The organism is Taklimakanibacter lacteus (assembly GCA_003576695.1).
In the GTDB taxonomy this organism is placed as follows: domain Bacteria; phylum Pseudomonadota; class Alphaproteobacteria; order Rhizobiales; family Aestuariivirgaceae; genus Taklimakanibacter; species Taklimakanibacter lacteus.
This window is the reverse complement of record QOZQ01000013.1, coordinates 54,508-164,199: the sequence shown is the minus strand read 5'-3', so window position 1 is coordinate 164,199 and position 109,692 is coordinate 54,508. Positions and strand designations below refer to the sequence as shown.

The following is a 109,692-nucleotide window of genomic DNA, read 5'->3' as shown; positions in this document are numbered from 1 at the left end:
CCAACCTGTTCCAGGCGGCAGGACTGGACAAGGAAGCGCCGCGGCCGCTGGCCGACCGCCTGCGGCCGCAGAAGCTTTCCGATGTCGTGGGGCAGGACCACATCACCGGACCCGAAGGTGTGCTCACCCGCATGATCGCGGCGGGGCGGGTGCCTTCCGTCATCTTCTGGGGGCCGCCCGGCACCGGCAAGACGACCATTGCGCGGCTCCTGGCCGGCGCCACCGGCCTCGTCTTCGAGCAGATGTCGGCGATCTTCTCCGGCGTCGCCGATCTCAAGAAGGCGTTCGAGATGGCGCGCTCCAGGCGCGAGCAGGGGCGTGGCACGCTGCTCTTCGTCGACGAGATCCACCGCTTCAACCGCTCGCAGCAGGACAGCTTCCTGCCGGTGATGGAAGATGGCACCATCACGCTGGTCGGCGCCACCACCGAGAACCCGTCCTTCGAGCTGAACGGAGCTCTGTTGTCGCGTGCGCAAGTGCTGGTGCTCAACCGGCTCGATGCGCCGGCGCTCGAGGCGCTCATCGCGCGCGCCGAAATGCATGAGAAGCGGGCGCTGCCCGTGACCGATGCGGCGCGCCAGGTGCTGACGGGGCTTGCCGATGGCGATGGACGCTATCTGCTCAATTTGGTCGAGGACATTTTCGCCACCGTGCCGGAAGGCGGTGCGGCGCTCGATGAGGCGAAGCTGGCGGAAGTGGTGCAGAAACGCGTGCCGCTTTACGACAAGTCGCAGGACGGCCATTACAATCTGATCTCGGCGCTGCACAAGACGGTGCGCGGCTCCGATCCCGATGCGGCGCTCTATTATCTCGCCCGCATGCTCACCGCCGGCGAGGACCCGCTCTATATCACGCGCCGGATGGTGCGCATGGCGATCGAGGATGTGGGCCTCGCCGATCCGCAGGCGCTGCAGCAGGCATTGCTGGCGAAGGAGGCCTTTGATTTCCTCGGTAGTCCGGAGGGTGAGCTCGCACTGGCGCAGGCCGTCATCTATCTGGCGACCGCGCCCAAATCCAATGCCGGCTATGTCGCCTTCAAGGGCGCCATGAAGCACGCCAGGGAAACGGGCTCGCTGTCGCCGCCCAAGATCATCCTCAATGCGCCGACGCGCCTGATGAAGGAACAGGAGTATGGCGCCGGCTATCAATATGATCACGACGAGCCCGACGCCTTTTCCGGGCAGAATTACTTTCCCGACCAGATGCAGCGCGAACGCTTTTACGATCCGCCGGAGCGCGGCTTCGAGCGCGAGATCCGCAAGCGGCTGGACTATTGGGAGAAGCTCAGGCGCGAGCGCGGCGAGGGCTGAGGCCGTTCTTCCTACTTCTGCGAAATGATTGCCTGCGTCATCGCGGCAGCGGCGGCGTCCTGTTTCAGTCTGCCTTCCTGCGTCAGGCTTCGCCAGGTGAAGAAGCTGAGCGCCAGGCCGAGCATGGCACGTTGTGGGGCATCCAGGCCGTCACCGAGGACCTGTCGGTAGGAGGCCATGGGCCCGGAGAAGCGCAGCTCGGCAATCTCTCTCGTCAACTGGTGATGCTCGCCATCACGCAATACACAGGCGAGCAGGCCGGCATTGCGCTTGTACCAGTCATAGAGCGCGCGCAGCCCGGTGTGCAGGCGCCTGCGGGGATCCTTTGTTGCCTGCCAAGCCGCGGCTTCCGGCAGCGGGTCGCGCTCATGGACCAGACCGGAGCAGGCGAGTAGCAGATCCCGTTCCCCCGGAAAATGCGCATAGAATGTATGCCGTTGGACGCCGGCCCGCTCGGCGATCATGCTCACGGTGGTGGAAGCGGGGCCGACGCTGCCATGCAAATCGACGGCGGCTTCGACGATGCGCTGCCGGGTCATGGCCTGCTGCTCGGCGCGCCGCTTCAGTGTGTAGGTTCGGGTCATCTCATTTCACTGCACTCTTGTGTGTATTCAATGTTGACGTGACGTTCAAATTTGGATACACACGTGTGTATCACGAAAATTGGCATCTGTCGATGCCAGGCAACAGGAGGCTTGTATGGAGACCAGGATCACTGAAATCGGCGATGGGCTTTACCGGCTGTCGACCTTCGTGCCCGATATCGCGCCGCCCGATGGCTTCACCTTCAACCAGTTCCTCATTCTCGGCGATGAGCCCTTGCTGTTCCATGCCGGCCTGAGGCTGATGTTCCCCTCCATTCGCACCGCCGTCGCCAGGCTCATCCCGCCGGAAAAGCTGCGCTGGATCGCCTTCGGCCACTACGAAGCGGATGAATGCGGCGCGATGAATGACTGGCTGGCGATCGCGCCCCAGGCCATGGTCGCGCATGGCCGGACGGGCTGCTATGTCTCGCTCAACGACATGGCTGACCGCAGTCCGCGTATTCTCGAGGACGGCGAGACGATCGATCTCGGCAAGGGCAGGCGGGTGCGCTATCTCGACACGCCGCATATTCCACATGGCTGGGACGCGGGCGTCCTCTATGAGGAGGCGAGCGGAACCTTGCTGTGTGGTGATCTCTTCACGCAGATTGGCGACCGCGCCGCTTTGACGGACCGCGATATCGTCGGACCCGCCATCGACGCCGAGGACATGTTCCGCTTTTCGAGCCTCAATCCCGGAATGGGGAAGACGATCCGTCGCCTGGCGGAACTTGCGCCCAGAAGTCTGGCGCTCATGCACGGTCCGACCTTCACCGGCGATGGAGCGGCCGCGTTGCATGGCCTGGCCGACGACTATGACCGGCGTATCCGCGCGGCAATGAGCCAGTAGGGAACGCCCGGCGTCTCGGGCTACCAGGGGATCGCCTGACCATCCCTGAAGAAGCCGCCGGTCGGCCCGTCGGGGGGAAGCGTTGCCGCCCAGACGATGCCGGCAGCGCCTTCGGCCACGTCGCGGGTGGCGCCGGGCCCTCCCATGTTCGTCTTGACCCAGCCGGGGCAGACCGAGTTCACCAGAATGCCGCGCGGGCGCATTTCATAGGCAAGCGTGCGGGTGAAGACATTGATGCCGGCCTTCGAGGCACGGTAGCCGTAATAACCCGGTCCCATCTCGCCGAGCGAGGCCATGCTGGACGAGACATTGACGATGCGGGCACCGCGGGCGAGATAGGGCGCAAGCGCGCGGGTGACGCTCCAGGTGCCGATCATGTTGATGGCGATCGTGTCGGTGACGTTCCTTTCCGGGCTGCGCAGGACGCTGGCAGTCGAGCCGATCTCGGCCTTGAGATCGCTGTCGCTGCCCGCCTCGTACATGACGCCGGCGCAGTTGATCAGCACATCAATCGAGGCGTCCTTCATCTTGACGGCATCGACCAGCAGCTCGATGGAGGCCGCATCCTGCATGTCGAAGGCGTGCGCGGTCACCAGATAGCCCTCGGCGCGAAGAGTCCGGGCGGCATTTTCGAGGGTGGATTTCGTGCGGCTGGCGATGAACAGCCGGTAGCCCAGGCGCCCCAGCTGACGCGCCGTCTCGAAGCCCAGACCGCGCGAGCCGCCGGTGATCAGGGCGAGTGGCAAGTTGGACATAAAGAACAAAATCCCCCGGAACGGACAACTCAGCCGCGGGCTGCTCCGGTCATGCAGCTAAACCCAGGATTTCTTTTACGCAGAAACCGCTGAAAAGTTGCAAACAGTTTCTGACAATTTCATGCAATTTCCAATATATATCGTGGAATATTGTCTCTTCCAAGGAATATAATGCTGTCGGTGAGCCTGAAGCATCGGCCTCCGCCGGCGCCTCGGATCAATCCGCGAAGGAACTTCCGCCAGTGTCCTGCAGACGGACATAGCCGCCCACCTCGCCGACCGACGTGTCAACCTTGCCTTTGACGACAACACGGCCGCGCGTCGTCGCATCGAGCGAGTCGCGATTTTTCCCGCGGTCCGAATAGACCAGCCCGCTGCGGATCTCGCCCGATACCGAGATTTCGGCCACCGGCTCCGCGTCGGCCCTCGGCAGCACCGAGATGGTGAAGCCTGAATCCTCACGCACCTTGTCGGCATTGCGCTCCGGCGCGACGCCTTCAAAAGTGCCCTGGCCTTTGCGGATGGCCATCAGGTCATAGCCCTCGGGCAGCGCTCCCTGCTGCGCCTCGAGCTGCGACACGTTCTGCTGCAAAGCCTCGATCTGGGCCTTGAGGGCGCCAACATCCTCCGCTTTGGCGGAAGCTGCCGTGACAGCCATCGCAGCGCTCGCCAGAAGAGCCCATTTGGTGAGTTTCATGACTTCCCCTCGCAGGTTCCGGTTAGCCCCGACCGCCGCGCGACCTGGTTCACGACGGTCATTCTCATTGCGGGCGACACCAAGGTCAAGCAGCGCCGTGGCGGAATTTTGGCAAGCATTAACCGTCCGGCGTTTAAAAGCTGAAACCTGGGCGATGCCTCAGTTACTCAGACTGGGCAATCCGCATATGGATTTCCCGAAGTAGGCGAGCCATTGCCAATTTTTCCCCTCGCCCGTTGCGAAGCAATGGGGGTGCCCGACCTTGCTCCGCCGAAGCGGAAGTTATCTGCTCTGTCGGGGCGAAACCTCGGCTTCGCGAAGGCGAGAGGCCGGGTGAGGGCTCTTTGTCCAAATTACTCCGGTGTTTTCCAAGTCTCGCATGTTTCGAGGAAGAGCCCTCATCCGCCCTGTCGGGCACCTTCTCCCATCCTCCGGACGGGAGAAGGGGAAATGAAGGAGGGCCTCTCTACTCCGCCGCTTCCGTCTTGGTCCGCCCGCGGCGCAGCACGTCCTTCAGGAACTGGCCGGTATAGCTTCGCGGCTCCCTGACGCAGTCCTCGGGCGTTCCGGCGAAGACGACCTCGCCGCCGCCATCGCCGCCTTCGGGTCCCATGTCGATGATCCAGTCGGCGGTCTTGATCACTTCGAGATTGTGCTCGATGACGACAACCGTGTTGCCCTGGTCGACCAGTTCATGCAGCACCTCGAGAAGCTTGCGCACATCATGGAAATGCAGGCCGGTGGTCGGCTCGTCGAGCAGGTAGATGGTGCGGCCGGTGGCGCGCTTCGACAATTCCTTGGCGAGCTTGACGCGCTGCGCCTCGCCGCCCGAGAGCGTCGTCGCCTGCTGGCCGATATGGATATAGCCGAGGCCCACGCGCTCGAGAGTCTCCATCTTGTCGCGCACCGATGGTACGGCGCGGAAGAACTCGGCGCCTTCCGCCACCGTCATGTCGAGCACATCGGCGATCGACTTGTCCTTGAACCTGATCTCCAGCGTCTCGCGATTGTAGCGCTTGCCGTGGCAGGCATCGCAGGTGACATAGACATCGGGCAGGAAATGCATCTCGATCTTGATGACACCGTCGCCTTGGCAGGTCTCGCAGCGCCCGCCCTTCACATTGAAGGAGAAGCGGCCCGGCTCATAGCCGCGCGCCTTGGCTTCGGGGAGGCCGGCGAACCAGTCGCGGATGGGGGTGAAGGCGCCGGTATAGGTCGCCGGGTTCGAGCGCGGCGTGCGCCCGATCGGCGACTGGTCGATGTCGATGATCTTGTCGAGATATTCGAGGCCCTCGATCTTGTCATGCTCGAGCGGGGCTTCGCGCGTGCCCATCAGCTTGCGGGCGATGGCGCGATAGATCGTGTCGATCAGCAAGGTCGACTTGCCGCCGCCCGACACACCGGTGACGCAGGTGAAGAGGCCGAGCGGAATCTCGGCCGACACGCTCTTGAGGTTGTTGGCGCGCGCGCCCGTCACCTTGATGCGGCGGCCCTTTTCCGGCGTGCGCCGGCGCTGGGGCAGGGGAATCTGCTGCAGGCCGATGAGATACTGCCCGGTGAGCGAGCGCGGATTGGCCATGACCTGGTCGGGCGAGCCCTGCGCGATGACCTCGCCGCCATGGATGCCGGCGCCGGGGCCGATATCGACGACATAATCGGCGAGCCTTATCGCATCCTCGTCATGCTCGACCACGATCACCGTATTGCCGATGTCGCGCAGATGGATGAGGGTCTCGAGCAGGCGGGCATTGTCGCGCTGATGCAGGCCGATCGAGGGCTCGTCCAGCACATAAAGCACGCCGGTGAGGCCCGAGCCGATCTGCGAGGCAAGGCGGATGCGCTGGCTCTCGCCGCCTGACAGCGAGCCCGAGACGCGCGACAAATTGAGATAATCGAGGCCCACATCGACCAGGAACTTGAGGCGGGCGCGGATCTCCTTCAGGATGCGCGCGGCGATCTCGCGGTCCTTGGGCTTGAGCTTGCCCTCGAGCCTGGTGAACCAGTCATTGGCGGCCTTGATCGACATGTCGGAGACCTGGCCGATATGCAGCTTGTCGATCTTGACGGCGAGCGCCTGGGGCTTGAGCCTGAAGCCGCCGCAGGCATCGCAGGGATGATCCGACTGGAAGCGCGACAGCTCCTCGCGCATCCATTGCGAATCCGTCTCGCGCCAGCGCCGCTCGATATTGCCGATGACGCCCTCGAAGGCCTTCTTGGTCTTGTAGGTGCGAAGCCCGTCGTCATAGACGAAGGTGATCTCGTCCTCGCCGGTGCCGAACAGGATGGCGTCGCGCGCCTTCTTGGGCAGGTCCTTCCAGGCCGTCGACATGCCGAACTTGTAGGCCTTGGCGAGGGCTTCCAGCGTCTGGGTGTAATAGGGCGAGGTGTTGCCGGTCTTGGCCCAGGGCAGTATGGCCCCGTCGCGCAGCGACAGCGTGGCATCGGGCACCACGAGATCGGGCTCGAAACGCAGCTCGGTGCCCAGTCCATCGCATTTGGGGCAGGCGCCGAAGGGGTTGTTGAAGGAGAAGAGGCGCGGCTCGATCTCCTCGATGGTGAAGCCCGAGACGGGGCAGGCGAATTTCTCCGAGAACAGGATGCGCTCATGCGTCTCGTTCTTCGACTTGTTGGCGCTCTCCTCGCTGGTGCGCGACGGCGGCAAGGGCTTGTCGGTATATTCGGCGATGGCAAGCCCCTCGGCGAGCTTCAGCGCCGTCTCGAAACTGTCGGCCAGGCGGTTGCCGAGATCGCCCCGGACCACGATGCGGTCGACCACCACGTCGATATCGTGCTTGAATTTCTTGTCGAGGGCCGGAACCGCGTCGATCTCGTAGAACTTGCCGTCGACCTTGACGCGCTGGAAGCCCTTCTTCTGCAGCTCCGCCATTTCCTTGCGGTATTCGCCCTTCCGTCCACGGACGATCGGCGCCAGGAGGTAGAGGCGGGTGCCCTCGGGAAGCTCCATCACCCGGTCGACCATCTGGGTGACGGTCTGGCTCTCGATGGGAAGGCCGGTGGCCGGCGAATAGGCGACGCCGATGCGCGCAAAGAGGAGGCGCATATAGTCATAGATCTCGGTGACGGTGCCCACCGTCGAGCGCGGATTGCGGCTCGTTGTCTTCTGCTCGATCGAGATGGCGGGCGAGAGGCCGTCGATCTGGTCGACATCGGGCTTCTGCATCATCTCGAGGAACTGGCGGGCATAGGCCGACAGGCTCTCGACATAACGGCGCTGGCCCTCGGCATAGATCGTGTCGAAAGCGAGCGAGGACTTGCCCGAGCCCGAAAGCCCGGTGAAGACGATGAGCTTGTCGCGCGGCAGCTCAAGCGAGATGTTCTTGAGATTGTGCTCGCGCGCACCCTGTATCGCGATGATTTTCTTGGTGTCGGCCATGGCGGTTGACTAGACCAAATAGTGAACGTGGGCAAGCTGGACAAGCATTTGGCCGGGGAAAAGTCGCTTTTTCCCGGCCATCACGCGGCTGAACCTGTTTTGCGAGGCTGCTCCCTTCAAGCGCCAGAACATGTCAGCAGCTTGACCGCTGTCCACAGACTGGTGAAGAAGGCCCGGCGGCAGCCCCTTGTCGGGCCAGTCATAGGTGAGGTTGAAGACAGCATATGGCATTGAACCGGATCATCCTCTACGCGCTGGACGTGGAACAGACCGTGGCGTTCTATGAAAAATTCTTCGGTTTCAAGGCATCGCGCGAAGCGGGCGACCGCATTGTCGAGCTTGTTCCCGCCAATGGCGGCGCCCGTCTGATGATTCATCAGGCGGGAAGGGCCCAGAAGGCCGGCCAGTCCCAGGTGAAGCTGGTTTTCGATGTCGAGGATGTCGAAGGCTTCTGCGCGCTCGCCGCGAAGAACGGGCTGGTGTTCAGCGCCCTGCATCAAGGGGAAGGCTATGTCTTCGCCAATGCGCGCGATCCCGCCAGGAACTCCATCTCGGTTTCCAGCCGCGCCTTTCGCGAGTCGAGACGATGAGAGGTCCATTTTGACTTGACATCGAGAGGGAGAGGACCAAGATAAAACCATCATCGGTCGCGTGAGATCGATGACCGGACACAACAGAAAGGGAGGGAGGCATGAATCCACCGGGCTACCTTCTCGACTGCGGCAAGGTTCCGCAGTCACGGTCCTGACAGCGCTGCAGCACTCATCGACACTGATCAGGCCGCTCATCCTACAATCCGAATATCTCATGCGAGGGCGAGATGCCGAAGCTGGACGTCTCAGAGCCTCGAAAATGATCCGGTATAAATACCGGAATGGACTTCGAATAAATCTCGAATGATCGAGTGCCCCGCCGGCGCCAGATGAGCGCGGCGGGGTTTCGAGTCCTCAGGTGCTTCATTTCTTCACAGCATGGTGGAAGCCCAGCGCGCAGATGAGCATGGCGCCGCTGCAGGCTGCGGTCAGAGCGAGAACCGGAGCGAAGCCGGCGCCCCGGTCATGCAGCATGCCCATCATCGGGATGGCCGCCGCGCTGACGGCGAAGCTGAGGGAATAGGTGATGCCATAGGCTTTGGCCCGCAGATGCTCGGGCACGAAGCGCGCCACGATGGCATCGTCGACCACCACCAGGCCATAGATCGCCGCCATGGTGAAAGCGAGGCCGATGAGCAGGAGAGGACCGGTCGAGAGCCAGGCCAGCACCAGGCCGGTGAGCTCGAGCGCCGCGAGGCCGACAAAGAGCGAAGCCAGCGCGAAGCGGTCGATGAGCCGGCCGGTGGCAAGCTGCATCAGGGCGCCGCAGATGAAGACGACGGTGGCGAGCGCACCGGTGCCGATCAGCGGCAAGTCACCGTCGAAGCGCTCATCGACGATCTTGGGCAAGGCAACCGTGATGATGTTGTAGGTCATGCCGCCGGCGAAGCCCGCCAGGAGGATCATGCCGACAGCCAGAAGCGGTTTCTGCACGGCGATGCCGGGTGAGGCTGTAGTGCTTGTCGGCGCCCTGTCCGAATTTCCCGAGTGGCGTGTCGTCGCGATGAAGAGAATCCCCAGCATCAGCGCCACGGCGCCCGGACCGATGAAGGCGGCGCGCCAGCCGAAGACGGAAGCAAGGAACGCCGTGCCGGCAGCAGCCACGGCCGCACCGACATTGCCGCAGACTCCGTTGACGGCGAAATCACGCCCGAGCTGCTGAGACCTGGAGGCGAGAAGGCTGAGGCCGACCGGGTGATAGATGGCGCCGGCGGCGCCGAGCAGCAGTAGCGCCAGCCCGAGCATCGTCCATGTCGTCGCCGCGGCGACGAATAGGCAGGCAAGTCCGGTCAGGATGAAGAAGGAAGCCAGAAGGCGGTCGGGCCCCGTCACATTCACCAGCCAGCCCGCCGGCAGCGACAGCAGCCCGAAAGCGACGAAGCACCCGGTGGCGAGTGGGATCAACTCGCCATAGCCCAGCATCCATTCAGTCCCGATCACGATGACGGCGGTCGGGAAGATGAGGACCACATAATGGACGAGGGCATGGGCGGCGTTGACGAAGAAGATGGTGCGGCGGGCGTCGGTCATGGGCTTTTCGATCGCGGTTGTTGCGCGCACCGTACTTGGCCCGATATATCCGGTGGGGCCAATTTCGGGTAAAATCGGGCCAAGATGATGGATGATGATTTCGAGCTGGGGACGCGTCTCGTCACGATCCACGCCCGGCCTTACATGGCCGGCGAGAGCACCGGCTGGCATCGCCACGCCCGCGGGCAGATTCTGAGCGCGTCGCAAGGCTTGATGATCGCGACGACCGAGCTCGGCGCCTGGTATGTGCCGACCGGCCATGCGTTGTGGATCCCGCCCGGGCTCGATCACGATGTCGCCATGCGGGGGGCGGTCACGATGCGCAGCGCCTATGTGGAAGAGACGGCCGCGGCGCGCCTGCCGTCGCGCTGCAAGGTCATCGTGACGTCGGACCTCCTGGCCGCATCCATCGAGGCGCTTGCCCGTGAGCCTCTCGACTATGACGAGGCCGGTCGGGGCGGCCATCTCGCTGCGCTGATCGTCGATGAGGTCGCACGCGCCGATGATGCGAGCCTGGCCTTGCCGATGCCACGCGATGCCCGTCTCGTCCGCCTGTGCAACGCCATGGTGACAAGGAGCGAGCGTCGCGGGCTCGATGACTGGGCCCATCTCATCGGCATGAGCCGGCGCAGCCTGACGCGCCATTTCCGCGCCGAGACGGGCCTGTCGCTGCTCGCCTGGCGCAAGCGCGCGGCCGAGCTTGCGGGCCTCGACTAATTCTTGAGGAACTTCCTGCGCAGCTCCGACACCGCATTGGCATGCGCATCGAAGCCTTCATATCTGGCGATGATGCGGGCCTGGCGCGCCAGCGCGTCATAGCCCATGCGCGTCACATGGCCGATCGAGGTGCGCTTCATGAAATCGAAGACCGAGAGTGCCGAGGCCGTCTTCGCCCAGCCGCCGGTCGGCAGCACGTGATTGGGACCGAGCACGAAATTGCCGAGGGTCGAGGGCGTGTATTCGCCGAGCAGGATCTCGCCCGCATGCTTGAACGAGCCGAGCCAGGCCATGGGCTCGCGGCTCATGATCTGCAGATGCTCGGGCGCATAGTCGTTGATGAAGGCGATGGCGCTCTTTGCATCGGGGCACAGCATGATGCCGCCTTGCGGGCCTTTCAGCACCGCTTCGGCATAGGCGACCCGTTCAGGGCTCATCTCCTTGAAGAACTGGGGCAGGGCCTTCGCCGCCGCATCGGCCACCTCGGGGTCCGCGGTCACCAGCCAGGCGGAGGAATCGGCGCCATGCTCGGCCTCGATCAGGAGATCGAGAGCGCAGAGCCGGCCATCGACGGTGCCGTCGGCGAAGATGATGGCCTCGCTCGGACCCGCCGGCGTCCCGGTATCGATGAGATCGGCGACGAGCCGCTTGGCCGCCACCACCCACGGGCTGCCGGGACCGACGATCTTGGCGCATCTGGGGATGGTCGCCGTGCCATGGGCCACGGCGGCCACGGCCTGGGCGCCGCCGCATTTATAGACGTGCGTGACGCCCGCCGCCTCGGCTGCGACCAGCGTGGCATCGTCGATATTGCCATCGGGGCTCGGCGGGGTGACGACCGCGATCTTCTCGACGCCCGCCACCTTGGCCGGGATGCAGGTCATCATCACCGAGCTCGGGAAAGAGCCCTTGCCGCGCGGCACATAGCAGGCGACGGACGGAATGGCGCTGATGCGGTCGCCGGCAAAGGCGCCGGGGCTGATCTCGTGCAGCCACATCTCCTCGGGCTTCTGGTCCTGGTGGAATTTCGTGATATTCGCGGCGGCAAAAGCGATGGCCTCGGCGACCTCGGGCGCCAGGGCCTTCCGTGCACGGATGAAATCTTCCGGCGTGGCGGCGAGCCGGTCGGCCGTGACCGGCGCCTTGTCGAACTGGCGGGTGAAGCGGGCAACGGCCTCATCGCCTTCCTCGGCGACCGCGGCGATGATCGGAACCACCTTTTCGAGATAAGGCCCGAGATCGCTCTCGGTTCGGGTGAGGCAGCGCCGCCGCTCGTCAGGCGACAGGCGCTCAAGCCTCACGACATTGAGGGCGGCGCTCATCTTTCGATGTGATAGGTGGTCGAGACGTAAGTCTCGTCTTCCTGGGCATTGCGCTCGAAGGCGAGGAAGTCCCAATAGCCGCAATTGTCCTTGCCGGGAAAATCGCGGCAGGCCCAGGGCCTTGCCTGATAGATGGTGCAGCGGCGCTCCTCGGTGTCGAAGAACTGGCAGATGCGGCCGTAATATTTGTCCTTCTTGCGGCGCATCACCCGGCTGTAGCCGTGCGAGGACTTGAAGAACTTCTTCTCCGCCTTGGCGAGCGGCATGTCGAAATGCTTGGCGATCCTCGCCGCATCGCGGTCCTTCACCTCGATGACCGGATAGGAGCAGCAATAGCCGGGGCATTTGAGGCAGTCATATTTCTTTCTGGGCATTATCCTTAAGCCTGTTTCTTCGTGGAGGCGCTCTTGATGCCGGCGAACTTCCGCTGCGTCTCGGCCATCTCGGCCTGCAGCCATTCGCGGAAGGCGCGTGCGGGAGCCGACTCCTTCGAACCCTTGGCGCGCACGATGAAGTAGCCGCCATGATCGCGCATGTCGAGTGGGAAGGGGCGCATGAGGCGGCCATTGAGCAGCGAGTCGGTGCACAGGATCATGTCGCCGAGGGCGAAGCCCTGGCCGGCTTCGGCGGCTTCGATGGCAAGGTGCCCCTGGAACACGGTGCCGCGCCAGTCCTCCACGCCCTTGATGCCGGCCGACTGCAGCCAGTCGGTCCAGTACTGCTTGCGGCTCTCATGCAGCAGATTGTAATCGGCGAGATCGGCGGGGGTGAGCGGCCCCGCATCCTTGATCAGGCCGGGGCTGCAGACCGGAAAGATATCGACATCCGAGATGAGCTTCTGGATCTCGACATCGCTCCAGCGGCCCTGGCCATAGCGGATGCCGAGATCGGCCTTGTCGGAGCGGAAATCGACAAGGCGGTTGTCGGGATCGATACTGAGCTCGATATCGGGATGCAGCTCGTTGAAGCGGCCGAGGCGGGGCACGAGCCAGCGTGAGGCAAAGGCGGGCTCGACCGAGACATTGAGGTTGCGCACGGCGCCCTGGGCCGCCGCCTCCAGCGTCGCTTCCGCCATATTGTCGAAGAGGGGCGTCAGGCGGTTGCCGAAGCGGCGGCCGGCATCGGTCAGGTCGACGCCGCGGCCGGTGCGGGTGAAGAGCTCGGTGCCCAGCCATTCCTCCAATTCGCGGATATGGCGGCTCACCGCGGCATGGGTGACGAACAGCTCCGCGGCCGCGTCGGTGAAGCTCTCATGCCGGGCGGCGGCCTCGAAGGCTCGGAGCGCATTCAGGGAAGGCAGGCGCCGGGCCATGGGGTGTCCTGTAAGTTTTCCTTACAGGCAGCGTAGGATAATGCCGTTTGTGGTGCAAGCGCGAATTGACTATCTTCCAATCACCCCAAGAGATGCCCGAGAAGAAAGAAGGAGATTGATCATGAACTGGATTTTTGAAGCATATTCAAATGTTTACAATGCGGCTATGATGCAGGACCAGTCCCGCCAGAGTCATGTTGCAACTGCGAAGAACGGCGCCGAGCCGAAGAGCTTCTCCCTGTTCAAGCCCTTCGTTCGCGGCTGACCCTTCAGACTTCTGACAAGCGCGATCAGGAAAAGTGGATACCGGTTTTCCGTCCGATCGCGCGCAATAAAAAGTGTTGCGGCTCCGTGGCTTAACGCCCCGGGGCCGCTGCTATTACGGTGACCTCCACCACCAGCCGGGGGTCGGCGAGGCCGGCCACAACCAGAAGTGTCGCCGCTGCCCGGTGGCCCTTCAGGACCTCGTCGCGCACCTGCCGATAGAGGCCGATCTGCGAGCGGTCGGTGATGAAGACGCGCGCATCCACGATATTGCGGTGATCCATACCGGCGGCCTTGAGGATGGCCAGCACATTGCCCCAGGCGAGGCGGTGCTGCGCTTCGGGGCTTTCCGGGATATTGCCCGAGGTGTCGGCGCCCACTTGCCCGGCGACGAACATATAGCGGGCGCCGGGCGCGATCTCGACGGCTTGCGCATAGTTGGAGAAGGGCTTCGGGGCCAAATCGGTTTCGATCTGCTTCAGCATGGGAACCTCGTTTTGGGGAGAGCGCCCTCATATATCCTCTTGCGCCCGGAACAGAAAGAGAACATAATTGCCGTGGATAAAGTCGATCCGCAGTGGATCGGAAGACAGGTTTGGTGGATTCACCACATCTGAGTTTAGTGCCCGGAAAGCAAGGAGAGCGGATATGGCCGGATCGGTGAACAAAGTCATTCTGGTGGGGAATCTCGGCAAGGATCCGGAAGTGCGCCATACGCAGGATGGGCGCGCGATCGTCAATCTGAGCATCGCCACATCGGAGAACTGGAAAGACAAGCAGACCGGCGAGCGCAGGGAGCGCACCGAGTGGCACCGCGTCGTCATCTTCAACGAGAACCTGGCGAAGATCGCCGAGCAGTATCTGAAGAAGGGTGCGAAGGTCTATCTCGAGGGCCAGCTGCAGACGCGCAAATACACCGACAAGGACGGGGTCGAGAAATATTCGACCGAAGTGGTGCTGCAGCAATATCGCGGCGAGCTCACCATGCTCGATGCGCGCGGCGGCGGCGGTGACAGCGGCTTCGCCAATGGCGGCGGCGACAGCTTCGGCCAGTCGAGCCCGATGGACCGCCCGCGCAGCGGCGGCGGTGGCCGGCCGCAGCAGAACTTCGCGCGCGATCTCGACGATGAGGTGCCGTTCTGAGGCATTTTGGGGGATACCCCGAGATTGACGATCATGGCCGGGCGCTCGATGGCCGATCATTTGCCCGTGACGGCCAAGACATATCCAAACAATGGTCGAATCTTGATGGATAGGCCATGATTAGTCGGCTCAAACACTGTTGCGGCCAATGACTCTGCAGCGAGCCATCGGGGTGGTTATGAAGCTCGCCGAGAGGCAGGCAATTGGCAACTATGCCATCACCGGAGCCGTGGCGGCGCTGAACTATATTCAACCCACCCTGACTGAAGACCTGGATATTCTCATCTCGATAGATGGCTTCGAGAAACGCGTGTCGGGCTTATTGTTGCTGACTCCAATAGACGGCGCGCTTGCCCAGATGGGATACACCGAACGAACAGGCCTCGGGTATATGATCGAGGAGTGGCCCGTTCAGTTCCTGCCGGTGGCTTCGCCCCTGGACGAGGAGGCGCTGGAGCAAGCCGAAGAAGTCAACATTGCCAAATCGGGCGCCACCCCGATTATGGCTCGGTGCCTAAGTGCCGAACACCTCGTCGCAAATGCCATAAAAGTTGGTAGATTCAAGGATTTGGCAAGGGTTCAGGCGTTTTTGGAACAAGATGCGATCGACTTTGAGCGCTTGAAAGGGGTTCTTAAGAGACATAATTTGTTATCGGCTTGGAGCGAATTCTGCCTCAAGGCGTCAATTAAAGATCCTTTGGCGACTGAACGATGAAAGACCGGAAGAGACAATATCCAGATAATTCGCTGATCTTCGCCCAAAAGGCCCTGTGGCGTCAGCGACGGGCAACTGCGACATTTGCCGAGAAGCTCGCTGCTTTGGACGATCTGAGAGAGCGTATTCAGCCAATTGTCAGCGCTCGCGAGGAACGCAAGAATGCGAGACTGCGCAAATCCGTAGCGCACCCAACCAACAACCATTGATGTTCGTTGGTTCAGCTCACTCGTCGATCTCGCCGTTCTGTTCTGGCCCGGGCCGGTTGCTCATCCGGAAGTCCGCCGAATGATTCAATTCGACAGATTTCGACTCGCCTCGGTTAAGTTCTTTCGCTTAAGCGGAGTCCTGCCATTCGAGGGGGATCTCTGCCGTGACTAGGCTCCTTGCCGCGCTGTCGATAGCGCTCACCGTCCTTTATGTGCCGGCCGCCTCCGCCGCGCAGCTCGTTTATGTCGAGTGGAAGGATTGCGGCTACTGCAAGGTCTTCAACCGGCAAATGATCTGGGCCTATGGATCGAGCGCGGTCGGCAGGAAGGTTCCGTTGCGGCGGGTGAACATCCTCGGCCGCTGGCCTGCTGATCTCAAGCGGGTGAGCCGGCCGTCCTATACGCCCGTCTTCATCCTGGTCGAAAACGGACGGGAAATCGGCCGCTTCGCCGGCTATACCAGCCCGCAGGGCTTCACGAGCAGCCTGCAAGGGTTGCTGAAAAGACGTCACTGACGCGCTTACCTTGGATTGCTGACACGCTCCGTCCCGACGGCGGCGTAAGCTTTCCGGCAAAGTGATCCGCTTCGCCGGATGCCGCGCCGGAGAGCCGAATGGACTTGGAGGCGGTGCATCACTATATGCTTGGCACTTGCCAGGAAGCACTCGCATTTATGTCCAAAGCCCCCATCCAGCGCCGCCTTGCCGCCATTCTGGCCGCTGATGTGGTCGGCTATAGCCGACTGATGGAGCAGGATGAAACCGCGACGCTGACTGACGTGCAGGCGCGCTGGGCCGATGTCGTCGAGCCGCTCGTCGCCAGCCATCAGGGCCGCATCTTCAAGCGAATCGGCGATGGCATGCTGGTCGAGTTCGGCAGCGCCGTCGCCGCCGTCGAATGCGCGGTGGAGATGCAGAAAGCCCTGGCCGCTGCCAATGAGGAGGCCTCGGCGGAACGGCGCATCGTGCTGCGCATCGGCATCAATATGGGCGATGTCATGGTCGATGGCGGCGATCTCTATGGCGCCGGCGTCAATGTGGCGTCCCGCATAGAGGGGCTTGCCGTTCCGGGGGGTGTCGCGATCTCGAACGCCGTGCATGAGCATGTGCAGGGCCGGCTCAGCATCGATTTCCGCGACGCTGGCCGACACGAGGTCAAGAACATCGAGCGCCCACTTCACATCTGGACATGGGCGCCGGATGGCGCCGCGCCTTCAGCTCTGGATGCGACGGGCGGCGCGCCGCAGCCGCCGACGGGCCGGCCGTCGATCGCGGTGCTGCCCTTCGACAACATGTCGGGAGATTCCGAGCAGGGCTATTTTGCCGACGGGATCACCGAGGACATCATCACCGACCTGTCCAAGGTCTCGGGCCTCTTCGTCATCGCCCGCAATTCCTCCTTCGCCTATAAGGGCCAGGCGCCCGACATCCGCAAGGTGAGCCGTGAGCTCGGTGTCCGCTATGTGCTCGAGGGCAGCGTGCGCCGGGTCGCCAGCCGGGTCCGCATCACGGCCCAGATGATCGACGGCGCGACCGGCGGCCATCTCTGGGCCGAGCGCTATGACCGCGACATGGCGGATGTCTTCTCGGTCCAGGATGAAGTAACCCGCACGATCGTCGATGCCCTCAAGGTGAAGCTCACCGCCGGCGAGGAAGCGCGGCGCGAGCACCGCGGCAAGGTCGACCCGCAGGCCTATGATCTCATCGTCCGCGCCCGGCAGACGCTTTTGCAGCTGCGGCCCGAGGCGGCCATGGAAGCCCGCCGGATGCTGGAGCGGGCGCTTGAGATCGATCCGGGATTGGCGGCCGCCTATGCGCGGCTCTCGATCATCACCTTCGCCGAATATGCCAATCAGTGGAACAACGCGACGGATGAAAACCTGACACGGGCCTTGCAGCTGGCGCGCAAGGCGATCGAAACGGACGACACCGAGCCGCAAGGCCATATTTCGCTCGCCATCGTCCTCAGCTGGATGCGCCGGCTGGATGAGGCGGAGCAGGCGGCGGAGCGGGCGCTGGCGCTGGCACCCAATCTGGCCGATGCCCATACCTGCCTCGGCAATATCAGGGATTACCAGGGCCGGCACGAAGATGCGGCTGCGCTCTTCACGCGGGCCTGCCGCCTCGATCCGCAATTCGACATGTCGCTGCATTTCCTCGGCCGCGCTCTGCTCGCGCTTGGCCGCTACGATGAGGCCGAGATCGCCTTCAAGCGGCGCCTGGCGCTGATGCCGCGCTCCGACATGTCGCGTTTCTACCTGGCCTGCCTCTATGGCCTCACCGGGCGCCCGGAAGAAGCCCGCCACGCCTGGCAGCAGACGCTCGAGGTCAATCCCAGTTTCTCGATCGACCACTTGCGGCGGACCTTGCCTTACAAGGACACCGCTCTCGTCGACCGCCTGGTGGACGGGTTGCGCAGTGCCGGCGTCGCTGTTACGGCGCCGCAAGTTGAGTGAGGAAGGCTAAGCCCGGATGGAAGACGTACTCTGGAAAATGATCCCCCACATGGCGGTCATTTGTCTTGCTGTTTGCTCGGGGCGATCGTCGCCTATAAGCCATCGTTCTTGGAGGAAGTGGTCGATCGCCTAAAGGACCCGAATAAGCCGACTTGGCGCCGATCTGCGTAATGTCGGTGTCGCCATCGGCTGCTAACTGGACAGTCGTTTCTCGTCGTCGATCAACGTGACTCGCGATGGTGCCGCGGTCCCCCATGCCCAGAGCACGAGATTGAGGTCGTGGCTGGTCGAGCCCGGCGCGAAGCTTTTCACCAGGAGGCCATGAAAGCCTCGAGCGATCAATCGCCGGGCGAAAGTTTGCGTGCGGGCCTCTCCGGTTGCTTTCACCTGGTCGCGCCATGAGGTGTCTGCAAGTGCAGCGGCATCCATGCCTTCGGCGGCAAGCGCCGCGTCGTCCCGACTGTCAAACACATGCTCGATATCGGCATCATAAGAGACGAGGGTGGTCGGCTGCAGGTTTCCCACCTGGTTGGCTTCGCGCAACGCGGTCATGACCGATAATGAAGTATAGAGAGCTGCGACGCCTTTGGGATTGAACCGGCCACCATAGAGTTCAGCACCACGACCCGACAGCGGTTCGCGCGCGTAGATTGGATTGAACGCGCGATAGAGCTTGCCCTGATAGTGGAGTGGCACAGACTAGGCGTGGACGCCGGCGTCGACGGCGTCGATATAGTCGAGCACTTCATCGGCTCGACCATTGCGGACGAGCTGCATGGCCGTCTGGCCAGAAAATCCCGGCAGAGGCTCGGACCGGTACCAGGCATAGGCAACCAACGCCGATCCGAAACGGGACTCCACCTTATTGACGATTTCTACCATCTCGCGCAGCCGGCGCTGGGTCTTGTCTGAGCGCACACGGTCCTGCCGCTGGACCGCATCCTTGCCGAGTCCGGCGGTGCGGGCCACTTCCTCGCTGGTGGTCCGGAAGACTTGCGCTATCTTGCGGGGCGCAAAAATCCCATTATCTGCATATTGAGCGAGACTCATATGTTTTGCCTCTCACTTTGACGCTATATAGCGTCAGAATGAGCGGCAATCAAGAGGGTGGGCGGAAGGTCGGCTCGTCAGTCGTAAATCAAATACGGGCCAGGAAGTCGAGCACTCTTCGCGTGAGGAGGAGGGTGGCCTCCGCGTCATAGGAAGGCAGCGAGCTGTCGGCGAAATAGTGCTGGTCGCCTGGATAGAGAAACAGCTCGGCGTCATCGGCCTTCGCCACGATCTCGCGAGCGTTGTCGATGTCGCCTTCGCCGGCAAAAACGGGATCATTGTCCATGCCGTGGATCTGTACCGGCACGCCGTCCGGCCAGGGACCGAAGGCCCATTCGCCGCTGATCGGAAGGCAGGAATAGAAGAGCAGGGCGCCGCGAGCGCCGGCGCGTGTCTGGGCAAGCTTCTGCGCCGGCAGCACGCCGAAGGAGAAGCCGGCATAGACGAGCTCTGCCGGCAGTTCGTCGGCGACGCGGGCACCGCGTTCGCGCATGGCGTCGAAGCCGGTCTCGTTGATGTGTGCCATGCCCTCATCGATGCTCGCGAAGATGCGCCCGTCGAAGAGGTCCGGCGTGTGGACTATATGTCCGGCAACCCGCAGGTCATTGGCAAAGGCATGAATGCCCGGGGTCAGCCCCTGTGCGTGGTGGAACAGCAGGACCTCAGCCATGGAAAGCCTCCGGAGAAATATTGCTCGCTGGCATCATTGCGGAGCTTTGTCCGGCACTGCAATCGATATCGCATGGTGAAAAGGCGACTGCTGACGAATTCTGTCCTTAAGGGTTCCTAGATTGCCGCAAAGGGAGAGGCGGCATGGCCATCGGACAGAAGCTCAACGAGACCTTGTGCGGTTTCATCGCGCGCCAGCCCTTGTTCTTCGTGGCGACCGCGGCGCCCGAGGGACGCGTCAATCTCTCGCCCAAGGGACTTTCATCCCTCAAGATCATGGATGAGCGGCGCATTGTCTGGTTGAGCTTGTCGGGCAGCGGCAATGAGACGGCGGCGCATCTCGCCGAAAGCGACCGGATGCCCCTGATGTTCTGCGCCTTTGCCGGCGAGGCGATGATTCTCCGCGTCTATGGCCATGCCAGGGTCTTCCATCCGCGCGACCGGGAATGGCCGGATCTCGCCCGGCTTTTTTTGCCCATGGCAGGGGCGCGGCAGATTTTCGACCTTGCGATCGACCTCGTGCAGACCTCCTGCGGCTCGGGCGTGCCTTTCATGGATTTCCGGGCGGAGCGCGGAACGGCCGAGCTTCTGCCGTTCTATGAGGCCATGAGCGAGGAGGGCCAGCGCGACTACTGGCGGCGCAAGAACACGCTCAGCATCGACGGCAAGCCGACAGGCATATTCCCGGACGCCGAAGGGCCGTAGTGAGATCAATCAAGCGCGGCCATGCCGAAAGGTGATTGCTTTTATCATACAAATGCAATGCTCGGACAGCCGGCGCGATGATAGGGTCCGGCAATCTGGTTGCGAGGACATTTGCCGTGAGCGAGATCTGGGGTGTGCTGGCGGCGGTGTTCTCCAGCGCTTTGGGCGGCACATCGATCGGCGCCACCCGTTATCTGGTGGGGACGCTCGATCCGCTGGCCATCGGCTCCTTCCGCTTCGGCATCGGCTTCATCCTGCTGCTGCCCTTGGTGATGCTGCGCCGGGAGAGCTGGCCTTCGCGTCGGGACTGGCTTGCCGTGGCGGCATTGGGCGTGCTGTTTTTCACGCTGTTCCCGATCCTGTTCAACGCGTCGCTGATCTTCACGACCGCGGCGCGGGGTGCGCTCGCCCTCTCGACCCTTCCGCTCCTGACGATGCTGGTCGGCGCCGCCCTGGGTAGTGAAGCGCTCAGCCTGCGCAAGACGGCCGGTGTGCTGATCGCGATGTCGGGCGTCGCTTTGGCGCTGCTGACGGGGCTGGCATCGGCACCTCCCGGCGCCTGGCGCGGTGACCTCCTCATGGCCGCCGCCGCCTTGTGCATGGCGCTCTACAGCATCTGGTCGAAGCCCTTCATCCGCCGCACCGGGCCGATCCCTTTCACCACCATGGCGATGGGTGTGGGCGCCTTGTGCCTGATCGCCATCTCCTGCCTACGGGGAAGCTTCGCGCCGGTCAGCGACTTCGCCGCGGCGCAGTGGCTTGCCGTCCTTTATCTCGGCGCCTTCGGCAGCGCGCTCACCTTCTATCTCTGGTCCTTTGCGCTGGAGCGGGCGTCGCCGACACGGGTGGCGATTTCGGTCACCGTCAACCCGATCAGCGCGTCACTGGTGGGGGCAGGGTTGCTCCATGAGCCACTGAGCTTCAACCTCATGGCCGGCATCGTGACGGTGTTTATCGGCATCTGGATCGCGACCGCCAAGGGGGCTGCCGCGACGCCCCGCGGAGGCCTCGCAAGGCCTTGATTTCAGGGCATGATTCGGACCGTCAGAAAGAGCATTTTTCCTACTCTTTTCAGGTGTTTGGCATTGCTCAGCCGAATCCCGGCAGCTAGTATGCTCTGCCGCTCGAATCGTTTCCAGGAACGTGGCCTCCCAGGCCTTCTCGACGGTCAGGGCGCTCCCCGCCAAAGTTGTCCGACTTGGGCGAGAAGGGAGCGCTTCAAAGAAGTGAAGCGACAGTCCATTCAGGTTTTCCGTGGCCGATAACGACGACAAGAACGATCCGAATTCCTCCGGCAATCCGGGCGAGATCCTCCCCATCTCCATCGAAGAGGAGATGAAGAAAAGCTACCTCGATTACGCCATGAGCGTGATCGTGTCGCGCGCCCTTCCCGATGTGCGCGACGGGCTCAAGCCGGTGCATCGGCGCATCCTCTACACGATGCATGAGAACGGCTTCACGCCCGACAAGCCCTACAAGAAATCGGCGCGCATCGTCGGCGACGTGATGGGTAAATACCATCCGCATGGCAATCTCGCGATCTATGACGCGCTGGTGCGCATGGCGCAGGATTTCTCATTGCGCCTGCCGCTGATCGACGGGCAGGGAAATTTCGGATCCGTCGACGGCGATCCGCCGGCTGCCGATCGCTACACGGAATCGCGCCTCGCCAAGTCGGCCATGCCCTTGCTCGACGATCTCGACAAGGACACGGTCAATTTCACGCCGAACTATTCGAACGAGTTCCAGGAACCGTCGGTCCTGCCGGCGAAATACCCCAACCTGCTGGTCAATGGGTCGGGCGGCATCGCCGTCGGCATGGCGACCAACATGGCGCCGCATAATCTGGGCGAAGTGATCGACGGCTGCATCGCCACCATCGACAATCCCGGCATTTCGATCGACGACCTGATCGCCATCGTCCCGGGGCCGGATTTCCCGACCGGCGCCATCATTCTGGGGCGCGCCGGTGTCAAGTCGGCGATGCATACCGGGCGCGGCTCGATCGTCATGCGCGGCAAGGTGCATACGGAAGAACTACGCAAGGAACGTGAAGCGCTCATCGTCACCGAGATTCCCTATCAGGTGAACAAATCGACGATGATCGAGAAGATCGCCGAGCTGGTGCGCGAGAAGAAGATCGAGGGCATCGCCGACATCCGTGACGAAAGCGACCGGCATGGCATGCGCGTCGTGGTCGAGCTCAAGCGCGACGCGATGGCGGACGTGGTGCTGAACCAGCTCTATCGCTTCTCGCCGCTGCAGACCACCTTCGGCGTCAACAATGTCGCCCTGACCGGCGGGCGGCCGGAGCTTCTCAATCTCAAGGATCTCATCCAGGCCTTTGTCGCCTTCCGCGAGGAAGTCGTCACGAGGCGCACCAAGTATCTCCTGAACAAGGCGCGCGACCGCGCCCATATATTGGTCGGCCTCGCCATCGCGGTCGCCAATATCGACGAGGTCATCGCCCTCATCCGGCGCTCGAAGGACGCGGCCGAGGCGCGCGAAGCCCTGATGGCCAAGGCCTGGCCCGCCAAGGACATGGCGCCGCTGATCGCCCTCATCGCCGATCCGCGCCACAAGCTCAATGCCGACGACACCTACAAGCTGTCGGAAGAGCAGGCACGCGCCATCCTGGAACTGCGCCTGCAGCGCCTGACCGCGCTCGGGCGCGAGGAAATCGCCGAGGAGCTGGAGAGGCTCGCCAAGGAAATTTCCGAGTATCTCGAGATTTTGCGCTCACGCGCGCGGGTGCTCGGCATCATCAAGGACGAGCTCGCCGCCATCAAGGCCGAGTTCGCCACGCCCCGGCGCACCGAGATCGTCGACAACGAGGGCGAGGTCGAGGACGAAGACCTCATCCAGCGCGAGGACATGGTGGTGACGGTGAGCCATACCGGCTATGTCAAGCGCGTGCCGCTGTCGGCCTATCGCGCGCAACGGCGCGGCGGCAAGGGCCGGGCCGGTATGCAGACGCGCGAAGAGGATTTCGTCACCAAGCTCTTCATCGCCAATACCCATACGCCGATCCTGTTCTTCTCGTCCGCCGGCATGGTCTATCGCATGAAGGTATGGCGCCTGCCGGTCGGCAACCCGCAAGCGCGCGGCAAGGCGCTGATCAATCTGCTGCCGCTGGCGCAGGACGAGCGCATCACCACGGTGATGCCGATGCCCGAGGATGAGCAGACCTGGGGCACGCTGCAGCTCATGTTCGCGACGCGCAGCGGCAATGTGCGGCGCAATGAGCTGTCCGACTTCGAGAGCATCAACCGCAACGGCAAGATCGCCATGAAGCTCGATGCGGGCGACCAGATCGCCAATGTCGACATCTGCACCGTCGCCGACGACGTGCTGCTGACCACGGCGCGTGGCCAGTGCATCCGCTTCGCGGTCGATGATGTGCGCATCTTCAAGGGCCGGGATTCCTCCGGCGTGCGCGGCATCAGGCTGGAGGACGGCGATCGCGTGATCTCGATGGCGCTGCTGCGTCATGTCGAGGCCTCGGCCGATGAGCGCATCGCCTATCTCAAGATGGCCCGCGCGGTATCGGGCGATGAGATCGAGGAGAACGGCAACGGCAATGGTAATGGCGAAGAGGAGGCGACGCAGGAGACATTGCTGTCGCAGGCGCGCTATGCCGAGATGGGAGCCGCCGAGCAGACCATCCTGACCGTGTCCTCCAACGGCTATGGCAAGCGCACGTCGAGCTTCGAATACCGCATCACCAATCGCGGCGGCAAAGGCATCGTCGCCATGGCGGTGAATGACCGCAATGGCCCGCTGGTGGCGTCCTTCCCGGTCGAGAACGAGGACCAGATCATGCTGGTGACCGATGGCGGGCAACTGATCCGCTGCCCGGTCAACGACATCCGCAAGGCCGGCCGCTCCACCCAGGGCGTGATCGTCCTCGACACGGCCGATGACGAGCATGTCGTCTCGGTCGAGCGCATCAGCGAGGAAGAAGAGGGCGGCGTCGAGGCGTAATCGCTTCGCCACCTATCGAGCCTTTCACCCTCGCCCCGCTTCCGCGGGGAGAGGGTAGGGGCCCGCCGCGCAGCGGCGGGAAGGGTGAGGAGCCTGCCGGTCGTGCTTCTTCACTTGCCCACCAGGGTGTCGGCGTTGTCGAATATGCTTGCGGCAAGCCCCTCACCCTCCCATTGCTCCGCAATGGGCCCCTCCCTCTCCCCGCTGAAGCGGGGCGAGGGGATGGCGGCAAGTCTTGCCTCCGCCTCGCTAAACATGTGAAGTGCCATCACCACATCGAGGCGATCCTCCATGACGACGATGCCCATCCGGCTGACCACGGCGCCACTGCGTGCGGAGGACATCTGTGCCATTGCCCGCCGTCGTTCGCGTATCGAGATCTCGCCCGAGATCCAGGTCCGCATCCGCGACAGCCGCGCGGTGGTGGAACGCCATGCCGCCGAGAACCGCCCTGTCTACGGGCTGACCACGGCGCTGGGGGCGGCCGTCGACACACCCTTGAGCGAGGAAGACCTGATCGCCTATCAGCGGCGGATTTCCTTTGGCCACGCCGTCGGCTTCGGCCCCAGCCTGCCGCGCGAAGCGGTGCGGGCGATGATGGCGGTCAGGGTGGCCGGCATGGCGGCCGGCGGCACCGGTATTTCGCCCGGCGTGTTCGAAGGACTGGTCGCGGCGCTGAATGCGGGCTTCCACCCGGTGGTGCCGTCGCTCGGGTCGCTGGGGGCCGCCGATCTGGCGCCGCTCGCCCATATGACGCTCGGCCTCATCGGCCAGGGGCAGGCGGAACATGGCGGCGAGACGATGCCGGCGATGGAAGCACTCAAGCGCGCCGGGCTGCCGCCCATCGACATCCGCGTCAAGGACGGCCATGCCCTCATCGTCGCCAACAGCCTCTCGGTCGCGCAAGCCTGCCTGGCGCTCGAGGATCTCGAGCGGGCTTTCCTGTGGTCGCTCAAGGGTGCCGCGCTCAATCTGGAGGCCTTCCGCGGCAATGCCGGCGCACTCGATGCTTCAGCCATGGCGGCGCGTCCGGCTTTCGGCCAGCGTGAAGTGGCGGCGCAATTGCGCGAGCTGCTGGCGGGCAGCGCGTTGTTCAGGCCAGGTGCTGCCCGGCGCATCCAGGATCCGCTCTCTTACCGCTGCGTGCCGCAGGTCTGGGGCGCGCTTCGCCATGCGATCGATGAGGCGCGCGCCGCGACCGGGATCGAGCTGGCGAGTTCGGGCGACAATCCGGTTGTGCTGGCAGCTGAGGACCGGATCGTCTCGCATGGCAATTTCGACATGACCGCTTTCGTCCTGTCCTGGGAGAGGCTGGCCCAGGCGCTGGCCCATGCGGCGGCCGGCATCGCCAACCGGACCATCAAGCTCATGTCTCCGCAGGTTTCGGGCCTGCCGCGCTTCCTCGCCGCCCAGGGCCAGAACCGCATCGGCTTCGCCATCGTGCAGAAGCCGGTCGCGGCGATGGAGGCCGAGATCCGTTTTCTCGCCTCTCCCGTCTCGCTGACCCCGATCGCGGTCTCCGACTGGATCGAAGACCAGTCGTCGATGGCGCCTACCGCCGTTGCCAAGGTGAACCAGATCGTCGAGCGCTTCCGCTATCTCATCGCCATGGAGCTGATCTCTTCGGTCCATGCCGTCGAGATCCGCGGCGTGACGGCGGAACTGGGGCAGGGGGCGGCAGAGGCCTATAGAACCCTACGCAGCCAGGTCGCGCCCTTCGACGAGGACCGCGAGCTCGGCAGCGATGTCGAGCGTGTTGCGGCGCTGATCGCCTTGGGTTGAGACGCGGTCTTGCGCTCGTGCCGTGAAATATGGGAAGTGAACCCGACTTTCCGGGGCACCTGATCTCCATGCCGCTCGATCTTTTCCTCGCTTTCCTTGCCGCCAGCACGCTTCTGTTCGTCAAGCCGGGACCGGCCATGTCGGTCATCGTCGCCAACAGCATCGGGCAGGGCATGCGGGGCGGCCTGGTCACGGTGGCCGGCAATGTCTTCGGCTTCGTCCTCCTGATCTCACTGGTAGCACTGGGCCTCGCCTGGATCGCCGATACCATGAAGACCTGGTTCGACTGGATCAGGCTCGGCGGCGCGGCCTTTCTGCTCTATCTCGGCGCCACGCGCCTGTGGTTCGCCGGCAAAGCCGGGCTCTCCGGCCCGCAGCCGACCGGGTGCCTGTTCCGCGACGGCTTCCTGGTCGCCGTCGCCAATCCTGAGGTGATCCTCTTCCTCGCGGCCTTCCTGCCGCCCTTTGTCGATCCCAACCGGCCGGCAGCACCGCAGCTCTCGATCCTCGGCGTGACCTTCATCGCGGTCAGCGCCATCATCGGCGCCATCCTGGCGGTGACGGCCGCCCAGGCGCGCAGCTTCCTGTCGGACGAGCGGCTCGTCTGGCTCGATCGCATCAGCGGCGGGCTTCTGGTCATCGCCGCCCTCTGGCTCGCCTGGCCGCGTTAGGTTTCGATTGCCAGGGCTTTGAGGCGATCCTCGCCGTCACCATCCCACTCCTCACTGGCGATGAGATTGCTGAGTGGCAGGCGCTGCCGCCAGCCCTTCGTCTCGAGCTCGGGCTTCCGCTCGAAATCGGCCACATAGCCGAGGCACAGATAGGCGACCGGCATGACATGGACGGGAATGCGGAGCAGGCTACGCAGTTCCTTCTTGTCGAGGATGCTGACCCAGCCCATGCCGATACCCTCGGCGCGCGCCGCGAGCCACAGATTCTGCACGGCGCAGACGGTGCTGTAGAGGTCCATCTCGGGATTGTGCCAGCGGCCGAGCGGCGCGTCGTCGGCGCGGGTGCGGTCGCAGGTGATGCACAGATTGACCGGCGCCTCGCTGATGCCCTCGAGCTTCAGCGCGCGATAGAGCGGCTGGCGGGTTTCTTCGACCTGCCGGACTTCCTCGGCCCGCGCCTTCAGCACGAGGTCGCGGATCCGGGCCTTCCGTTCCGCGTCGCGGATGACGATGAAGTTCCAGGGCTGCATGAAACCGACCGATGGCGCGTGATGGGCGGCGAGCAGGAGCCGGGCCAGCACGTCGTCTTGTATGGGCCGGCTGAGAAAGGAGCTGCGGATGTCGCGGCGGGTGAAGATGGCGCGGTAGACGGCGGCACGGTCATCGACATTGAAATCCTGCATCGCGTGTCCCCTTGCGCTGCATCGCTGTCCACCGCTTGACCATGCGTTGGACCTTCCTGCCGGGCCGGTCTTCTGGCTCGGGTTCGTCTCCTTTCAGCGCCTTCCCGGTATGACCAGTGGCTGGTTGCCGAAAGAATCCCCCTTACAGCGTTGGGCACGCCACGGTGTTGCACCGTGTTTCCGATTCTCTCCCGCAGGCTTGCGGGAGCACCAGGCAGTGGGTGGAGATTTAGGGGAGGGGGAGCCCCCTGTCCAGATTCCCCTTGCAATTGCGTTCACGCCCATGGCTTGCTTCCTCTCCGAACGTAGGAGACCCGCCATGACCCTCGAAGCCTATATCGCCTTTTGCCTCGCCGCCGTCGCCATCGTCATCGTGCCGGGCCCGACCGTCACGGTCGTCATCGCCAACAGCCTCAAATACGGCCAGCGCGCCGGGCTTCTCAATGTGGCCGGCACGCAGGCGGGCCTTGTGGTGTGGATGGTGATCGCCATACTGGGCCTTGCATCCGCCATCACCTTGATGGGCGTGTGGTTCGATGTCGTGCGCATCGCGGGCGCGGCCTATCTGATCTGGCTCGGCATCAAGCTGGTGCGCTCCAAGGGCGAGCTGCTTGCCGCCGCCGCCACGCCGCCCAAAGGCGGGTTCTTCCTGCAGGGCTTCATGGTCATCCTGTCCAATCCCAAGGTGCTGCTGGTCTTCGGCGCCCTCATCCCGCAATTCATCTCACCCAATGGCGACTATCTGAACCAGCTCATCCTGCTGGGCTTGACCTTCATGATCATCGCCACGGTGTTCGACAGCCTCTATGCCTTCGCGGCCGGCAATGCCGGGTCGTGGCTGTCGCACAGCCGGGTGCGTTTCGTCGAGGTGTCGAGCGGCCTCTGCCTCATCGGCGGCGGCGTCTGGCTGGCGCTGCGCGGGCGCTGATTTGCGCAAGCTAGCCATGTAAACTGGACGGTTGACAGGGGGCCGGCCAGCCGTCACGTAAACCCGGCATCCCAAGGAAAGCGTTGCATCATGCCGAGCTATCGTTCCCGCACCACCACCCATGGCCGCAACATGGCCGGCGCCCGCGGCCTGTGGCGCGCCACCGGCATGAAGGACAGCGATTTCGGCAAGCCGATCATCGCGGTGGTCAATTCCTTCACCCAGTTCGTGCCGGGCCATGTGCATCTCAAGGACCTCGGCCAGCTGGTGGCGCGCGAGATCGAGGCGGCGGGCGGCGTCGCCAAGGAGTTCAACACCATCGCCGTCGATGACGGCATCGCCATGGGCCATGACGGCATGCTCTATTCGCTGCCGTCGCGCGAGCTCATCGCGGACTCGGTCGAATACATGGTCAATGCGCATTGCGCCGATGCCATGGTGTGCATCTCCAATTGCGACAAGATCACCCCCGGCATGCTGATGGCGGCGCTGCGCCTCAACATCCCCGTCGTCTTCGTCTCGGGTGGGCCGATGGAAGCCGGCAAGGTGGTGCTCAAGGGCAAGGAAGTGGCGCTCGACCTCGTCGATGCGATGGTGGCGGCGGCCGATGAAAAAGTCTCCGAGCAGGACATGAAGGTCATCGAACGCTCGGCCTGTCCCACTTGCGGGTCATGCTCGGGCATGTTCACCGCCAATTCGATGAACTGCCTCACCGAGGCATTGGGCTTGTCGCTCCCCGGCAATGGTTCGACGCTCGCCACCCATGCCGACCGGCGCCGCCTCTTCATCGAGGCCGGCCATCTCGTCGTCGACCTGGCGCGGCGCTATTACGAGCAGGACGATGCCAGCGTCCTGCCGCGCTCGATCGCAAGCTTCGGCGCCTTCGAAAACGCCATGACGCTCGATATCGCCATGGGCGGGTCGACCAATACGGTGCTGCATCTCCTGGCCGCCGCGCATGAGGCGGAAATGGACTTCACCATGGCCGATATCGACCGGCTGTCGCGGCGCGTGCCGGTGTTGTGCAAGGTGGCGCCGTCGAAATCGGATGTGCATATGGAAGATGTGCATCGCGCCGGCGGCATCATGGCGATCCTGGGCGAGCTCGACCGCGCCGGCCTTCTCGACATATCGGTCGGGTCGGTTCATGCGCAGACATTGGGCGCGGCACTCGAGCAATGGGACGTGGTGCGCACCAAGAGCGCCAAGGTCAGCGATTTCTACCGGGCGGCGCCCGGTGGTGTGCCGACCCAGGTCGCCTTCAGCCAGGAGCGGCGCTATGACTCACTCGATCTCGACCGTGAGAAGGGCGTGATCCGCTCGGCCGAGCATGCCTTCTCCAAGGATGGCGGCCTCGCGGTGCTCTATGGCAATCTCGCCGAGCAGGGCGCCATCGTGAAGACGGCGGGCGTCGATGCCGGCATTCTCGTCTTTTCAGGCCCGGCGGTGGTGTTCGAAAGCCAGGATGCGGCGGTGAGCGGCATCCTCACCGGCAAGGTCAAGGCCGGCGATGTCGTCGTCATCCGCTATGAGGGGCCGCGCGGCGGACCCGGCATGCAGGAGATGCTCTATCCCACAAGCTATCTCAAATCGAAGGGCCTCGGCAAAGCCTGCGCGCTCATCACCGATGGACGTTTCTCCGGCGGCACGTCCGGCCTCTCGATCGGCCATGCCTCGCCCGAGGCGGCGGAAGGCGGGCTCATCGGGCTGGTCGAGACCGGTGACCCGATCGAGATCGATATCCCCAAGCGCACGCTCAATCTGTCGGTGCCGGAAGCCGAGATCGCGCGCCGCCGCGCCGCGATGGAAGCGCGCGGTGCAACGGCCTGGAAGCCGGTCGAAAAGCGCAATCGCAAAGTGACTACAGCACTCCGCGCGTATGCGGCCATGGCGACCAGCGCCGCCAAGGGCGCCGTCCGCCAGGTTCCGGAATAGCGGTCAGCCCATACCCAGCTTCTTCGCGAGGTCCTCGTCCCAGAAGGCGGCCTCGATCTTGTGGCCGTCGAGGTCGCGGATGAAGCAGCCGTAATAGGGCTCACCATAATCGGCGCGGCCCCCCGGCTTGCCGTCATCGCTGCCGCCCGCGGCAATCGCCGCCTTGTGGAAGGTATCGACCTCGGCCTTCGAGCCCGCCATGAAGCCGAAATGGATGCCATTGCCGGTGGCGGCCTTCTTGCCGTCATGCGGCTCCTGGACCCAGAATTCGGGAAACTGCTTGCCGAAAGCGGTGGCGCCCGGATGCTCCATGATGATCCGGCAGCCGAGCGTGGCCAGCACTTTCTCGTAGAAAGCACGGGCCTCCGTGTAGCGGTTGGTTCCGACCGAAACATGCGAAATGATTGAGGGATTGTCGCTGGCCATGATGATTCCTCCTCTTGTGGGGCAGAGCTTACCCGGCGCCGCTGACAGGTTGCGGCAGGAGCGCGATCGGGCTATGGCTTCCGCCATGGCGCGAACAGGCTTCTATCCCGGCAGTTTCGACCCCGTCACCTATGGCCATCTCGACATCATTGCGAGGGCGGCCAGGCTTGTGGACAAGCTCGTATTGGGGGTAGGCACCCATCATGGCAAGAAAGCCCTGATCGATGCCGAGACGCGCATCAAGCTGCTCGAGACGGTGGTTGCCCCGATCGCGCAGCACACCGGGGTCAAGATCGCGGTCGCGACCTTCGATGATCTGGCCGTCGATGCGGCACGGCGCGCCGGCGCCGGGCTCCTTATCCGCGGCCTGCGCGATGCATCCGACTTCGATTACGAGGTCCAGATGGGCCAGATGAACGGGGCCATGGCGCCCGACATCGAAACGGTCTTCCTGGCCGCGAGCCCGGCGACGCGGATGATCGCCTCATCTCTGGTCAAGCAGATCGCCGCCATGGGCGGCGACGTCACTTTATTTATCCCGAAGGAAGCTCTGGCGGCTGTGAAGACTGCCCTGAAAAAGCCGGCCTGATCGGGAAAACCGTTCCTCAACGCAAGGAGACACGAATGAAATTCAGACTGGGCCTGATCGGCCTCATCGGCGCCGTGGCGGCAAGCACCTTGCCGCTCGCCGCGCAGACCCTCGATCCGGAAAACACGCTGGTGATCACCACCTCCGAAAAGTGCAAGATCACCATCGGCCTCAGGCCCGATCTGGCGCCCAAGCATGTGGCGCGGATCAAGAAGCTGGCGCGCGAGAAGTTCTATGACGGCGTCATCTTCCACCGCGTCATCGACGGCTTCATGGCGCAGACCGGCGATCCAACCGGTACCGGCATGGGCGGATCGAACGAGCCCGATCTGCCGGCCGAGTTCAGCAAGGCGCATTTCGACCGTGGCACGCTCGGCATGGCGCGCGCCCAGAGCCCGGATTCGGCCAATTCGCAGTTCTTCATCATGTTCGCCGATGGCGGCTTCCTCGACGGCCAGTATACGGTGTTCGGCGGCGTCGCTTCCGGCATGGACTGCGTCGACAAGATCGCCAAGGGCGAGCCGCCGGCCAATCCCAGCAAAATGGTTTCCGTCAGAATCTTGAAGGATGTTCAATAATGGCTACCGATCTCGAAAACACTCTCTATATGGACCTCGCCAAGGGCAGGGTGGTCATCCAGCTGAGGCCCGATCTTGCGCCCAATCATGTGGCGCGCATCAAGGAGCTGGCGCGCGAAGGCTTCTATGACAATGTCGTCTTCCATCGTGTGATCGAAGGCTTCATGGCGCAGGGCGGCGATCCGACCGGCAGCGGCATGGGCGGCTCGAAGAAGCCCAATCTGAAGGCCGAGTTCTCCAAGGAACCGCATGTGCGCGGCGTGTGCTCGATGGCGCGCTCGTCCAACCCGGATTCGGCCAACAGCCAGTTCTTCATCTGCTTCGACGACGCGACCTTCCTCGACAAGCAGTATACTGTGTGGGGCAAGGTGACATCCGGCATGGAGTTCGTCGACCAGCTGAAGCGCGGCGAGCCGGTGCGCGACCCCGACAAGATCGTCAAGATGCAGGTCGCCGCCGACGCAAAGGGCTGAACCAGAATGGTGCCGATCGGAAAGTTCGGATTGCTGCTTTTCGCCACGATGCTCTGTGCCGGCAAGGCGCTGGCGACGGAAAACATCATCTGCAGCTCCGCGGATGAGAAAGCGGCCATGGGCTTTGTGGTCGGCACGACGCCGGGGCTCAGTCCCTTGAGCCTTACCATGGACGCCAATGGCAAGAGCTGGGCGACGAAGCCAGAGGGTAGCCAGATCGGCATCCTCGTCGCCCAGGCCTTCTCGGACGATGACGTCCTGCAGATCGACATCGCCGACGACAATGCCGAGCAGATCATCGCGAAGCTCCGGGTGACCCGGGCCCATGAATATGGCCAGGAGCCCATAGCCGCCGGCACACTCCACATCGTCGGGGTCGGCGCCTGGCCGGTGATCTGTGGCGGCGAATAGCCGAGCGCCATGCGCGTCGCCGACTTCGATTTCGACCTGCCGGATGAGCGCATCGCGCTCAGGCCCGCCAGCCCGCGCGACGCCGCCAAGCTCCTGGTCGTGCGTCCCCATGATCTTGCCGACCGCATAGTCCGGGATCTTCCCTCACTGCTGCGGGCCGGCGATGTCCTGGTCTTCAACAAGACGAAGGTCATTCCCGCGTCCCTGCATGGAAATCGCATCGGGCGCGGCGACGCCACGCCGCACATCGAGGCTCTCCTGCATCAGCGCATCGACGGCTCGCGCTGGAAGGCCTTCGCCAAGCCGGGCAAGCGCCTCCAGGCGGGTGACCGTATCCGCTTCGGCGCCGAAGGCCGCGTATGCCTGCTCGGCACGCTCGATGCGACTGTCGAGGAGAAGGGCGAGGGCGGCGAGATCACGCTGGCTTTCGATTTCTTCGGACCGACGCTCGATGAAGCCATCGCCACCTTGGGTGACATGCCGCTGCCGCCCTACATCGCCGGCAAACGCGACACCGACGACCGGGACCGGCAGGACTACCAGACGATCTATGCCGAGGAGGAGGGCGCGGTGGCGGCGCCAACGGCCGGCCTCCACTTCACCGACGATCTGATGAAGTCACTGCAAGATGCTGGGATACAAAGGGAATTCGTAACCTTGCATGTCGGGGCGGGCACCTTCCTGCCGGTGAAAGCGGAAGACACGCAAGACCACAAGATGCATTCGGAATGGGGCGAGGTGCCTGAGGATGTGGTCGAGCGGCTGAAAGCGGCCAAAGCCAGGGGACAGCGGATCGTCCCGGTCGGCACGACCTCGCTCCGGCTCCTCGAAAGCGCCGCCCGATCGGGCGAGCTCCGGCCTTTCTCCGGGTCGACCGATATCTTCATCACGCCGGGCTACCGTTTTCGGGTCGCCGATCTTCTTATCACCAATTTCCACTTGCCGCGCTCGACGCTGTTCATGCTGGTCTCCGGCTTCGCCGGCCTCGAGCGGATGAAGGCGGCCTATGCCCATGCGATCGCCCATGACTATCGGTTCTATTCCTATGGCGATGCCAGCCTGCTATTCCCTGCGGCGCCATGAGCGAGGGCTTTTCATTCACACTGCACAAGACGGATGGCGCGGCGCGGCGCGGTACGATCTCGACCGGGCGCGGCGAGATCCGCACGCCGGCCTTCATGCCGGTCGGCACCGCCGGCACCGTCAAAGGCCTCTATCCCGAGCAGGTCAAGGCGACCGGCGCCGACATCATCCTCGGCAATGTCTATCACCTGATGCTCAGGCCCGGGCCTGAGGAAGTGGCGAAGCTCGGGGGCCTGCACCAATTCGCCAACTGGCCCCATCCCATCCTCACCGATTCAGGCGGTTTCCAGATCATGTCGCTCGCCAAGCTGCGCAAGATCTCGGAGAAAGGGGCGGTCTTCCAGTCGCATATCGACGGGCGGAAATATGAGCTGACCCCTGAGCGCTCGATGGAGATCCAGCGTCTGCTCGGCTCCGATATCCAGATGCAGCTCGATGAATGCCTCATGTATCCGCATACCGACAAGGACGCCGAGCGCGCGATGCAGCTGTCCCTGCGCTGGGCCGAGCGGTCGCGCCAGGCCTTCGGGACGCAGCCGGGGCACGGCAATTTCGGCATCGTCCAGGGCGGGGTGAATGAAAGGCTGCGGCGCATCTCGGCCGAGGGCCTGCGGCAAATCGGCTTCGAGGGCTATGCCATTGGCGGACTGGCGGTCGGTGAAGGCCAGGCGCTGATGCTGCAGACGATCGAAAGCACGGTGCCCCATCTGCCGGTCGACCGGCCGCGCTATTTGATGGGGGTGGGCACGCCCGAGGACATTCTCGAAGCGGTGGCGCGCGGCATCGACATGTTCGACTGCGTGATGCCGACCCGTTCCGGACGCCACGGCCAGGCCTTTACCCGCTTCGGCAAGATCAATCTGCGCAATGCCAAGCATGCCGATGATCCCCGCCCGCTCGATCCGGAAAGCCCGTGCCCGGCCCTTTCGGTCTATTCCCGCGCCTATCTCCATCACCTGATCCGCGCCGGCGAGCTCCTGGGCATGATGCTGCTCACCTGGGCCAATGTCGCCTATTACCAGTCTCTCATGCAGGGCATGCGGGAGGCCATTACGGCCGGCCGGTTCGAGGACTTCCGGCTTGCGACCAAGGAACAGTGGAAGCGGGGCGATAATCTCGCCTAAAATTGCGCCATCGGATCACCCAGGAGGCATCCAATGAAAATGAGTGGCGAAGAGATGATCGCGGCGGCGCGCGAGACCGTGTGGAAGGCCCTGAACGACCCGCAAATCCTCAAGCAATGCATCCCCGGCTGCGAGTCGATCGTCAAGCATTCCGATACGCAGATGGAAGCGCGGGTCGTCGCCAAGGTCGGGCCCGTCAAGGCCGGCTTCACCGGCGTCGTGAATCTGAGCAATCTCAATCCGCCCAGCAGCTACCGCATTTCGGGCGAGGGCAAGGGCGGGCTCGCCGGCTTCGCCAGCGGCGGGGCCGATGTCAGCCTCGCGGATGCCGAGGGCGGCACCAGGCTCTCCTATGATGTCGATGCGCAGGTCGGCGGCAAGCTCGCCATGCTGGGCTCGCGCCTGATCGATTCGACGGCGCGCTCCATGGCGACCCAGTTCTTCGAGAAATTCGCGGCGATCGTCGGTGCGATGAAGCCGGAAGCGGCACCGGCGGCGCCGAAGCCCGCCGCGGTGAAGAAGAAAGCTGCCAAAAAGGCCGTCAAGAAAGCGGTGAAGAAGGCAGCGAAGAAAGCCGCCAAGCCGGCAAAGAAAGCCGTGAAAAAGAAGGCCGTGAAGAAGAAGCGCTGATCAGAGGCGATAGCCGAACAAGTGCAGGGCGATGAAGATCGCCGCGAACACCGCCATATAGGCCAGGGCTGCGTAGAAGACGGCATGATGCAGGATGCGCAGCCAGGGCGGCGCTCCCCTGAGCCGTCTGTTCAGGCCGAGCGATAGCGATACCAGCAGGATGGCGACAGCGAGGATCATCAGCCTGATGGTCATCGCGGCCTATTTGCCGCCGCCGGCGACATGCTCGCCGTCGCGGGTCAGGTAATAGGCGAAGAGGATCGGTATGAAGGTCACCGCGATCACGAAGATCGCCACCACATTGGTGACCGGGCGCTGGCGTGGGCGGATAAGCTCGGTCAGCATCCAGATCGGCAGCGTCGCCTGCTGGCCGGCGGTGAAAGTGGTGACGATGACCTCATCGAAGGAAAGCGCGAAGGACAGCATGCCGCCCGCCAGCAAAGCGGAGGCGATATTGGGCAGGACGACATAGCGGAAAGTCTGGAAGCCGTCGGCGCCAAGATCCATGGAGGCTTCGATCAGGCTGCCGGACGTGCGGCGGAAACGGGCGAGGGCATTGTTGTAGACGACGACGATGCAGAAGGTGGCGTGGCCGAGCACGATCGTCCAGAAGGAGAAATCGAAATTCATGATGTTGAAGGCCGAGCGTAGCGCGATGCCGGTGATGATGCCGGGAAGGGCGATCGGCAGGATGAAGAGCAGCGAGATGTAGTCGCGGCCAAAGAACCGGGCACGTGAAACGGCGGCAGCCGCGCAAGTGCCGAGCACCAGGGCCACCGCGGTGGCGATGGTCGCGACTTTCACCGAGAGCCAGAGCGCGTTCCAGATATCCTGGCGCTCCCACACCGCGCCAAACCATTTGAGCGTGAGGCCGGGAGGCGGGAACTGGTAGCTCTTCTCCTCGGTGGTGAAAGCATAGAGGAAGATCAGCAGCAGCGGCACATGCAGGAAGAGAAGACCCGCAATGGCGGCGAGGCTCAAGGCGCGTGGTGCCGTCTGGCCGCGGTCAGAGCGCATCGAAAGCTCCCATGCGCTTGGCGATCGCCAGATAGATGCCCATGATCAAGATCGGCACGACGGTAAAGGCCGCGGCGAGCGGTATGTTGCCGGCCGTGCCCTGCAGCGTATAGACGGCTTGCCCAAGGAAGTAGGTGGACGTGCCGACGATCTGCGGGATGATATAATCGCCCAAGGTCAGCGAGAAGGTGAATATCGATCCGGCGATCAGGCCGGGCAGCGCCAGGGGAAAGATCACGGTCGTGAAGGTCTGGCGCGGATGGGCGCCGAGATCGGCCGAGGCCTCGATCAGATTGACCGGCACGCGTTCGAGCGCCGCCTGGGTCGGCAGGATCATGTAAGGCAGCCACACATAGAGGAAGACGAGGAAGGTGCCGATATAGCTGATGCTCAAGGATGGTCCGCCAATGACCGGCGTCGCCAGGATCGCGTCGAGCAGCCAGGTCGTATGGGTCTTCCCGGCGAACCAGGTGATGATCCCTTCCTTGGCGAGGATGAGCTTCCAGGCATAGACGCGAACGAGATAGCTCGACCACAGAGGCAGCATCACCGCCAGGTAGAAGAAGGCCTTCCAGCGGCCTCTGGCATAGCGTGCCGCATAATAGGCAATGGGAAAGGCGATCAGCGCCGCCGCCAGGGTGACGGCAATGGCCATTGTGAGGCTGCGCAGGATGACATCGACATTGGCGAGGTTGAGCAGTTCGGCATAGGTCGAGAGCGTGAGCTCATGCTTCACCAGGCCGGAGAATTCATCGATCGAGAAGAAGCTCTGGGCCAGCAGCGCCAGGAGCGAGCCCAGATAGACGATGCCGAGCCACAGGAGCGGCGGCGCCAGCAGGAGGGTGAGGAGGAGGAAAGGCCGCCGGAACAGGGCATCGGAGAACCGGCGCAGGAGTCCGTTGCGGTGCTCGGTGGCGGCGCCGATGGTGGTTTCCGTCACGCCTCGTCCTCCATGGCGTGCAGCGCGTCTGCAGGCCAGGACAGCGTCACTTCATCGCCTATGGCGATTAAGCCGAAGGAAGAAGGGGCGGCGACGGCGATCGCCTGGCCGCCTGCATCGGTATTCACCCGCGTTACCGCGCCCTGATAGTGGACCGAGGTCACTTTGGCGGCCACGGAATGCGCCTTGGCGGGAGTGCCGCCGACAGCGATCGTGATCTTCTCGGGGCGCAGGCTCATCCACCTGGCGGGAGCGCCTGTCTTGCCGGCGAAATCCGGCGGCAGGACATTCGATGAGCCGACGAAATCTGCGACGAAGCGGGTGCGCGGGCGCTCATAGATTTCCTGCGGCGCCCCCACCTGGACGATCTTGCCATTGTTGAAGATGGCGACGCGATCGGCCATCGAAAGCGCCTCGCCCTGGTCATGGGTCACGAAGACGAAGGTGATGCCGAGATTGCGCTGCAAGGTCTTGAGCTCGACCTGCATCTGCTCGCGCAATTTGAGATCAAGCGCGCCCAGCGGCTCATCCAGCAGCAGCACCTTGGGCTCGTTCACGAGCGCGCGGGCAAGCGCCACACGCTGGCGCTGTCCACCGGAGAGTTGCGAGGGCCTGCGACCCTCGAAACCCTTGAGCTCGACGAGATCCAGCGCGTCAAGTGCTTTGGCTTCGCGCGCCGCGCGGGCGACACCCTTGACCATCAGGCCATAGGCGACATTGTCCAGGATGCTCATATGCGGGAACAGCGCATAGTCCTGGAACACGGTATTCACATTGCGCCGATAGGGCGGAAGACCTTCGGCGGTGGTGCCGAAGATCTCGATATGGCCACTTGAAGGCTGCTCGAAACCGGCGATGAGGCGCAGGCAGGTGGTCTTGCCCGATCCCGATGGGCCGAGCATGGCGAAGAACTCACCGGGCGCGATGTCGAGCGTGACATCATCGACCGCGCGCACGGCACCGAAATGCCGTGACACATTCTGGAAGGAGACGGCTGTTGTCATGATGGATACTCCCGCCGGCGATGACCGGCGGGAGCGATTTGCGATCGATCAGCGTCCGCCGAGGACGGCGATGTAATCGGACACCCAGCGGTAGTAGGGCACGCAACCGGCGGCCTGGCTGGCGCATTTGGACACGGGCGTGCGCCAGAACTTGATCTTCTCGAAATTGCCGAGGCCGTTGGTGTCGCAGCCCGTGTCGGTCAATAGGGAATTGCCCTTGCAGGCAGCCATCACCGCCGGAACCGATCCGAACCAGGCAGCCAGGTCACCCTGAAGCTTCGGATTGATCGAATGCTCGAGCCACATATAGGCGCAATTGGGATTGGCTGCTTCGGAATGCATCATCGTGGTGTCGGCCCATCCGGTGGCGCCCTCCTCGGGAACCGTCGAGGCGATGGGCTGCTTGTCGGCGACGAGCAGGTTCACCTGGAAGGGCCAGGACGATGACGCAGCAACGCCTTCGTTCTTGAAGTCGTCGATCTGGATGAAGGCGTCATGCCAGTAGCGGCCAACCAGCTTGCGTTGCGCGCGCAGCAGGTCGAGTGCCGCCTTGTACTGGTCCTCGGTAAGCTCATAGGGATCCTTGATGCCGAGCTCCGGCTTGTGCTTCATCAGATAGAGAGCCGCATCAGCGATATAGATCGGGCCGTCGAAGGCCTGGATCCGGCCCTTGTTCGACTTCCCGTCGGGCAGGTTCTGCTCCTCGAAGACGACGCTCCAGCTCTTGGGCGCTTCCTTGAAGACATTCGTATTATAGGCCAGCACATTGGCGCCCCACTGATAGGGAACGCCATAATGCATGCCGTCGACCGTGTGCCAGGGCGCGTTCTGAAGGCGCTCATCGACCGTTTTCCACGAGGGAATCAGGTCGACATTGACCGGCTGCACGCGCTTGCCGGAGATCAGGCGCAGCGACGCATCGCCCGAGGCGGTGACCAGGTCGAAGCCGCCTTCATTCATCAAGGCGACCATTTCGTCGGACGTGCCGGCTGTCTTGATATTGACCTTGCAGCTCGTCTTCTTCTCGAAATCAGTCACCCAATCGTAGTTTTTGTCGGTTTCGCCCCGTTCGATATAGCCCGGCCAGGCGACGATATTGACCTGGCCTTCGCCGGGGCCAATTTCCTTTTTCATGTCGGCCAGAGCCGTGCCGGTGAGCGCGGCAACTGCCAAAACGGAAATAAAAGCCCGCTTTATGGATTTCATGATAACCCTCCCTGCAGGCCGGACATGATTAACGCGCACAGCCGGCTGCTCCGTTCACTGTCGTGCGCGGTGGCTGTCGCAACGCTAGCTTGTCTGTCGATGCAAGGGAAGTGGGGTCCGGAGGATCGGCGTCTACGACTTATGGTCGGTGGGCGGGGGGTGAAAAAATGCTCGGGCCGGACGGAAAAATCCACCAGCAATGTTGGATTGACCAAATTTTTGTTTGCATGATAGTCTTTTGAACAAAAGAACATAACAAGGGAGCGCGCTGCCACGTGGCCAAGGGGAGTTCGGGTGGACAGCCTGCGGTCGTCGTCGAAAATCTGCATAAGAGTTTCGGCGACCTGGAGGTTCTTAAGGGGGTTTCGCTGACGGCGCATGAGGGCGATGTCGTCTCGATGATCGGCGCCTCAGGCTCGGGCAAGAGCACCTTCCTCAGATGCATCAACTTCCTTGAAATGCCAACCCAGGGCCGTATCCAGGTCACGGGCGAGGATATTGCGCTCAAGACCGGCCATGACGGCAATCTGCATCCGACCGACCGCCATCAGCTCGAGCGCATCCGCACCCGCCTCGGCATGGTGTTCCAGTCCTTCAATCTCTGGCCCCATCTCAACGTGCTCGAAAATGTCATCGAAGCGCCGGTGCATGTGCTGAAGGTGCCCAAGGCCGAGGCGATCGCGCGCGGCGAAGCCCTGCTGCAGAAGGTCGGGCTCTATGAGAAGCGCACACAATATCCGGCCTTCCTCTCAGGTGGCCAGCAGCAGCGCGCGGCAATCGCGCGCGCTCTGGCGATGAATCCAAAGGTCATGCTGTTCGACGAGCCGACCTCGGCGCTCGATCCGGAGCTGGTCGGCGAGGTGCTCAAGGTCATCCGCGATCTCGCGCTCGAGGGGCGGACGATGATTCTCGTCACCCATGAGATGAAATTCGCCCGTGATGTGTCGAGCCATGTGATCTATCTGCACAAAGGGCTGATCGAGGAGGAGGGGCCGCCGAGCCAGGTATTCGGCGCGCCCAAGAGCGACCGCTGCAGGCAATTCGTGTCGGGAATCCACTGACCGGCTTGCCAGCGTGAGATGACGTGCTTTAGTTGAGATGGGTTCCGAAGATGTGGAGTCGGGGCTTTTTGACAACAACCGGATCGAATGATCCGACTACAAGGGAGTGAGACCATGAGCTTTAACCGCCGATTGATGCTGGCCGTCGCCGCCGTAGCCCTTTGCGGCTTTGCGGCCCAGGCCAAGGCCGACCTCAAATTCGGAGTGGCCGCCGAACCTTATGCGCCCTTCACGTCGAAGGACGCGTCCGGCAAATGGGTCGGCTGGGAAATCGATCTGATGGATGCCGTCTGTGCACAGATGAAGGAGAAATGCGAACTGGTCGAAGTGGCTTGGGATGGCATCATCCCGTCTCTGACGGCCAAGCAGATCGATGTCATCTGGTCGTCGATGTCGATCACCGCCGATCGCAAGAAGTCGATCGAATTTACCAAGATGTACTACAATACGCCCACCGTCATCATCGGCCAGAAGGATGGCGACACGGACATCAGCCCGGAGCATCTCAAGGGCAAGACGATCGGTGTGCAGGTCACCACAATTCACCAGAAATATGTCGAGAAATATTTCGGCGCCGGCTCGACGATCAAGACCTACCAGACGCAGGATGAGGCCAATAACGATCTTGCCGCCGGACGACTTGACTATGTACAGGCCGATGGCAGTGCGCTCGACACCTATCTGAAGACCGACCAGGGCGCAGCCTGCTGTGAATTGAAGGGCGCGGTTCCTGAAGACGCCGAGATTCTCGGCGAAGGCGTGGGCGGCGGCATCCGCAAGGAGGACACGGAGCTCAAGGCGAAGCTCGACGCGGCCATCGATGCCTTGGCCAAGTCCGGTGAAATCAACAAGATCACCGAGAAGTATCCCGAACTCGTCGGCAAGATGATACTGCCGCAATAGTGGCTCGTGGCTGCTTCCGGAGCGTCCCGGAGGCAGCCACAGCATCCCCGGCGAGGTGTTAGATGAATTGGCTGGATCTCTTGGCGTGGAATCCACCCGGTTGGGGAAAAAATCTCTTTTTCGGCGCCATCAGCACCCTGCAGATTTCCTTTCTTGCCTATTTGCTGGGTCTTCTGATCGGCCTCCTGGGGGCCCGCGGCAAGCTGAGCGGAGGCAAGCTCACACGCCGCCTGCTCGACTGGTACACGACGATCGTTCGCTCCGTGCCTGAGCTGCTTCTCATCGTCATCCTCTATTATACGGGCACCCAGGGCCTCAACAGTCTGATGGAATCCTTTGGCTATGGTCCGGTGCGCATCAATGGCTTCATCGCCGCGGTCGCGGTGCTCGGCGTCGTGCAAGGCGCCTATTCGACCGAAGTCCTGAGAGGGGCGATCAATGCCATCCCGGTTGGGCAGATCGAGGCCGCGAAGGCCTATGGCATGTCTCCCTTACTGCTGCTCCGGCGCATCACTTTGCCCGCGATGCTGCCCTATGCCATTCCCGGCCTTTCCAATCTCTGGCTGAATGCCACCAAGGATTCGGCGCTCATCTCCGTGGTCGGATATCTCGAGCTGACCAAGATCACCCAGCAGGGCGCCGGCTTCACCAAATGGTATTTTACCTTCTACACCGCCGCCGCGGCGATCTATCTCGCGATATCGCTCGTTTCACTGCAGGGCTTCGGCATGCTCGACCGCTATGTCCGCCGCGGCCAGCCCAAGGTGAGGTGAGGATCGGACATGGATTTCACCGTACTCATCGACTTCCTGCCGCTGATCCTCAAGGGGCTCTGGTACACGATCGTCCTGCTGATCCTGTCCTGCATCTTCGGCTTCATCCTCGCCATCCCCATCGGGCTGGTGCAGGTCACCGGGCCCAAGCCGCTCGCCTGGCTCGCCGGCGCATTCTGTACTGTCATTCGCGGCACACCTTTGCTCATCCAGCTCTACATCCTCTATTACGGCCTAGGCTCGCTTTTCCCGCAAATTCCCTGGATCCGCCACAGCTTCATGTGGCCGGTGCTGAGGGAGGGATTCTTCTATGCCGCCCTTGCCTTCACGCTGAGCTTTGCGGGCTATGAAGGTGCTGTCATGAAGGGCGCCTTTGCCAGCGTGCCCAAGGGTGAGCTCGAGGCGGCGCGCGCTTTCGGCATGTCGCCGTTCACGGTCCTGCGCCGCATCTGGCTTCCGCGGGCCTTCCGCATTGTCCTGCCGACCCTGGGCGGCGAAACCATCTTGCAGCTCAAGGCGACGCCGATCGCCGCCCTGGTGACGGTCGTGGAGCTCTATGGCGCCGCCGGCCAGATCTTCCGCAGCACCCTGGATTTCTTCCCGCCGATGCTGATGGTGGCCGTGATCTATTTCGCGCTCACTTTCCTGATCACGCGGCTGTTCAACTTTGTCGAACGGCAGGTGCCGCAACGCTAAGAAATTCGGTATTTTTTAATTATTACAGTTCTTTAATCGCCCTTCATGACCTGGGGTATCAGCTGAAGCGTTAGTGGATGCACTTAACGCTGCTCCGACGAGGTGCTGAATGGGCTGGACGGACCTGTTGGCGTGGAACCCACCCGGCTGGGGTAGTCCGATCTTTCGTGGCGTAATCACTACCCTGCAGATTTCCTTTTGCGCCTACGCGCTTGGTCTCCTGATCGGCCTGCTCGGCGCCCGCGGCAAGCTCAGTGGCGGTAAGCTCACCAAGCGCTTGCTGGAAGGCTACACGACGATCGTGCGCTCGGTCCCCGAGCTGCTTCTCATCGTAATCCTGTTTTATACGGGCACCCAGGGCTTCAACAGCCTGCTTGCTGCATTCGGTTTAGGTCCGGTGCGGATCAACGGTTTCGTTGCGGCGGTGGCGGTGCTGGGTGTCGTGCAAGGCGCCTATTCGACTGAGGTCTTGCGCGGCGCGATCAAGGCCATCCCTGTCGGCCAGATCGAGGCGGCGAGGGCTTATGGCATGTCGCCCTTCCTGATGTTCCGGCGCATCACGCTGCCGGCGATGCTGCCATATGCCATTCCGGGCCTGTCCAATCTCTGGCTCACTGCAACCAAGGGATCGGCTCTCATCTCAGTGGTCGGCTATGTCGAATTGACCAAGATCACCCAGCAGGCGGCCGGTGGCACCAAATGGTATTTCACCTTCTACACGACTGCCGCAGTGCTCTATCTCGTGATTTCACTCATTTCACTGCAAGGCTTCGGCATGCTCGACCGCTATGTGCGGCGCGGCCAGCCGAAGGTGGGGTGAGGCGGCCCATGGATTTCACGATCCTCATACAGTTTCTGCCGCTCATCCTCATCGGCCTCAAATACACGATCCTGTTGCTCGTGCTCTCGGTGTTTTTCGGCATGATCCTCGCCATTCCCATCGGGCTGGTGCAGGTCACCGGACCCAAGCCGCTCGCCTGGCTTGCCGCCTCCTTCTGCATGGTCATCCGCGGCACGCCCTTGCTCATCCAACTCTATATTCTCTATTACGGCTTGGGCTCGCTGTTTCCGCAGATTCCATGGATACGCCACAGCTTCATGTGGCCGGTGCTTCGGGAAGGCTTCTTCTATGCCACGCTCGCTTTCACGCTGAGCTTTGCCGGCTATGAGGGGGCGGTGATGAAAGGCGCCTTTGCCAGCGTGCCCAAGGGCGAGCTCGAGGCGGCGCGAGCCTTCGGCATGTCGCCCTTTACCGTGCTGCGCCGCATCTGGTTCCCACGCGCCTTCCGCATCGTTTTGCCGACGCTCGGTGGCGAGACCATCCAGCAGCTCAAGGAGACGCCGATTGCGGCCCTGGTGACCGTGGTCGAGCTCTATGGTGCCGCCGGCCAGATTTTCCGCACCACCTACGACTTCTTCCCACCCATGATCATGGTGGCAGTGATCTATTTCGCGCTGACTTTCATCATCACGCGGATTTTCAATTACGTCGAGCGGCAAGTGCCGCAGCGTTAGAAATTAATACATTACGTAATCAAATCAATATTATGCCTACACCGCATGATCTCAAGAATCAGAGGAAGTCGGGCCCCATTCCGCACGCCGCCACAATGCTTTAGGAGTGCGCTTTCTTTGCTGCACAGGATTTCGTCTTGACCAAGCTTTCCGCCAATGACCGGGTGGCCTCCTACGATCCGGAACTGCGGGCTATCCGCCATGACCTGCATCGCAACCCCGAGCTTGCCTTCGAGGAGACGCGCACCTCGGAGATCGTGGCGCGTGAGCTTGCCCGTCTCGGCTATCAGGTCAAGCGCAATGTCGCGGGCACCGGCGTCGTCGGCACGCTGCAGCAGGGAATGGGGCGCAAGGCGATCGGGCTGCGCGCCGACATGGATGCGCTGCCGATCAGCGAAGCGACAGGCCTTTCCTATCAGAGCCTCACCCCCGGCAAGATGCATGCCTGCGGCCATGACGGCCATACGACGACGCTCCTTGGTGCGGCGCGCTATCTGGCTGAAAGCCGGAATTTCGACGGCACGGTGCATCTGATCTTCCAGCCGGCGGAAGAGAATATCGGCGGCGCCCAGCGCATGATCGCGGAGGGGTTGTTCAGGCGCTTTCCCTGCGATGCGGTCTTCGCCTTCCATAACTGGCCGGGAATGCCGGCCGGACAGTTTGCGGGAAGGTCCGGTACCATCATGGCGGCCGTCGACATGGCGAAGGCGGTCATCTCGGGTCCCGGCGGCCATGGCGCGGTCCCGCATGAGACGGTCGATCCGGTGGTGGCGGGTGCTGCCGTGGTGACGGCGCTGCAGACGATCGTCGCCCGCAACATAGATCCGGTGGAGGCCGCGGTCGTGACGGTCGGCGCCTTCAATGCCGGCACGGCCTGCAATGTCATACCCGAGAGTGCCGCGCTCGAGATCAGCGTGCGCAGCTGCTCATCCAGGGTGCGCCAGCAGCTTGCCGAGCGCGTGCCGGCGATCATCAGGGGCGTGGCCGAGGCGCATGGCTGCGCCGCCACAGTCGATTACGAGCTTGGTTATCCAGCGACGGTGAACACGGCGGAGGAAGCGGCCTTCGCGCGTGCCGTGGCCGCAGAGCTCAAAGGACCGCATCCGATCATCGACCTGCCGGCGCCGACCATGATCTCGGAGGATTTCGCCTATATGCTGGAGGCCGTGCCCGGATGCTATTTCATGCTCGGCAATGGCGCCGCAGAGCCCCGCCGGATGCTGCACACGCCCGGATACGATTTCAACGACGAGCTCCTGGTGATCGGCGCATCGCTGTGGGGCCGGATGGTGGAGCGCTTCCTGCCGAAAGTCTGAGGTGATCCCATGCCCTTCGAAACCTTCCTTCTCTTCGCTCCGGCCTGCTTCGCCATCAACATGGCATTCGGGCCGAACAATCTCTTGTCGCTCACCAATGCGGCGCGCAGCGGCATCACACCCGCCATCCTTGCGGCGGCGGGCCGGATCGTCTCCTTCGCCATCATGATCGCCATTGCCGGCGTCGGCCTTGGCGCCGTGCTCGCGACATCCGAAACCGTCTTCACCGCGGTCAAATGGGCAGGAGCAGCCTATCTCGTCTGGATCGGGATCAACCTGATCCGTGCCAAGGCCCCTCTCCTCGACAGCGAACCGGGCAAGCCCGCTTTATCCTTGCGCAAGCTCACGCTGCAGGAATTGTGGGTGGCGGCGGGAAACCCCAAGGCCATTCTGGTCTTCACCGCCTTCTTCCCGCAATTTGTCGATCCTCAGGCCTATGCGCTGAGCTTCACGATCCTGGGCCTCACCTTCCTGGTATTCGAGGCCTTCGCGATCGTGGTCTATTCCTTCATCGGCGCCAGGCTCGGCCGCTACCTGCGCAAGGGCAATGTGCTCAAATGGTTCAACCGGACGAGTGGTGCGATGATGATCGGCTTCGGCCTGGCACTGATGTTCACGCGCCGGCCGACGGCTTAGTCGGGTTGAACCGCTCCGCCAGCTGCGCCACGAACCGCTGCAGCCTGCCATAGAGGCTGAACTCGGCGAGGGCGGAGGTCGAGGCCACCGGCAATTCGACCTCATCGATCTCAAGCGACGCCTGTTTCACGTCCTCGTCCTCGAGCTCATGGACGGTCAGCGAGGCGGGACCGAGCTGGATGCGGTCGCCCATGCCGATGCGGTCCTCGCAGCGCAGGCGGAAGGCCTCGGTGATGGTGAGGCCGCGCAGATCGTCAGGTACTGAGAGACCATAGGCCGCGGCAAGCTCATCGAGCGAGATGTCGCCGGTGAAATTGAAGGCGGCGACCGGATGGTGCGAATGGATGGCGTCGGAGGCGGCGAAAAGGCGGTCGAGTCGCTGGGCCCGTTCGGTTGGCACAAGGAAATAGGCATAATCGCCCGGGTTCAGGGCCTTGGCGTCGGCCCAGGTCAGAACCTTCTCCTGGCGCGCCACCATGACCGGCTGGATCCACGAGGGCAGGTCGGGGCGGGTAAGGATCGGGCTGTCTTCGATGATCGGAAAGCCGACCATTTCGAGATTGGTCTGGCCCGGGAGATCGATCTCGACGCGCTGGGTCTCGGCGGCCGTCTCGGTCAGCGCCACATCGAGCCCGCGCGCCACTGCGGTGAGCGTCCAGCCCTGGACCAGGAGCGAGATGAAGACGGCGACGAAGGCGACGTTGAAATAGACTTCGGCATTGGCGACGCCGGAAAGTGTGGGGATGGCTGCGAGGAAGATCGACACGGCACCACGCAGGCCCACCCAGGAGATGAAGGCCTTTTCGCGCGCGGTGAACCTGAACGGCAGCAGGCACAGCCAGACCGCCACCGGGCGGGCGATGACGATGAGGAATACCGCGATGACGAAGGCGGGCAGGAGATAGCCTAAGAGCTTCGAGGGCGTGACGAGCAGGCCCAGCACCAGGAACATCAGGATCTGGCACAGCCAGGTCGCGGCATCGTGGAAGCTCAGGATCGAGGGGAAGGCGCGGGCCGGCCGGTTGCCGAGCACAAGGCCCGCCAGATAGACGGCGAGGAAGCCCGACCCTTCGACCGCGGCCGCCGCCGCATAGATGGCGAGCGCCGCGGTGATGGCAAAGAGGGGGTGGAGCCCGGAGGGGAGGGCCATGCGGTTCAGGCCCTGGACCAGGAGATATCCGCCGACGAGCCCCGCGACCGTGCCGATGACCACCTGGCGCAGCAGCAGGATCACGACATCGAGGCTCGAGCCTTGGGCGCCCAGCATGATGAGCTCGACCAGGACGATGGTGAGGAAGACCGCGAACGGGTCGTTGGTGCCCGATTCGATCTCGAGTGCCGCCGCCACGCGGCGGCGCAATTGCAGGCCGCCGGCACGCATCAGGAAGAAGACGGCCGCGGCATCGGTCGAACTTACCACCGCACCGAGCAGCAGGCCCTGGAGCCAGGAGAGGCCGAGCACCAGGCAGGCAACGGCGCCGGTGAGCGCCGCGGTGATGACGACACCCACCGTGGCGAGGAGGCTTGCCGGCAGGAGACTGCCACGGAAGACGGCAAGTCTTGTCCGCAAGCCTCCGTCGAACAGGATGACCGCCAGAGCGACGGTGCCGATCAGATAGGTCAGGCGGTAGTCATTGAAGACGATGCCGCCCGGTCCGTCCTCTCCCGCCAGCATGCCGATGATGAGAAAAACCAGCAGCAACGGCGCGCCAAACCGCGTGGCGATGAGGCTCGAGGCGATGCCGACCAGGATAAGAACGGCCAGAAACAAAAGTCCAAGATTGATAAGGCCGATCTGCTCCATGGTCCGAGCCATAGCAGAGCGACCTTTGAAAAACCAAGCGCTCTGTCATGCGATGGACAATTCGCTATGATGGCGGGGTGACCGGCTTCGATTTTCCCCCCGATTTCGCCAATCCATTCGGCGGCAACCCGTTCAAGGACCGCGCCGATGTGGAAAACGCCCTGAAGGCCCTGGTGATTCCCCTCGAGCGCTGCCGCTCGCCAGGTGGCGCCCGGGTCAGACTTGGGCCGGCCGCAGCCTGGTTCGATCAGGCTGCGGCCGATCTCGAAGGCTTTGCCCGCCCGTTATGGGGTTTGGCGGCGGCCCAGGCCGGCGGCGCCACCTGGATCGATTGGAAACCGATTAGACGGGGACTTGCGGCGGGCACCGATCCGGACCATCCGGAATATTGGGGCGATGTCAGGAAGCATGATCAGCGCCTGGTCGAGCTGGCGGTGATCGGCCTGTCGCTGCGTCTGGTGCCAGACCAGATCTGGCATCCCCTGTCGGCCGGGGAGAAGGAGCGCGCGCTGGCCTATTTCCTCGCGGCCCGCCAATGCGAGTATCATGACGGCAACTGGAAGTTCTTCCGCCTCATGCTCGACATGGGCATCAAGGAGATCGGCGGTCCGGATGATCCGGCGGGCGGCGAAAGCCATATTGCATCGCTTGAGACCAACTATCTGGGAGAGGGCTGGTACCGCGACGGCCCCGGTGGATATGTCGACCACTATGCCGCCTTCATCTTCCATTTCCTTGGACTGATCCTCGCCAGGCTGACGCCCGAGACGGAAACGACCCGGCGTTATCGCGCGCGAGCGCGGCAATCGATCAAGGACATCAGCCGCTGGTTCGCCGATGACGGCGCGGTCCTCGTCTATGGCCGTTCGATGACCTACCGGTTCGCCGCGGCAGCCTATTTCGGCGGCTTCGCCTTTGCGGATGAGGAGGCGATGCCGTGGGGCCAGCTGAAGGGATTTTATCTGCGGCATCTGCGCTGGTGGTCGAGACTGCCGATCTCGGCGCCCGGCGGCCTGCTCGATATCGGCTATGGCTACGGCAATCCCCTGATCGCCGAGGAGTATAATTCGCCGCAGTCGCCCTATTGGGCGCTGCAGGCCTTTCTGCCGCTGGCGCTGCCGGCCACGCATCCGTTCTGGCAAAGCGCGGAGATGCCGAGCCCGCAGCGCAAAAAGCCCAAGGCGTTGAAACAGGCGGGAATGATCATCGCCAATCCGAAAGGCGATGCCATTGCATTGGTGTCCGGGCGTTTCGTGCCCGACTACCGGTTCGGTGCGGAGAAATACGCCAAGTTCGCTTTTTCGGCCCGCTACGGCTTCAGCATCGAAGGCAATTTGCGCCGTTTCGACCGAGCGACGCTCGACAACATGATCGGTTTCAGCGAGGACGGCCGGTATTTTCGCGTCCGCCATGCGAGCGATGCGGCGCAGCTTGCGGATGAAACCTTATATTGCCGGTGGCGTCCCTATCCCGACATCACGGTCGAAACCTGGATCTATTGGCACGGATCATTCCACATCCGCGTCCACCGGATAAAGTCTCCGGGGCCGATCATGACCATCGAAGGCGGCTTCGCCATCAAGGCGGATGGAGTCTCGGCCAAGGACAAGCTTGTCGGGCCGACTGTGGCCGCCGTCCTGTCGGCCGAGGACGGCTCGGCGGTCGTCGATCTCGGATCGAGCGTGATGCGCCGGCTGCGCGTCCATGCGACGTCAGTCAACACCAATCTCCTTGTGCCCAAGGCGATCGTCCCGCAGCTGTTCGGCCAGTTGCCGGCCGGAGAGACGATCCTGTTCACGGCGGTCATCGCCGAGGGCAATCCCGAGGCAGTGCGCAAGGCGCTGGAAACCCCACCGGCCAGGCCCGATATCAGGCAGCTGGAAGAGCTGGTCGCGCGCCGCGGCGCCGCGGTCTGAGCACTTTCATGAGACCCTCCTTCAGTTGGACCGACGGCTCACAGTTCAATCAGCCGCCTGACGGGGCAAGCCAAACACGCTTTTAATTAAGGGCAAATTGGTTGCGCCCATTTGGCAAGAATCAACGAATTTCTTGACGACTCCGCCATTTCGCGCGACGCAGATGGAGGACGGCATATCAGGTTGAGTTGCATGGTTTCATGACGGTCACTGAGCATGACGGCCACCGAGCAGAAAGCGCGTAGGGATTCCAGGCGCCGCGTCCTCAAGGACGGGAAGATCGTCTCGCACCATCTGCATGGTGCCATCGACGTGCGCATCCGCGATCTGAGCCAGTCCGGAGCGCTGCTCGAAGTTCCCATGGCAACACTCATTCCATCGGACTATGGGCTGCTCGTCGTTTCGGAGAGCAAGGTCTATCCGTCCGTCACGCGATGGCGCAAGGGAGACAGGATGGGCGTCGAGTTCACAGGCCCGCCCAAGCCGGCAACCTTGCGAAAATGGTGAAAGCCAGGATGCGCGCTATGTCGCGATCGCGAAGAAAATGGCCATCATGGCGGCCCAGGAGATGGCGTAAGTCAAGGTGCGCAAGACGGGAAGCCCGCTGATATAGGCGGGGTAATGGGCAATGCGGGCCCAGAAATAGACGATGCTCGCAATCGCCGTCGTCGCATTGGCGGCGCCCGAAAGATGGGCGGCGATGACCAGCGACGCGAAGGGAGCGAGGTTCTCGATGGCGTTGGAATGGGCTTTTTTCGCCCGCGCGGCCCAGACGGGCAGGGGCTTGTCATCCGCCCGGTAGGTTATCGTCTCGGGCGGACCATAGGTCATGATCCGCGCCAGGATGTAGGGAACCCACAGAAGTGCCGTGAAGGCGGCTGTCCAGGCCAGCATGTAAAGGTCGGTGGTCATTTGTCAGCCTCCGGTCGATCGAGTCGATCCTACCGGACAGGCACCACCCCATCAAAGGCTGGTGGTCAGGATTTCTGGAACCGGATACCGCAGTTCTTCTTGATCGAGGCCTCTTCGATGGCCTTCTTCTGCCCCTTGAGCTGGGCCAGTTCGGCGGCGGTCTGCCCATCGCCTTCATTGGCGAACAGGATCGGCCAGAACAGGATAACACCGACGGTCGTCTTGATCGTGTCGTTCTTGCGGTTCTTGTCCTGGACGCCTGCAACCTCGGCGGCGCGGGCGGAAATCCGCTGGCCCTCCTGGGCCAATTGCTCGCAGGTGTAGGGCTCGTAGACCATTGGCGACATGTAGGTCGCCTGGATATTCTCGGACTTGGATGCGCAGCCCACAGCCAAGACCATGGCTCCCAAAAGGGCCAAGCCAGATTTCATTGCCGTCCTCCCCAGCCCGACTTGGCGGGCAACCGTTGCATAACACAAACGGTTTCGGCTTGGAAACAGGTGTCTAAACCCCGGCTAGGATTGTTTGGAAGGAAGTTCCGTAATCGCCGGGCGTCAGTCGGTCGACTGGACGCCGCGCGGTTCCGGCTGGCCGAGGACGAAGCCCTTGCCATCAAGATGATAGATATCGGGTCGGAAATTGATCGCGCCCTGAGGCGTCGCCCATGCGGTCAGATACATGAAGCGAACGCTTGGCGGTGACTGTACCTTCCGCACATAGGGTTCCCGATTCTCGATGATCTGGTCGTACTGATCGGGGCTGTAGTCCGCCTGATCCCGCAGCACCCAGTCGATGACCGTTTTCACCTGATCCACTCGGATGCAGCCCGAGCTTTCGAACCGCGCATTGCTGCCGAACAGCTCGCGGTGTGGCGTGTCGTGCATATAGACCATGAACTTGTTGGGGAAGTTGATCTTCACCGAGGCCAGGGCATTGTTCTCGCCCGGGTCCTGCCGGAAGAAATAACGCTCGGGCGGCGTCGTCGCCCAGTCGACCGTCGCGGGATCGATCTCCGGACCATCAACTCCATCGAACACCCGGATTTGCATGTTTTCGAGATAGCTGCGGTCCTTGAGATAATGCGGAACGATGTCGCGCTCGACGATCGAGGCCGGGATCTTCCAATAGGGATTGAAAGTCACGTCGCTGACCGTGCTGACCAGGGTCGGCGATGGGCGATCGAGCTTGCCGGCGACGATATTGTGACGCGAGAAGACCCGGCCGTCTTCGACGGTTTCGAGCTGCAGCGAGGGGATGTTGACGAGAATGGCGCGCGGCGCCAGGTCCTGCGCATAGGCCGCGACCCGGGGCTGGTTCTCGAGCAGTGTCGAGAGGCGGACCTCGGCGGGGATGTTGAGCTCGCTAAGGGTGCGCTGAGCAACGGTACCGGTCGGCACCAGACCGTGATTGATCTGGAACGCCTTGACCGCCTCGACCATCTGGGCGTCGAACAATGAGGCGTCGGCTGCGCCCAGTGTGTCGAAGGGCAGGTAGTTCTCGAAGATCAGCCGCTGACGCAGCAGCAGGGCCTGTTCGCCCCTGGCGCCCTTGGCCAGCTTCCTGCTGGTGATCTGCGGCCAGCCGCCATTCTTGACGATCTGCCGGTACATCACGATCGCGTCGGCCAGCGCCTGTTCGGAGCCCGCCGTCAGCATCGCCAATTCGTCATTATTGGCGACGATCTGGGTGTGGGTCGCGAGCTTGCTGGAGGTGGAGGGCTTGGGAATGGCTGGCGCCGTCGACCCGCTATCCTGCGTGTCCTGCGCAAAAACCGGCATGGATGTCAGGGCGAGCAACAACGCGGCGACGGCCACCCCGCGACGCGGACCAGATTGCCAGATCGATACCATCAGGGGCGCAACCCTTTCTTCCTTAAGCAGTCAAAAATGGAGTCCGAAACCCACTTCAAGGGCGCTGAACGCATTGATGCGCAGGCTGCTCGAAACTGCCGAATCCCCAAAGACTTATTGCTGTTGTGCTCCCGCTATTGCAGCGAAAAAACGCCGAAACAAAGGCCGGGCCGGCTGCCGGAACTTTCCCGAGCGTAGCCGCGTTTTGTCCTTCCGGTGCCGGGTTTGCCGGCGTAGTCATGCCGGATACAACCGCCAAGGAGGAGAAATGGCCAAGAACACGATCTGCCTGTGGTTCGACAAGGACGCCGAGGCCGCTGCCCGCTTCTATGCCAAGACATTTCCCGACAGCTCGGTGGGCGCTGTCCACCATGCTCCCAGCGACTTCCCCTCCGGCAAGAAAGGCGATGCGCTGGTGGTGGAGTTCACCGTTGCCGGCGTGGCCTGTATCGGTCTCAATGGCGGTCCCACCTTCAAGCATAACGAGGCTTTCTCCTTCCAGATCGCGACTGAAGACCAGGAAGAGACCGACCGCTACTGGAATGCGATCGTGGGCAATGGCGGCCAGGAGAGCGCCTGCGGCTGGTGCAAGGATAAATGGGGAATTTCCTGGCAGATCACGCCGCGCGTCCTGACGGAAGCGATGGCGGCCGGGGGGGCGGAAGCAAAGCGCGCCTTCGATGCGATGATGGATATGAGGAAGATCGACGTCGCGAAGATCGAAGCGGCGCGGCGGGGATGACATCCCGATTCCGGCGGTGGCCAGGCCAGCTCGGGCGCTGGCCTCCGTTCCGGCCGAAGGGCTTGGGCGTTAGTTATATTTTATTGATTTTATTACCAAAATTGGTGAGCCCGGATGGGTTCGAACCATCGACCCTCTGATTAAAAGTCAGATGCTCTGCCACTGAGCTACGGGCCCAACCGATAGGGCGGGCGGACCATAGTTGCCGTGGCCCACGGGGTCAATAGAAAGCCGTTAATGCCCAAATCCCGCCTTTGGAAAAAGGCACGACATTTGCTGTAAGAGACTGTTCAGCCCTGGCCCCTAACTTGCCGGGCCGTTTCTGGAGACACCATGCCCAAGCGCGAGCCCATTGCAGTCGTCGTCCTTGCCGCCGGAAAGGGGACCCGCATGCGGTCCGATTTTCCCAAGGTCCTGCACAAGGCGGCCGGCCGCACGCTGCTTGCCCATGTGCTCCATTCGGCGGCCGAGGCGAAGCCTGAGCGCACCGTCGTCATATCAGGCCCGGGCATGCCCGAAGTGGGTGCCGAAGCCCGCGCCATTGCCGGCGATGCGGTGATCGCCATCCAGGAGAAGCGCCAGGGCACTGCCCATGCGGTCGGCATCGCGCAAGACGGGCTGAAAGGCTTCGACGGCACGGTGCTCGTCCTCTATGGCGATGTGCCGCTCATCCGCCCGGAAACGATCTCGGCGCTGGCGCAGGCGGTGAGCGAGGAAAGCCCGCTCGCGGTCCTGGGCTTCAGGGCGGCCAATCCGACAGGCTATGGCCGCCTGATCCAGAACCGCTCCGGCAAGCTCGTCGCCATTCGCGAGGAGCTCGACACGACGGTCGACGAGCGGCGCATCGACCTGTGCAATTCAGGCTTCATCGCCATCAAGGCCAAGCTTCTTTGGGAGCTGCTGCCGCGGATCACCAATGACAATGCCAAGCACGAATATTATCTGACCGATCTCGTCGGCCTCACCGTCGCCGAAGGTCGCCAGGTGGCGCTCGCCGAATGTCCGGAAGCCGAGGTGCATGGCGTCAATACGCGCGCCCAGCTCGCCCAGATCGAAAGCCTGCTGCAGGCGCGCTACCGCCAGGAGGCGATGGACAATGGCGCGACCCTGATCGACCCGCCCTCAGTGTTCCTGTCGGCCGATACCGAGATCGGCAAGGATGTCACGATCGAGCCCCATGTCGTCATCGGTCCTCATGTGCGGATCGGCGACAATGTCGAGATCCTGGCCTTCTCGCATATCGAAGGCGCGGCAATCGCGGATGGGGCGCGGATCGGACCCTTTGCCAGACTCAGGCCCGGCGCCGAGATCGGCAAGGACGCCCATATCGGCAATTTCGTCGAGATCAAGAAGGCCAGGATCGGAGAGGGCGCCAAGGCCAATCATCTGACCTATATCGGCGATGCGAGCGTCGGTGCGCGCAGCAATATCGGGGCGGGGGCCATCACCTGCAATTATGACGGCTTCGAGAAGCATCACACCGAGATCGGTGCGGACGTCTTCGTCGGATCGAACACGGCGCTGGTGGCGCCGGTGAATGTGGGGGATGCATCGAATATCGCGGCCGGCAGCGTCATCACCCAGGATGTTCCGGCAGATGCGCTCGCCATTGCGCGCGGCCAGCAGGTGGTGAAGGCCGGCTGGGCGAAGAAATACCGTGAGCTGAAGAAAGCCAAGAAACTGCAGAGGGGCAAGCGTTAAACATGTGTGGCATTGTCGGCATCCTGGGCACCGAGCCCGTCGCCCGGAGCATCGTCGAGGCGTTGAAGCGGCTCGAATACAGAGGCTATGATTCAGCCGGGGTCGCCACGATAGAAGGAGGCCGCGTCGAGCGCGTCAGGGCGCCCGGCAAGCTGCATAATCTCGAGGACAAGCTCAAAGCCAAACCGATCGCGGGCACGACCGGCATCGGCCATACGCGCTGGGCCACGCATGGCGTGCCCAACGAGCCCAATGCGCATCCGCATATTTCGGGCGATGTCATCATCGTCCACAATGGCATCATCGAGAATTTCAGGCCGCTCAAGGAAGAACTCACCAAGGACGGCTTCGTCTTCACCTCGCAGACCGACACGGAAGTGGTGGCGCATCTGATCGCGCGTGAGCGGGCCAAGGGAGCAGCCCCCCGTGAGGCGGTGGCGCGCGTGCTCAAGCGGCTGGAAGGCGCCTTTGCGCTCGCCGTGCTGTTCTCGAGCGAACATGACCTGATGATCGGCGCCCGCATGGGGGCGCCGCTCGCGGTCGGCCATGGCGACGGGCAGATGTATCTGGGATCGGATGCGATCGCGCTCGCCCCTTTCACCAACCGGGTCACCTATCTCGAAGATGGCGACTGGGTGGTGCTAACGCGCAAATCGATGGAGATCCTCGATGCCGAAGGGCGCCAGACGGTGCGCCCGATCAATTTCACGCAAGCCTCGGCCTTCATGGCGGACAAGGGCAAGCATCGCCATTTCATGGCCAAGGAGATCGCCGAGCAGCCGGAAGTGATCGGCCATACGCTGGCCGAATATGCCGACTTCTCCGAGCGCGCAGCGCGGCTGCCCGAGGAGGTGAAGATCGATTTCGCCAATCTCGACCGCCTCACCATCACCGCCTGCGGCACTGCCTATCTCGCCGGGCTCACCGCCAAATACTGGTTCGAGCGCTATGCCAGGCTTCCGACCGAAGTCGATATCGCCTCCGAATTCCGCTATCGCGAGGCGCCGATGCCGAAAAAGGGCGCGGCCATCGTGATCTCGCAATCGGGCGAGACGGCCGACACACTGGCGGCGTTGCGCTATTGCAAGGCTGAAGGGCAGGAGACATTGGCACTCGTCAATGTGCCGGGCTCGACTATCGCGCGTGAGGCGGGCGCGGCCATCCGCACCTATGCGGGGCCTGAGATCGGCGTCGCCTCGACCAAGGCCTTCACCTGCCAGCTCACCGTGCTGGCAGCGCTCGCGGTCGCCGCCGGCAAGGCGCGCGGCGCCATCAGCCGCGAGCAGGAGCGCGAGCTCATCGGGGCGCTCGTCGAGGCGCCGCGCCACATGGCCGAGATCCTGAAAGACGAGAAGCATATCGGCGAGGTGGCGCGCGAAGTGGCGCATGCCCAGGACGTGCTCTATCTGGGGCGCGGCGTGAACTATCCGATCGCGCTCGAGGGCGCGCTCAAGCTCAAGGAGATCTCCTATATCCATGCCGAGGGCTATGCGGCGGGCGAGCTGAAGCACGGCCCGATCGCGCTCATCGACGAGAATGTCCCGGTCATCGTCATCGCGCCGCGCGACGATCTCTTCGACAAGACTGTCTCCAATATGGAGGAAGTGGCGGCGCGGGGCGGCAAGATCGTGCTCCTGACTGACGATGCGGGGCTCGAAGCCCATGGCCAGCGCACCTTCCAGCGCATCAGGGTGCCCAAGGCGCATGCCTTCATCAGCCCGCTGCTCTACGCGCTCCCCGTGCAGCTCCTCGCCTATCATGCGGCGGTGTTCATGGGCACCGACGTGGACCAGCCGCGCAACCTGGCCAAATCGGTCACGGTGGAGTGAGAGGTCTCGGAAGTTCTCCCTCCGCCGCGCAAAGCGCGGGGAGGGCGGACGCCCGCAGGGCGGACGGGTGGGGTGTCTCCGCCAGTCTGTGCTCAACGGTTGGCACGTCCGGCACGCAAAAGCTTTGCTTGTGAGATATCCCTCGCGTCGACACCCCACCCGTCGCGCGTTCCGCGCGCCACCCTCCCCGCGCTTTGCGCGGCGGAGGGAGAGTTGATGCCTTGTTTTGGCGCATCGTCTTAACGGAAAAGTCCGAAACTTTTCAGGCCGATCTTTGTTCTGTCGCATCAGCTTGCCCGAAAACCGCGAGGCACTTTTCGGGCCGATGCTTTTAGCTAAGCTTTAACCTTAATGATCCACTCTCAGGCCCCATGAGAGTCCGGTCAGTATTGCTTGCGTGTGTATGTTCCGCCCTTCTTGCTGCGCCTGCGGCGGTCGGCGGCACCATTGCCACGAACGAGAATTCCTCCGCCAGCCTGTCAGCCCAGGCGCGCACTGCCTTGCAGGCAGGCGACGTCCAGACGGCCATTGCCGGCTATTCGCAGGCCATCGAAGCGCGCGATCTCAAGCCGGAGCAGCTGGCCAATGCGCTGATCAACCGCGGCTTTGCCTATCAGCAGGCGCAGGAGCATGACCGCGCCGTCGACGATTACACCGCGGCGCTCAGGATCGATGCGATGAGCGCCAAACTGCGCGCCACGGCCCTCTATAATCGCGGCCTGTCGCAGCAGAAGCTCAAGCAGCCGGTGCTCGCCATCGAGGATTTCACCAGCGCGCTGTTCCTCGATCCGGAATTCGCCCATGCCTATTATCTGCGCGGCACCATCCTGCGCGAGAACGGGCAATATCTCTTTGCCCTCAGCGATTACGAGAAGGCCCTCCGCTTCAAGCATCCGCAGCCGCATCTGGCTTATTACGGCGAGGCGCTGGCCTATGAGCAGCTGCGTCGCCTGCCCGAGGCCAAGGATGCGCTTGCCAAAGCGGTTGCCGCCAATCCCTCCTACGAGCCGGCGAAGAGCAAGCTGGCGGCGCTCGGCACCGTGGCCGCCGTGGCGGATGGCAATGATCCGGATGCCCAGCTGATCACCGCATCGATCACCAGCCCCGAGCAGATTGTGCGCAAGGACGAGCTGCCGGAAGCGGTCAAGCCGCCGATGCAACTCGTCGGCGACCTGCCGGTGCAGATGGTGACGGCGGTGCCGGCAAGGCCGCAGAAACTCTTCGACGACCGCATCCCGCCGGAAGACGGGCAGCTCACCGCCAGCGTCGAGCCAGCCGCGAACCAGGAGTCCGCGACCGACTACACGCTCCAGGCAGATGCCATCCCGCAACCGGTTGAGGCCCAGCCCGCGGCCGCCAGGAGCAAGGCGAAGCCCGCGGCCGAGCAGATCGTCGCCGTCGAGGCATTGCCCGAGCCTGCGGCCGATACGGAATCCACGGCCGCGCAGGCCGACCAGACCGCCCAGAGCAGCGATGTCCAGCTCACCGGCTGGTCGGTCCAGCTCTCCTCCGCCAAGGACGAGAAGCTGGCCTGGGGCACCTGGGAGAAACTCAAATCCCGCCACAAGGCGCTCAATGAGATGAAGCCCGTGGTGGTGCGCGCCGATCTCGGCAAGAAGGGCGTCTATTACCGTCTCAGGCTCGGCGGCTTCGACTCGCAGGACGACGCCAAGTCCGCCTGCGGCAAGCTCAAATCGCGCGGGCTCTCCTGCTTCGTCAGCCGGATCGACTCCTGATCACGGATTTTTGAGACAATCCCCTTTCCGTCGGAGAGGGGATTTCGTCATTTGGTGGTGCTTGCCTCAGACGGCGCGGTCATGCAGATAAGGGCATGTCCTCGCCACCCCCTATGTCCGACGACGTCTCGCCGAAGCGCCCGCTGGGGACGTCAAGTTCCCTTGCCGGAAAACTCAGAACCTATTTCCTGGCCGGTATTGTCGTCACAGCGCCGATCGCCATCACATTGTGGGCGACATACTGGTTCGTGACCCTGTTCGACGCCTGGCTGCGCCCGCTGATCCCGCCCTTGCTCGATCCGAACCGCTATCTGCCATTCCAGATTCCCGGTATCGGACTCGTCTTCGCTCTCATCGGCATCACGGTGATCGGGGCATTTGCCGCTAACCTGGTCGGTAAGTCGATCCTCAATCTGTGGGACCGGCTGCTCAACCGCACGCCTGTGGTGCGCTCCGTCTACAAAGGCACGAAACAGATCTTCGAGACGCTGTTCTCGCAATCGGGCGCCAGCTTCCGCAATGTCGGGCTCATCGAATGGCCGCGCAAGGGCATCTATTCGCTGGTCTTCGTATCGCGCGAGGTGGATGGCGGACAGATCGGGCTCGAGCCCGGCCGCGCCATGTATGCGGTCTATATCTCGACGACGCCAAACCCCACTTCCGGCTATGTCTATTTCGTCGATGTCGGCGATATCCGCATCATCGACATGCCGGTCGAGGACGCGGCGAAGATGGTGATCTCGATGGGCCTCGTCTTCCCGGAAGGCAATGGCCAGGTGAACATGCTTCCCGCCGGCGGCAATATCGACCAGGAGATGGCGCGGAAGCTTCTGGAAGAGCCTCCGAGGAAAGCCGCGGCGAAGCCCGCGCGCAAGCGCCCGGCGTCGTCGCGCGCGAAGAAGCTCGATTCCTGACATCGTCCGACTACGGAGCAATCGCCAGCCAGTTCCCCGTCATCCATAGCAGGAGGCGTATCCGATGACGCTCAAATGCATAAACCCCAGCGATCTGCCGATTCCTGAAATGTACACCCAGGTCGTCATCGCGACAGGAAGCAAAATGGTGTTCGTCTCGGGCCAGCAGCCGGAAGACATACATGGCAAGCTGGTCGGCGCCGGTGATTTTGCGGCCCAGGCGAGCCTGGCGTTCGGCAATCTTGCCCGCGCGCTTGCTGCCGCCGGCGCCCGGCCGGAGGAAGTCTGCAAGATCACAATTTACATCGTCGACTACAATCGCGACGAACATGTGCCGATCATCGAAGAGGCCCAAAAGTCGCTTTTCGGCGATCACAAGCCCGCGAACGTCGTGATCGGGGTAGCGGTGATGTCGCCAGGCTACCTGATTGAAGTCGATGCGATCGCGGTCATCGACCGCAGCACAGACGGCTGAGACGGCATTCGTGTCTATCCGGCTGAGATCAACCGCACGGCGTCGTCGCGCTCGAAGAGATAGAGCAGGTGACGCAAGGCCTCGCCGCGCGGTGTGGCGAGATTGGCGTCGCGCGCCAGGATGAGGCCGGCATCGTCGCGGGCGGCGGCAAGCAGATCGGCATGGGCGACGATATCGGCCACCCGGAAGACCGGAAGACCGGCCTGGCGCGTGCCCAGCATCTCGCCCGCGCCGCGCAGGCGCAAATCCTCCTCGGCGATACGAAAACCATCCTCGGTCTCGCGCATGATGGTGAGGCGCGCCTTGGCGGTCTCGCCGAGCTTGCCCTGATAGAGCAGGAGGCAGGTCGATTTGCCGGCACCCCGGCCGACGCGGCCGCGCAACTGATGGAGCTGGGCAAGGCCGAAGCGCTCGGCATTCTCGACGATCATCACGGTCGCCTCGGGCACATCGACGCCCACCTCGACGACGGTGGTGGAGACGAGGAGGGTGATGTCGCCCGCCTTGAAGCTCGCCATGGCCGCGTCTTTCTCAGCCCCCTTCATGCGGCCATGAACCAGGCCGGTGCGGCCGGGGAATGCCGTGGCGAGCGCCCTGGCGCGATCCTCGGCGGCGGCGAGATCGACGAGCTCGCTCTCCTCGACCAGCGGGCAGATCCAATAGGCCCGGCCGCCGGCCTCGAGCAGGCGCCGCAATCCATCGATGACCTCATCCATGCGCTCGGACGGCATGACCCTGGTATCGACCGGCTGCCGGCCGGCGGGCTTCTCGGTGAGCTTGGACACGTCCATGTCGCCATAGACCGTCAAAGCCAAAGTGCGCGGGATCGGCGTCGCCGTCATGACCAGGAGATCGGCGTCCTGTGCCTTGGCCTGCAAGGCAAGCCGTTGATGCACGCCGAAACGGTGCTGCTCGTCTATGACCACGAGGCCAAGGTCATGGAAGGCGACATCGTCCTGGAAAAGAGCATGCGTGCCGATGAGAATGTCGATCTCGCCCGCGGCGAGCGCCGCCAGGAGATCGCTCCGTACACGGCCTTTCTCGCGACCGGTGAGAATAGAAAGGCGCAGGCCCGCCTTCTCGCAGAGCGGCGTCAAGGTGGCGAAATGCTGGCGCGCCAGGATCTCGGTCGGCGCCATGAAGGCGCCCTGGGCGCCGGATTCGACCGCGGCCGCGAGCGCAAGCAGCGCCACCACCGTCTTGCCGGAGCCGACATCGCCCTGAAGCAGGCGCAGCATGCGTTCGGGCGCGGCCATGTCGCGCAGGATTTCCGCGATGGCCGATGATTGTGAGGCGGTGAGGGAATAGGGCAGCGCCGTGACGAGGCGCGCCCTGATCTCACCCGTGCCGGCGAAGCTGCGGCCGGCCTTGCGCTTCATATGCTTGCGCACCAGCGACAGAGCGAGCTGGTTGGCGAGCAACTCGTCATAGGCAAGGCGCAGACGCTCGGGCGTCAGCATGTCGAGATCGCCATGGGTCTGCGGCTGATGCAATTTGCGCAAGGATGCCGCGAAATCACCCCAGCCCTTGCGCTTGATCCAGGCTTCGTCCTGCCATTCCGGCAAAGACGGGATCTTTTCGAGGGCGGCCCTGACCGCGCGGCCAAGGATTTTAGGCGAAAGCCCGGCGGTCAGCGGGTAGACCGGCTCGATCAACGGAAGCCTGGCGAATTCATCGGCCGAGACGATGTGGTCGGGATGGGCGATCTGCGGTGAGCCCTGGAACCAGTCGACAGAACCGGAAATGAAGCGCGTCTCGCCCGGCGGCAGGACGCGCTGCAGATGATCGGCAAAGGCATGAAAGAAGACGAGGGTCAGGCTGCCCGTGTCGTCGAAACATTCGACGCGATAGGGCAGGCGCTTGAGATGCGGCGGCGGTGGCTTGTGCTTGCCGACGGTCACCTCGACCGTGACGATGCCCTTCTCGGGCAGGGCATCGAGCTTCGGGCGCTCGCGCCGGTCGATGAGGCCCGATGGCAAATGGAACAGGAGATCGAGGATGCGCGCCTCGGCATTCGCCGTGGCGGCACCGGGGCGCAGCAGCCTGGCCAATACCTTGTCGAGCTTGGGCCCGATGCCCTTGAGGCCGATGGCGCTGGCGAAAAGCGGGTTGAGACGGGGTGGTCGCATCGGCCCAATTTCCTGTGTCAGCAGCCGCTTCGCAAGTGATTGCGCTTCATCTCTCCACCGGCTAAGCAGGGCGGTCCATGACCACTCCCGAACCCATCGAAACCCGCCGCAAGCGGCTCCTCTGGCGCGCCAGCCATCGTGGCCTGCGCGAGATGGACCTGTTGCTGGGCGGGTTTGCCCGCAGCCATATCGGGAGTTTCAGCGCGAACGAGCTCGATGAGCTCGAGACGATCATCGCCATACCCGATCAGGAGCTGATGGGCTGGATCCTGGGCGGCCAGCCGGTGCCGCGAGGGCAGGCGACGCCGACACTGAAGGCGCTTCTGGCCTACAGACCATGATCGACGACAATCGGCTCAAAGATCGCCTGGGCCTTTCCGGGCGCAGTATCGTGTCGGGCGTCCTGGAAGGGCTCGATGCGCTGGCGGCCGCGCAGGCGGCGCGCCTCCTCGGCGGCAAGCCGCTCATCCATGTGGCGCTCGATGACCAGCGCATGGCGAGCCTCGCCGAAGCGCTCGCCTTCTTCGCGCCCGATATCGAGGTGGTGAATTTCCCGGCCTGGGACTGCCTGCCTTACGATCGCGTATCGCCGGCAGCCAGTATCGTGGCGCGGCGCCTGGCGGCGCTCTCGGCGCTGGCCGTGCCGTCCAAGAAGCCGCGGATCGTGCTGACCAGCGTCAATGCGGTGCTGCAGCGCCTGCCCGAGGGCCGCGTCATCGCCGAGACGACCTTCACTGCTGCGCCGGGGCAATATGTCGATACCGAGAAGCTGCAGCTCTTCCTGCAGCATAATGGCTATTCGCGCACCGGCACCGTGGTCGATGCGGGCGATTTCGCGGTGCGCGGCGGCATCATCGACATCTATCCGCCGGGCGCTGAAGGGCCGGTCCGGCTCGATTTCTTCGGCGATGCGCTCGAATCGGTCAGGCGGTTCGATCCGCAGTCGCAGCGCTCGACCGCGACGCTCAAGTCGCTCGTCCTTCATCCCGCGAGCGAAGTACTGCTGACGCCGCAGACGATCGGGCGCTTCCGCACCGCTTACGCCGCAGCCTTCGGCGGCCTCGACATCAATGATCCGCTCTATGAATCGGTGACCAATGGCCGGCGCTACCAGGGCATGGAGCACTGGCTGCCGCTGTTCCATGAGAAGCTGGAGACGATCTTCGATCATGTCCGCGACGGGGCCGTGTCGCTCGATCATTCGGCCGATGAGGCGGTGGATGCGCGGCTCGAGCAGATCGTCGAATTCCATGACGCCCGCCGCGAGGCGCTGACCCAGGAGACCTTCGGCGCCGCGCCCTACAAGCCGCTCAAGCCCGATGGGCTCTATCTGAAGAAGACGGAATGGACGGAGCTCCTGGCGGACCGGCCGGTCCTCGCCTTCACGCCGTTCGAGGCGCCGGAAAGCGGCAATGTGCCGGTGCTCTCCATGGGTGGCCGGCAGGGACGCAGTTTCGCTGCCGAGCGCGCCGAAGCGAAGGCCAATGTCTATGAGGCGGTGCGGGGGCACGCCAATGCGCTGCGCTCAGCCGGCAAGAAAACCGTCATCGCGACCTGGTCGGAGGGCTCGGCCGAACGGCTGGAGACCATCCTGCGCGACCATGAGGTCTCGCCGCTCGCCCAGGCGAAAGACTGGGCCGAGGTGCAGAAGCGGCCGCAGGACATCGTCTCGATCGTGGTGCTGGGACTCGAAGCGGGATTCGAGACGAGCGATCTCGCCATCCTCTCCGAGCAGGACATATTGGGCGACCGTCTGGTCCGGCGTGGCCGCAAGGCGCGCAAGGCCGCCGACTTCATCTCCGAGCTTTCGGCGCTGGCGCCCGGCGATCTCGTCGTCCATGTCGATCATGGGCTTGGCCGCTTCGAGGGACTCAAGACCATCGAGGTGCAGGGCGCCCCGCATGACTGCCTGTTCATCATGTATGCCGGCAATGACCGGCTGTTCCTGCCCGTGGAGAATATCGAACTCCTGTCACGCTATGGCGCCGATGAGGAAGGCGCCCAGCTCGACCGGCTGGGCGGCGGCGCCTGGCAGGCGAAGAAGGCCAAGCTCAAGGAACGCATCCGCGAGATCGCCGAGAACCTGATCAAGACCGCGGCGGCGCGCGAGCTCAAGCCCGGCGAGATCATGCCGCCGCCCGACGGGCTCTATGACGAATTCTGCGCGCGCTTTCCCTATGAGGAGACGGAAGACCAACTCGGCGCCATCGAGGCGACGCTGGAGGATCTGCAGAAGGGCCGCCCCATGGACCGGCTCATCTGCGGCGATGTCGGCTTCGGCAAGACCGAGGTGGCGCTCAGAACCGCATTCGTCGCGGCGATGAATGGCAAGCAGGTGGCTGTGGTGGTGCCGACGACGCTGCTGTCGCGCCAGCACTACGCAACTTTCCTGCAGCGTTTCCAGGGCCTGCCGCTGAGGCTGGCGCAGGCCTCGCGCCTCGTCGGGCGCAAGGAGATCGAAGCGGTCAAGGACGGGCTCGCCAAGGGCGAGATCGACATCGTGGTCGGGACCCATGCGCTTCTCGCCGAGAGCGTGAAGTTCCGCGATCTGGGTCTCCTGATCATCGATGAGGAGCAGCATTTCGGCGTGAAGCACAAAGAGCGGCTCAAGGAACTGCGCGCCAATGTGCATGTGCTGACGCTGACCGCTACACCCATCCCGCGCACCTTGCAGCTGGCGCTGTCGGGCGTGCGCGAGCTGTCGCTCATCACCACGCCGCCGCTCGATCGCCTGGCGGTCCGCACCTATATCTCGCCCTTCGATCCGGTGGTCATCCGCGAGTCGCTGTTGCGCGAGCATTATCGCGGCGGACAGAGCTTCTATGTCTGCCCGCGCGTCTCCGATCTCGAGGAGCAGGCGGACTTCCTGCGCAACCATGTGCCCGAGATCAAGTTCCGCACCGCCCATGGCCGCATGGCGCCGACCGAGCTCGAAGACATTATGAGCGGCTTCTACGACCGCAAGTTCGACGTGCTGCTGTCGACGACGATCGTCGAGTCGGGCCTCGATATCCCGACCGCCAATACGCTGATCATCCACCGCTCCGACATGTTCGGCCTGGCCCAGCTCTATCAGCTGCGCGGCCGCGTCGGGCGCGCCAAGCAGCGCGCCTATGCGCTGCTGACGACACCCGCCAACCGCACGCTGACGCCGGCCGCCGAGAAGCGCCTCAAGGTGCTGCAGTCGCTCGATTCACTGGGCGCCGGCTTCACGCTGGCGAGCCATGACCTCGACATACGCGGCGCCGGCAACCTCTTGGGCGAAGAGCAGTCGGGCCATGTCAAGGAAGTGGGCTATGAGCTCTACCAGACGATGCTCGAGGAGGCGGTGGCCAAATTGCGCACCGGCGGGGAGGCCGAGGAGAGCGAAGGCACCTGGTCGCCGCAGATCAATATCGGCACCTCGGTGCTCATCCCCGAGAACTACGTGCCCGACCTGCAACTGCGCCTCGGCCTCTATCGCAGGCTGGCCGATCTCCAGGAGGAAACCGACCTCGAAGGTTTCGGTGCCGAATTGCATGACCGCTTCGGCCGCGTGCCGGAAGAGGTGAAGCATCTGCTCGACGTCGTGTCGATCAAGCTCCTGTGCCGCAAGGCCAATGTGGCGAGCGTCGATGCGGGGCCCAAGGGCGCAGTGATCGGCTTCCGCGGCGATCAGTTCGCCAATCCGAAGAAGCTGGTCGAATGGATCACCGGGCAGGGGACATTGGCCAAGCTCAGGCCCGATATGAAGCTGGTGATCATGCGCAACTGGGAAACGCCGGAAGACCGGCTTAAAGGAGCACGCCAGATCATGACCCAGCTGGTCAAGCTGGCGTCATAGGTTTTCCGCTCTCAGTCCTCGAACAGCGTCGGGTCGAGCGGGCGGGTCAGCAAGTAGCGCAGCACGAACATGTTGCCGATAACGGTTATCAGAACGGCGCCGATCAGGAAGGCGAGCGACATGGCTGGAATCTCCCATTGCCTCGACTCAGCCTGCGCCTCTATGGTTAACGGGCCGTTAAAGACTGCTGGATCGCTTTTTTGAGTGTCTCGGCGGGATGGGCGCCCGAGATCGCGAAGCGGCTTGCGAAAATGAAGGTGGGCACGCCGGAGATGCCCATCTTGGCGGCGCCGTTGATCTCGGCAATCACCGGATCGAGATCGGCCTCGGTCGCGAGGAGTTGGGCGACGAGTGCGCCGTCGAGCCCGGCTTCGGTCGCGGCCTTGAGCAGCACCTCCTTGTTGCCGATATCGCCGCCCTCGGTGAAATAGAGGGCGAAGAGGCGGCTCACCATCTCGGACTGCCGTCCGGCCTCGTGCGCCCAGCGGATGAGCCGATGCGCATCGAGTGTGTTGGGCGAACGAGTGATCTTGTCGAAGGCGAAAGGAATGCCTTCGGCCTTGCCGATCTCGATCAGGGGCGCATGCAGCTGCGCGATCTTCTCCGGCCCGCCGAATTTGCGCTCGAGATAGGTGCGGCGGGGGATGCCTTCCTTCGGGATGGTCGGGTCGAGCTGGAACGGCCGCCAGAAGATGGCGACCTTCTGCTCGGGCAACTCACGCAGCGCCGCCTCCAGGCGCTTCTTGCCGACATAGCACCAGGGGCAGACGACATCGGAGACGATGTCGATGGTGAGGGGCGCATTGGTTTCGGTGGTCATGGTCCTGCATACCATAGCGCGGCGCCATCGAACCCCGAAAGAGGCACGGCATCGGGGCGGCCGATGGTCCTCCAGCGCGCCAGCCATTGGCTGCCCGAGTTATAGAAGGGCACGAGATAGAAGCCATTGACCAGGAGCCGGTCGAGGGCGTGGACCGCGGCGACGAAATCCTCGCGTGTCCTTGCGGCAAGAAGCGCCTGGATCATGCGGTCGACTGCGGGATCGGCGATGCCCGGATAGTTGCGCGTGCCCTCGGTCTCGCGTCCGGCGCTGCCGAAATAGAAATCCTGCTCATTGCCCGGCGACAACGAATTGTACCACATCACCGGAATCATATCGAAATCATAGGTGTCGAGCATGCGCTGGAACTGGGCCGAATCGACGGTCCTGATGCTCACCTGGATGCCGATCTGGCGCAGCGCCCGCTGATAGTGAAGCGCCACCTTCTCCTGTTCCTTGGAAAGGCAGGAGAGGGTGAAGGCGAAAGGCTCTCCCGTCGCCTGATTGACCAGCGCCCCGTCGCGGATCTGCCAGCCGGCCGCATTGAGCAGCGAAACGGCCTGGCGCAACATCTTGCGGTCGCGGCCGGTGCCATCGGTCTTGGGCAATTCGTAGGTTCCGGCGAGAATGGCGGGATCGATGCGCGCCGCATCGGCGCCCAGCAAGGCAAGCTCGCGTTCATCCGCCTTGTGGCCCAGATAGGACAGCTCGGAGCCCGAATAATAGCCCTGGGTGCGGCGGTAGAGATTGAAGAACAGGTTCTCGTTCAGCCACTCGAAGTCGAAGGCCTCGACGAGTGCGCGGCGCACGCGCGGATCGGCGAACAGGTTCTTGCGCGTATTGAAGGCAAGGCCCGTGGCGGGAGCCGGGGTGCGCTGCTCCAGGCTTTCGCGGATGAGCCGTCCGTCGGTGGCCGCCGGGAAGTCATAGGCTTGCGACCAGCGGCCGGGATCGGTCTCGATCCTGATATCGGCAAGGCCCTTCTTGAAGGCTTCGAAGGCCGAGTTGTTGTCGCGGAAATAGTCGATGCGCACTTCATCGAAATTCCACAGGCCGCGATTGAGCGGCACGTTCCTGCCCCAGTAATCGGGATTCTTCCGGAAGGAAACGCGCTCGCCGGGCCTGATCTCGGCGAGGAGGTAGGGGCCTGAGCCCATGATGGGATCGAGCGTCGATTCCTCGAAATTGCGCTTCTCCCAATAATGCTTCGGCAGGATCGGCATGAGGCCCATGATCAGCGGCAGCTCACGGTCGCCTTCATCCTGCGTCATGACGATGGTGCGGGCATCCGGGGTTTCGATGCGGCTGATCTTGGAATAATAGCTCTTGAAGCGGGGCAGGCCGTGGTCGCGCAGCGTCGCCAGCGAGAAGACGACATCGGCCGAGGTGACGGGCGTGCCATCGGAGAAACGCGCCTCAGGCCTGAGCACGAAAGTCATCCGCTTGCGGTCCTCGCTCACATCGATGCTTTGCGCGAGCAGGCCGTAGACGCTGAAGGCCTCGCCGTAATTGCGGGTCATCATGCTTTCGAAGACATAGGTGTTTACGTTCGCCGCCTTCTGACCCTTCACGATGAAGGGATTGACGCTGTCGAAACTGCCGGTGATCGCCTGGCGCAGGATGCCGCCTTGCGGGGCCAAGGGATTGGCATAGGGCAAATGGTCATAGTCGGCCGGCAGGGCAGGCTCGCCCTGCATGGCGAGGCCATGGCGCGGCTCGGCCGCTGCCGGCGCGACGCCAAAGAGCAATGGGATCGCCAGCAGGAGGCCGGAAAGCCAGATCTTGGTCACTTGTCGAGGTCCAAGCGATTCGTCCCGGATTGAGCGCAGAGATTGGGGATTGTGGTGGGAAACCGCCCTAAATAATGGCCGGCAGCGATTTTAATGTCTGCGTCCGCCGCGCAGCCGGTAAAGGCTCTTCTTGCTGTCGAAGCCTTCGAAGAATTCGCGGATCTGTGGGTGGCGCACCGGCTCGCCGGTGGCGTCGTCGAGCAGATTCTGCTCGGAAACATAGGCCACATACTCGCTTTCGTCATTCTCGGCGAAGAGATGATAGAAGGGCTGGTCCTTGCGCGGCCGGATGTCTTCCGGGATGGAAAGCCACCATTCCTCGGTGTTGTTGAAGACGGGATCGACGTCGAAAATCACGCCGCGGAACGGGAACAAACGGTGCTTGACCACTTGCCCGATGCGGAACTTTGCCAGAGGAATTTCGCCCGTCATGCCATCTTGATGACAAGCCTTTGCCCGGAAGGCAAGAGGGCAGTAAGCCGCTTGTTGAAAAGGGAATTCCATCCCATAGACTGGGGCCTCAGGGGGTGCATTTGGCTGAAATTCTCGATCTTGCCTTGCCGTTCTTCGGTCTCGTGGCGCTTGGCGTCGCCGCCGCCCGCATCTGGTCGGTCAGCGACCAGGGGCTTGCCTGGCTCAACATCTTTCTCATCTGGTTCGCGCTGCCGGCCCTGATCTTCCTGGTGGTGGCGGCGGCGCCGTTCGAGAAGCTCATCGACTGGCCGTATGTTGCCGCGACGACATCGGCGACGGCGACGGCCTTCATGTTCGTCTTTCTCATTTCCTGGCGGCTCCTCGGCGTGGCGTTCAAGGTGGCGGTATTGCAGGGCACGGCCGGCAGCTATGGCAATGTCGGCTATATGGGCCTGCCCCTTGCGGTGGCCTTCTTCGGGCCGGAGGCGGCCGTCCCTGCGGCGCTCGTCTTCTGCTTCGACTGCACGCTGCAATTCACGCTGACGGCCTTCCTCGCGACGCTTGGCCATGAGCGCAACGAGGATGCCCATTGGGGCGAGATCGCGCTCAGCATCGTGAAGCAGGTGCTCGGCCATCCCTTCATTGTCGCGACCATCCTGGGCGGCATCGCGTCGGCCTTCCACTTCAAGGCGCCGGGCGCGCTCGGCGCCATCCTCACCATGCTGATGAATTCGGCGGGACCGGTGGCGCTGTTCGCGCTCGGCGTCACGGTGGGGGCCCGCCAGTTCGGCGGCATCGGGCGGGAAATGCCGCTGGTCGCCGGCATGAAGACCGTCATCCAGCCGATGCTCGCTTTTGCCGCGCTCAGCCTCTTCGTGCCCGGCCTCGATCCCTTGTGGCGCGACGTCGCGCTGATGATGGCGGCGCTCCCGACGGCATCCAACGCGTTCCTCCTGGCGAGCCAGTACAAGGCCTATATCGAAGGCTCTTCGACCGCGGTCTTGGTCACGACCATGATATCGGCGGTTACCATTCCAATCCTGATCTATGTCATCCAGGCCGGCTGGATCTAGAAAACAGCAGATCCTTCGCGATACCGTCGACGCGCGCCTCGCCGCACAGCCCCATCACGCGGTCGATCTCACGCCGGTAGATATCAAGCATATGCACAACGCCGGCTTCGCCAGCGACCGCAAGGGCCCATAGAACCGGCCTCCCGACGAGACAGGCCTTTGCGCCCAGGGCCAACGCCTTGACGACGTCGCTGCCGCGCCGGATGCCGCCGTCGATGAGAATGGGAACCCGGCCTTCGACGGCTGCAACCACCTGCGGCAGGACATCGATCGTCGCCGGCGCGCCATCGAGCTGGCGGCCGCCATGATTGGAGACGATCAGGCCATCGATGCCATGGTCCAGGGCCTGGCGCGCTTCCTCGGGATGGAGAATGCCCTTCAGGATCAGCGGTCCGGTCCAGAGCCGGCGCAACTCGTCGACATCGCGCCAGGACATTGCGGGATCGAGAAGCGAGCCCATGCGACCGGCCAGGGTGCTTATATCGGCGGTCTCGTTCGGCCTTACATAGTTGCCGAAGGTGATGTTGGGGATCTCGCGGCGCATGCGCCACAGCCACTGCGCTTTGAGCGCCATGCCGGCAATGCCTGTGGCACCGAAACGCGGCGGTATGGCGAAGCCGTTGCGGATATCGCGCTCGCGGTTGCCGAGGAGCTGGTTGTCGATCGTCAGCACCAGCGCGTCATAACCCGCCTTGGCGGCACGCTCGGCAAGCTCGCGCGTGAAGCCCCGGTCCTTGTAGATGAAGACCTGCATCCAGCGGGGCGAGGTCCCGCTGGCGGCCACTTTCTCAAGCGGCACCACCGAGCCGTGGCTCAGGCAGAAGCCGGTGCCGGCCTTGCCCGCGGCGCGCGCCAGGCAACCCTCGCCATCCGGCCAGAACAGCCCGGCAAGGCCGGTCGGGCCGAGCAGGATCGGAAGGCTCAACGGCTTGCCGAAGAGTGATACCGACAGGTCGCGGTCCGCCGGGCCGGACAAGGGGCGGGGCAGCAATTCGATGCCATCGAAGGCCGCTTCATTGCGCCGGAGCGTATATTCCTTCTCGGCACCGCCATCGGCGAAATCGAAGATCGGCTTCGGCAAAGCGGCCCGCGCCAGCGACCGCAACGCTTCGATATTGTAAGCGCGGCGTTGCCATGCCGGTTGCGGCGCCGTCATGAGATACGGTCGAGACGATAGAAGTCGGCCGCGTTGTCGCGGAAGAGCTTGCGCTTCTCTTCCCGTGTCGCGCCATCGACCACCCAGTCGACGATCTCCACCCATTGCGGATAGGTGGCGGCAAGCTCCAGCACATGCCAGTCGCCGCCATACATCACGCGGTCGAAGCCGAAGGTCTCTATCGCATGAGCGATATAGGGCTTGAGCTGCTCACGGGTCCAGTTCCGGTGATCGGCTTCGGTCGCGACGCCCGATATCTTGCAATGGACATTGGGCAGAGCGGCAAGCTCCTTCAGATGCTGGCGCCAGGGATCGACGAGGCCGGCCTTGATGCCGGGCTTTCCTATGTGATCGAGCACGAAGCGAACTTCCGGACACTGACGAACCATCTTGATCGTATTCGGCAACTGATGATGGAAGATGCAGATGTCGAAAGCGATGTCATGGGGCGCCAGCAGCTTCAGGCCGGCGATGAAATCGGGGCGGATGCAGAAATCGGGATCGCCCTGGTTCTGGATGAGGCGACGCACGGCGCGCAGCGGCTTGTGGTGGCGCAGGCGGTCGAGGTCGCCCGCGACCGCCTTGCCGCGCTCGAGCGGCAGGCAGGCGACCATGCCGGCAAGCCGTTTGTCCGCTTGCGCGAGCCCGGAGATCCAGGCGGCTTCGTCGAGATGCTGGGGAAAGTCGACATCGACCTCGACAAAGACGAAGCGGTCGATCTTCACGGGCGCCGCGGCGGCGATGAAATCGGCGGGCAGGACCTGGCGGCCAAGCGAAGGCGCGTTCTTCGTCCAGGCATAGCCGAGGCGCTTCGGATCGGTCAGGTGGACATGGCTGTCGATGATCGGAAAATCTGGCACGTGTGTCCTCCCTTGGCCTGCGTTGAGTCTTAGTGGGACGCGCAGGCGAGGACAAGATCGCGGGTTTGCTTGCGCATCGGGTTATCCGAAAACCGCTTCGCACTTTTCGGCCCGATGCTCTAGGATTGCACCGCGCGACCAAGCCCCGCCGACATCGCAAAGCGGCGCAGCGGGCCGAAAGAGGAAAGGGCCGCAAGGCCCGCCGCGCGGCCGGCTTCCAGCGGTAGGAAGCCCGACAGCAGCGAACGGTTCATCAGGTCGATCATGGTCTGGCGCGGGCGCACATCGCGCTGCCGGCGGCGATCATAATCGCCCAGCACCTTGGGCGACGCGATATCCTCGCCGGCCTCGCGCGCGGCGGAAGCCAGGGCAATCGCCTCCGCCGCATCGCGCAGCGACATGTTCAGGCCCTGGGCGCCAATGGGCGGCACGACATGGGCGGTCTCGCCGATCAGCATCACCCGGTCTCTGGCGAAGATCTCGGCGCGGGCGCCCGACATCGGGAAGGACTGGCGCGGTCCCACATCGCTGATGCGGCCAAGCTCGCCATGGCTTGATGCCTGGATTTCCGCAGCGAGGCTCGCATCATCCAGCGTCATGAGGGCCTGGGCGCGGGCAGGGGTCTCCATCCAGACCAGGGAGGAGCGTTGTCCCGGCAAGGGAACAGTGGTGAAGGGGCCGGCCGGCTTGTGATACTCGCACGAGACATCGCGATGGGGGTGCGAATGCGCGAAGCTCACCGCAATGGCGCTCTGGTCGTAAGTCCAGGAAATGGTGTTTATGCCGATGGCGCGGCGCAGAAGGGAATTGCGCCCGTCGGCGGCGAGAGCGAGCCTGGCGGAAAGCAACGCGCCATTGCCAAGAGAGAGGGTGGCCTTGTCCCCTTGCACCGCAAAGCCCGCCACGCTGTCGCGGAAAAACCGGACGCCGAGCGCTTCGGCCCGAGCTTCGAGCGCGGGCTTCAGCACAACCAGAGGGATGTTCCAGCCGAAAGCCTCCAGCCCCAGCTCGCGCGCGGCGAAAGTGAGCTCGGGTGCGGAAATCAGCGATCCCGTATCGTCGATCAGGCGCAGCTTGCGCAAAGGCGCCGTCATGTCCTTGAGCGCGCCCGGCCACAGGCCGCACTCCGCCAATACGGCGAGCGAGGGCATCATCAGGGCGACAGTGCGCGGATCGGGTCGTTCCGCTTGCGGCCCGGTGATCATGGCGGTTGTAAATCCCCTGGCCGCGGCCAGGCAAGCAGCGACCAGCCCCGCCGGACCCGCCCCCACGACCGCCACGTCAAAATCGGTATCAGACATAAGGACACAATGCGGATTGTCCTTAGGGGCTTCAAGAGCGAGCGGTGTCGCGGTAGCTTCAGGCATGGAATTGATCCTGAGGCAATCGGCGGACCGGCCACGGCTTTTCATGGCGCTGTGCCTTGGCGTGATCATCGCGGTGTCCTGCCTCTATCTCTGGATGGCGGCGGGCGCCTCGGTCGCGGGTCTCATCGCCGCGCTGTGCAGCCCGTCGCGCGGCACCGGTTTCGCAGAATTCGCCGGCATGTGGCTCGCCATGACGCTGGCGATGATGATCCCTTCAGCGCTTCCCATGATATCGACCTATCTCGACATCGCCGAGGCCGCCAAAGAAAAATCCATGGCCATCGTGTCGCCCCTGGTGCTGACGGCAGGCTATGGCGTGGTGTGGATCGCCTTCGCCATGACGGCAGCCATCGCCCAATGGAGCCTCGTCGCCTCGGGTCATTCGGGGGTTGTGGAAGGAAGGCTCGCCGGCCTCGTTCTCATCGGCGCTGGCGTCTACCAGTTCAGCGGCCTGAAACAGGCCTGTCTCAGCAAGTGCCACATGCCGATGCCCTACTTCCTGGCGCATTGGACCGATCGCATCCGCGGCATTTTCCGCATGGGCGTGGCGCAGGGCGTGAACTGCTTCGGCTGCTGCTGGGCCCTGATGATGCTGGGCTTCGTCGCGGGCCTCATGAATGTGGCCTGGATGGGCGCGGTCGGCGTGCTCATGGTGCTCGAAAAAACCCTGCCGCAGCCCAAAGCACTGTCCTACGGGCTCGGCGCCGGCCTGATCGGCGCCGGTATCTGCATGATTGTTGTCTAGGAGAAATCGATGGCGCGTGAGCCGTGGCATATCAAAGGTGAGTTGATGCTGTCGTGCAATTGCACGGTGTTCTGCCCCTGCGTCCTGTCACTCGGAAAACATCCGCCTACGGAAGGATATTGCCAGACCTGGGGCGGGGTCAGGATCGATGACGGGAAGTTCGGCGATGTCAGCCTGTCGGGGATCGCGATGGGCCTCATCATCGAGATCCCGGGCCAGATGAGCCGCGGCAACTGGAGTGCTGGGGTCTATATCGACAACAAGGCGGATATCTACCAGGTCAAGGCGCTGACCCGCATCATGACGGGCCAGGCGGGCGGCACGACGCATCTTCTCTCCATCCTGGTCGGCCGGTTCCTCGGCGTGTGGCAGGAGGATGTGCGCTATGAGGTCGAGGGCGATGTCAGGCGCTTCACCATCCCCAAGATCATCGAGGGCGAGATCGCGCCTGTCGCCGGCAAGCAGGCCGGCCAGCCGACTGTCATCGAGAACAGCCAGTACTGGATCGGGCCGCAGATCATCGTGGCGCAGGCGCTCAAGAGCCGGTTCCGCGGCCATGGCCGCAACTGGGATTTCAAAGGCCGCTCGGCCGAGATCTGCGCGCTCGATTGGAAGGGCCCCTGATCACCGGTCCTGCAGCGCGAGGCGGATGCCCAAGGCGCAATAGATGCCGCCGACCACCTTGCCTTGCCATTTGAGCACCAGCGGGTTGCGGCGCAGAAAGCTGCCGAGGCCGCCCGCGGCCAGCGCGAAGACCACGGTGCTGACCAGCCCCAGAAGCACGAAGATGAGACCGAGGATGGTCAGCTGGAGCATGACCATTCCGTTCTCGGGATGCACGAACTGGGGAAGGAAGGCCAGGAAGAAGAGCGCCGTCTTGGGGTTGAGGATCTCGGTGAGGACGGCCTGCCGGAAGGCCGTGCCCGCGCTGATGGGCAAGGTGCGGATGACGATGTCCGCGGGCGCTCGTTCAAGGATCGCACGGATGCCGAGATAGACGAGATAGGCGGCGCCCACATATTTGATGATGCTGAACATGAGGGCCGAGGCGGCGATGATGGCCGAGATGCCGACAATCGCCATGAAGGTGTGGATGACATCGCCCGCCGCGATCCCCGCACCCGTGGCAATGCCCACCCTGGTGCCCGAGCTCGTCGCGCGGGCGATGGTGAGGAGGGTGGCAGGGCCCGGAATGAACACGAAGCCGAGCACGATCGCGACATAGGTCACCAATGTTGCGGGATCGATCATTGCCGTTCCTTTCGATTCGCTCAGGCCGCCTTCAGCGCTGTCGCCTGCATGGAGGGACGGTCTGAGAAAGCGTCATGGAAGGCCTGAAGCTTCGGCCGGTCGGTGCGCCATTGCCAGTCGGGGATGCGGAAATCGATATAGGACAGGGCAACCGCGACCGCGATCGTGCCGGCCGTCACCTCGGCCAGGTCCTTTATCCAGTTCTTCTCGATGTCGTCGAATTCGGCGGCGACCCTCAGTCTCTGGCGGTCCATCCATTCGCGCCATTGCAGGCCCTGCGGTCGAACCGCCGTCTCATAGCGCCAGGCGACGCCGGCTTCGGCAATGGCCTGACCCAGCGCCGCCAGGGTCAAGACGCGAAAGCGCTTTACCCCGTCATCGGGAATGAGCGTCTTGTTGCCGGAGACGTGACAGAGATATTCGATGATGACGCGCGAATCATAGAGCGGGTGGTTATGGTCGGTGACCAGCACCGGCACCTTGCCGACCGGCGACACAGCCGCGAGGCCGGCATTGACCGTGGTGGGATCCACCCTTGATATATCACGCTGGATTTTCGTCCCCAGCCCCACTTCGTGGGCGGTGACCAGGCACATGCGGACAAATGGGGAAAGAGTATCGCCATGAAGTTTCATGGCCGTCATCTTACCGTGGCTCCGGCGCTTATGTTAAGAGGGCACCTCGACCCAAGCTGAGAGTTTCTGTGACATGGCGACATCGCCGATCTTCAAGGCCCCGGATCCGACCATTGCGAAGCTGAAGGAAGTCCTGGCGCTGGTCGGCCGTCGCGATTTCGGGGCGGCGGAAGCGCTGGCGCGCAAGCTCCAGCAAAGCCAGCCCGATCACGCCGATGCCAATAATGTCCTGGGCATCGTGCTGCTCAGCCGAAAGAATGCCGGGGCCGCCGTCAAATTTCTCGAGCACGCCGTTCGCAAGCAGCCGGACAATGCCGTCTATCTCAACAATCTCGGCTGCGCCTATCTCGATCTCGGCGTGATCGAGCTGGCCCAGGCGCCGCTCAGCAAGGCGCTCAAGATCAATCCCGGGCTTACGAAGACCTTATGGCTCCTGGGGGAGTTCTACCGCCAGGGCGGCAAGCCGGAGATGGCCTTGCCCTATCATGAAAAGGCATGCCGCAACGAACCGCAAAATTCCGACTACAAATGGGCGCTGGGTAAGACCTTCGAGATGCTCGGGCGTTCGCAAGAGGCGAGCGCTATCTTCCTGGCGCTGCGCGAGCATCCCCAGATCGGCGACCAGGCGCTCTACCGGCTGGCCGTCAATGACAAGCACGATCTCGCCTCACCCTTGCTGGCCGAGATCGAGACGAAGCTCTCCTCCGGGCCGCGGCCGCCGCGGGCATTGAGCGCCCTGCACAACGGCGCCGGCAAGATCCGCGAGCAGAATGGCGATTTCAGCGGGGCATTCGAGCATTTCATCAAGGCCAATGAGGCGGACCCGGTGCCCTTCGACATCGCCCGCTACCGGGCGTGGGTTGACGGCGTGATCGCGACCTTCACGCCGGAACTCCTTGCCGCGCAGCAAGTCGGCAGCAGCAGCGACATTCCCGTCTTTGTCGTGGGCATGCCGAGGTCCGGAACGACGCTTGTCGAGCAGATCATCGCCCGCCATCCGCAAGCGGCGGGAGCAGGGGAGCTGGACCGCATCTGGAAGTTCGGACGCTGGCTTGGCTATCATGACGATGCGGGGAAGTTCATTCGCCAGTTCGATGCCAAGCCGGCGGCAGAGAAAGCGGCGCTCGCCGAGCAATATATTCGCCTGCTCAGATTCTTCGCGCCGGATGCCCGCCGCGTCGTCGACAAGCTGCCGCATAATTTCGAGCTGCTGGGGTTGATCGCGCTGCTGTTTCCCAAGTCGCGCATCGTCCATATGCGGCGCAATGCCGTCGATACCTGCCTGTCCTGCTTCCAGAACACGCTCAACGCCCAGCATGGCTATAGCCGCAATCTCACGACGCTCGGGCTCTATTACCGCGAATATGCGCGGCTGATGGAGCATTGGCGGCGCGTTCTGCCGGTCAAGTTCATCGATGTCGACTATGAGAGCCTGACGCGGGATTTCGAGGCCGAGGCGCGGCGCCTTATCGATTTCCTCGGGCTGGACTGGGATCCCGCCTGTCTCAGCTTCCATGAAGGGACCTCAGGCGTGCGGACCTTCAGCCGCAACCAGGTGCGCAACCCGATCTATCAGAGTTCGGTCGGCCGCTGGCGGCGCTATGAGGCGCAGCTTGGTCCTCTGGTCGCCGCGCTCGGCGACCTCGCTCAATAGATCCTGGCTGGCCGGGTCAAGGGCCTAGGGCGTGATGGCTTCACGTCGAGTCGCCATCACGTGTTCACCGGTGAAAAAACGACCGGTTTATTGACAAGCATAGGGAGTGTTTCCTCGGCCTCGGCGGCCTTGTCAGAGGGCCGGATACAGGGATTTGCAGGGAATTACAGGGAAAAAAGAAAAATCAGATTCGCCTCGAGCAAGTTCAATGAGTTAGCGTCCGTTTCGCTGCCGGAGCAGGGAATTTACGACCTCGGATCAGCGCGTGGCCGACAAGGTCTATAATCCTGTAGGAACGAGTGACAAAGCTTCCAGCCTGATATTTCCCAATTTCACGAGACTGGCCCATGATTGCAAGGGGCTGTCCGGCGGCCCTCACGCCTTGCGAAACACTTCGGTCAGCGGCAGCACGCATCAGTCCACCGTGGAATTTTCCAAATCGCACGGTTCAGTCCGCAACCGCAAGGCTCTAGTCTAGCCATGAAAAAAGCCCGGCGCGTGCGCCGGGCTTGGAAGGTGGCCGTCCAGGGAGATCTATTTCGCACCTGGCTGCGGGACGAGCCTCAGATAGGGCTTGAGGGTTTTCCAGCCGCCGGGGAATTTCTCCTTGGCGGCCTCATCGGAAACCGAGGCGAGGATGATGACGTCTTCGCCTTGCTTCCAGTTGGCAGGGGTCGCGACGGATTTGGTCGCGGTGAGCTGGAGCGAGTCGATGACGCGCAGCACCTCATCGAAATTGCGCCCCGTCGACATCGGATAGGTGATGATGAGCTTGATCTTCTTGTCGGGACCGATGACGAAGACATTGCGTACCGTCGCATTGTCGGCGGCGGTGCGGCCCTTGGCGTTACCGGTCGCATTGGGATGGATCATGCCATAGAGCTTGGCCACGGTGAGATCGGGATCGCCGATCATCGGATAGCTTACCGCAGCACCGGTCACGTCCTTGATGTCGTTCTTCCAGCGCTGATGGTCCTCGACGGAATCGACCGAGATGCCGATGAGCTTGGTGTTGCGCTTGTCGAATTCATGCTTCATGCGCGCCATGGCGCCGAGCTCGGTGGTGCAGACGGGGGTGAAATCCTTCGGATGCGAGAAGAAGACCACCCAGCCATTGCCGATATAATCGTGGAATTTGACGCGGCCTTCCGTAGTGTCCGCTTCGAAATCCGGCGCGACATCGCCAAGTTGAAGTGCCATGCTAACCTCCGTTTGCGCTCTTTTCGTCTTTATAGCCGAACGTTTGTTCGTAATAAAGAACAATGTGAGGACCCCTCATCGGTAAAATAAGATGGGTTTCTTCCATGTGCAAATCAGTTCAGTTTGAGAAGAAGAAGAGGAATTCTCATGCGCTTCATCCTGGCTGTTCCGCTCATCGCCGTCGTTATGGTCGTCTATGCGGCTTTCATTTACACGGCGCTGGCTGTGAATCCCAACCTTTCATCGGGTTCTCTCTTTTATGATACGACGCTGCCCTCCGAAGCCGAATTTTTCCTGACTTTCGGCGATGTTCTGGTGCTTCTGGGGCTGGTTGCATTTTTCTTCGAAGTCATCAAAGCAGCAAGGCTGGGGCCAGGCACGGTCGTCGACCATATGCTTTCGACTGTCACCTTCGTCATCGCCCTGGTTGTCTTTCTTCTTGTTCCGCTTTTCGGCACGGCATCTTTCCTGATTCTTACCGTAATGGCTTTCATCGATGTGGTCGCGGGTTTTACGATCTCGATCTTCTCGGCGCGGCGCGATTACTCGGTAAACCGCGACGGATTTTAGGAGATGGGGTTTGACCGGCGGCTCGCCCGCGAGATCGGCCTGACGCGGCAGGAGACGGAGATCTTCAGCAAGCTGAAGACGCCGGAGATCATCCAGGATTTCATCACCGGCATGGCGAGCAATGCCGAGCCCGATGGCGATACCTGCTATTCGGTGCGCGTTGCGCTGCGCAAGAATTGCTGCCATTGCATCGAGGGCGCCTTTGTCGCCGCCTGCGCCCTCATGCTGCGGGGTGCGCCGGCACTTCTCATGGATTTCCAGGCGGATGGCGATGACGACCACGTGCTGGCGCTGTTCAAGCGCGGCCGCTACTGGGGCGCCATCTCCAAGAGCAACTCCATCTGGCTCAGATGGCGCGATCCCGTCTATCGCACGCCGCGCGAGCTCGCCATGTCCTATTTCCACGAATACATACTGGGACCGAAGAAGAGCCTGAGACGCGTGTCACGGCCCTTCGACGTCGGCGCCTACCGGCCCGAAGACTGGATCACCGCGGAAGAGGATTGCTGGAACATGGCCGGCGAGCTTGATCGCTCGCCGCATATCACGCTCATCACCGCCGCCCAGTCGCGCCGGCTCAAGCTGCGCGATCAATTCGAGACCTATGCCGACACGATCAAGGAATATGGAGCGGACGGGAAGAAGTTGGGCCAAGCTGCGCGCAGCATGCGAACAGGGTAAGCACTCATGTTAAGCTCACAGTTCAGCTACTTTCTTGGACCAGAAGATGTGGAATCCGTGGAAGAGGTCATAAAGAAGGATGGTCGGTTTCGATTTATCTATCAAACCCTCTATTCACCGAATGTTTCTCTGTCCGAGGCAGTGCCACCGATACAGAAGGGCCAATCAATGCTCTTTTTGATGCTTGTGCGCCCCGGAGACGAGGGGCGGACAGGTCTGAAATACATCGAGACTCAGGGATATTATCTACTCGATCCGATGATTGGTTACGTGCTCGAATATGGGCGCTGCTTTTTTGATGGCAAGCTCATTTGCCACAACAGAATGTGTTTCTTTGCGACCGGCGGCATCAAGGATGGAAAACATCGATACAAGGATGAAGCTTTCATCAAGGATGCTCGTGGCCTTTTTCGCAAAGTCAAAAGGACGCTGACCCTCCTTGAAAATGGCTGGTATGCCGGACGACAGGCCATTGAGTTACGGAAGCGCGGTGTAGAGTTTGATTTTATAAACTACGGCAGAGGCCAACTCAGGCCTTGATCCTTTCGCCCTTGGGATCATAGAAGCTCTGCAGTTGCACATTGGCGGGATGGCGCTGCCAGGCGATCTCGACTTCCCATTTTCCGGCCTCGATCCATTCCTTGCTGACCCCCGCCTCGTGCTTCACATAGCCCATGCCGAGGGAGGCGTTGATGCGGTGCCCCCAGGCGCCCGAGGTGGTCGAGCCGACGATGACGCCATCGCGATAGATCGGCTCCTCGTGATACATCAAGGGCGCCTTGTCGCTGCCATCGGCAAGCGCCAGGCACACCATGCGCTTGGGCTGGACCTTGCGCTCGCGCTGCTTGGCCAGCGCCTTCTTGCCGATGAAGCCGCCTTTCTTGTCCCAGGCGACGACGAAGCCGAGGCCGGCCTCGACCGGCGTGTCCTCGTCGGAAATATCGTGGCCCCAATGGCGATAGGCCTTCTCGACCCGGCAATTGTTCATCGTATGCATGCCGGCCAGCGTCAGGCCGAAATCGGCGCCCGCTTCGAGGATGCGCTCGAAGACATGGCTCGCGAATTCGGTCGGGATATAGAGCTCCCAGCCGAGCTCGCCGACATAGGTGATGCGGCTTGCATGGACGCGGGCATAGCCGATCTCCATCTCCTTCGATGTTCCGAAGGGGAAGGCCTCAGTGGACAAATCCATGCCAGAGAGCTTCTGCAGCAGCGGGCGGCTGTTGGGCCCCATCAGCGCGAACATCGGCAGGCCGGATGTGACATCGGTCGCGATGCACTGCGCATCGTCCGGCGTATTCGCCTTGAGCCAGGCGAAATCGCGGGTCTGCGGAGCGCAGCCGGTGACGATCATGAACTTGTCGGAGGCCAGCCTTGTGACGGTGAGGTCGGCCTCGATGCCGCCGCGGTCGTTGCACCATTGCGTATAGACGATGCGGCCATCCTCGACATCGACGTCGTTGGCCGAGATCTTGTTCAGGACCTTCACCGCGTCCTTGCCCTGGACGAGATATTTGGAGAAGCTCGACTGGTCGAAGAAAGCGACCTTCGACTGAAGCGCCTTGGCTTCGGCATCGGCATAGGGCCACCAGTTCTGCCGGCCATAGGAATATTCGTATTTGGGCTCCACGCCGCGCGGCGCATACCAGTTGGGCCGCTCCCAGCCATTCACTTCACCCATGCAGGCGCCGAAGGAGACGAGCTTGTCATGAATGGCGGAGCGCCTGACGCCGCGCGCCGTCTCGACCTGGCGGTAGGGCCAGTGCATCGCATAGAGGAGGCCAAGGCTTTCGACGGTGCGGTCATGCACATATTTGCGGACCGACTGGAAGGGATGGATGCGGCGGATATCGACACCGTTCACATCCATCGGCGGATGGCCGTTCTTGATCCATTGCGACAAAACGAGGCCGGCGCCGCCCGATGACTGGATGCCGATCGAGTTGAAGCCGGTCGCGACATAGAGGTCCTTAACCTCGGGCGCCTCGCCCAGATAATAGCGATCGTCGGGCGTGAAGCTCTCGGGCCCATTGAAGAAGAGGGCGATGCCCGCCGTCTCGAGCAAGGGCACGCGCTGCACGGCATCATTGAGGATGGGCTCGAAATGATCCATGTCCTCGGGCAGCGTCTCGAAGGAATGATCTTCGGCGATGCCGTCGGTGCCCCAGGGCTTGGCGACAGGCTCGAAGGCGCCGATCAGCAGCTTGCCGGCATCTTCCTTGTAATAGGTGCATTCATCCGGCACGCGCACCACCGGCATATTGCGCGGCAATTCCTCGATCGGCTCGGTGACGATATAGAAATGCTCGGCCGCATGCAGCGGGATGTTGACGCCGATGGAACGGCCGATCTCGCGCGACCACATGCCGGCGGCAATGACGACCTTGTCGGCACGGATCGTGCCATCGGTGGTCTCGACGCCAATGGCCTTGCCGTCCTTCACCAGGATGCGGGTGACCTTGCTGTTCTCGAATATCCTGGCGCCGTTCATGCGGGCGCCGGCGGCCAGCGCCTGGGTGACGTCGATCGGGTTGACCTGGCCATCCTTGGGCAGGAACACGCCGCCCACGGCGCCTTTCAGATTATAGTGGGGCAGACGCTCCTGGATCTCGTCCACCGAAATCACATTCACCTCGAGGCCGAAGCTCTTGGCCATCGAGGCGCCGCGCGTCAGCTCCTCGAGCCGGCCTTCGGTCAAGGCGACGGATACCGAGCCGTTCTGCTTGAAGCCGGTGGCCTGGCCGGTTTCCTTCTCCAGCCCCTCGAACAGGCCGGTCGTGTATTTGGCAAGCTCGGTCAGGTTGCGCGAGGCGCGCAGCTGACCGACGAGACCCGCCGCATGCCAGGTGGTGCCGCAGGTGAGCTGCTTGCGCTCCAGCAATACGGTGTTCTTGATGCCGAGCTTGGCCAGGTGATAGGCGATCGACGTGCCGACGATGCCGCCCCCGACAATGACGACATCGGCGCGGGCGGGGAGGGATTTCGACATGGAGGAACCTGCGGGGCTAGGGGAAGACTCGGGGCGGCACCCTAACGGGGTAAGTCCGGAAAATGAAGGTTAGTCCTTTTCGAGGGGCTGCGGCAGAATCTCACCAGCGGCGCTCCGGGTTGCGGGCCTAGGACAGGCTGCTACAGTACCGGAAACATTCATAGAATTCGCCCGCCCGGGGTTCGCATCCGCGCATGACCGACAGAAAGATCGCCTTCATCACCGGCGCCACCGGACAAGACGGCGCCTATCTCATTGAGCTATTGCTGACCAAGGGCTATGAGGTCCATGGCATCAAGCGGCGGTCGTCGTCCTTCAATACCGGGCGGATCGACCGTTTCCTGCGGGCTGCCGCGGAAACCGGCATGCCTTTCCATCTCCATCATGGCGACATGACGGACACGACCAATCTGGTGCGCCTCCTTGCCGAGATCCGACCCGACGAGATCTACAATCTCGCCGGCCAAAGCCATGTGCGCGTGTCCTTCGAGATGCCGGAATATACGGCCGATGTGAACGCGATCGGAACCTTGCGGCTGCTCGAGGCGATGCGCCTTTTGCGGCTCGAGCGGACGGCGCGCTTCTATCAGGCGGCCACTTCGGAGCTCTATGGCAATGCGATCGAGGCTCCCCAGAACGAGAAGACGCCGTTCCGGCCGCGCAGCCCCTATGGCATCGCCAAGCTCTATGGTTACTGGACGACCGTGAATTATCGCGAGGCCTATGGTTTCCATGCCTCGAACGGCATTCTCTTCAATCATGAAAGCCCGCTGCGCGGCGAAACCTTCGTCACCCGCAAGGTGACGCGCGGCGTTGCCGCCATCGAACACGGCTTCATCGCATCGCTGGCCGTCGGCAATCTCGACGCCGAGCGGGACTGGGGACATGCCCGCGACTATGTCGAAGGCATGTGGCGGATGCTCCAGCAGGCGACGCCCGACGATTATGTTCTGGCCACCGGGCGCAAGCATTCAGTGCGCTTTCTCATCGAGCTGGCTTTCGCCCAGACGGGCCGCAAGATCGTCTGGGACGGCGGCGGCGTCGATGAAACCGGCCGCGATGCGAAGAGCGGGCAGATATTGGTGCGGATCGATCCGCGCTATTTCCGTCCCGCGGAAGTCGATCTGCTGGTCGGCGATGCGAGCAAGGCCCGGCAGAAGCTCGGCTGGGCGCATGTGACGAGCTTCGAGGCGATGATCGCGGAAATGGTGGCTGCCGACCTCAAGACGGTGGCGCGCGAATACCGGGACGAAACCTATTCATGAGCGGGAACCCGACATTCGATCTCCGGGACAAGCGCGTCTTCGTGGCGGGGCATCGCGGCATGGTGGGAAGCGCCGTCCTGCGCCGGCTGGCCCGTGAAGACTGCGCGATCCTGACCGCCGGGCGCGCCGAGCTTGATCTGCGGCGCCAGCTCGAAGTCGAGGCGTGGATCAAGCGCAATCGCCCTAATGCGGTATTCGTATGCGCGGCGACGGTGGGCGGCATTCTCGCCAATGACAGCCGGCCGGTCGACTTCCTCTATGACAATCTCCTGATCGAGGCGAACCTGATAAGGGCGGCGCATGAGGCGGGTGTCGCCAAGCTCCTGTTCCTCGGATCATCCTGCATCTATCCCAAATTGGCGCCGCAACCGATCAGCGAGGACATGCTTCTGACCGCAGCGCTCGAGCCGACCAATCAATGGTATGCTGTCGCCAAGATCGCCGGCATCAAATTGTGCGAAGCCTATCGCCGCCAGCATGGGGCCGATTTCATTTCAGCTATCCCTGCCAATCTCTATGGGCCGGAGGACAATTTCGATCTTTCCACCAGCCATGTCGTGCCCGCGCTGATCCGCAAGACCCATGAAGCCAAGCGCACCGGGGCAGGCACGGTCGAAGTCTGGGGCAGCGGGAAGCCAAGGCGCGAGTTTCTCCATGTCGATGACCTCGCCGACGCGCTCGTCTTCCTCATGCGGCATTATTCGGCCGAGAGGCCCATCAATGTCGGGACGGGCCAGGACCTGACGATCGCGGAGCTGGCCCAACAGATCTGCCGGACGGTCGGCTTCACGGGTAAGCTCGCTTTCGATGCAAGCAAGCCTGACGGCACACCCCGGAAATTGCTGGATGTCTCGGCGCTGACAGGGCTCGGCTGGCGGGCCTCGACCAGCCTCGAGGCTGGGCTGGCGACCAGCTATGACTGGTTCCAGCGCAATGTCCGCTGACAATCACCCCTGATCCCGCGCCACTTTACCACTTTCCCATAGCCAGGCTTTCCACTAAGAAGTGTTCGGAATTCAGAACAGACTGGTTTTTGCATGTATAAGGGCGATATCCCCCCGGCCGAGGCCCACAAGCGGCTGGCCTCAAATTCCAATGCCGTGCTGATCGATGTCAGGACCGAGCCCGAATGGGCCTTTGTCGGCGTGCCGGCGGTCGACCGGCTGATCCGGCTGTCCTGGCAGGCCTATCCGCAGATGCAGGTCAATGGTGACTTCGTGAAGCAGATCGAGGACTCAGGCATCGGCAAGGACGCTGAAATCCTGTGCATCTGCCGCTCGGGCGCGCGCTCGGCCAATGCCGCGACCGCCCTCACCAAGGCCGGCTTCACCAACTGCTGGAATGTGGCGCAAGGCTTCGAAGGCGACCGCGACGGCCAGGGCCATCGCGGCACCGTCGGCGGCTGGAAGGCGGCCGGGCTGCCCTGGATCCAAAGCTGATGAAAAAAGACGTCAAATCCTCTTCCCCCGCGCGCTGGGGCGAGAACACCAAGCTGGTGCGGGGCGGCCTCGACCGCTCGCCCCATGGCGAGACCTCGGAAGCGCTCTTCCTCAATTCGGGCTTCGTCTATGACGAGCCGGAAACCGCCGAGAAGCGCTTCGCCGGCGAGGATGACGGCTATGTCTATGGCCGCTACGGCAATCCCACCGTATCGATGTTCGAGGAGCGCCTCAGGCTGCTGGAAGGTGCGGAAGCCTGCTATGCGCTCGCTTCCGGCATGGCGTCGGTGTTCGGCGCGCTCGCCTGCCAGCTCAGGGCCGGCGATCATCTGGTGGCCTCGAAGGCGCTGTTCGGCTCATGCTACCAGATCGTCACCAATATCCTGCCGCGCTTCGGCATCCGCTACACGCTGGTCGACGGCTCCGACCTCGCGGCCTGGAAGCAGGCAATCACGCCGGACACGAAATGCGTTTTCCTCGAGACGCCGTCCAACCCGACGCTGGAAGTGATCGATCTCGCCGCGGTATGCGAGATCGCCAGGCGTGTCGGCGCCTCGATCGTGGTCGACAATGTGTTCGCCACCCCGATCCTGCAGAAGCCCTTGAGCTATGGCGCCGATGTCGTCGTCTATTCCGGCACCAAGCACATTGACGGGCAGGGCAGGGTGCTGGGCGGCGCCATCCTGTCGACCCGCAAGTTCAAGGAGGAGCTGCTCAAGCCGTTCCTGCGGCACACCGGCCCTTCGATTTCGCCCTTCAATGCCTGGATCCTGCTGAAAGGCCTCGAAACCCTGAAACTGCGCGTGCTGCATCAGTCGCAGTCGGCGCGGGGCGTCGCTGAGGCATTGCTCGGCATGAAGGGGGTCACGCGGGTGATCTATCCGCATCTCGACAGCCATCCACAGGCGGCTCTGTGCAAGCGCCAGATGGAAGCCGGCGGCACCATGGTGACCTTCGAGGTCGAGGGCGGCAAGGCCAAGGCCTTCGACGTGCTGCGCCATCTCGAGCTCATCGACATTTCCAACAATCTGGGCGATGCCAAATCGCTGATGACGCATCCGGCGACCACCACCCATCGCAATATCGGTGCGGAGGCGCGCGCCGCCATGGGCATCAGCGACGGCATGCTGAGACTCTCGGTAGGGCTCGAAGACGCCGAGGACGTGATCGGCGATCTCAGGCAGGCGATCGCCGCCTAGCCGCTATTTCGTTATCTCGGCAAGAGAAGGTTTGCTCACCGTTTCCTGGGCGGTGTTCTCGGGCGCGAAGATGTCGCTCGCGCATATGAGCTCGTAGGACGACAGCGTGATCACGAGCAAGGCGACAGCGAAGGTCAGCGGCCTGCGCGGGGCACGCTTGACGAGGAAGCCGGCGACAGCGGCGGCAGGCAGGCCGCCCAAAACGAGACCCGCCACCGGCAGGATGTGATCGGCAAGGCCCTTGCCTTCGCTCCAGATGCCGGTGAGCAGGGTGGTCACGAAAGCCGCGACGACGGCGCAGGTCACCACGAATTCGGCCGCATTGACGGTGCCGACGACCTGGCGCGGCTGCGCGCCGGCGCCGATCAGGCTCGACGTGACCACCGGTCCCCAGCCGCCGCCGCCGACCGCATCGAGAAAACCGCCGACACCGCCGAGCGGCGCGACAAAGGCGCCAGGCATGACATGGCGCTCCTTGCCTTGCCTCAGGCATCGCCAAAGGATGAGCAGGCCCATGATAAGCAGGTAGCCGAAGACATAAGGCCTGATGAGCTTGCCCGGCATCTGGGTCAGGAAGAACGCCCCGGCGACGCCGCCGATGCATCCGGCGATGGCGAGCAGCCAGAAAAGACGGCGATTGACATTGCCATGCAGCAGATGCGAGGCGCCGGAAGCTGCGGTGGTGAAGAGCTTGGCCGCATGGACGCTGGCCGATGTGTGGGCCGGGGGTACGCCGCTCGCCAGCAGCACGACGGATGAGATCACGCCGTAGCCCATGCCCAGCGCGCCATCGATCAGCTGGGCGGCGAAACCCACGCACAGAAATATCCAGAATTCGGTCAACTCAGGCACCGCTTCCCTCTCAAGTTATCTTTTGCGCATCGGTTCCCCGATGCCTGGCGCCGTGTCAGTTGCTTTTCGCCAGCCGCACCGGCTGGCCATTCACCGTCCAGTGGATGCCGCATTCCTCCTTGTTCTGACCGGCCCAGCGGCCGGCGCGCGGATTGTCGCTGGTGCCGCCCTTGACGGTGCAGGGAATGCAGCCGATCGAGCGGTAGCCCTCGGCGACGAGAGGATGCGCCGGGAGCTGGTAGTGATCCATATAGGCCTTGAGATCGGCCGCGGTGAAGCGCGCCAGAGGCTCGACCTTGAGCCGGCCATCTGCCTCTTCGAGGGTCGCGAGGTTGGCACGTCCGCCGCCATGATAGCGCTTGCGCCCGGAGATCCAGGCATCATAGCCCGACAGCGCCTCCTGCAGCGGCTGCGTCTTGCGGATGCTGCAGCACATGTCGGGATCGGTCTTGTGCAACTCACCGTTGGGATCGAGCAGGCGCACGCTGTCCTCATCCGGCTTGAAGATGCGGATATTGGTGAGGCCCAGGAGATCGACGAGCTTGGAGCGGTAGGCGATCGTTTCCCAGAACAGCTTCTGGGTGTCGAGGAAGATCACCGGGATGTCGCGGTCGACCTGGGCCGCCATGTGAAGGAGCACAGCCGATTCCGCGCCGAAGGACGATACGAGGGCGATGCGGTCGCGGAAATGGGTCTTGATCAGCGGCTCGAGGATATCGATGCCGTCGAAGAAGCTCAGGCGCTTGATGATTTGTTCATACACGATTGGGTTCACCCGGCATGCGGCTGTTCGAGCCAGGGCTCGGCTTCACGATGACGTTCACTCCACACTTCCTGCTGGCCCAGGGGCCGGAACAGGCCGCGCTGATAGGCAAGCGACATCTGGCGCGACGCCTTCAGCCAGATATCGGCGGAGAAGCGGTCGCCGATCTCGAATGAATCGAAACCGACCTGCAGCATGAACTGCACCTGATCCGGCAGAACATTGCCGGCGGCACGCAATTCACGGGTGTAGCCGATCTCGCGGATCTGGCGGGCGAGAGAATAGGCGCGGCCGTCGGTGAAGGAGGGGAAGGGCAGCACGATCAGAGCGAGGCGCGGCAGGAAGAGGGTCAGCGCCTCGACGCGATCGATATTGGTGAAGATGACGCCAAGCCGGCCGTCATGGTCGGTGAGGCTTTCCCATTCCTTCAAGAGGCGCGCATAGGGAACGACGATGTCGCCGCTTTCCGGCCTGGGATCCTCCAGGCCGATGGTGATCCAGTCGTCGGAAATGATCGAACCGTTCTTAAGCAGCGGCATAGAGCGCCTCCTTGAAGGGCTGGGCCCCCAGCCTGCGATAGGCGGCCAGGAATTCCTCGCCGGGCTGGCGATGGGCAAGATAGGTGTTGACGATCTTCTCGATGGCATCGGGCACGTCCTCGCCGGCGAAGCCCGGGCCCAGGATGGTGCCGATCGAGGCACTCTCCGAGGACGAGCCGCCAAGCGTGATCTGGTAATATTCCTCGCCCTTCTTATCGAGGCCAAGGATGCCGATATGGCCGACATGGTGGTGGCCGCAGGCATTGATGCATCCCGAGATATTGATGCGCAGCGGGCCAATCTCATGCTGGCGGTTCAAGTCGGCGAAGCGGCGCGAGATCGACTGCGCGATCGGGATCGAGCGGGCGGTGGCCAGCGAGCAATAATCGAGGCCGGGGCAGGCGATGATGTCGCCGGCAAGCCCGATATTCGATGCCGCGAGCCCGTTGGCGTTGAGGACCTTCCAGATCGCGAAGAGGTCGTCGCGGCGGACATGCGGCAGAACGAGATTCTGATGATGGCTGACGCGGATCTCATCGAAGGCATAGCGCTGCGCCAGATCGGCAACGACGCGCATCTGATCGGCCGTCGCATCGCCCGGGATGCCGCCCTCGGGCTTCAGCGAAACATTGGCGATCGCATAGCCATCGATGCGATGGGCGGCGACATTGGTCTTCACCCAGGCGGCGAATTCCTTGTTCCTGGCGCGCGCCTCCTCGAAAGTTGCCGACCAGCGCGGCAACTTCTCGAATTTGGGCGGGGCGAAATAGGCGGAGATGCGCTGCAATTCGCGCTCCTCCACCTTCGTGTCGGCATGGGGCCGGCGCGCATATTCGGCCTCGACCTCGGCGCGGAACTTGTCGGCGCCGAGCTCATGCACCAGGATCTTGATGCGCGCCTTGTATTTGTTGTCGCGCCGTCCATAGAGATTGTAGACGCGCATGATCGCCTCGAGATAGGCGATGAGCTCATGCTCGGGCAGGAAATCGCGCACCGTGACGCCGATCACCGGCGTGCGGCCGAGGCCGCCGCCGACCAGCACTTCCCAGCCGCGCTCGCCCTTGTCGTTGAGATGAAGGCGCAGGCCGATGTCATGCACCTTCACCGCAGCGCGGTCATTCGGGGCGCCGGTGACGGCGATCTTGAACTTGCGCGGCAGGTAAGAGAATTCGGGATGAAGGCTCGACCACTGGCGTACGAGCTCGCCCACCGGACGAGGATCGGCGATCTCGTCGGCGGCGGCACCGGCCCACTGATCGGTCGTCACATTGCGTATGCAGTTGCCCGAGGTCTGGATGGCATGCATCTCGACTTCGGCAAGCTTGCTCAATATGTCGGCCGTGTCCTCGAGCTTGATCCAGTTGAACTGGATGTTCTGCCGCGTGGTGAAATGGCCGTAGCCGCGGTCCCATTTCTCGGCGATGAATGCCAGCGTGTTGAGCTGGCGCGATGACAGCGTGCCATAGGGAACGGCAATCCGCAGCATATAGGCGTGGAGCTGCAGATAGAGCCCGTTCATGAGACGCAAGGGGCGGAACTCGTCTTCCGTCAGCGCACCTGAAAGGCGGCGGCTCGCCTGGTCGCGGAATTGCGCGACGCGCTCGGTCACGAACTGGCGGTCGAACTCATCATAACGATACATAGTCAAACTCCCTGCAGGGCGGCGAAATGGCCGCCCCTGCCTTCGGCCTGCTTGCCGAGATCGGCGCGCACCGTCGGTCCCAGCGACCGGATGCGCTCCTTGATGTGTGAAGCAAAGACATGGCCTTCGCGGCGCTCGGCGTCGAAGGAATAGACGCCCGTCACCAGATTGGCGCGCTCGTCATCCTTGCCGCGCGCTTCGAGCGCGGCCTGGGCCTGGGGCTCGGTAGCGAGCACCGCGCCGTCGATATTCTCGCTCCAAAGGCCTGAATGAGTGAGGAAAACAACTTCGCCGTCGCGCAGGCGGTTGGCGGTGAGGATCTTGCCCTTTTCGGTGGAATTGATGGTCATGAGACTGCTCTTAGAATTTGGGGCCCGGTATCGTCGCGGGCAGGGAATGGGAGGATGTCGGCGGAGGTCTGTGCAGGTTTGAGGCCGACATAGATGATGGCGGGACCTTCGACCCCGTTAAGGGCGAGGGTTTCCCACAGTGAGCCGATGCTACACATCATCACCCGTTCATTGGCGAGCGTGCCGTTTTCGACGATCGTGACCGGAGTCCGGTGATCGATGCCGGCATCGAGAAGCTGTGCCGAAATATCGCCGGCGGCGTTGACGCCCATATAGATGGCGAAAGCCTGGCCGGGCTTGGCGAGGGCGGCCCAGTCATGCTGGGCGAGCCCGTCTTCCGAAGCGCCGGTCAGAAGCGTGATCGAGCGGTTCTGGCCGCGTTGCGTCACCGGCAGGCCGATCGAGGCGGCGCAGCCGAGGGCCGCGGTGATGCCCGGCACGATGTCGACTGCAATGCCTTCGGCAATCAGGGCCGCCTGTTCCTCGCCGCCGCGGCCGAAGACATAAGGATCGCCGCCCTTGAGGCGCACGACATGGCGGCCGGCCTTGGCTTCGCGGATCAGGATGGCGTTGATGTCGGACTGCCTGGGCGAAGGCTCGAAAGGCTTCTTGCCGACCGGAATGCGCACCGCATCGCGACGCGCGAGCTCGAGAATGCCCGGACCGATGAGGCGGTCATAGACGATGACATCTGCTTCCTGCAGCTTGCGTTGGGCTTTGAGCGTGAGGAGTTCCGGATCGCCCGGTCCTGCACCCACGAGCGAGACGCGGCCGACCGACGGGGAGGAGTCATCAATCAGCGCAGCCTCGAGCTCGCGGGAATAGGTTTTGGCGTCACCCGCCAGGAATGACTGGCGGATCGAGCCGAAGAAATAACGCTGCCAGAAAGAGCGGCGGCGATTGCCCTGCGGCACCGTGTCGGCGACCCGATCGCGCAGGTGGCTGGCGGCGACGGCGAGCGATCCCAAGGCCTGCGGCAGCAGGGCCTCGATCTTGCTGCGCAGGCCCATGCCCAGCACCGGGGAAGTGCCTTCGGTGCCGATGGCGACCACGACGGGATCGCGATCGACGATCGAGGGCGTGATGAAGGTGGAAAGGGCGGCATCATCGATCGTATTGACCGGAATGCCCCGCGAGCGGGCTGCCGCCGAGACCTCGTCATGCAACGATTCTTCGGCGGAATAGACGAGGGCTGCGTCATCGAGGAGGCCGGGAGAAAAGCTCTTCGCCGCCCAGGCGATGCGGCCTTCCTTCAGGTAGCTCAGAAGCTCGTCATGAAGCGCTGCGGCGATGACATTGATCCTGGCCTGGGTCTTCAGGAGAAGGCGGACTTTGCGCAAAGCTTCCTCATTGCCGCCAATGACGACGGCCTTGCGATCATCGAGATCGAGAAAGAGAGGGAAGTAACGCATGGGTCGAACTCCTCAAGCCTGGGGCACAAGCTTGACTGAAAGCCCGTCAAGTTCGGGCGTGTAGATGATCTGGCAGGAGAGCCGCGATGTCGCCGTCAGCACCGGCACCTCATCCAGCATGGCTTCTTCGTCGTCGCGCGCCGGGTGCAGCTTCGGCGCCCAGCTGTCCGAGACCTCGACATGGCAGGTCGCGCAGGCGCAGGCGCCCCCGCACAGGCCGCCCGCCTCGAAGCCGTGCTCACGGATGATCTCCATGATCCGCCAGCCCTCGACCGCGTCGAGCTCGTGGTGCCTGCCGTCCAGGTCGGTAACGCGAATAACGCCCATTGATGTCAACCGTTCGTCTATCAGCACGATCGGATTTTCGGAGCGTTGGCGCTCGTTCTGTCAGATTCCTGTTGATTCGTAAGGAAATCTGGCGGTAAAAGAGCAAATACGCTGTTCGACAATCCGAACGTTCGTTATTACGAACAGCTGTTCTATAGAAGGAACGTCGGAATGTCAACGCGCCGAGGGCGCAAATCAGGTGATGCCCAGCTCGTCGACCTAACTCCCTCACTTGGCAAGACAATTCAAAGGCTTCGCAAGGCCTACAATATGTCGTTGGGGGAGCTTTCCGAGCATTCGGGAGTCGCCAAATCGATCATCTCGCAGATCGAGCGCAATGAAACTAATCCTACAATTGGCACCGTTTACCGGCTTTCCCGGGCGCTCGACACCACGATCGATGAGGTTCTCAAGCACGACGACGAGCCTAACTTCATCGAGTTCCAGAGCAAGTCGGGCGTGCCGATCCTCGAGAGTCAGGACGGGTTGTGCCGGCTGGCCATTGCCGGGCCCCTCAATCTGGTCGAGCAGGTGCAATGGTATGATTTCCAGGCGCGGCCGGGCGGGGTGCTCGAATCCGAGCCGCATCCCCCGGGAACGGTCGAACATCTCTACCTGCTCAAGGGCGAACTCGACGTGACCTGCGATGGCGAGACTCGTCTTGTGCGGACGGGGGAATCCATCCGTTTCCGCGGCGACCGCCCGCACCGCCTGTCCAATCCGGGCACCGACTATGCGCACGCGACCATGGTGCTCGTCCTGCGCCAGATGGCAGCTGACACGCCGCGGGGCTAGCGCCGCGCTTTTTCTCCTCGGAGGTATGGTCATTTCCGGGCCACGGCGTCGTGTCCGTGCGCCCGTAGTGCCATTTCTCACATCGCGATCGTCATCCGAGGAGTAGGGTGAGACGCCGTTCTAAACCGGAACAGGAGTGTATACATGCGCAAGGCAATCGAGATGTTTGCCGCGACTGCACTGGTCACGGCGCTGTTTTTTGGAAGCAACGCGGCCATCGCCGTGACTTCGGCCGAACCAGGAAGTCCCGGGATAACCGCACAAAAGCGGCTTCATTCTGTGCAGCAATGCGCGCAACGGGTAGGGCCGTTCGCGACGCAAAGCACGGCCTGGCAAAGATGGCGACAAGCCCGGGCGCAAGGCTATGCCGTAAGCAACGGTGTCGTTCCCTGCTACGATCAATTTGGGACAAGAGGCTATTGCTTCAATGTGTTCCTGTGCTGAAGCTCGTCCCCGTGAAATTTAGCTGCGGATCGAATGGCTAGATGACGGCTGTATAGGCCGCGAGCAGCCCCTGCCAACCGCCCTCGCTGTCGAGCGCCGAACGAACCTCAGCTGCCTTGTCACCGAACCGCTCGAGATTGCGGTGCTCGAGTTCGATACGGATCATGCCGTGACCGATCTCGATGAAGCGGATATCAAGCTCGGTGACGAGATTCGCGTCGAAACGCCATTCGGCATTGAGCTGCCAGGCGAGAACGATGCGGTGTGGCGGCTCCCAGTGAATGACATGGCCCCATTGGCATTCGGTGCCGTCGGTGCCGCGCTCGAACCAGCGTCCGCCGACGCGTGGCTCGATGATGACGTCCTGCTGCGGCGAGGAGCCGATCGAATGGCTCTTGGCCCACCAGCGTCCCATGCCGGCGGTGAAGACGTCGAAGGCGCGTTCGGGCGTGGCCTTCACTTCGACCGTCTTGCGCACGGGGGCAGGGGAGATTTACCGGTTCATGGTGCGGCTTCCTCGTCTTGCGAAAACTCATCCGCATAATTCTGCAGGGATACGCTCCAGAACTGATCAAGCCAGATGCGAATGGTGGCGAGGCCATGAGGGTCGATGCGGTAGATGCGGCGCGAGCCCTCGGCCCTGTCGGTGACCAGGCCGGCCGATTTGAGAACCGCCAGATGCTGGGATACGGCAGGGCGGCTGACCGGGAGATCCCTGGCCAAAGCACCCACGGGTTGAGGACCGGTTGCCAGGCGCTGGAAAATCAAGCGTCGGGTTGGGTCGGCAAGTGTTGTCAGAGCCAGTAAGCTGTTAGTCATAACTTACCGTAAGTATATACTTATATGTTGTCAAGCAAGAATTGTTACGCAGGCCGACCGGATTTGATAGGGTGGGCGTTGGGGGCCTGCAGGAGGAATCCATGATCAGCTGGATGATCCGCGGTCCGCGGTCCGCAGATCGCGACTTGCAATTGCGCTTATGGCTGCCCGTGCCAGTTCAACGCGCTTCCCACTCAAGGCAATTGCACCGCGAGCGTCGCGATGCGGATCGACGAGGGCCATTACGGGAAGGTGAAACTCGACGGGCTTTGCTGGGCCGGGGTATTTGCCTGGCCCGGGCCTATCCATGAAGGCCGTGGTCAGGTCCAGCCAGTCGTCGATGAGAAAGCCGGCCCCGAGCAGCGCGAGGCCTTGCTGGCCATCCTGTCGGGACAGGACAGCGTCCCCGGCGCCACCTATTTCCAGGTATTCGCCTCGATGGTCGAAAAGGTGCATGAGCCCTTGTTCAAACCCATCACCTTCACGGCCGATGTCGCGAAAGCGACCGGCCATTTCAAGGTCGAGGGCGTGGTCGATTCCAAGGCCGAGCCGATCCGCAATCCGATGACGGGGGCGGTGCATCGCGCGACCATCACACTGCCGAAGGGCTTCGAATATTCGACGGCCGAATATGCGAGCAGCACCACCAGGACACAGGGTAAGATCGCGCTCGACTGGGCGGGACGGCATGCGCATCTCGCCATGATCCACATCACCGGCCAAGGCGTCGTGCATTAGCAACACGAGATGAGCGGATTCTTCGCCGCCCTCTATCAGCATCAGCGACTTGTCACGATCGCGAGCCTCGCCATCGTGGTGGGACTCTGCGTTCCGGCGATGCAATGGTCGGGCGACCAGGTTATGATGACCGATCTGGCCGCCGGGCAGCTTCTCTATTCCACGCTCATCTTCATCATGTGGTGGACCATGATGATGGCGATGATGCTGCCGACGGCGGTGCCGGCGCTTCTCACCGATGCGGCAATCGCGCGCAAATGGTCGCCGAGCGAAAGTGCGACGGCATTGCAGGTCGCTTTTGCGTTTGGCTATGCAACTGTCTGGTCGGCCTTCGCCTTGCTGGCAACTTTTGTCAACGTCGCCGCGGGGCAGGCGATACAGATGACCATGATGATGGCGATCACCAGCAAGATCATCGGCGTCCTGCTGCTGCTTATCGCCGGCCTCTATCAGCTGACTCCGGCCAAGCAGGCCTGCCTGGTGAAATGCCAGTCGCCGATCCCGTTCCGTCCCGGAGAATGGCGCGCCGGCCGCGCCGCCTCATTCGAACGCGGCCTTCGCCACGGACTCTACTGCACCGGTTGCTGTGGGCCGCTGATGCTGCTGCTGTTCTATGGTGGCGTGATGGAGGCGAACTGGATTGGCGGCCTCGCGCTCTATGTGCTGATCGAGAAGCTGATCCCGGCCCGGTGGCGTCTGCATCAATTCACCGGTGTCCTGCTGATCCTGTGGGCGGCATGGCTCGCCGCCACGCTCATCTGGCCGCAGGCCGGAAATTGACAAGCCGGGCTGGCGTGCCCAAGGTATCAGAACAGCTGTTCTGGAAACGAGGCGGGCCTGCTGCGCAAGGCTTCGGTCTTCTATAATCTTCAACGTTAGAAGGCCACTGCCATCACATTGAGGATGGCGGCAAAAACGACGCCGATCACCAGACCATACAGAACGGTTTCGACAGGACGCATGGCGTCCTCCTATTCCAGATCCAGTCAGCCCCCATGAGCGAGGAAGCATAGGGGCTACCGGCTGAAGCCGCGATGAATGGCGCTTTAAGCGAAATGACAGTCCGCCAGCCCGTTACTCGGCCAGGCCGGCATCGGCAGTTGCCGGACGCGGCTGGCGCGGCCGGACGAGAACGATGAGGCCCGCCGCCATGATGAGCAGCATGCCGAGCAATGTGGTCAAGGGCGGCACCTCGGCGAAGAAAAGAAATCCCCACAAAGGGCCCCAGATCATGCCGGTATATTCGAAGACCGTGACGAGGCTCGCATCGGCCATGCGATAGGCCTGGGTGAGGAGCGACATGGCGACAGCCGCGATCACCCCGCAGGCCGCCATCATCACGAGACTCAATGCGTCGGGCCATGACCACGGCCGGACCAGGAAGGCCAGGCTCGGATGATCGGCCGTCGTCAGGCCCGTGAGATGGAAAGTGATCGCCATCAGGGCGGCGCCGAGCAGATAGACCCAGTTCTGGTAGAAGGCCATGACGGAAGCGGGCTCCGACACGCCGAGCTTGCGGGCGAACAGCATCGCCAACGCATAGGTGGTGGCGCTCAGGAGACTGAGCAAAGCGGCAGGCTCGAAAAAACCGAAGCCGGGCTTCAGGATCACCAGCACGCCGGCGAAACCGACGAAGAGCGCGATCACCGCCTTGAGCTGCACGCGCTCGCCCAGGATGGGTGAAGCCAGGAACGTCACGAGGAAAGGCGCGGTGAAGAACAGCACGATCGCCTCGGCCAGCGGCAGAGCGGGGAAAGCCAGATAGTAGGACGTATAGGCGACGAGAAGGATAAGCCCGCGAAAGCTCAAAGCCCAGAAGCGTGGCGAGAGGATTTGGCGGATGCCACCCTCCCAGTGAACGAACATCAGGAGGATGGGAAAGGCCACACTCGAGCGTGTGACGATCGCCTGGGTAACGGCGTAATCCGCACTCACCGCCTTGATGATCGCGTCCTGCGTCGAAAAGATCAGGACTCCGAGGCAAAGCGAAGCAATGCCCATCAGATTGTGGTTGGCGGTCCAGCGGTTCATGCGGTGAGATCCATGCGCCGCCGCTTGTCTGTTCGCGGCATCGGCACAACAGGCCCGACGCGGGAGAGGGTCAGTGGCAAATGGCCTGCCAGCGCCCGGGTGTCAATCCAAATGCCTGCTTGAACTGGCGTGTCATGTGGCTCTGATCGGCGAAGCCCGCGACGAATGCCGCTTCGGCGAGGGGCCGGCCGGCGGCAATATCCGCTTTCGCGCGACCCAGGCGCCGCATGGTGAGATAGCGGTAGGGGCTGGTGCCCAGCCGGGCGCGGAAATGGCGGGCGAGGCCATAGCGGTCAAGGCCGGTGATGGCTTCGAGCTCCTCGGAAGCTACGGTGCGGGTAAAATGCGCATCGAGAAAAGCGCGCGCCCGGTCCACGGCAGTGGCCGAGACCGCCAGTGACCCGCGCGACGGCAACGAAGTGTCGAGCGCCAGCAGCGCATCGGCAATTCCCGTCAATATCCTGTCGCGCTCCAGCGGTTCATAAAGGCGGTCGAGATCGATGAGCGCCCGGCTGACGCCCCGCAGCAGCCGCGGATCGGAGGATATGGCAGAGCGCATGAAGGGCAGGGCATTGGTCTTGTCTGCGAGCGCTTCGGCAATGAGGCGCGGCTCGATATAGATCATGCGATAGCGAAAACCCTGCTCGACGCCGGCCCGCCCGTCGTGAACTTCGTCCGGATGGAGGACGATGACATTGCCTCGTCGGCTGTCGGCGCGGCTGCCGCGATAGTCGAAGGACTGGACGCCGCTGACCGTGAAGCCGATCGCATAGGTGTCATGGCGATGCGGATCATAGGCATGGCCGGTGAAGAAAGCTTCGATCCGCTCGATGCCCGGCTCGGCCGGTGCGCGCCGGATCCAGTCGCGGCCGCACGATCGTTCAAGACGCTTATCGGTGCCAGGATCTAGAATTCCGGTCATGACTTTCACCACCAAGATCGCCATCGCCGTGCGTGAAGACCTCGCCGGCTGGCAGAAGCTCAATGTCACCGCCTTCCTCGCGGGCGGGCTTACCGGAGTCTACCCCGAGCTCGTGGGCGAGCGCTACCGGGATGCTTCGGGCCTCGGCTACGGACCGCTGGTGCGCCAGCCGATCCTGATCTTCACAGCAACGGCCGAGAAGCTCACGAAAACCTTGCGGCGGGCGTGCGAGCGCAGTGTCACGGCGTCAATCTATACGATGGACCTGTTCACGACCTACAACGACATCGACAACCGCGCTGCGGTTGCCGCGGTTGCAACGCAAGATCTCGATATCGCAGGCTTCGCCGTCCATGCCGAACGCCGGATCGTCGACAAGATCACCAAGGGCCTGAAGCTACATGCCTGATCCGGGCTATTCCGCGTAAGAAGGATCCTTGCGGTCGAGCACCTTCTTCATCTCGGCGAAATGGGCAAAGGCCGAGTCGGCATAGAGATCCCAGTCGCGCGCCGTCTGCTCGGCCACCTTGTCGCTCATGATGTTGAGCTTCTGGCCCGACGCATAAGCAAGCATCAGGGTCTGGCAGGCGCGCTCGAGATAATAGAGCTCGTCGAAAGCTTCGGCGACGCTCGCCGCCGCGATCAGCACGCCGTGATTGCCCATCATCATGGTCTTGTGGTTGCCGAGAAGGGCCGCCAGCCGATTGCCTTCGGCATCGGAATTGGCCATGCCCTCATAGCCCAGATCATAGGCGACCCGCTTGTAGAAGCGCGCCGTGTTCTGATCGATCGGCTTGATCTCGGGATCGGCGAGGCCGGCAAGCGCCGTCGCATAGACTGGATGGACGTGGAGCACGCAGCGCGCCGAGGGAACCAGCGCATGCATGCGGCCGTGAATGCACCAGGCGGTCTCATCCGGCGCGTCGGGGCGCTTCATCGCCTCCGCATCGTCGGCGTCGAGCAGCAGGAGGTCGGAGGCCTTGATGCCGGAGAAGTGTTTCCATTTGGGGTTCATGAGGAACTGCTTGCCGTCGGGCGACACGGCAAGGCTGAAATGATTGGCGACCGCCTCATGCCAGTTGAAATGCTCGGCCAGGCGGAACACGGCAGCCAGATCGATGCGCAGCTGCTGTTCTTCCGATGTCTTGGTCTTGAGCTTGGTCACCGATGTCATTCCATCCTCCGGATCAGTTTCTGGGACTATGCTGTCTCTCGCGGTGGTAAATGTAAAGGCCGCTGCCAATGATCAAGGCGGCCCCCAGCCATGTCCCGGCATCGGGCCATTCGGAGAAGATCAACCAGCCGAACAAAGCGGCCCAGATCAGCGAGACATAGGAGAAAGGCGCCACGACCGAGGCAGGTGCCCGCCTGAAGGCCTGGATCAGAAACAGGTGGCCGACGCCGCCCAGGAGACCCGCGCCAACCATGAGCAGCCAGTCGAAAGCGGTGGGCCACTGCCAATGCCAGGGAAGGAACAGGGTCGTCACTACCGCGCCGACGACGGCCGTGTAGAAGAGCGAGGTCAGGGGCTCGTCGTAAAGGCGGACCTTGCGGGTGAATATCTGATAATTGGCGTTGAGAAGCGCTGCGACGAGAAGCAGCCCGGCGCCGCTGAGGAACAGGCCGGCATGGCCTTCCCACGGGCGCACAACGATCAGCGCACCGAGAAAGCCGATCAGGACACCGATCCAGCGCCGCGGACCGACATGCTCCTTGAGCAGCGGGATGGAAAGAACCGTCACCAGGATGGGCGACAGGAACATGATGGTCGTCGCGGTGGCGAGCGGCACCAGGCGCACGCCCGCGTTGAAAACGCCGGTCGTCAGCGCCAGCAGCAGGGAGCGCGACAATTGCATGGTCGGCGCCTTGCTCCTCACGATCGTCGGCAGGTTCGATCCGGCCGCCACGATGGCGACGATGGTCGCGAAGAAGAAGCGCGCCCAGGTGACCTGCAGCAGCGAGTAGGTCTCGAGCAGTTCCTTCATCAAGGTATCGAGGGAGATGAAGCAGAACACCGTGGCAAGCATCCACAGGATGCCCGCGGCATGGTCGTCGTGCTGCCTGACGGTGTCTCCCGCAACGCTCATTGAGCCTTCCCGTTTGGGATCGAATCAAGCCGGTTCGATCCCAACGGGATAAAGGGCTCAATTACATATAGGTTTGAGCGCTTCCTCGCAGGAAAGCGCTCCTGGCCGAAGCTATAAGCAACAGGCGGAAGGAAGCCAATTGCCAATCCGGGCGATCATGAATGCGCGCCGCGCATGGCGCTTTCAAAGGGTAAAGGCGACATCGGCTTTTCTGGCGGCGGCCTTGAGCTCGCGATAGAGGCCTTCGGGCAAGGGAACGCCGTGGGATGTGCGGTCCATGCGACGGGCCCATTCGGGGCCGCCGGCCGGCATGGTGCCGGGCTGCGTCTTGAAGCCGTCGAGATAGGTGGCGTGACGCTCGGCGAAAACCTCAGCCGGCACGAAGGTCGCCGGATCGATCGCCATCACGAAATGGCCGACCTTGGTGTCCGCCAGCGCGACGCCATTCTGCTCGAGCGAAAGCCGCATGCCGGTCAGCATGCCGCCCAGCACCTCGGTCAGGCCGGCGAGGGCGGCGCCCTTGTAGCCGAAGCCCGCGCCGCCGACCGGTCCCAGGCAGACGGCTTCATTCGGGTCGAGCGTGTAATTGCCGTCCGCGTCGAGTGCCGCATCGGGGGGCAAAGGCAGGCCCTCGGTGCGGTAGCGCAGCACCTTGTTCCACGGAACGGAGCTCGTCGCCATGTCGAGCAGGAAGGGATCGCGCCCGGCCAGAGGAGCCGCCATAGCGATGGGACTCGTGCCATGGATGGGTTTCTTGCCGCCGAAGGGAACGACGAAGGCGCCCGAATTGCAGGTGGCGAAGCCGATGAAACCGGCATTGGCGGCGGCGAGCGCATAGGCGCCGGCGGCGCCGAAATGGGTCGAGTTGACCACCACACCCATGCCGATGCCGGTGTCCTGGGCAATGGCGCAGGCTTCGTCCATGGCGCGGTAGGTGGGCAGATGACCGAGCCCGTCATCGGCATCGACCAGCACGGCGCTGCGGCGCGGATGGGTGATCTTGATGGCGGGCGTCGGCTTGCAGATGCCGCTGCGCAGGCAATCGGCATAGAAGGGCAGGAGCCGGATGCCATGACTGTCGACGCCGAGGAGCGAGGCGTGGATCATGGCGCCCGTCGTCGCCTCGGCCGAATCCTGGTCGGCGCCGGCGGAGCTCAGGACGGCAAATGAGAAAGCCGCCAGCTTTTCGGCGGCGACACGCCGCCCAGTCTCAGTCATGGAAGAAGTTGTCCCTGATTGCGCATCGGATTGTCCCGAAAACCGCTGCGCACTTTTCGGTCCGATGCTTAGCTCTTGCGCAGGCGTGCGAGCAGATCCGGCGTCGGCCAGGAATCGGCCGGCAGGCCGAGCTTGATCTGCACGCTTTTCACCGCGGCGCGGCTGGCGGCGCCGAGCTTGCCGTCGATCTTGCCGACATCATAGCCCATGCGGACAAGTATCTTCTGCAGCTCCATGATCTGGTTGTAATCGAGGGCATTGACCGGGCCGTTGCCCTTGCCGACCGGAGGCGCGCCGGCAAGGCGGGTGGCGAAATAGGCAGCCGTCGTCGAATAGATCAGCGATTCGTTCCATTTGAGATAGACATCGGTGAAATTCGGATAGGCCAGGAAAGCCGGGCCGTGGCGGCCCATGGGCAGCAGCAGGGAGGCCCGGGCATTGTCGCCCTTCAGGGATTTCCCGGATGCGAGCTTCACGCCCCATTTGGCCCATTGCGCGCGAGGATGCTTGATGGCGATGTCGGCCTCCTCCCACGGCATCTTCTCCGGCACCTGCACTTCCTGCAGCCAGGGCTGGTTGGCCTGCCACCCGTGATTGGTCAGAAGGCTGCCGGTCGACATCAGGATGTCGGGAATGCTGCGCTTGAGATCGACACGGCCGTCGCCATCGGCATCGACGCCGCTCTCGAGGAAGTCGGCGGGCAGGAACTGAACCTGGCCGATCTCGCCCGCCCAGGCGCCGACCATGTCGTCGGCGGTCATGTCGCCGCGGTCGAGAATCTGCAGGGCGGCGAATATCTGGGGGCGGAATTTTTCCGGTCGGCGGCAGTCGTAGGACAATGTGGCGAGCGACCGGATGGTGTGGAAATCACCCATATAGCCGCCGAAATCGGTCTCCAGCCCCCAGAAGGCGGTGATGACCGCGGCCGGCACGCCATAGCGCTGCTCCACCTTCTTGAAAATCGCCGAATGCTGCTTGATGAGGGAAGCGCCCTTGTTCATGCGCCCGGCCGAGATCAAGCGCGCCTGAAACTCCAGGAAAGTCAAAGAGAAGACGCTTTGCGACCGGTCGCGCTTAATGACCGAGGGGTCATAGGTCATGCCATCGAGGGCGGCTATGGCGCGCCTGGAAATGCCCATGCCGGCGGCTTCCTTTTTGACGCCCGAAAGCCAGCTCGGGAATTTCGAGGGACTGGTAGGGGTTCCGCATGTTTCCGCTGCAGCGGCGCTGACAGAGGCGACAACAAGGGAGGCGGAAAGGAAAAAGGCGGAGAGCTTCACCGTCATGCTGACTCCATGGCTGAGGTGACCGACACTTACCGGTTCGGCTGCGATTCAGCAATGTCGGTGCGCGTACCGTCCAGGTGCGGGCAAGGGTGGCCCGGAAAGCAGAAAAGGGCCCCGCAGGGCCCTTTTTGCCGTTTGATTTTGATACGTTATTACAGGCCGCCGAAGTTCCAGATGAGCGCGGCGCGCACTGTGTGCGTGTCGAAATCACCGTCAACATCGGTGCCGTCGATGGTGTAGGTCTCGGAGCTGTAATCGTCATAGAGATATTCGGCGCGGATGACGAAGCTGTCCGACACGGCCCAGTCGATACCGCCGCCGATCGTCCAGCCCCAATGGGTGTTGTCGTCGTCACCGAGATCGGTGTCGACATCGACCCCCGCCACCGCCAGACCGCCGGCGATGAACGGCATGATCTCGCCGGCCGAATAGCCGAGACGGGCGCGGATATGACCGTTCCAGTCGATGTCCGCTTCAGCGCCGACCGGGTCGGTGGCACCGTCGATCACGCTATCATCGTCGCCGTTGACATCGCCGAAGCCCACGTCGCCCTCGATACCGAAGACCAGACAATCGGCCTGGAAGTTCCCGCCGATGAGCGCGCCGCCAATGAAGCCGTCCGGATCGATATTGGCATCGACAGTCGGATCATCGTCCGAATCGGCCTGGCCATTACCCCAAAGGTAGCCGGCATGGGCGCCGATATAGACCCCCGACCAGTCCTTGCAGGCCGGCGCCGGCTCGGAATAGTCGGCGGCGCTGGCATAGCCCGCGACGCCGAAGGTCAGGGCCGTCGCAAGGCCGATCGATAACTTCTTGAACATTTGCCTCTCCCATCAGAATTCCCCCAATTCATATCTGCTGGCTTTCCCGGGAGCCAGCCGTACCCAGCGTAAGGAATGACGATTTGCTCCGACTGTTGCAAACTGGCCACAATTGAACCGGCACGAGACGCTTGTGGTTGGCAAGAAAAAGGGACCTCGCGGTCCCTTCAAGGTCGGGTGCTGTGTGGATTGTCTCTTGTGGCCTGTGGCGATTATACAGCAGACAATCGTTAGCGAACCGCCACGCCGTCGATAGAAATGCAATCTTTCCGGCTGTTGTGTCTTCGCCACGATTTCCCTGCGTAAATATTCCGCCAAGGGAATCGGGAACAAAAACAGCGGGCACATGGCCCGCTGCCTGGTCGATGTGGCGTGAAGGTTACACCCACACGCGGAATTCCTGCCCGTGAACCGGGATCCAAAACCGTCTATCAGTAGTAGATCGGCCGGACGTCTATGATGCGGGCGCGCCGCGCATCCACCACGATGATGAAACCATCGCCGCGACGGCGGCCGAAATAGCTGTAGTTCCTGCCGCTGCAGTTGCGCGCCCGGACGCGCCGGAAACCCCGATCTTCCACGATCCGCGCACCACGCCGGCAGCTGATCCGGTGCTTGCCACCGCCGCCGATATTGATGTCGATATCGACGCCGGCCTGGGCCGGCACCGTCGCCACAGGCATCATCATCAAGCCGAGCGACAGCCCTGCCGCCGCCATCATCATCCTAATCATCCGCTTGTTCTCCCTTCCAGGGGCTGATTTGCCCACCTCGCAGATATCTTTTCGGATGCCGCTTCCGCTCTGTCAACGGGCCCGCCGGGGCTGCGTTAACTGGCCGAGGGGGCCTGGAACGACGGCAATGGGGCGTGCCTGTTCCGGGTTCAGTCTCAAGCGTGCCATTGTCGGGAATACGGTTTTTGGGAATGATAACGGGGCATGGGAGAGCCGGTGAGCGAAATTCCGCTCTACAAGCGGATAATGGGGGCGGCCTGGCAGGACCTGCCGGCCGAAATCCGGGCCATGCATGATGTTTGCGGCACGCTCCATGCCAAGGGGCGGGGCAGCGTCGAGCGGGGGCAGGGGCTTCTGGCGGGCCTGGCCGCAGCAATGGTCGGCTTTCCCCAGGCCACTGCAGATACGGTCGTCAGACTGCGTTTCGTGGTTGTGAAAGGCCGGGAAACCTGGATCCGGACCTTCGGACCGGACAGTTTCCACAGCGAACAGTTCGCCGGCGAGGGGCGATCCGAAGGTCTGCTGTGCGAGCGCTTCGGCGCCCTCACTTTCGCCATGGCCGTCATGCTGGATCAGGGGCGCCTGTCCCTGGGGCTGCGCCGCTGGAGCGCCTTCGGCATCCCGCTCCCCATGGCGTTGTGCCCGCGCTCGACGGCTTTCGAGGCGGTCGAGGACGGGCGCTTCCGATTCCATGTCGAGATCGCTCACCCGCTGACCGGGCTCATCGTGCGCTATCGGGGATGGCTCGTTGTTTCCGTGCCCTAGACTGGCGCGTCAGGATTTGCCGGCGGCTCGAGCGCGGTCGGCGCGCAGCGGCTCCCAAACTGTAATTTCGCGATCCACTGCCAGAAGCGCAGGCAGCGCAGCATGCCATGCCTGCCGATAGGGCCGGTGCAGTTGCACCTTGATCACATCGTCATGATCCTCCCAGGTCTCATAGAGCATGAAGCGGCAATCCGACTGGGGATCGCGATGCAGGATCGCCTCGCGAAATTTGGGCTCGGCACGCATCGCATCGAGCACACCCTCGAGCAGCAACAGAAAGCGGGCGCGCTCATCCGGGATGACTTGAAACTTGATCACATAAGTAACGGCCACTGCGGCATCCTCTGATGAATGTTGACGGCTCATGATGAGGAGGCGCGCGCGCCAAGTCGATTACCTGGGAGGTCATATTCCGCGCATGGCGATCGGCGCGAAAATCCCGCATGCGCTGTGGGCGAAGTACGACCTGTATGATTAGCGGCTAGGCCTTCCATGCGGTTGCGACCGCAATAGCAAGCGCCAGGCCGACACCGATCCCCCAGCCGACATTCTCCATCGTGACGCCGACCACGGCGCCAGCGGCAATGCCGATCGCAATTCCAAGGGGGATCTTGCTGTTCTTCATTTCGCCTCGGGCGGCAAGCGGCCAGAGGTCACGTCAATGTTGTCCCGGGTCGGAAGGTTCCTGACCCTCTGGAAAGCCGGCGGCGCATAACTGAAAGTGGCGGAGGGGGAGGGATTCGAACCCCCGGAGGGCGTGAACCCTCAACGGTTTTCAAGACCGCCGCGATCGACCACTCTGCCACCCCTCCGTCGCCGCCCTCACATAGCATTGTTGCCTGCGGGCGCAAGGGATTATGGCTAACGGCCATTGCCTCAAACTCGACATTATGTTGCCATTCAACTGGCCAAACTGCCCGCCAAGGGCTTGTGACAAATCAAGGGGATCGGCATATTCTCCCCTGAACGGCACACAGATGCGGAGATCACAGATGAAAGCAATCACCCTTGCCAGCCTTGCCGTCCTTGGCCTGGTCGCCGGATCGGGCCTGGCGCATGCGGGCGATCCGTCCGGCACCTGGCGGCTCGACAGCGGCAAAGTCACGGTGAAGGTCCGGCAATGCGGCGGCGAATTATGCGCCAATATCGTCGGCCTCAGGGAGCCGACCTACAAGGACGGCAAGCCCAAGATCGATCGTCACAACAAGAACCCGTCTCTGCGCAACCGCCCGTTGATGGGGCTCGCCGTGCTCAGCGACATGAAGCCCGCCGGAGACAATACCTGGAAGGGCTCCATCTATAATGCCGATGACGGCAAGACCTACAGCGCGACCATGACCCTCAACGGGACCGTGATGAAGCTCAAGGGCTGTGTCGCCGGCATCTTCTGCAAGACCAACACCTTCAACAAGGTGAACTGAGCGGGACGGCCCGTTAATCAAGTCAGAGTGCTGACACATTTTGTGCCCAGACTCGCAGGGCTTGATGATGAGGAGACCGGGAGTTTGCAGATGAAGCGCAGATGGAGCCTTGCCTTGGCCGGCATGAGCATCGCGGCGTTCGCCTCGGTGAGCGCCTTGGCCCAGACGCTGGATACCTTGCCCTTCAACAAGAAGCTGGCGCTCGCCAAGGCGGGCGATGAAGAGGCGCAGGTCGCCGTGGCCAATGCCTATGAGAGCGGCAAAGGCGCCAAGCTCAACAAGGCGGAAGCCTCCAAATGGTATGGGCGGGCGGCCGACCAGGGCAATGCCGAAGCCCAGTTCAAGCTCGCCACATTGTTTCATGAGGGCGCTCCCGGCCTGAAGAAGAATCCCGAACGCGCTGCCAAGCTCTATGCCGCGGCCGCCAAGCAGGGGCATGTCGAGGCGCAGAACTGGCTGGGCTATTGCTACCAGCACGGCCTCGGCGTCGAGCAGAACGACAAGACCGCGGTCGAGTGGTACCAGAAGGCAACCGACGGCAAGCTTGCCATGGCCGAGAACAATCTCGGCCTCATGTATCTGGGCGGCAAGGGCGTCGACCAGGACTATAAGAAAGCCTTTGACCTCTTCGAGCGGTCGGCCAACCAGGGCTATGATTGGGGCATCAACAATCTCGGCGGCCTCTATGAAAAAGGCTGGGGCACCGAGCAGGACATGGCCAAGGCGCTGTTCCTTTACCGCCAGGCCGCTGCCAAGGGCAATGACGCGGCGAGCAAGAGCGAGAAGCGGCTGGCGCCGCTCGTCATCAAGTCGGAAGCCAATCCGGCGGTCGAGCCGGCAGGGGCGGCACCCGACAAGCCCGCCACCACGACGACGCCGGCCGGAAAAAGCGTCACCGACGGCATCACGCCGCCGCCGCTCAGCGCCGCCAATCCGCTCGACGCTCAGCCGGCAACTCCGCCGCCGCCTGAGAAAAAAGTGAAGTCGGATTCGTCCAGCGAGTGACGATCTCCACCCTCCGTTAACCACGTATGTGAACGCCACCTTTACGACGGTGACGCCAAAACTGTTCCCGCGCCGATGGCGCGACCGGGCCGGGGGGCCCGCGAATGGGGAATAGTCTATGCGTCTGCTGGTCAAGCACTCAGCCCTTGTCTTAGCCATCGGCCTTGTCGTGGCCGGGTGCTCTTCGGCCAAGAAAGATCCCTTCGCCGGCGTCGGCAGCCCTTATTATTCCAAGGCCGGACCGCTGCCCAAAGGCGGCGGGCGCTATCATGTCGGCAAGCCCTACGAGGTCGCCGGCGTGCGGTTCACCCCCAAAGAGCAGCCCAACTACGACAAGACCGGCATCGCCTCCTGGTACGGCCCGCAATTCCACCGCCGCATGACGTCGAATGGAGAGTGGTTCGACATGAACGAGCTCACCGCCGCGCATGCGACGTTGCCCCTGCCGAGCTATGCGAAGGTCACCAATCTGGAAAACGGCCGTACCGTCGTGGTGCGCATCAATGACCGCGGGCCCTTCGTCGGCACCCGCATCATCGACATGTCACGTCGTTCGGCGGAAGTGCTGGACTTCAAGCCGAAAGGCATGGCCAAGGTGCGGGTGCAGTATATGGGGCCGGCGCCGCTCAACGACCAGGGCCAGCATCTCGCCGCCCTGAACCAGGAATTGCGCAACGGTGCATCGGTCCGCCAGATGATGGCGATGCTGAATGGCGAGGCGGTGAGCCGGCCGACGCAATTGGCCGAAGCCGAGCCCAACTACGGCAGCCATCAGCCGGAGCAGACCATCGCGTCTGCCACCAACGACTATCAGTCGCCCGAATATTTCGTCCAGGTAGGTTCCTTTGCCGATCCCTACAATGCCGAGCGTGCCCGCGAGGAGCTCGCGGCTTCAGGTCCCGTCGAGGTGCAGCAGCTGGTCGGATCTGCAGGCCCGCTTTATCGCGTCCGCATCGGCCCGATCCGGAACGAAGGGCAGGCCCAGGTCGCGCTGCGCCAGGCCGTCGATCTCGGACATCCCGATGCGCACCTCATCATGGCCAGTGCGGCACTCTGATCCCTGCACTCCAATTTGAGCTTCGGTGATGGTTGATTTCAGCGGGGGAGGCTTCTAGCTTCGTCCCATGGTCATCCAGCGCTT

General features: G+C 62.9%; 119 protein-coding genes, 2 tRNA genes and 1 riboswitch (2 of these 122 cut by a window edge). Of the genes, 64 read left to right on the top strand and 57 right to left on the bottom strand.

The features are described 5' to 3' along the window. Positions 1-1,310 carry the 3' portion of a replication-associated recombination protein A gene (locus DT068_RS24070; RefSeq protein ID WP_119392441.1) on the top strand. 4 nt of this gene lie to the left of the window's left edge, so 1,310 of the gene's 1,314 nt are visible here — the last part of the coding sequence; its start codon lies off the left edge, out of view; its stop codon occupies positions 1,308-1,310. Positions 1,311-1,321: 11 nt separating this feature from the next. Here the strand turns inward: DT068_RS24070 and DT068_RS24065 are convergent, their stop codons facing one another. Further along, on the bottom strand, positions 1,322-1,894 hold the full coding sequence (locus tag DT068_RS24065) for a TetR/AcrR family transcriptional regulator (RefSeq protein WP_119392440.1): 573 nt from the start codon (positions 1,892-1,894) through the stop codon (positions 1,322-1,324). 115 nt (positions 1,895-2,009) lie between these two features. On the opposite strand from DT068_RS24065, the gene DT068_RS24060 reads away from it, so the two are divergent. Beyond that, positions 2,010-2,744: an oxygen-binding di-iron domain-containing protein gene (locus DT068_RS24060; protein ID WP_119392439.1), complete on the top strand. Its 735-nt coding sequence runs from the start codon at positions 2,010-2,012 to the stop codon at positions 2,742-2,744. A gap of 20 nt (positions 2,745-2,764) precedes the next feature. Here the strand turns inward: DT068_RS24060 and DT068_RS24055 are convergent, their stop codons facing one another. From DT068_RS24055 to DT068_RS24040, 4 genes are all read right to left on the bottom strand, one after another. Beyond that, positions 2,765-3,499 (bottom strand): SDR family NAD(P)-dependent oxidoreductase, encoded by a 735-nt coding sequence (locus DT068_RS24055; RefSeq protein WP_119392438.1) that lies wholly within the window; start codon positions 3,497-3,499, stop codon positions 2,765-2,767. Positions 3,500-3,716: 217 nt separating this feature from the next. Further along, on the bottom strand, positions 3,717-4,196 hold the full coding sequence (locus tag DT068_RS24050) for a hypothetical protein (RefSeq protein WP_119392437.1): 480 nt from the start codon (positions 4,194-4,196) through the stop codon (positions 3,717-3,719). 466 nt (positions 4,197-4,662) lie between these two features. Beyond that, entirely contained in the window at positions 4,663-7,590 is a 2,928-nt protein-coding gene (uvrA, locus tag DT068_RS24045) for an excinuclease ABC subunit UvrA (RefSeq protein WP_119392436.1), read from the bottom strand. A 9-nt stretch (positions 7,591-7,599) separates the two neighbouring features. Further along, on the bottom strand, positions 7,600-7,821 hold the full coding sequence (locus DT068_RS24040; protein ID WP_119392435.1) for a hypothetical protein: 222 nt from the start codon (positions 7,819-7,821) through the stop codon (positions 7,600-7,602). On the opposite strand from DT068_RS24040, the gene DT068_RS24035 reads away from it, so the two are divergent. Beyond that, complete coding sequence (locus DT068_RS24035) at positions 7,815-8,180, top strand: VOC family protein (protein ID WP_119392434.1); 366 nt, start codon at positions 7,815-7,817, stop codon at positions 8,178-8,180. The genes DT068_RS24040 and DT068_RS24035 overlap by 7 nt on opposite strands. Positions 8,181-8,546: 366 nt before the next feature. On the opposite strand, the gene DT068_RS24030 is transcribed toward DT068_RS24035, so the two are convergent. Beyond that, a complete protein-coding gene (locus DT068_RS24030) occupies positions 8,547-9,713 on the bottom strand; it encodes an MFS transporter (RefSeq protein WP_119392433.1) in 1,167 nt (388 codons plus the stop codon). Between the two features lie 84 nt (positions 9,714-9,797). Here DT068_RS24030 and DT068_RS24025 point away from each other — a divergent pair, with 84 nt between their 5' ends. After that, positions 9,798-10,430, top strand: coding sequence for an AraC family transcriptional regulator (locus DT068_RS24025; protein ID WP_162914418.1), 633 nt, complete (start codon positions 9,798-9,800; stop codon positions 10,428-10,430). Here DT068_RS24025 and hisD read toward each other — a convergent pair. From hisD to gcvA, 3 genes are read right to left on the bottom strand one after another with little or no spacing between them, the layout of a single operon-like run. After that, positions 10,427-11,752, bottom strand: coding sequence for a histidinol dehydrogenase (gene hisD / locus DT068_RS24020; protein WP_119392431.1), 1,326 nt, complete (start codon positions 11,750-11,752; stop codon positions 10,427-10,429). The genes DT068_RS24025 and hisD overlap by 4 nt on opposite strands. Beyond that, positions 11,749-12,126 carry a YkgJ family cysteine cluster protein gene (locus DT068_RS24015; protein ID WP_119392430.1) on the bottom strand — a complete coding sequence of 126 codons (378 nt, stop codon included), beginning with the start codon at positions 12,124-12,126 and terminating at the stop codon, positions 11,749-11,751. Before DT068_RS24015 ends, hisD begins: the two co-directional genes overlap by 4 nt. A gap of 5 nt (positions 12,127-12,131) precedes the next feature. After that, positions 12,132-13,064, bottom strand: a complete 933-nt coding sequence (gcvA, locus tag DT068_RS24010) for a transcriptional regulator GcvA (RefSeq protein WP_119392429.1) — start codon at positions 13,062-13,064, stop codon at positions 12,132-12,134. A gap of 121 nt (positions 13,065-13,185) precedes the next feature. On the opposite strand from gcvA, the gene DT068_RS28190 reads away from it, so the two are divergent. After that, positions 13,186-13,329 carry a hypothetical protein gene (locus DT068_RS28190; protein WP_162914417.1) on the top strand — a complete coding sequence of 48 codons (144 nt, stop codon included), beginning with the start codon at positions 13,186-13,188 and terminating at the stop codon, positions 13,327-13,329. Positions 13,330-13,420: 91 nt separating this feature from the next. Here the strand turns inward: DT068_RS28190 and DT068_RS24005 are convergent, their stop codons facing one another. Further along, on the bottom strand, positions 13,421-13,813 hold the full coding sequence (locus DT068_RS24005; protein WP_119392428.1) for a RidA family protein: 393 nt from the start codon (positions 13,811-13,813) through the stop codon (positions 13,421-13,423). A 163-nt stretch (positions 13,814-13,976) separates the two neighbouring features. On the opposite strand from DT068_RS24005, the gene ssb reads away from it, so the two are divergent. The 5 genes from ssb (at position 13,977) to DT068_RS23985 (ending at position 17,850) form a co-directional block, all read left to right on the top strand. Beyond that, positions 13,977-14,471, top strand: a complete 495-nt coding sequence (gene ssb / locus DT068_RS24000; protein ID WP_119392427.1) for a single-stranded DNA-binding protein — start codon at positions 13,977-13,979, stop codon at positions 14,469-14,471. Positions 14,472-14,649: 178 nt separating this feature from the next. Beyond that, positions 14,650-15,186, top strand: coding sequence for a hypothetical protein (locus tag DT068_RS23995; RefSeq protein WP_162914416.1), 537 nt, complete (start codon positions 14,650-14,652; stop codon positions 15,184-15,186). Next, positions 15,183-15,395, top strand: coding sequence for a hypothetical protein (locus DT068_RS28185; protein WP_162914415.1), 213 nt, complete (start codon positions 15,183-15,185; stop codon positions 15,393-15,395). The genes DT068_RS23995 and DT068_RS28185 overlap by 4 nt, the downstream gene beginning before the upstream one ends. A gap of 164 nt (positions 15,396-15,559) precedes the next feature. Then, positions 15,560-15,910: a transcriptional regulator gene (locus DT068_RS23990; RefSeq protein WP_119392425.1), complete on the top strand. Its 351-nt coding sequence runs from the start codon at positions 15,560-15,562 to the stop codon at positions 15,908-15,910. A 158-nt stretch (positions 15,911-16,068) separates the two neighbouring features. Next, positions 16,069-17,850, top strand: coding sequence for an adenylate/guanylate cyclase domain-containing protein (locus DT068_RS23985; protein ID WP_119392477.1), 1,782 nt, complete (start codon positions 16,069-16,071; stop codon positions 17,848-17,850). 192 nt (positions 17,851-18,042) lie between these two features. Here the strand turns inward: DT068_RS23985 and DT068_RS23980 are convergent, their stop codons facing one another. From DT068_RS23980 to DT068_RS23970, 3 genes are all read right to left on the bottom strand, one after another. Next, complete coding sequence (locus DT068_RS23980) at positions 18,043-18,546, bottom strand: RES family NAD+ phosphorylase (protein ID WP_119392424.1); 504 nt, start codon at positions 18,544-18,546, stop codon at positions 18,043-18,045. Between the two features lie 3 nt (positions 18,547-18,549). Continuing rightward, complete coding sequence (locus DT068_RS23975; RefSeq protein WP_119392423.1) at positions 18,550-18,900, bottom strand: MbcA/ParS/Xre antitoxin family protein; 351 nt, start codon at positions 18,898-18,900, stop codon at positions 18,550-18,552. 88 nt (positions 18,901-18,988) lie between these two features. Continuing rightward, positions 18,989-19,570, bottom strand: coding sequence for a dienelactone hydrolase family protein (locus tag DT068_RS23970; protein ID WP_119392422.1), 582 nt, complete (start codon positions 19,568-19,570; stop codon positions 18,989-18,991). A 143-nt stretch (positions 19,571-19,713) separates the two neighbouring features. Between DT068_RS23970 and DT068_RS23965 the strand changes: the two genes are divergently transcribed. The 3 genes from DT068_RS23965 to gyrA all read left to right on the top strand — a co-directional run bounded on the left by DT068_RS23965 (position 19,714) and on the right by gyrA (position 24,258). Next, entirely contained in the window at positions 19,714-20,274 is a 561-nt protein-coding gene (locus DT068_RS23965; RefSeq protein WP_119392421.1) for a pyridoxamine 5'-phosphate oxidase family protein, read from the top strand. A 116-nt stretch (positions 20,275-20,390) separates the two neighbouring features. After that, entirely contained in the window at positions 20,391-21,296 is a 906-nt protein-coding gene (locus tag DT068_RS23960; protein WP_119392476.1) for a DMT family transporter, read from the top strand. 232 nt (positions 21,297-21,528) lie between these two features. After that, entirely contained in the window at positions 21,529-24,258 is a 2,730-nt protein-coding gene (gene gyrA, locus DT068_RS23955) for a DNA gyrase subunit A (protein ID WP_119392420.1), read from the top strand. Between the two features lie 110 nt (positions 24,259-24,368). Here gyrA and DT068_RS23950 read toward each other — a convergent pair whose 3' ends face one another. Beyond that, entirely contained in the window at positions 24,369-24,566 is a 198-nt protein-coding gene (locus DT068_RS23950) for a hypothetical protein (RefSeq protein WP_162914414.1), read from the bottom strand. Between DT068_RS23950 and DT068_RS23945 the strand changes: the two genes are divergently transcribed. Together DT068_RS23945 and DT068_RS23940 are read left to right on the top strand one after the other, a co-directional pair. After that, positions 24,550-26,040 (top strand): HAL/PAL/TAL family ammonia-lyase, encoded by a 1,491-nt coding sequence (locus DT068_RS23945; protein ID WP_119392418.1) that lies wholly within the window; start codon positions 24,550-24,552, stop codon positions 26,038-26,040. The two genes, DT068_RS23950 and DT068_RS23945, sit on opposite strands and share 17 nt — an antisense overlap. Positions 26,041-26,108: 68 nt before the next feature. Beyond that, a complete protein-coding gene (locus DT068_RS23940) occupies positions 26,109-26,711 on the top strand; it encodes a LysE family translocator (protein WP_162914413.1) in 603 nt (200 codons plus the stop codon). On the opposite strand, the gene bluB is transcribed toward DT068_RS23940, so the two are convergent. After that, positions 26,708-27,394, bottom strand: a complete 687-nt coding sequence (gene bluB / locus DT068_RS23935) for a 5,6-dimethylbenzimidazole synthase (RefSeq protein ID WP_119392416.1) — start codon at positions 27,392-27,394, stop codon at positions 26,708-26,710. The genes DT068_RS23940 and bluB overlap by 4 nt on opposite strands. 45 nt (positions 27,395-27,439) lie before the next feature. Next, positions 27,440-27,624: riboswitch (cobalamin riboswitch) on the bottom strand. Between the two features lie 89 nt (positions 27,625-27,713). On the opposite strand from bluB, the gene DT068_RS23930 reads away from it, so the two are divergent. Together DT068_RS23930 and ilvD are read left to right on the top strand one after the other, a co-directional pair. Further along, positions 27,714-28,322, top strand: a complete 609-nt coding sequence (locus DT068_RS23930; protein ID WP_119392415.1) for a LysE family translocator — start codon at positions 27,714-27,716, stop codon at positions 28,320-28,322. Between the two features lie 90 nt (positions 28,323-28,412). Next, positions 28,413-30,257 carry a dihydroxy-acid dehydratase gene (ilvD, locus tag DT068_RS23925; RefSeq protein WP_119392414.1) on the top strand — a complete coding sequence of 615 codons (1,845 nt, stop codon included), beginning with the start codon at positions 28,413-28,415 and terminating at the stop codon, positions 30,255-30,257. A 3-nt stretch (positions 30,258-30,260) separates the two neighbouring features. On the opposite strand, the gene DT068_RS23920 is transcribed toward ilvD, so the two are convergent. After that, positions 30,261-30,683, bottom strand: a complete 423-nt coding sequence (locus DT068_RS23920; RefSeq protein WP_119392413.1) for a VOC family protein — start codon at positions 30,681-30,683, stop codon at positions 30,261-30,263. An 85-nt stretch (positions 30,684-30,768) separates the two neighbouring features. On the opposite strand from DT068_RS23920, the gene coaD reads away from it, so the two are divergent. From coaD to DT068_RS23885, 7 genes are read left to right on the top strand one after another with little or no spacing between them, the layout of a single operon-like run. Next, positions 30,769-31,272 carry a pantetheine-phosphate adenylyltransferase gene (coaD, locus tag DT068_RS23915; protein ID WP_119392475.1) on the top strand — a complete coding sequence of 168 codons (504 nt, stop codon included), beginning with the start codon at positions 30,769-30,771 and terminating at the stop codon, positions 31,270-31,272. Positions 31,273-31,307: 35 nt separating this feature from the next. Next, positions 31,308-31,850, top strand: coding sequence for a peptidylprolyl isomerase (locus tag DT068_RS23910; RefSeq protein WP_119392412.1), 543 nt, complete (start codon positions 31,308-31,310; stop codon positions 31,848-31,850). Then, the gene (locus tag DT068_RS23905; RefSeq protein WP_119392411.1) at positions 31,850-32,323 is read left to right on the top strand and encodes a peptidylprolyl isomerase; all 474 of its coding nucleotides are present in this window, start codon (positions 31,850-31,852) and stop codon (positions 32,321-32,323) included. The genes DT068_RS23910 and DT068_RS23905 overlap by 1 nt, the downstream gene beginning before the upstream one ends. Positions 32,324-32,329: 6 nt before the next feature. Beyond that, on the top strand, positions 32,330-32,734 hold the full coding sequence (locus DT068_RS23900) for a hypothetical protein (protein WP_119392410.1): 405 nt from the start codon (positions 32,330-32,332) through the stop codon (positions 32,732-32,734). Positions 32,735-32,743: 9 nt separating this feature from the next. Then, positions 32,744-33,817, top strand: coding sequence for a tRNA preQ1(34) S-adenosylmethionine ribosyltransferase-isomerase QueA (gene queA, locus DT068_RS23895; RefSeq protein WP_119392409.1), 1,074 nt, complete (start codon positions 32,744-32,746; stop codon positions 33,815-33,817). After that, positions 33,814-34,941: a tRNA guanosine(34) transglycosylase Tgt gene (gene tgt / locus DT068_RS23890; protein WP_119392408.1), complete on the top strand. Its 1,128-nt coding sequence runs from the start codon at positions 33,814-33,816 to the stop codon at positions 34,939-34,941. The genes queA and tgt overlap by 4 nt, the downstream gene beginning before the upstream one ends. A 33-nt stretch (positions 34,942-34,974) precedes the next feature. Next, the gene (locus DT068_RS23885) at positions 34,975-35,571 is read left to right on the top strand and encodes an SRPBCC family protein (RefSeq protein ID WP_119392407.1); all 597 of its coding nucleotides are present in this window, start codon (positions 34,975-34,977) and stop codon (positions 35,569-35,571) included. On the opposite strand, the gene DT068_RS23880 is transcribed toward DT068_RS23885, so the two are convergent. The 5 genes from DT068_RS23880 to DT068_RS23860 are packed head-to-tail and all read right to left on the bottom strand — an operon-like array spanning position 35,572 to position 39,738. Further along, positions 35,572-35,766, bottom strand: a complete 195-nt coding sequence (locus DT068_RS23880; protein ID WP_119392406.1) for a hypothetical protein — start codon at positions 35,764-35,766, stop codon at positions 35,572-35,574. Positions 35,767-35,772: 6 nt separating this feature from the next. After that, positions 35,773-36,588 (bottom strand): ABC transporter permease, encoded by an 816-nt coding sequence (locus DT068_RS23875; protein WP_119392405.1) that lies wholly within the window; start codon positions 36,586-36,588, stop codon positions 35,773-35,775. Further along, positions 36,578-37,528 carry an ABC transporter permease gene (locus tag DT068_RS23870; RefSeq protein WP_119392404.1) on the bottom strand — a complete coding sequence of 317 codons (951 nt, stop codon included), beginning with the start codon at positions 37,526-37,528 and terminating at the stop codon, positions 36,578-36,580. Before DT068_RS23870 ends, DT068_RS23875 begins: the two co-directional genes overlap by 11 nt. Then, entirely contained in the window at positions 37,525-38,532 is a 1,008-nt protein-coding gene (locus DT068_RS23865; protein WP_119392403.1) for an ABC transporter ATP-binding protein, read from the bottom strand. The genes DT068_RS23870 and DT068_RS23865 overlap by 4 nt, the downstream gene beginning before the upstream one ends. Before the next feature lie 48 nt (positions 38,533-38,580). Continuing rightward, the gene (locus DT068_RS23860; protein ID WP_119392402.1) at positions 38,581-39,738 is read right to left on the bottom strand and encodes an ABC transporter substrate-binding protein; all 1,158 of its coding nucleotides are present in this window, start codon (positions 39,736-39,738) and stop codon (positions 38,581-38,583) included. A 275-nt stretch (positions 39,739-40,013) separates the two neighbouring features. On the opposite strand from DT068_RS23860, the gene DT068_RS23855 reads away from it, so the two are divergent. The 8 genes from DT068_RS23855 to DT068_RS23820 all read left to right on the top strand — a co-directional run bounded on the left by DT068_RS23855 (position 40,014) and on the right by DT068_RS23820 (position 46,638). Further along, positions 40,014-40,799 carry an ABC transporter ATP-binding protein gene (locus DT068_RS23855; RefSeq protein WP_119392401.1) on the top strand — a complete coding sequence of 262 codons (786 nt, stop codon included), beginning with the start codon at positions 40,014-40,016 and terminating at the stop codon, positions 40,797-40,799. Between the two features lie 114 nt (positions 40,800-40,913). After that, positions 40,914-41,702, top strand: a complete 789-nt coding sequence (locus DT068_RS23850; RefSeq protein ID WP_438816454.1) for a transporter substrate-binding domain-containing protein — start codon at positions 40,914-40,916, stop codon at positions 41,700-41,702. 62 nt (positions 41,703-41,764) lie between these two features. Beyond that, positions 41,765-42,475, top strand: a complete 711-nt coding sequence (locus tag DT068_RS23845; protein ID WP_119392399.1) for an ABC transporter permease — start codon at positions 41,765-41,767, stop codon at positions 42,473-42,475. A 9-nt stretch (positions 42,476-42,484) separates the two neighbouring features. Then, positions 42,485-43,171 (top strand): ABC transporter permease, encoded by a 687-nt coding sequence (locus DT068_RS23840; protein WP_119392398.1) that lies wholly within the window; start codon positions 42,485-42,487, stop codon positions 43,169-43,171. Between the two features lie 109 nt (positions 43,172-43,280). Further along, complete coding sequence (locus DT068_RS23835) at positions 43,281-43,991, top strand: ABC transporter permease (protein ID WP_119392397.1); 711 nt, start codon at positions 43,281-43,283, stop codon at positions 43,989-43,991. An 8-nt stretch (positions 43,992-43,999) separates the two neighbouring features. Next, positions 44,000-44,686 carry an ABC transporter permease gene (locus tag DT068_RS23830; RefSeq protein WP_119392396.1) on the top strand — a complete coding sequence of 229 codons (687 nt, stop codon included), beginning with the start codon at positions 44,000-44,002 and terminating at the stop codon, positions 44,684-44,686. Between the two features lie 137 nt (positions 44,687-44,823). Then, on the top strand, positions 44,824-46,002 hold the full coding sequence (locus DT068_RS23825; protein WP_119392395.1) for a M20 aminoacylase family protein: 1,179 nt from the start codon (positions 44,824-44,826) through the stop codon (positions 46,000-46,002). A gap of 9 nt (positions 46,003-46,011) precedes the next feature. Further along, positions 46,012-46,638 carry a LysE family translocator gene (locus DT068_RS23820; RefSeq protein WP_119392394.1) on the top strand — a complete coding sequence of 209 codons (627 nt, stop codon included), beginning with the start codon at positions 46,012-46,014 and terminating at the stop codon, positions 46,636-46,638. Here DT068_RS23820 and DT068_RS23815 read toward each other — a convergent pair. Further along, on the bottom strand, positions 46,616-48,454 hold the full coding sequence (locus DT068_RS23815) for a potassium/proton antiporter (protein ID WP_368905099.1): 1,839 nt from the start codon (positions 48,452-48,454) through the stop codon (positions 46,616-46,618). The two genes, DT068_RS23820 and DT068_RS23815, sit on opposite strands and share 23 nt — an antisense overlap. A gap of 35 nt (positions 48,455-48,489) precedes the next feature. On the opposite strand from DT068_RS23815, the gene DT068_RS23810 reads away from it, so the two are divergent. Continuing rightward, on the top strand, positions 48,490-50,358 hold the full coding sequence (locus tag DT068_RS23810) for a DUF2264 domain-containing protein (protein ID WP_119392392.1): 1,869 nt from the start codon (positions 48,490-48,492) through the stop codon (positions 50,356-50,358). Between the two features lie 216 nt (positions 50,359-50,574). Further along, a complete protein-coding gene (locus DT068_RS23805; protein ID WP_119392391.1) occupies positions 50,575-50,865 on the top strand; it encodes a PilZ domain-containing protein in 291 nt (96 codons plus the stop codon). A gap of 15 nt (positions 50,866-50,880) precedes the next feature. Here DT068_RS23805 and DT068_RS23800 read toward each other — a convergent pair whose 3' ends face one another. The 3 genes from DT068_RS23800 to DT068_RS23790 form a co-directional block, all read right to left on the bottom strand. Continuing rightward, the gene (locus DT068_RS23800; RefSeq protein WP_119392390.1) at positions 50,881-51,270 is read right to left on the bottom strand and encodes an MAPEG family protein; all 390 of its coding nucleotides are present in this window, start codon (positions 51,268-51,270) and stop codon (positions 50,881-50,883) included. Between the two features lie 65 nt (positions 51,271-51,335). Next, complete coding sequence (locus DT068_RS23795) at positions 51,336-51,701, bottom strand: hypothetical protein (protein ID WP_119392389.1); 366 nt, start codon at positions 51,699-51,701, stop codon at positions 51,336-51,338. A gap of 123 nt (positions 51,702-51,824) precedes the next feature. After that, positions 51,825-53,120 carry a L,D-transpeptidase family protein gene (locus DT068_RS23790; RefSeq protein WP_119392388.1) on the bottom strand — a complete coding sequence of 432 codons (1,296 nt, stop codon included), beginning with the start codon at positions 53,118-53,120 and terminating at the stop codon, positions 51,825-51,827. A gap of 268 nt (positions 53,121-53,388) precedes the next feature. Here DT068_RS23790 and DT068_RS23785 point away from each other — a divergent pair, with 268 nt between their 5' ends. Beyond that, positions 53,389-53,862, top strand: a complete 474-nt coding sequence (locus DT068_RS23785) for a VOC family protein (protein WP_119392387.1) — start codon at positions 53,389-53,391, stop codon at positions 53,860-53,862. 102 nt (positions 53,863-53,964) lie between these two features. On the opposite strand, the gene DT068_RS23780 is transcribed toward DT068_RS23785, so the two are convergent. Next, a tRNA-Lys gene (locus DT068_RS23780) sits at positions 53,965-54,039 on the bottom strand. 156 nt (positions 54,040-54,195) lie between these two features. On the opposite strand from DT068_RS23780, the gene glmU reads away from it, so the two are divergent. From glmU to DT068_RS23755, 5 genes are all read left to right on the top strand, one after another. Beyond that, the gene (gene glmU / locus DT068_RS23775; RefSeq protein WP_119392386.1) at positions 54,196-55,563 is read left to right on the top strand and encodes a bifunctional UDP-N-acetylglucosamine diphosphorylase/glucosamine-1-phosphate N-acetyltransferase GlmU; all 1,368 of its coding nucleotides are present in this window, start codon (positions 54,196-54,198) and stop codon (positions 55,561-55,563) included. A 2-nt stretch (positions 55,564-55,565) separates the two neighbouring features. After that, entirely contained in the window at positions 55,566-57,392 is a 1,827-nt protein-coding gene (glmS, locus tag DT068_RS23770; RefSeq protein ID WP_119392385.1) for a glutamine--fructose-6-phosphate transaminase (isomerizing), read from the top strand. A gap of 371 nt (positions 57,393-57,763) precedes the next feature. Further along, the gene (locus DT068_RS23765; protein ID WP_119392384.1) at positions 57,764-59,128 is read left to right on the top strand and encodes an SPOR domain-containing protein; all 1,365 of its coding nucleotides are present in this window, start codon (positions 57,764-57,766) and stop codon (positions 59,126-59,128) included. Positions 59,129-59,223: 95 nt separating this feature from the next. Then, the gene (locus tag DT068_RS23760; protein WP_119392383.1) at positions 59,224-60,042 is read left to right on the top strand and encodes a DUF502 domain-containing protein; all 819 of its coding nucleotides are present in this window, start codon (positions 59,224-59,226) and stop codon (positions 60,040-60,042) included. Between the two features lie 64 nt (positions 60,043-60,106). After that, positions 60,107-60,517 (top strand): RidA family protein, encoded by a 411-nt coding sequence (locus DT068_RS23755; protein ID WP_119392382.1) that lies wholly within the window; start codon positions 60,107-60,109, stop codon positions 60,515-60,517. Between the two features lie 14 nt (positions 60,518-60,531). On the opposite strand, the gene recG is transcribed toward DT068_RS23755, so the two are convergent. Beyond that, the gene (gene recG, locus DT068_RS23750) at positions 60,532-62,646 is read right to left on the bottom strand and encodes an ATP-dependent DNA helicase RecG (RefSeq protein ID WP_119392381.1); all 2,115 of its coding nucleotides are present in this window, start codon (positions 62,644-62,646) and stop codon (positions 60,532-60,534) included. Between the two features lie 77 nt (positions 62,647-62,723). Here recG and DT068_RS23745 point away from each other — a divergent pair, with 77 nt between their 5' ends. Both DT068_RS23745 and mfd read left to right on the top strand, forming a co-directional pair. Continuing rightward, positions 62,724-62,987 (top strand): FAD assembly factor SdhE, encoded by a 264-nt coding sequence (locus tag DT068_RS23745; RefSeq protein WP_119392380.1) that lies wholly within the window; start codon positions 62,724-62,726, stop codon positions 62,985-62,987. Next, positions 62,984-66,469, top strand: coding sequence for a transcription-repair coupling factor (mfd, locus tag DT068_RS23740; RefSeq protein ID WP_119392379.1), 3,486 nt, complete (start codon positions 62,984-62,986; stop codon positions 66,467-66,469). Before DT068_RS23745 ends, mfd begins: the two co-directional genes overlap by 4 nt. Before the next feature lie 166 nt (positions 66,470-66,635). Here the strand turns inward: mfd and DT068_RS23735 are convergent, their stop codons facing one another. The 3 genes from DT068_RS23735 to hspQ form a co-directional block, all read right to left on the bottom strand. Further along, the gene (locus tag DT068_RS23735; RefSeq protein WP_119392378.1) at positions 66,636-67,289 is read right to left on the bottom strand and encodes a DsbA family oxidoreductase; all 654 of its coding nucleotides are present in this window, start codon (positions 67,287-67,289) and stop codon (positions 66,636-66,638) included. Continuing rightward, positions 67,286-69,079 (bottom strand): extracellular solute-binding protein, encoded by a 1,794-nt coding sequence (locus DT068_RS23730; protein ID WP_368905097.1) that lies wholly within the window; start codon positions 69,077-69,079, stop codon positions 67,286-67,288. The genes DT068_RS23735 and DT068_RS23730 overlap by 4 nt, the downstream gene beginning before the upstream one ends. Positions 69,080-69,169: 90 nt before the next feature. Beyond that, positions 69,170-69,511, bottom strand: coding sequence for a heat shock protein HspQ (gene hspQ, locus DT068_RS23725; protein WP_119392377.1), 342 nt, complete (start codon positions 69,509-69,511; stop codon positions 69,170-69,172). A gap of 101 nt (positions 69,512-69,612) precedes the next feature. Between hspQ and DT068_RS23720 the strand changes: the two genes are divergently transcribed. After that, positions 69,613-70,566 (top strand): AEC family transporter, encoded by a 954-nt coding sequence (locus DT068_RS23720; protein ID WP_162914412.1) that lies wholly within the window; start codon positions 69,613-69,615, stop codon positions 70,564-70,566. Here the strand turns inward: DT068_RS23720 and DT068_RS23715 are convergent. From DT068_RS23715 to DT068_RS23705, 3 genes are all read right to left on the bottom strand, one after another. Continuing rightward, entirely contained in the window at positions 70,544-71,722 is a 1,179-nt protein-coding gene (locus tag DT068_RS23715) for an alpha-hydroxy acid oxidase (RefSeq protein WP_162914411.1), read from the bottom strand. The genes DT068_RS23720 and DT068_RS23715 overlap by 23 nt on opposite strands. Then, entirely contained in the window at positions 71,719-72,582 is an 864-nt protein-coding gene (locus DT068_RS23710) for an amidohydrolase family protein (protein WP_119392374.1), read from the bottom strand. The genes DT068_RS23715 and DT068_RS23710 overlap by 4 nt, the downstream gene beginning before the upstream one ends. 119 nt (positions 72,583-72,701) lie before the next feature. After that, positions 72,702-73,949: an FAD-dependent monooxygenase gene (locus DT068_RS23705; protein WP_162914410.1), complete on the bottom strand. Its 1,248-nt coding sequence runs from the start codon at positions 73,947-73,949 to the stop codon at positions 72,702-72,704. Between DT068_RS23705 and DT068_RS23700 the strand changes: the two genes are divergently transcribed. Further along, positions 73,948-74,694: a DUF2182 domain-containing protein gene (locus DT068_RS23700; protein WP_162914409.1), complete on the top strand. Its 747-nt coding sequence runs from the start codon at positions 73,948-73,950 to the stop codon at positions 74,692-74,694. The genes DT068_RS23705 and DT068_RS23700 overlap by 2 nt on opposite strands. Before the next feature lie 9 nt (positions 74,695-74,703). Continuing rightward, positions 74,704-75,318 (top strand): DUF1326 domain-containing protein, encoded by a 615-nt coding sequence (locus DT068_RS23695; RefSeq protein ID WP_119392372.1) that lies wholly within the window; start codon positions 74,704-74,706, stop codon positions 75,316-75,318. Here DT068_RS23695 and DT068_RS23690 read toward each other — a convergent pair whose 3' ends face one another. Together DT068_RS23690 and DT068_RS23685 are read right to left on the bottom strand one after the other, a co-directional pair. After that, entirely contained in the window at positions 75,319-75,945 is a 627-nt protein-coding gene (locus DT068_RS23690; protein WP_119392371.1) for a LysE family translocator, read from the bottom strand. It lies immediately after the preceding gene. A gap of 20 nt (positions 75,946-75,965) precedes the next feature. Then, the gene (locus DT068_RS23685; RefSeq protein ID WP_368905115.1) at positions 75,966-76,580 is read right to left on the bottom strand and encodes a glutathione S-transferase family protein; all 615 of its coding nucleotides are present in this window, start codon (positions 76,578-76,580) and stop codon (positions 75,966-75,968) included. A gap of 73 nt (positions 76,581-76,653) precedes the next feature. Between DT068_RS23685 and DT068_RS23680 the strand changes: the two genes are divergently transcribed. Next, positions 76,654-78,234, top strand: coding sequence for a tetratricopeptide repeat-containing sulfotransferase family protein (locus DT068_RS23680; protein ID WP_119392369.1), 1,581 nt, complete (start codon positions 76,654-76,656; stop codon positions 78,232-78,234). Between the two features lie 534 nt (positions 78,235-78,768). Here the strand turns inward: DT068_RS23680 and DT068_RS23675 are convergent. Further along, positions 78,769-79,434: a peroxiredoxin gene (locus DT068_RS23675; RefSeq protein WP_119392368.1), complete on the bottom strand. Its 666-nt coding sequence runs from the start codon at positions 79,432-79,434 to the stop codon at positions 78,769-78,771. 147 nt (positions 79,435-79,581) lie between these two features. Here DT068_RS23675 and DT068_RS23670 point away from each other — a divergent pair, with 147 nt between their 5' ends. Genes DT068_RS23670 through DT068_RS23660 form a run of 3 tightly spaced genes read left to right on the top strand, consistent with a single transcriptional unit; the run spans position 79,582 to position 81,225 of the window. Further along, entirely contained in the window at positions 79,582-80,004 is a 423-nt protein-coding gene (locus DT068_RS23670) for a hypothetical protein (protein ID WP_119392367.1), read from the top strand. A 3-nt stretch (positions 80,005-80,007) separates the two neighbouring features. After that, a complete protein-coding gene (locus DT068_RS23665; RefSeq protein ID WP_119392366.1) occupies positions 80,008-80,685 on the top strand; it encodes a hypothetical protein in 678 nt (225 codons plus the stop codon). Between the two features lie 6 nt (positions 80,686-80,691). Then, complete coding sequence (locus tag DT068_RS23660) at positions 80,692-81,225, top strand: hypothetical protein (RefSeq protein ID WP_119392365.1); 534 nt, start codon at positions 80,692-80,694, stop codon at positions 81,223-81,225. On the opposite strand, the gene DT068_RS23655 is transcribed toward DT068_RS23660, so the two are convergent. Then, a complete protein-coding gene (locus DT068_RS23655; RefSeq protein ID WP_119392364.1) occupies positions 81,215-83,674 on the bottom strand; it encodes a GcvT family protein in 2,460 nt (819 codons plus the stop codon). The genes DT068_RS23660 and DT068_RS23655 overlap by 11 nt on opposite strands. A 194-nt stretch (positions 83,675-83,868) precedes the next feature. Between DT068_RS23655 and gmd the strand changes: the two genes are divergently transcribed. From gmd to metZ, 4 genes are all read left to right on the top strand, one after another. Then, a complete protein-coding gene (gene gmd / locus DT068_RS23650) occupies positions 83,869-84,939 on the top strand; it encodes a GDP-mannose 4,6-dehydratase (RefSeq protein ID WP_119392363.1) in 1,071 nt (356 codons plus the stop codon). Next, the gene (gene fcl, locus DT068_RS23645) at positions 84,936-85,883 is read left to right on the top strand and encodes a GDP-L-fucose synthase (protein ID WP_119392362.1); all 948 of its coding nucleotides are present in this window, start codon (positions 84,936-84,938) and stop codon (positions 85,881-85,883) included. Before gmd ends, fcl begins: the two co-directional genes overlap by 4 nt. A 93-nt stretch (positions 85,884-85,976) precedes the next feature. After that, positions 85,977-86,378, top strand: coding sequence for a rhodanese-like domain-containing protein (locus tag DT068_RS23640; protein WP_119392361.1), 402 nt, complete (start codon positions 85,977-85,979; stop codon positions 86,376-86,378). After that, entirely contained in the window at positions 86,378-87,577 is a 1,200-nt protein-coding gene (gene metZ, locus DT068_RS23635; protein WP_119392360.1) for an O-succinylhomoserine sulfhydrylase, read from the top strand. The genes DT068_RS23640 and metZ overlap by 1 nt, the downstream gene beginning before the upstream one ends. Before the next feature lie 3 nt (positions 87,578-87,580). On the opposite strand, the gene DT068_RS23630 is transcribed toward metZ, so the two are convergent. The 7 genes from DT068_RS23630 to DT068_RS23600 are packed head-to-tail and all read right to left on the bottom strand — an operon-like array spanning position 87,581 to position 93,489. Then, a complete protein-coding gene (locus DT068_RS23630; protein ID WP_368905092.1) occupies positions 87,581-88,429 on the bottom strand; it encodes a sulfite exporter TauE/SafE family protein in 849 nt (282 codons plus the stop codon). Positions 88,430-88,484: 55 nt separating this feature from the next. Continuing rightward, complete coding sequence (locus DT068_RS23625; protein WP_119392358.1) at positions 88,485-89,192, bottom strand: phosphoadenylyl-sulfate reductase; 708 nt, start codon at positions 89,190-89,192, stop codon at positions 88,485-88,487. Between the two features lie 8 nt (positions 89,193-89,200). Then, positions 89,201-89,731, bottom strand: coding sequence for a DUF934 domain-containing protein (locus tag DT068_RS23620; RefSeq protein WP_162914408.1), 531 nt, complete (start codon positions 89,729-89,731; stop codon positions 89,201-89,203). Then, on the bottom strand, positions 89,718-91,373 hold the full coding sequence (locus DT068_RS23615) for a nitrite/sulfite reductase (RefSeq protein ID WP_119392356.1): 1,656 nt from the start codon (positions 91,371-91,373) through the stop codon (positions 89,718-89,720). The genes DT068_RS23620 and DT068_RS23615 overlap by 14 nt, the downstream gene beginning before the upstream one ends. Before the next feature lie 2 nt (positions 91,374-91,375). Further along, entirely contained in the window at positions 91,376-91,723 is a 348-nt protein-coding gene (locus tag DT068_RS23610) for a DUF2849 domain-containing protein (protein ID WP_119392355.1), read from the bottom strand. After that, positions 91,720-93,135: a siroheme synthase CysG gene (gene cysG / locus DT068_RS23605; RefSeq protein ID WP_119392354.1), complete on the bottom strand. Its 1,416-nt coding sequence runs from the start codon at positions 93,133-93,135 to the stop codon at positions 91,720-91,722. Before cysG ends, DT068_RS23610 begins: the two co-directional genes overlap by 4 nt. A 12-nt stretch (positions 93,136-93,147) precedes the next feature. Continuing rightward, the gene (locus tag DT068_RS23600; protein ID WP_368905090.1) at positions 93,148-93,489 is read right to left on the bottom strand and encodes a 2Fe-2S iron-sulfur cluster-binding protein; all 342 of its coding nucleotides are present in this window, start codon (positions 93,487-93,489) and stop codon (positions 93,148-93,150) included. Positions 93,490-93,633: 144 nt separating this feature from the next. On the opposite strand from DT068_RS23600, the gene DT068_RS23595 reads away from it, so the two are divergent. Continuing rightward, positions 93,634-94,257, top strand: coding sequence for a helix-turn-helix domain-containing protein (locus DT068_RS23595; RefSeq protein WP_119392352.1), 624 nt, complete (start codon positions 93,634-93,636; stop codon positions 94,255-94,257). A 144-nt stretch (positions 94,258-94,401) separates the two neighbouring features. Beyond that, on the top strand, positions 94,402-94,701 hold the full coding sequence (locus DT068_RS28180; RefSeq protein WP_162914407.1) for a hypothetical protein: 300 nt from the start codon (positions 94,402-94,404) through the stop codon (positions 94,699-94,701). A gap of 37 nt (positions 94,702-94,738) precedes the next feature. Here the strand turns inward: DT068_RS28180 and DT068_RS23590 are convergent, their stop codons facing one another. Both DT068_RS23590 and DT068_RS23585 read right to left on the bottom strand, forming a co-directional pair. Next, positions 94,739-95,179, bottom strand: a complete 441-nt coding sequence (locus DT068_RS23590; RefSeq protein ID WP_438816453.1) for an SRPBCC family protein — start codon at positions 95,177-95,179, stop codon at positions 94,739-94,741. A 23-nt stretch (positions 95,180-95,202) separates the two neighbouring features. Further along, positions 95,203-95,520 (bottom strand): ArsR/SmtB family transcription factor, encoded by a 318-nt coding sequence (locus DT068_RS23585; protein ID WP_119392351.1) that lies wholly within the window; start codon positions 95,518-95,520, stop codon positions 95,203-95,205. A 138-nt stretch (positions 95,521-95,658) separates the two neighbouring features. Between DT068_RS23585 and DT068_RS23580 the strand changes: the two genes are divergently transcribed. Both DT068_RS23580 and DT068_RS23575 read left to right on the top strand, forming a co-directional pair. Then, a complete protein-coding gene (locus DT068_RS23580; RefSeq protein ID WP_119392350.1) occupies positions 95,659-96,258 on the top strand; it encodes a DUF1326 domain-containing protein in 600 nt (199 codons plus the stop codon). Between the two features lie 9 nt (positions 96,259-96,267). Beyond that, positions 96,268-97,038 (top strand): DUF2182 domain-containing protein, encoded by a 771-nt coding sequence (locus DT068_RS23575; RefSeq protein ID WP_119392349.1) that lies wholly within the window; start codon positions 96,268-96,270, stop codon positions 97,036-97,038. Positions 97,039-97,332: 294 nt separating this feature from the next. Here the strand turns inward: DT068_RS23575 and DT068_RS23570 are convergent, their stop codons facing one another. Together DT068_RS23570 and DT068_RS23565 are read right to left on the bottom strand one after the other, a co-directional pair. Then, entirely contained in the window at positions 97,333-98,289 is a 957-nt protein-coding gene (locus tag DT068_RS23570; RefSeq protein ID WP_119392348.1) for a DMT family transporter, read from the bottom strand. Positions 98,290-98,359: 70 nt separating this feature from the next. Further along, positions 98,360-99,211 (bottom strand): AraC family transcriptional regulator, encoded by an 852-nt coding sequence (locus DT068_RS23565; protein ID WP_119392347.1) that lies wholly within the window; start codon positions 99,209-99,211, stop codon positions 98,360-98,362. Between DT068_RS23565 and DT068_RS23560 the strand changes: the two genes are divergently transcribed. Then, on the top strand, positions 99,210-99,620 hold the full coding sequence (locus DT068_RS23560) for a DUF2000 family protein (RefSeq protein ID WP_119392346.1): 411 nt from the start codon (positions 99,210-99,212) through the stop codon (positions 99,618-99,620). The two genes, DT068_RS23565 and DT068_RS23560, sit on opposite strands and share 2 nt — an antisense overlap. 6 nt (positions 99,621-99,626) lie before the next feature. Here DT068_RS23560 and DT068_RS23555 read toward each other — a convergent pair whose 3' ends face one another. The 4 genes from DT068_RS23555 to DT068_RS23540 all read right to left on the bottom strand — a co-directional run bounded on the left by DT068_RS23555 (position 99,627) and on the right by DT068_RS23540 (position 103,655). Next, positions 99,627-100,385 carry a class II aldolase/adducin family protein gene (locus DT068_RS23555; RefSeq protein WP_119392345.1) on the bottom strand — a complete coding sequence of 253 codons (759 nt, stop codon included), beginning with the start codon at positions 100,383-100,385 and terminating at the stop codon, positions 99,627-99,629. A 13-nt stretch (positions 100,386-100,398) separates the two neighbouring features. Then, positions 100,399-101,298 carry a DMT family transporter gene (locus tag DT068_RS23550; protein WP_119392344.1) on the bottom strand — a complete coding sequence of 300 codons (900 nt, stop codon included), beginning with the start codon at positions 101,296-101,298 and terminating at the stop codon, positions 100,399-100,401. Between the two features lie 183 nt (positions 101,299-101,481). Further along, a complete protein-coding gene (locus tag DT068_RS23545; protein WP_119392343.1) occupies positions 101,482-102,516 on the bottom strand; it encodes an Ldh family oxidoreductase in 1,035 nt (344 codons plus the stop codon). Positions 102,517-102,584: 68 nt separating this feature from the next. Continuing rightward, positions 102,585-103,655, bottom strand: a complete 1,071-nt coding sequence (locus DT068_RS23540) for a lytic murein transglycosylase (protein WP_368905089.1) — start codon at positions 103,653-103,655, stop codon at positions 102,585-102,587. On the opposite strand from DT068_RS23540, the gene DT068_RS28440 reads away from it, so the two are divergent. Next, on the top strand, positions 103,654-103,824 hold the full coding sequence (locus tag DT068_RS28440) for a hypothetical protein (RefSeq protein WP_368905088.1): 171 nt from the start codon (positions 103,654-103,656) through the stop codon (positions 103,822-103,824). The genes DT068_RS23540 and DT068_RS28440 overlap by 2 nt on opposite strands. A gap of 130 nt (positions 103,825-103,954) precedes the next feature. On the opposite strand, the gene DT068_RS23535 is transcribed toward DT068_RS28440, so the two are convergent. Both DT068_RS23535 and DT068_RS23530 read right to left on the bottom strand, forming a co-directional pair. Further along, complete coding sequence (locus DT068_RS23535) at positions 103,955-104,626, bottom strand: outer membrane protein (RefSeq protein WP_119392341.1); 672 nt, start codon at positions 104,624-104,626, stop codon at positions 103,955-103,957. 431 nt (positions 104,627-105,057) lie between these two features. Further along, on the bottom strand, positions 105,058-105,360 hold the full coding sequence (locus DT068_RS23530; protein WP_162914406.1) for a hypothetical protein: 303 nt from the start codon (positions 105,358-105,360) through the stop codon (positions 105,058-105,060). 216 nt (positions 105,361-105,576) lie between these two features. Here DT068_RS23530 and DT068_RS23525 point away from each other — a divergent pair, with 216 nt between their 5' ends. Next, on the top strand, positions 105,577-106,125 hold the full coding sequence (locus DT068_RS23525) for a DUF4166 domain-containing protein (protein WP_162914405.1): 549 nt from the start codon (positions 105,577-105,579) through the stop codon (positions 106,123-106,125). Positions 106,126-106,134: 9 nt separating this feature from the next. Here DT068_RS23525 and DT068_RS23520 read toward each other — a convergent pair whose 3' ends face one another. From DT068_RS23520 to DT068_RS23515, 3 genes are all read right to left on the bottom strand, one after another. Then, positions 106,135-106,458, bottom strand: coding sequence for a putative quinol monooxygenase (locus DT068_RS23520; protein ID WP_119392338.1), 324 nt, complete (start codon positions 106,456-106,458; stop codon positions 106,135-106,137). A gap of 148 nt (positions 106,459-106,606) precedes the next feature. Further along, the gene (locus DT068_RS28175; protein WP_162914404.1) at positions 106,607-106,750 is read right to left on the bottom strand and encodes a glycine zipper domain-containing protein; all 144 of its coding nucleotides are present in this window, start codon (positions 106,748-106,750) and stop codon (positions 106,607-106,609) included. Positions 106,751-106,847: 97 nt separating this feature from the next. Next, a tRNA-Ser gene (locus tag DT068_RS23515) sits at positions 106,848-106,937 on the bottom strand. Between the two features lie 180 nt (positions 106,938-107,117). Here DT068_RS23515 and DT068_RS23510 point away from each other — a divergent pair. From DT068_RS23510 to DT068_RS23495, 4 genes are all read left to right on the top strand, one after another. Beyond that, positions 107,118-107,546, top strand: coding sequence for a DUF2147 domain-containing protein (locus DT068_RS23510; protein WP_162914403.1), 429 nt, complete (start codon positions 107,118-107,120; stop codon positions 107,544-107,546). A gap of 90 nt (positions 107,547-107,636) precedes the next feature. Continuing rightward, positions 107,637-108,551, top strand: a complete 915-nt coding sequence (locus DT068_RS23505) for a tetratricopeptide repeat protein (protein ID WP_119392336.1) — start codon at positions 107,637-107,639, stop codon at positions 108,549-108,551. A 118-nt stretch (positions 108,552-108,669) separates the two neighbouring features. After that, positions 108,670-109,608 (top strand): septal ring lytic transglycosylase RlpA family protein, encoded by a 939-nt coding sequence (locus DT068_RS23500; RefSeq protein WP_119392335.1) that lies wholly within the window; start codon positions 108,670-108,672, stop codon positions 109,606-109,608. A 67-nt stretch (positions 109,609-109,675) separates the two neighbouring features. Then, positions 109,676-109,692 carry the start of a D-alanyl-D-alanine carboxypeptidase family protein gene (locus DT068_RS23495; RefSeq protein ID WP_119392334.1) on the top strand. It continues 1,150 nt past the right edge of the window, so the window shows 17 of its 1,167 coding nt (coding positions 1-17); it begins with the start codon at positions 109,676-109,678; its stop codon lies beyond the right edge, outside the window.

What these genes read in the sequence shown, in the direction of transcription:
- DT068_RS23570 (WP_119392348.1), bottom strand. Translation starts at nt 98,289, where the DNA reads ATGAACCGCTGGACCGCCAACCACAATCTGATGGGCATTGCTTCGCTT.
- DT068_RS23575 (WP_119392349.1), top strand. Translation starts at nt 96,268, where the DNA reads ATGAGCGGATTCTTCGCCGCCCTCTATCAGCATCAGCGACTTGTCACG.
- DT068_RS28185 (WP_162914415.1), top strand. Translation starts at nt 15,183, where the DNA reads ATGAAAGACCGGAAGAGACAATATCCAGATAATTCGCTGATCTTCGCC.
- coaD (WP_119392475.1), top strand. Translation starts at nt 30,769, where the DNA reads ATGGCGCGAACAGGCTTCTATCCCGGCAGTTTCGACCCCGTCACCTAT.
- DT068_RS23800 (WP_119392390.1), bottom strand. Translation starts at nt 51,270, where the DNA reads ATGACCACCGACCTTTACATGCTGGCCTGGACAGCCGCCTTCACGGCA.
- hisD (WP_119392431.1), bottom strand. Translation starts at nt 11,752, where the DNA reads ATGAGCGCCGCCCTCAATGTCGTGAGGCTTGAGCGCCTGTCGCCTGAC.
- DT068_RS23885 (WP_119392407.1), top strand. Translation starts at nt 34,975, where the DNA reads ATGAAAATGAGTGGCGAAGAGATGATCGCGGCGGCGCGCGAGACCGTG.
- DT068_RS23995 (WP_162914416.1), top strand. Translation starts at nt 14,650, where the DNA reads ATGAAGCTCGCCGAGAGGCAGGCAATTGGCAACTATGCCATCACCGGA.
- DT068_RS23660 (WP_119392365.1), top strand. Translation starts at nt 80,692, where the DNA reads ATGTTAAGCTCACAGTTCAGCTACTTTCTTGGACCAGAAGATGTGGAA.
- DT068_RS23655 (WP_119392364.1), bottom strand. Translation starts at nt 83,674, where the DNA reads ATGTCGAAATCCCTCCCCGCCCGCGCCGATGTCGTCATTGTCGGGGGC.
- gcvA (WP_119392429.1), bottom strand. Translation starts at nt 13,064, where the DNA reads ATGGCCCGGCGCCTGCCTTCCCTGAATGCGCTCCGAGCCTTCGAGGCC.
- DT068_RS23535 (WP_119392341.1), bottom strand. Translation starts at nt 104,626, where the DNA reads ATGTTCAAGAAGTTATCGATCGGCCTTGCGACGGCCCTGACCTTCGGC.
- DT068_RS23675 (WP_119392368.1), bottom strand. Translation starts at nt 79,434, where the DNA reads ATGGCACTTCAACTTGGCGATGTCGCGCCGGATTTCGAAGCGGACACT.
- ilvD (WP_119392414.1), top strand. Translation starts at nt 28,413, where the DNA reads ATGCCGAGCTATCGTTCCCGCACCACCACCCATGGCCGCAACATGGCC.
- DT068_RS23560 (WP_119392346.1), top strand. Translation starts at nt 99,210, where the DNA reads ATGACTTTCACCACCAAGATCGCCATCGCCGTGCGTGAAGACCTCGCC.
- DT068_RS23865 (WP_119392403.1), bottom strand. Translation starts at nt 38,532, where the DNA reads ATGACAACAGCCGTCTCCTTCCAGAATGTGTCACGGCATTTCGGTGCC.
- mfd (WP_119392379.1), top strand. Translation starts at nt 62,984, where the DNA reads ATGATCGACGACAATCGGCTCAAAGATCGCCTGGGCCTTTCCGGGCGC.
- DT068_RS23820 (WP_119392394.1), top strand. Translation starts at nt 46,012, where the DNA reads ATGCCCTTCGAAACCTTCCTTCTCTTCGCTCCGGCCTGCTTCGCCATC.
- DT068_RS23910 (WP_119392412.1), top strand. Translation starts at nt 31,308, where the DNA reads ATGAAATTCAGACTGGGCCTGATCGGCCTCATCGGCGCCGTGGCGGCA.
- ssb (WP_119392427.1), top strand. Translation starts at nt 13,977, where the DNA reads ATGGCCGGATCGGTGAACAAAGTCATTCTGGTGGGGAATCTCGGCAAG.
- DT068_RS23735 (WP_119392378.1), bottom strand. Translation starts at nt 67,289, where the DNA reads ATGACCACCGAAACCAATGCGCCCCTCACCATCGACATCGTCTCCGAT.
- DT068_RS23500 (WP_119392335.1), top strand. Translation starts at nt 108,670, where the DNA reads ATGCGTCTGCTGGTCAAGCACTCAGCCCTTGTCTTAGCCATCGGCCTT.
- DT068_RS23795 (WP_119392389.1), bottom strand. Translation starts at nt 51,701, where the DNA reads ATGAAATCTGGCTTGGCCCTTTTGGGAGCCATGGTCTTGGCTGTGGGC.
- DT068_RS23805 (WP_119392391.1), top strand. Translation starts at nt 50,575, where the DNA reads ATGACGGCCACCGAGCAGAAAGCGCGTAGGGATTCCAGGCGCCGCGTC.
- DT068_RS23505 (WP_119392336.1), top strand. Translation starts at nt 107,637, where the DNA reads ATGAAGCGCAGATGGAGCCTTGCCTTGGCCGGCATGAGCATCGCGGCG.
- DT068_RS23530 (WP_162914406.1), bottom strand. Translation starts at nt 105,360, where the DNA reads ATGATTAGGATGATGATGGCGGCGGCAGGGCTGTCGCTCGGCTTGATG.
- DT068_RS23755 (WP_119392382.1), top strand. Translation starts at nt 60,107, where the DNA reads ATGACGCTCAAATGCATAAACCCCAGCGATCTGCCGATTCCTGAAATG.
- DT068_RS24040 (WP_119392435.1), bottom strand. Translation starts at nt 7,821, where the DNA reads ATGCCATATGCTGTCTTCAACCTCACCTATGACTGGCCCGACAAGGGG.
- DT068_RS23555 (WP_119392345.1), bottom strand. Translation starts at nt 100,385, where the DNA reads ATGACATCGGTGACCAAGCTCAAGACCAAGACATCGGAAGAACAGCAG.
- DT068_RS23745 (WP_119392380.1), top strand. Translation starts at nt 62,724, where the DNA reads ATGACCACTCCCGAACCCATCGAAACCCGCCGCAAGCGGCTCCTCTGG.
- DT068_RS24055 (WP_119392438.1), bottom strand. Translation starts at nt 3,499, where the DNA reads ATGTCCAACTTGCCACTCGCCCTGATCACCGGCGGCTCGCGCGGTCTG.
- DT068_RS23940 (WP_162914413.1), top strand. Translation starts at nt 26,109, where the DNA reads ATGCCGCTCGATCTTTTCCTCGCTTTCCTTGCCGCCAGCACGCTTCTG.
- DT068_RS23620 (WP_162914408.1), bottom strand. Translation starts at nt 89,731, where the DNA reads ATGCCGCTGCTTAAGAACGGTTCGATCATTTCCGACGACTGGATCACC.
- DT068_RS23715 (WP_162914411.1), bottom strand. Translation starts at nt 71,722, where the DNA reads ATGACGGCGCCGCAACCGGCATGGCAACGCCGCGCTTACAATATCGAA.
- DT068_RS23830 (WP_119392396.1), top strand. Translation starts at nt 44,000, where the DNA reads ATGGATTTCACGATCCTCATACAGTTTCTGCCGCTCATCCTCATCGGC.
- DT068_RS24060 (WP_119392439.1), top strand. Translation starts at nt 2,010, where the DNA reads ATGGAGACCAGGATCACTGAAATCGGCGATGGGCTTTACCGGCTGTCG.
- DT068_RS24050 (WP_119392437.1), bottom strand. Translation starts at nt 4,196, where the DNA reads ATGAAACTCACCAAATGGGCTCTTCTGGCGAGCGCTGCGATGGCTGTC.
- DT068_RS23760 (WP_119392383.1), top strand. Translation starts at nt 59,224, where the DNA reads ATGTCCTCGCCACCCCCTATGTCCGACGACGTCTCGCCGAAGCGCCCG.
- fcl (WP_119392362.1), top strand. Translation starts at nt 84,936, where the DNA reads ATGAGCGGGAACCCGACATTCGATCTCCGGGACAAGCGCGTCTTCGTG.
- DT068_RS23785 (WP_119392387.1), top strand. Translation starts at nt 53,389, where the DNA reads ATGGCCAAGAACACGATCTGCCTGTGGTTCGACAAGGACGCCGAGGCC.
- DT068_RS28190 (WP_162914417.1), top strand. Translation starts at nt 13,186, where the DNA reads ATGAACTGGATTTTTGAAGCATATTCAAATGTTTACAATGCGGCTATG.
- glmU (WP_119392386.1), top strand. Translation starts at nt 54,196, where the DNA reads ATGCCCAAGCGCGAGCCCATTGCAGTCGTCGTCCTTGCCGCCGGAAAG.
- tgt (WP_119392408.1), top strand. Translation starts at nt 33,814, where the DNA reads ATGAGCGAGGGCTTTTCATTCACACTGCACAAGACGGATGGCGCGGCG.
- DT068_RS23680 (WP_119392369.1), top strand. Translation starts at nt 76,654, where the DNA reads ATGGCGACATCGCCGATCTTCAAGGCCCCGGATCCGACCATTGCGAAG.
- gmd (WP_119392363.1), top strand. Translation starts at nt 83,869, where the DNA reads ATGACCGACAGAAAGATCGCCTTCATCACCGGCGCCACCGGACAAGAC.
- DT068_RS23695 (WP_119392372.1), top strand. Translation starts at nt 74,704, where the DNA reads ATGGCGCGTGAGCCGTGGCATATCAAAGGTGAGTTGATGCTGTCGTGC.
- DT068_RS23540 (WP_368905089.1), bottom strand. Translation starts at nt 103,655, where the DNA reads ATGGGCATTTCCAGGCGCGCCATAGCCGCCCTCGATGGCATGACCTAT.
- DT068_RS23845 (WP_119392399.1), top strand. Translation starts at nt 41,765, where the DNA reads ATGAATTGGCTGGATCTCTTGGCGTGGAATCCACCCGGTTGGGGAAAA.
- DT068_RS23510 (WP_162914403.1), top strand. Translation starts at nt 107,118, where the DNA reads ATGAAAGCAATCACCCTTGCCAGCCTTGCCGTCCTTGGCCTGGTCGCC.
- DT068_RS23690 (WP_119392371.1), bottom strand. Translation starts at nt 75,945, where the DNA reads ATGATCGATCCCGCAACATTGGTGACCTATGTCGCGATCGTGCTCGGC.
- DT068_RS23565 (WP_119392347.1), bottom strand. Translation starts at nt 99,211, where the DNA reads ATGACCGGAATTCTAGATCCTGGCACCGATAAGCGTCTTGAACGATCG.
- metZ (WP_119392360.1), top strand. Translation starts at nt 86,378, where the DNA reads ATGAAAAAAGACGTCAAATCCTCTTCCCCCGCGCGCTGGGGCGAGAAC.
- DT068_RS24025 (WP_162914418.1), top strand. Translation starts at nt 9,798, where the DNA reads ATGATGGATGATGATTTCGAGCTGGGGACGCGTCTCGTCACGATCCAC.
- DT068_RS24035 (WP_119392434.1), top strand. Translation starts at nt 7,815, where the DNA reads ATGGCATTGAACCGGATCATCCTCTACGCGCTGGACGTGGAACAGACC.
- DT068_RS23685 (WP_368905115.1), bottom strand. Translation starts at nt 76,580, where the DNA reads ATGAAACTTCATGGCGATACTCTTTCCCCATTTGTCCGCATGTGCCTG.
- DT068_RS23705 (WP_162914410.1), bottom strand. Translation starts at nt 73,949, where the DNA reads ATGCCTGAAGCTACCGCGACACCGCTCGCTCTTGAAGCCCCTAAGGAC.
- DT068_RS23905 (WP_119392411.1), top strand. Translation starts at nt 31,850, where the DNA reads ATGGCTACCGATCTCGAAAACACTCTCTATATGGACCTCGCCAAGGGC.
- DT068_RS23670 (WP_119392367.1), top strand. Translation starts at nt 79,582, where the DNA reads ATGCGCTTCATCCTGGCTGTTCCGCTCATCGCCGTCGTTATGGTCGTC.
- DT068_RS23970 (WP_119392422.1), bottom strand. Translation starts at nt 19,570, where the DNA reads ATGGCTGAGGTCCTGCTGTTCCACCACGCACAGGGGCTGACCCCGGGC.
- DT068_RS23850 (WP_438816454.1), top strand. Translation starts at nt 40,914, where the DNA reads ATGAGCTTTAACCGCCGATTGATGCTGGCCGTCGCCGCCGTAGCCCTT.
- DT068_RS23945 (WP_119392418.1), top strand. Translation starts at nt 24,550, where the DNA reads ATGACGACGATGCCCATCCGGCTGACCACGGCGCCACTGCGTGCGGAG.
- DT068_RS23875 (WP_119392405.1), bottom strand. Translation starts at nt 36,588, where the DNA reads ATGCGCTCTGACCGCGGCCAGACGGCACCACGCGCCTTGAGCCTCGCC.
- DT068_RS23840 (WP_119392398.1), top strand. Translation starts at nt 42,485, where the DNA reads ATGGATTTCACCGTACTCATCGACTTCCTGCCGCTGATCCTCAAGGGG.
- DT068_RS23975 (WP_119392423.1), bottom strand. Translation starts at nt 18,900, where the DNA reads ATGAGTCTCGCTCAATATGCAGATAATGGGATTTTTGCGCCCCGCAAG.
- DT068_RS24030 (WP_119392433.1), bottom strand. Translation starts at nt 9,713, where the DNA reads ATGACCGACGCCCGCCGCACCATCTTCTTCGTCAACGCCGCCCATGCC.
- DT068_RS23665 (WP_119392366.1), top strand. Translation starts at nt 80,008, where the DNA reads ATGGGGTTTGACCGGCGGCTCGCCCGCGAGATCGGCCTGACGCGGCAG.
- DT068_RS23640 (WP_119392361.1), top strand. Translation starts at nt 85,977, where the DNA reads ATGTATAAGGGCGATATCCCCCCGGCCGAGGCCCACAAGCGGCTGGCC.
- DT068_RS23930 (WP_119392415.1), top strand. Translation starts at nt 27,714, where the DNA reads ATGACCCTCGAAGCCTATATCGCCTTTTGCCTCGCCGCCGTCGCCATC.
- DT068_RS23965 (WP_119392421.1), top strand. Translation starts at nt 19,714, where the DNA reads ATGGCCATCGGACAGAAGCTCAACGAGACCTTGTGCGGTTTCATCGCG.
- DT068_RS28175 (WP_162914404.1), bottom strand. Translation starts at nt 106,750, where the DNA reads ATGAAGAACAGCAAGATCCCCCTTGGAATTGCGATCGGCATTGCCGCT.
- DT068_RS23765 (WP_119392384.1), top strand. Translation starts at nt 57,764, where the DNA reads ATGAGAGTCCGGTCAGTATTGCTTGCGTGTGTATGTTCCGCCCTTCTT.
- DT068_RS28180 (WP_162914407.1), top strand. Translation starts at nt 94,402, where the DNA reads ATGCGCAAGGCAATCGAGATGTTTGCCGCGACTGCACTGGTCACGGCG.
- glmS (WP_119392385.1), top strand. Translation starts at nt 55,566, where the DNA reads ATGTGTGGCATTGTCGGCATCCTGGGCACCGAGCCCGTCGCCCGGAGC.
- DT068_RS23950 (WP_162914414.1), bottom strand. Translation starts at nt 24,566, where the DNA reads ATGGGCATCGTCGTCATGGAGGATCGCCTCGATGTGGTGATGGCACTT.
- recG (WP_119392381.1), bottom strand. Translation starts at nt 62,646, where the DNA reads ATGCGACCACCCCGTCTCAACCCGCTTTTCGCCAGCGCCATCGGCCTC.
- DT068_RS23810 (WP_119392392.1), top strand. Translation starts at nt 48,490, where the DNA reads ATGCGATGGACAATTCGCTATGATGGCGGGGTGACCGGCTTCGATTTT.
- DT068_RS23615 (WP_119392356.1), bottom strand. Translation starts at nt 91,373, where the DNA reads ATGTATCGTTATGATGAGTTCGACCGCCAGTTCGTGACCGAGCGCGTC.
- DT068_RS23835 (WP_119392397.1), top strand. Translation starts at nt 43,281, where the DNA reads ATGGGCTGGACGGACCTGTTGGCGTGGAACCCACCCGGCTGGGGTAGT.
- DT068_RS23985 (WP_119392477.1), top strand. Translation starts at nt 16,069, where the DNA reads ATGTCCAAAGCCCCCATCCAGCGCCGCCTTGCCGCCATTCTGGCCGCT.
- DT068_RS23585 (WP_119392351.1), bottom strand. Translation starts at nt 95,520, where the DNA reads ATGACTAACAGCTTACTGGCTCTGACAACACTTGCCGACCCAACCCGA.
- DT068_RS23700 (WP_162914409.1), top strand. Translation starts at nt 73,948, where the DNA reads ATGGAATTGATCCTGAGGCAATCGGCGGACCGGCCACGGCTTTTCATG.
- DT068_RS24005 (WP_119392428.1), bottom strand. Translation starts at nt 13,813, where the DNA reads ATGCTGAAGCAGATCGAAACCGATTTGGCCCCGAAGCCCTTCTCCAAC.
- DT068_RS23610 (WP_119392355.1), bottom strand. Translation starts at nt 91,723, where the DNA reads ATGACCATCAATTCCACCGAAAAGGGCAAGATCCTCACCGCCAACCGC.
- DT068_RS23860 (WP_119392402.1), bottom strand. Translation starts at nt 39,738, where the DNA reads ATGAAATCCATAAAGCGGGCTTTTATTTCCGTTTTGGCAGTTGCCGCG.
- queA (WP_119392409.1), top strand. Translation starts at nt 32,744, where the DNA reads ATGCGCGTCGCCGACTTCGATTTCGACCTGCCGGATGAGCGCATCGCG.
- hspQ (WP_119392377.1), bottom strand. Translation starts at nt 69,511, where the DNA reads ATGACGGGCGAAATTCCTCTGGCAAAGTTCCGCATCGGGCAAGTGGTC.
- DT068_RS23545 (WP_119392343.1), bottom strand. Translation starts at nt 102,516, where the DNA reads ATGACTGAGACTGGGCGGCGTGTCGCCGCCGAAAAGCTGGCGGCTTTC.
- DT068_RS23595 (WP_119392352.1), top strand. Translation starts at nt 93,634, where the DNA reads ATGTCAACGCGCCGAGGGCGCAAATCAGGTGATGCCCAGCTCGTCGAC.
- DT068_RS23790 (WP_119392388.1), bottom strand. Translation starts at nt 53,120, where the DNA reads ATGGTATCGATCTGGCAATCTGGTCCGCGTCGCGGGGTGGCCGTCGCC.
- DT068_RS28440 (WP_368905088.1), top strand. Translation starts at nt 103,654, where the DNA reads ATGCCGGCGGCTTCCTTTTTGACGCCCGAAAGCCAGCTCGGGAATTTC.
- DT068_RS23815 (WP_368905099.1), bottom strand. Translation starts at nt 48,454, where the DNA reads ATGGCTCGGACCATGGAGCAGATCGGCCTTATCAATCTTGGACTTTTG.
- cysG (WP_119392354.1), bottom strand. Translation starts at nt 93,135, where the DNA reads ATGCGTTACTTCCCTCTCTTTCTCGATCTCGATGATCGCAAGGCCGTC.
- DT068_RS23920 (WP_119392413.1), bottom strand. Translation starts at nt 30,683, where the DNA reads ATGGCCAGCGACAATCCCTCAATCATTTCGCATGTTTCGGTCGGAACC.
- DT068_RS23880 (WP_119392406.1), bottom strand. Translation starts at nt 35,766, where the DNA reads ATGACCATCAGGCTGATGATCCTCGCTGTCGCCATCCTGCTGGTATCG.
- DT068_RS24065 (WP_119392440.1), bottom strand. Translation starts at nt 1,894, where the DNA reads ATGACCCGAACCTACACACTGAAGCGGCGCGCCGAGCAGCAGGCCATG.
- uvrA (WP_119392436.1), bottom strand. Translation starts at nt 7,590, where the DNA reads ATGGCCGACACCAAGAAAATCATCGCGATACAGGGTGCGCGCGAGCAC.
- bluB (WP_119392416.1), bottom strand. Translation starts at nt 27,394, where the DNA reads ATGCAGGATTTCAATGTCGATGACCGTGCCGCCGTCTACCGCGCCATC.
- DT068_RS23900 (WP_119392410.1), top strand. Translation starts at nt 32,330, where the DNA reads ATGGTGCCGATCGGAAAGTTCGGATTGCTGCTTTTCGCCACGATGCTC.
- DT068_RS24015 (WP_119392430.1), bottom strand. Translation starts at nt 12,126, where the DNA reads ATGCCCAGAAAGAAATATGACTGCCTCAAATGCCCCGGCTATTGCTGC.
- DT068_RS23550 (WP_119392344.1), bottom strand. Translation starts at nt 101,298, where the DNA reads ATGAGCGTTGCGGGAGACACCGTCAGGCAGCACGACGACCATGCCGCG.